This is a genomic window from Actinomyces massiliensis 4401292, assembly GCF_000269805.1.
Classification (GTDB): Bacteria; Actinomycetota; Actinomycetes; order Actinomycetales; family Actinomycetaceae; genus Actinomyces; species Actinomyces massiliensis.
The window spans coordinates 1-98,145 of sequence record NZ_JH711482.1; the positions used below are offsets into that span (position 1 = coordinate 1).

Sequence of the window (98,145 nt, forward strand, 5' to 3'; positions counted from 1 at the left end):
CGGGGAGCCCCACCACAGCGGGGAACCCCGAGGGGCGAACCACACCCCACAACAGGTAAGCTCACCAACAGAGCTCACTTACCTTGAGGAAACACTGACATGACCCAGGACAGGCGCAACGACCAGGGGCGCTCGCGCGGTGCCCGCTCGTATCGGTCCGGGGATCGGCATGGTTTTCGAAAGAGTGCTGATAACGACCGGCGGGGTCAGCGCCGGTCTGACCGGGGCGGGGCACATGGGCATGGAAATGGCTCGCGTTTTGAAAGCCGTGATGATTACCGTCGCGGTCAACGTGGCCAGCACGGCGAGCACAGTGAACACGGTGAGCGGCATCACCGCCAGAACGATCGCAAAGGACGGACGCCGGGGCGCGGGCAGCGCAATGGCGACCGGCGTGATTCTCGGCCGCCGCAGCGTGCACGCGTTCACGAGCCCGTCGTGCCCGATAATGTGCAGCCGGCAGATCTCGAGGCGTCCGCGCGTCGTGAGCTGCGAGCCTTGGGAAAGGTTAATGCGGAGAAGGTTTCGCGTCACCTCGTGATGACCCAGCGGTTGCTCAGCACCGATCCTGAGCTCGCTTACCAGCATGCCCGCTATGCCGCCTCGCACGCGGGCAGGGTTGCCGTCGTTCGCGAGTCAGCCGGCATCGCCGCCTACCTGGCAGGTCATTACGCAGAAGCACTACGCGAGATTCGTGCTGCGCGGCGCCTATCGGGCTTCGACATGCACCGTGCCATCGAAGCCGACTGCGAGCGCGCGCTGGGAAGACTCCAGCAGGCTCTCAAAGTCGCCAAGGAAGCAGACCCCCATCAGCTTGACGATCTCGAAGAGGCGGAGCTGGCCATGGTCGTATCGGGCGTACGACATGAGATGGGCCAGGACGACCTCGGACTGGTTGTGATCGAAGAAGCCATCATGATGTTCCGGGGCGATCGTGAGACGCTTCGTCGCCTCCACTCAGTGCGCGCCGACAGGCTGGAGGAGCTTGGCCGACAGGAAGAGGCCGCCGCGGTTCGCGAACGCATCGGGCAAGGGCCCCGACAGGAGACCGAAGACGATCATGTCCAGGTCTACGACATTGAGGATGACTACGACCAGGACCAGGCCGCCCAGACAGGATCCGACGCGTCTGCTCGATCCGAATCATCCAGCTCGGAGAACCTCCCGGTTTCAGATGAAGATGCTCCTGTAGGCGACCAGGGCGGCGACCTTCGTGAAGAGGTCCCGGCTGGCGCTCCTCTCGGCAGCGATCGGATCGCAACAACGGGCGACGCTGCCGCAGGTGACCGCGACGACGGTGCCGACAGCGAGGACAGCGACGAATCCTCGTCCTTCGAGGAGCGTGTAGAGGCGGAGATGGCCGAGTTACTCAGCGACGTCGACGACACCCAGGATCAGGAGGCTTGAGATGACCGAACCGTCGCCCACCCCTGGATCCTCACTGCTCCTGGGGAGTGAGTCGCCCCTGGCGGAGACCTATGACGTCGCTCTTCTCGACCTTGATGGCGTGTGCTTCGCCGGCGACTCCTCTGTCGACCACGCTGCTGACAGCGTCAATGGCGCTCGTGCCCGCGGCATGAGGCTGTCCTTCATCACCAACAACGCCTCCCGGGCTCCGCAATCCGTAGTCGACAAGTTGGCCGACAATGACATCAGGGCCTCCTCCGGTGAAGTCTTCTCGGCTGCCATGGACGCCGCCGCATTACTGCGCGATCACCTCGCCGAAGGGTCGCCCGTGCTCGTCGTCGGCGGTCAGGGCCTGCGCGAGGCATTGACCGCTGAGGGCTTCGCAGTCGTCGACTCCGCCGATCGGCAGCCGGCCGCCGTCGTGCAGGGCTGGGACCCGGCTGTGGATTGGGCGATGATGTCCGAAGGCCTGTACGCCATTGCGGACGGCGCCATCCACGTCGCCACCAACCTTGATGCCACGCTGCCCACAGAACGCGGTTTCGCCCTGGGCAACGGCAGCCTCGTCGCGGCCATCACCAACGCCTCCGGCCGTGAGCCACTAGCGGGCGGCAAGCCCTTCCCCGGGATCTACGAGCGCGCCCTCGCGCGCGCCGGCGGTTCCAAGCCGCTGGCTGTAGGAGACCGTCTCAACACCGATCACGTCGGCGCTCGCGCCGCCGGCATCCCCGGATTGCATGTTCTGACCGGCGTCAACACGGCGCGCGACGTCGTCCTGGCTCAACCCGAAGAGCGCCCCGCCTACCTCCACACCGATCTGCGCGGGCTGCTCGAACCTCATCCGGAACCGGTGCACGAGCGCCACGGAGAAGAGAGCCTATGGACAGTGGGTGAGGCGCATTGCGGCATCCGCGGCGATTCCGTGATTCTGAACGACGAGGAGGCCCTGACCGGGCAGGAGGCCGAAATCACCCTTGATGCGTATCGGGCTCTGGCCTGCGCCGTGTGGGAGCACCTGGACACGTACGGCGCGGCATCGGCGCCGAACATCCCCGACCTTCGCGTGTGGAACTGAATCTGACAATCACTAACTACTATGGAGCACCAGAACACTTCCGACGGAACTCCTTCTGAAACGCGCCCCGTTCCGGCTCCACCGCCGGTCGAGGCGCATGCCGGTGAGTCTGACGACGTCATCCAGGTCACCGAACGTCTTCAGGAGGCCGGCGAGGCGCCATTGGAGGAGCGGGCTGCCGCTCTCGCAGCGATTCACGAGACTCTTGCCCTGGAGCTTCGCCAGGCCGAGGGCTGACACGGTAACCTCTCGATTCCGAGAGCAGCACATCACCAGTAGAACCAGTATCCGGGAAGCTAGACAGACACCTGTTATTGCATGGCACGACTCATTCGTCTCGACTCCGAACTCGTCCGGCGCGGGCTCGCCCGTTCTCGCACGCATGCTGCCCAGCTCATCGCCGATGGGCATGTCACACTTGACGGGGTCGTCGCGGTCAAGCCGGCCCGCCAGGTCAGTCCGGCGCAGGCGCTCGAGATCGTGACGCCCCAGGGAGACGACTACGTCTCGCGCGGTGCTCATAAACTTGCCGGCGCCCTGGATGCTCTTGACTCCCGCGGCTTGGCGCCCACGATAGAAGGGCGCCGTTGCCTGGATGCCGGCGCCTCCACCGGGGGCTTTACCGATGTACTGCTTCGGCGCGGAGCCTTGCATGTGGTTGCGGTCGACGTCGGTTACGGGCAGCTCGCCTGGTCCCTCCAATCCGACAAGCGCGTCACGGTTCTCGACCGCACCAATGTGCGTGCTCTGGATCCGCAGGCTGTGGCGCCCGCTCCGGGACTCGTTGTCGGCGATCTCTCGTTCATCTCCCTGACTCTTGTGCTGGCTCCGCTCCTGGCCGCGGCCGCCGAGGACGCCGACTTGCTGCTCATGGTCAAGCCGCAGTTCGAGGTCGGCAAGAAGCGCCTGGCACGCGGGGGAGTAGTGCGCGATCCCGAGCTGCACGTCGAGACCGTCCTGGCCGTGGCCGCCCACGCACATGAGCTCGGGGTCGGGATCAACGCTGTGGAGGCATCCCCTTTGCCCGGTCCCGCCGGCAATGTGGAGTACTTCGTCAACCTGCGCGCCGGATGCGGAGGAGCTCCGACTGACCTCGTCGGTGAGGCTCTGCTCGCCGAGACTCGTCGTGCCGTCGCCGAAGGGCCTGCCGGCTGCTCTACGGAAAGGAGACAGCCGTGAGCGAATCCCCGTCGTCTGCGTCATCAGCGTCGCCCGCGTCGTTCACAACGTCCCGCACGCCGGTCGGCTCGGCCGGCTCAACAGGGCCGACCGAGCCGACTGAGCCGACCGAGCTTGGGCGGACCGCTCCGCCGGCGGAGCCGTCTGCGGCAGGGCGCGCGTTGAACCGCGTGATGGTGCTCGAACGGGACCGCGGTGATACGCCGGTACCGCGCCACCGCAAAGCCGCCCCGACCGCCACCGCTGTCATGCGCGCGAAGGCGGCGCTGCGGGCTCACGGCGTCCAGGCCGTCGATCCCGCCTTCGGCGGAGACGTCGATCTCGTCCTCGTGCTGGGCGGGGACGGCACGATTCTGCGCGCCTCGGAAATAGCTCGCCAGCGCGACGTCCCCCTGGTGGGGGTCAACACGGGCCACGTCGGCTTCCTGGCGGAGGCCGATCCCGATGCGGTCGAGGGAGTCGTCGCCGACCTCGTTGATGGTCGATACACGGTGGAGACCCGTATGACCATTGATGTTGAAGTCACCGCCCCCGATGGTGCGGTCACTCACGACTGGGCCCTGAATGAGGCGGCTCTGGAGAAGCGCGACCGCGCCCGCATGCTCGAGGTCGCCATCGGGGTCGATGGGCAGGCGGTGTCCTCCTTCGGCTGCGACGGCCTGGTGATGGCGACCCCGACCGGATCGACCGCCTACGCCTACTCCGGGGGCGGACCCGTGATCTGGCCGGAGGTCGAGGCGCTGCTGCTCGTGCCGCTGGTCGCACACGCCCTGTTCACGCGCCCGCTCGTCCTGGGGCCCAACTCCTGCTTGGAGGTGGTGATCCAGCACGCGGGACTGGGCGACGCCGAGGTCTGGTGCGATGGACGACGAAGCCTGGATGCTCCCGCGGGCTCGCGCATCCGCGTCAGGCGTGCGGACCGGCCCGTGCGTCTGGCACGACTGAACGACGCGCCCTTCGCCACTCGCCTCGTACGCAAGTTCGACCTTCCGGTCGAGGGCTGGCGCACCCCCATCGACGACTCCGGCGACTCGGATGACTCAGGCGACCTGGGCGACACCGCATGATCGAGTCGCTCCATATCGAGAATCTCGGCGTCATCGAGCGGGCTGAGCTTCCTCTCAGCCCCGGTCTGACCGCCTTGACGGGGGAGACCGGGGCCGGCAAGACCATGGTGCTCACCTCTCTCGGGCTCCTGCTTGGGCAACGGGCCGAGAGCACCATTGTGCGAACCGGGGCCCAGCGCGCTCTGGTCGAGGGCGCCTTCACTCTGGATCCGGCCTCTCGGGCCGCCTCTCGGGCCAGGCAGGCCGGCGCCGAGCTCGACGACGACCTGCTCATCGCCACCCGCACGGTGCCGGCCTCGGGTCGTTCTCGTGCGCATCTGGGCGGGCGTGCGGTCCCCTCCTCCGTGCTCACCGACATCGGATCCCAGCTGGTGTCGGTACATGGACAGACTGAGCAGCTCCGATTGCGCAGCGCCGCCGCTCAGCGGGCCGCCCTGGACAGTCTGGGAGGTCCGGAGCACGCCGGACTGTGCCGCCGCTATGCCGAGGCCTATCGCGCGCGTCGCGAAGCCGCCGAAGCGCTGGACCACTGGCGCGCCGGGGCCCAGGCGCGCCAGGAGGAGGCTGAACGCCTGCGCGAGTGGCTGGAGGCGCTGGAGGCGCTGGAACCTTCTCCGGGGGAGGACCATGAACTCACCGCTGAAGCTGAGCGGCTCGACCATGCCGAGGATTTGCGTCTGGCGGCGGGCACCGCTCGTACGGCCCTGGTCGGTCAAGAGGACGTCGTTGCCCCCGGCCAGGCGGATGCGGCCGCGCTTCTCGCCGCTGCGCAGCGCGCTCTGGCCAGTGCTCCGGGAGAGGATGATCGCTTGGCCGAGCTCGCCGGGCGCACCCGCCAACTGAGCGTTCTGACCGCCGACATCGCTGCCGACCTGGGGGAGTACCTGGTGTCCCTGGATGCTGATCCGGCCCGGCTCGCCTGGATTCAAGATCGACGCGGAGAGCTGGCACGGGCCTGCCGTGACATCGGAGGGTCGGCTACGGAGATCGACGATGTCGATGCACTCCTCGCCTGGGGGCGGCGAGCGGCAGATCGGCTGGCTGAGCTCGATGGTGCAGAAGACAGCGCCGCGTCTCTGGAGCAGGCGCTGGCCGGTGCTCACGCCGCCCTGGATGAGGCGGCCGGCCAGCTGACTGCGGCGCGTCGGGCGTTGGCCGGCAGACTCGAGGCGGCCGTGACCGCTGAGATCGACGGCCTGCAGATGAAGGGGGCGCGATTGGTCGTTGAGCTTGAGCCGCTCGACGAGCCCGGTCCCACCGGTGCCGAGGCCGTCTGCCTGATGCTGGTCTCTCATCCGGGTGCCCCTGCGCTACCGCTGGGCAAGGGCGCCTCGGGCGGTGAACTGTCCCGCATCATGCTGGCTCTGGAGGTCGTGCTGGCCGACGCCGCCGGCGTACCGCAGCCGAGTGCCGCGCCCAGCCACCAGCGGACTTTCGTCTTCGATGAGATCGACGCGGGAGTCGGAGGGCGTGCTGCGCGTGAGATCGGTCGCAGGCTCGCACGGCTGGCTCGTCGCCACCAGGTGGTGGTGGTCACCCACCTGGCGCAGGTCGCCGCCTGGGCCGACACCCAGCTCGTGGTCGTCAAGGAGACCAAAGAGACTAAGGGGACCAAAGAGAGCAAGAGGGCCAAGGGGGCTGGGCAGACTCAGGACACTGCTGCATCACTCGGTGAAAGCCAGGATGATGCTGAGACAGCAGAGACAACCCGCACCCGGGTCGTGCAGGTGGTGGGCTCCGAGCGCGTGACCGAGCTGGCCCGCATGCTCTCCGGACATGAGCGCTCCGAGGCCGCTCTGCGGCATGCCGCTGAGCTTCTGGAAGAAGCCTCCATGGGACAATCCCCGACGTGAGGAACCCGTTTCGCAGGCAGGTGTCGTCGGACCCCGAGTATCCCAGCGGGGTGGTGCGCGTCGACGCGCGCACCAAGAAGCTGACGAAGCGTCTTCAGGCCGGCGAAATCGCCGTCATCAACCACACGGATCTCGACCGCGTGGCCGCCGAGGCGCTCGCCGAGGCGCGTCCCGCCGCGGTTCTCAACGCCGCACCGTCGGTATCCGGGCGCTACCCGAACCTCGGTCCGGGCATTCTGGTGGACGCCGGCATTCTGCTCGTCGACGACTTGGGCACCGACGTCATGCGTCTGCGCGAGGGGCAGCGTGTCAGCATCGAGTCGGGCGACGACGGGCCCGCGAAGGTGCGTGCGGCCGGCAAGAGCGAGGAGATCATCGCCGAGGGCGTGCTGCAGACCCGGGAACGGGTTGAGGAGTCCATGGAGGCGGCGCGTGCGGGCCTGTCGGTCCAGCTCGAGGCGTTCGCGGTCAACACGATGGAGTACATGCGCGGTGAGCGCGATCTTCTGCTCAATGGCGTGGGCATGCCCGACATCAGCACCAGGATGAGCGGCCGCCATGTCCTGATCGTTGTGCGCGGCTACTCCTACAAACAGGATCTCATGGCGCTGCGTCCCTACATTCGCGACTACAAGCCCGTCATCATCGGGGTCGATGGCGGGGCCGATGCCGTCATGGAGGCGGGGCTCAAGCCGGATATGATCGTCGGCGACATGGATTCCGTCTCGGACAAGGCCTTGGGAAGCGGCGCCGAGATCGTCGTTCACGCCTACCGCGATGGCCGGGCTCCCGGGCTCGCCCGTGTGGAGCGCCTCGGCGCCGAGCACAAGGTCTTCGCGGCCACCGGCACCAGCGAGGACATCGCCATGCTCATGGCCGATGGCGCCGGAGCGGAGCTCATCGTCGCGGTCGGCACGCACGTGACGCTCCTGGAGTTCCTCGACAAGGGCCGCGAGGGGATGTCCTCGACCTTCCTGACGCGCCTCAAGGTCGGCAACCGCCTCATCGACGCCAAGGGCGTCTCGCGCTTGTACCGCACTCGTATCTCCGGCTGGCACCTGAGCTTCCTGGCTCTCGCCGGGCTCATCGCCCTGTTCGCAGCGCTGGCCTCCACGCCGGCGGGGCAGACGCTCCTGGGTCTGTCCGGCGCTGTATGGGATGACATCGTCAACTTCCTCCGTTCACTCGTGGGCCTGGCCCCGAGTACGCCCTCCGTTTGAGCAAGGACAGGACCTTCATGATCGATTTCCGCTACCACCTGGTCTCGCTCATCTCCGTCTTCCTGGCGCTGGCCGTGGGCGTCGTCCTCGGCGCAGGCCCGCTGCAGAACTCGCTGGGCACCGCTCTGAACGACCAGGTCACCTCCCTGCGCGAGAACCGCAAGGCCACGCAGACTCAGCTCGAGCAGACCGAGGCGGCCGTCAACGACCGTGACGGCTACATCACCGCAGCCGCTGCCGCTTATCTGCCCGGGACCCTCGACGGCAAGAAAGTCGCCCTGGCGGTTCTTCCCGATACTGAGTCGGATGATGTTGAGGGCATCACCGCTCAGGTGGAAGCGGCAGGGGGGAAGATATCCGGACGCGTGAGCCTGACCACCGCTTGGGTCGATCCTTCTCGGGAGACTTTCCGCCAGACGTACTCGGGGCAGTTCGCTCCCCACCTCGGCAAGACGACCTCGACTGACGGCAATGGTGTGCTCGGAGAGGGACTGGGCACTGCGCTCACCAGCGACTCGGAGAGCGCCAAGGCGCTGATGGACCTGCTGACCGCCACCGATAGCCCGCTGGTCTCCGTTGATGCCAAGCCCAGTGGACCCGCGGATATGGTCGTCGTCGTCGGTCCGCACAGCCCTGATGCGGCGGACCCGAAGAGCACGGAGACGGCGGATTCGCTGGCGCAGACCGCGGCCTCCTGGGCCACCGCCCTGACCGGTACGGCTGCGACCGCCACGACGGTCATCGTCGGTGCCGCCGATGCTGACAATGACGTGGTCTCCGTTCTGCGCGCTGACAAGTCCTCCGTCACCACGATCGACTCGGTCGGCCAGGTCGCCGCAGCGGTGTCCACCCCGTTGGCCCTGGCCTCGACGGCCTCGGGAACGAAGGGGCATTACGGCTTCGACAAGGGCGTGGATGCGGTTATGCCGCCGGTGTCGAGGTAGCCGAGTAGAAGGAACAAGCGGCCGGGGCGCCGTGGTCGCCTGCATGCCGTCGGGCCCGGGCGGTGGATCGCGTCCACCACGGGCCTGCCCGGAGCAGAACTTCGATCCAGTCCCGATACGCTGCACCCATGAGCCGCACACCCGGGCGCATCGGCGCCTTGAGGACCACGCCGGATCGCGCCCTGGCCTGCGCCGCACTTCAAGCGTTCGGCGTGACCCTGTCATGGTCAACGGGCCTGGGAGTCATCGGGGGACTGCGTCCTTCTCTGGAACGGACGAACTTCCATGGGCGCGCTGTGAGCCTGCGCGGCGGTGTCGGGGCGGCAGCGGGGTCCGTGGCCGCAGGCCGCGTGGCCGGCCGTTTGATGAATCGCCCGACCACGCGCGGCTCTGAACGCGTGATGGTCGCGGCTGTCGTTCCGGTGGCAGCGGCCGGCGCCGCCGGTCTCGTCGATGATCTGGACGCCGGAGCCCACGACGGTGATGCTCCCGCCAAGGGCCTGGCCGGTCACCTGGGCGCATTGTCCCGCGGGCGCCTGACGACCGGTGTGCTCAAGATGGCCATGATCGGTTCCGGCGCCCTCGTCTCCGGAGCGCTCATGGCGCGGCGCCGCAGCGCCATGTCCGGTGAGTCTGAATCGCTCGCCACTGCCGCTGACGCCGCCATCAGTGCGATGGCCATTGCGACGTGGACCAATGTTCACAATCTGCTTGATCTGCGGCCCGGCCGCGCTCTGAAAACCGCGGCTCTGCTGAGCGGGGCCCTGCTGGCCGATGGTCGCGAGGGCGCCGAGGCGTCCAGGGCACTGGCCGCTGGTGGGCTGGGCGTCGTCGCCGCGGCCCTGCCCGAGGACCTCATGGAGAACACCATGCTCGGTGATACGGGTGCCAATGCCGTGGGGGCCGTCGTCGGAACCGCTTTGGCGGCCCACCCCAGCCGGACGGTGCGCGGCCTCGCTGCCCTGGTCGGGACGGCTCTGGTCCTGGCCAGTGAGCGCGTCTCCTTCACCCGGGTGATCGACCGTACTCCGGTGCTGGCCGCGCTTGATGGCCTGGGGCGCCGGGTCTCATGACCGCCTCCAGCCAGTCGGGCTCTGGGGCTCCGCGTGCGAAAGGCCTGCTCGGCGCCGTTTCCGGGGTCGCCGGTTTCACCCTCGTGTCGCGTGTGCTCGGTTTCGGCCGGTGGATCGTGCAGGCGACGACGGTGGGCGCCGGTACCGTAGCCGGTGCCTACGCCACCGCGAACCAGGTGCCCAATGTTCTCTACGAGGTCGTCGTCGGCGGAGCACTGGCCGCCACTGTCGTGCCGTTGCTGGCCGCGGTCGCGGTTCCTTCGCGCAGCCGAGATGCCTCGCGGATCGCCTCTGGCCTGCTCGGCGTCGTCCTGGCTGTGCTGACTCCACTGGCGCTGCTTCTGGCGGTACTGGCCGATCCCATTGCGGGGCTTCTGCCCTCCTCGGCGGGGGCGGATCCTGGTCTTCAGGCGGATCTGGTCGCCGATTTTCTGCGCATGTTCGCCGCCCAGGTGCCCCTGTACGGCATCGGCGTGGTCCTCACCGGGGTGCTGCAGGCCTGCGGGCGCTTCACATGGCCCGCGCTGACGCCCATCCTGTCCAGTCTCATCGTCATGGCGACTTACGCCGTCTTCGGCGCCATGACGTCCGACTCGCCGGGGCAGGCCGGGAGCACGGCCCTGAGCGTCCTGGGATGGGGCACGACGGCTGGCGTCGCCGCGCTCAGCCTGCCGCTCCTCTATCCGGTGATGCGCCTCGGAATTCGCCTGCGTCCCACGCTGCACGTGGACCGGGCGATCGCCTGGCGGGCTCTGCGGTTGGGCAGCGCCGGTGTGTGGACCCTGGTGGCCCAACAGGCCTCCGTTCTTGCAGTCCTGGCGCTGGCGCGCTCCGGCGGGCGTACTGGAACCGTGGCCGTCTACCAGTACACCCAGGCGGTCTACATGCTCCCCTACGCTGTCATGGCGGTGCCCGTGGCCACTGTCGTCTACCCCCGCCTCGCTGCGGCCTTCGACGCGGGAGGCGGGCGCCCTGCCGGGCAGAGGGCGCACCGGTACCCGCCTCGGGCCGTCGAGCTGGCCGCAGCCTCGACCGCTCTGGTCACTGCTGTTGCGCTCGCCGGTTCCGGGATGCTGATGGCGGCATCCGCGGGGGCCGAGCGCTTCTTCGCTCTTCTGACCGATGTCGATGGGATGGGCGAGTCCCTGGCCGTACTCGCACCTGCCCTGGTGGGATATTCCCTGATCTACCAGGTCACCCGGATTCTCTTCGCGGCGGGTCGTGCCCGGCCCGCCGCCCAGGCCACCGCACTGGGGTGGGCGACAGTCGCCGGGGCGTCGGCCGTGGCGGTGCGCCTCATGGCGCCGGGCGGAGGCGATGGCCGGGCCACCCTTGTGGCGCTGGCCATTGGACTGACGATCGGCATGAGCGTCGCCGGTGCGGGCATGCTCCTGGCGCTGGCCCTCACCGTGGGCACCCAGGTTCTCGGGCCGACTCTGCGTGCGCTTGCGGTGGGTGCGCCGGTCGCCCTGCTGGTCGGTCTCTGCGCACGCATCCTGAGCGCACGGATCGAGGCGGTGCCGGCATCGATCGCCGTCGCCGTCGTGAGCGCGCTGGCTGCGGCCTGCCTCGTCATGGGCGCCTGCGCGGGCGCCGACCGCCGTTTGCTGAATGTCCTCAGGTCCGGCACCGCCTCGACCGATTCGATCGAGTCGCTGAGCACATAGGAGAGGCAATAACAGAAATGACAGATCAGACCATGAGTCCCGAGGGCCGCAGTCCGGCAGAGGAGGCTCCAGGGCCCTCGGGTACGGTGGAGGCGAGAGATTCCGGGGGACGCGGACGCCGTCGACGCGTCCTGGAGGTCTCCGGCTCAGCGGCCGGGGGAGTGCGAGCGCATCTGGGGGACTGCGCCCGGCTGTTGGTGCGGGCCGGCCACGATGTCATCGTCGAGGCGCCGGCTGCCGTGATCGACGGAGTCGATCTGGGCGGGGCGCGGGGGGAGCCTCTCGAGATCGGCCCCAGGCCCAGCCCCGGCGACCCCGCCGCCGTCGCCAGGCTGCGGCGTCTGGGACGGCGTGCGGACGTCGTCCATGCCCACGGCCTGCGTGCGGGCGCCCTCGCCGCTCTGGCTCTGGGGCGACGGCGCTCTGGCCGCACCCGGTTAGTGGTGACGCTGCACAACCTCACTGTCGGTGGACGGCTGACCCGCGCGGTCGGCGAGCGTTTGGAGCGCCTCGTTGCGACACGGGCCGATCTGGTTCTGGCGGTGAGTCCGGATCTGGTGGAGCGCGCCACCCGCCGCGGTGCGAAGCGGGTTGAGATAGCTGTTATTCCCGCGCCGCCGCGTGCTCTGACCGGCCTGGCGCCCATCGCCTCCTCGGTGGAGTCGGCATGGTGGGCGGAGGGACTCCGGCTGCTCACAGTGGCCAGACTGGCGCCGCAGAAGGGCATCGGTCTGCTGTTGGATGCCGCAGCAGCGCTGCAGGTCCGTGCGGCTGACGGCGAGGTGCCCGCATTCGCGTGGGCGCTTGCGGGGGAGGGGCCGCAGACGCGGGCTGCGCGGGAGCGGGTGGGCGTTGAGAACCTGCCCGTCAGGCTTCTCGGCGGGCGTGAGGACGTTCCCGTTCTCCTCCAAGAGGCCGATATCGTCATTCAGACCAGCTTGTGGGAGGGGCAGCCGCTTATCGTCCAGGAGGCGATGCGCGCTGGTGCCGCCGTCGTGGCCACCGATGTCGGCGGCACCGCGCTGACGGCTCGCGGTGGGGCGACGCTGGTCGAACCGGCCCCGGATGCCATCGCCGATGCCGTCGCGGCACTCATGGCGGACGATTCTCTGCGCGCAGCCGCCCGCGAGCGCGCTCGTGCCGCTGCGGCGGACCTGCCCACCGCCGGCGATCTCCTGGACCAGCTCATTGGGCAGGTCCTGGGTGAGGGATGATGCCGGGACCGGATGAGAGCGCGTGCACGACTGCCGCCTGTGCTCAATTTGCTCGATGCTGCGCGATGTTGCTAACTGTTGTTCGACAGCGCTTCACATTGCTCCATGTATCCGTCGTGCCGCCGGACCTGCTAGGTTGAAGGCCCGTGAATTCAAACCGCGCACGCCTGAGTGGAGCCCTGCCCGACAGTCCTCGGCACATCTTCGTCACCGGGGGCGTCGTCTCCTCGCTTGGGAAGGGGCTCACAGCATCCAGCCTGGGCCGTCTTCTGCGGGCTCGCGGGCTCGGCGTCGTGATGCAGAAGCTGGATCCGTACATCAACGTCGACCCCGGCACGATGAATCCCTTTCAACACGGTGAGGTCTTCGTTACTGAGGACGGCACGGAGGCCGATCTGGACATCGGTCACTACGAGCGTTTTCTGGACGTCAATCTCACCGGTGCCGCCAATGCCACCACCGGGCAGGTCTACTCCACCGTGATCGCCAAGGAGCGCCGCGGCGAGTATCTCGGAGACACGGTTCAGGTCATCCCGCACATCACCGACGAGATCAAACGGGTCATGCGGGCGCAGGCCGCTCCTGATGCCGACGGCACGACGCCCGATGTCATCATCACCGAGATCGGCGGCACGGTGGGGGACATCGAGTCTCAACCCTTCCTCGAGGCCGCCCGCCAGGTGCGCGCCGACTTGGGGCGGGAGAACGTCGCCTTCGTGCACGTCTCGCTCATCCCCTTCCTGCCCGCAGCCGGTGAGCTCAAGACCAAGCCCACCCAGCATTCGGTGGCGACGCTGCGTTCTATCGGCATTCAGCCCGATGCGCTCGTGCTGCGCACCGACCGGTCCTTGCCCGAGGGCCTCAAGGGCAAGGTCGCCCTCATGTGCGATGTCGAGGCCTCCGCCGTCATCGAGTGCAAGGATGCCGCCAGCATCTACGAGGTGCCGCCGATCCTGCACCGCGAGGGACTCGACGCCTTCCTCGTCCAGCGCCTCGCCCTGCCCTTCCGCGATGTGGATTGGACCGAGTGGAATGGGCTGCTCGATCGTGTGCATGATCCTCGCTACCGCGTCGAGGTCGCGCTGGTGGGCAAGTACGTCGACCTGCACGATGCCTACCTGTCGGTCTCAGAGGCCATTCGCCACGGCGGCTTCGCCAACAACGCGCGCGTCGATATCCGCTGGATCGCCTCTGACAGCTGCGAGACCCGACAGGGGGCCCAGCGCGCTCTGGCGGGCGTCGACGCCGTCGTGGTCCCCGGCGGCTTCGGGGTGCGCGGTATCGAGGGCAAGGTGGGCGCGTTGCGCTGGGCGCGCGAGCACCGAATCCCCACTCTGGGCCTGTGCCTCGGTCTGCAGTGCATGGTGATCGAGGTCGCGCGCGATCTGCTCGGCCTGACGGCCGCCTCATCGACGGAGATGGAGCCGGAGACGCCCGACCCGGTGGTGACCACCATGGATTCCCAGCGCCAGTTCGTCGCCGGCGGGGGAGACCTGGGCGGCACCATGCGGCTGGGCGCCTACCCCGCGACGCTCGTGCCCGGGTCGATAGTCGCGGATGCCTATGGCGCCACCGATGTCAGTGAGCGCCATCGTCATCGCTTCGAGGTCAACAACGCCTACCGCGAACGCCTGGCCGCCGTCGGACTGCATGTGACGGGAACATCGCCCGACGGGCATCTCACCGAATTCGTTGAGCTCGACCGCGATCTGCATCCCTATTTCGTGGCCACTCAGGCCCATCCTGAGCTCAAGTCCCGGCCGACCCGGGCGCATCCGCTTTTCGTCGGCCTGATCAGAGCGGCCTTGAAGAACCGCCGCGATGTCTACGCCTCCCACCGGCTCGAGAAGTCGGAGTCCGCAGGTGCGGACGAGAACGATGAGAACGAGGAGAGGGCGAACCGATGAGCTATGCCGATCTAGAGGACACCCGTGACGACGGTCGAGCGGTTGGCGCGTGCGAGCGGGTCTGGAGCGGTCCGATCTTCACCGTTGACGATGAGGAGGTCGTGCTGGCCGAGGGGCACGAGCCGGTGCGCAGGCAGACCGTGGCCCATCACGACGCAGTGTCCGTAGTGGCCCTGCGCGAGGGCGAGGACTCCGCCCAGGACGACGGCGCGGCAGAGATTCTCATGGTGCGCCAGTATCGCCACCCCGTGCGCGCCATGCTCTGGGAGGTGCCGGCCGGGCTGCTGGATGTGCCTGGCGAGGATCCGTTGGTCGCGGCGCAGCGCGAGCTGGCCGAGGAGACCGATCATGCGGCTGCCAGATGGGATGTCCTGGCTGATTTCTACGCCTCGCCCGGCTTCACCACGGAGGGGGCGCGCTCCTATCTCGCCCGCGATCTGCGTCTGCTGGCGCCGCAGGAGCGTGTGGAGCGCGAGGCCGAGGAGGCCGAGTTCGTGCCTACCTGGTTCCGCTTCGACGATGTGCTTGCGGCTGTCATGGCTGGGCGACTGCACAACCCCTCGACCGTCGTGGGGGTCCTCGCCGCCGCGCAGGCGCGTGCGGCCGATTGGTCGGGGCTGCGCCCGACCGATGCCGGGTGGCTGAGGAGCCCGCGGAGCCTGTAGGCGCGGCTCGCCCGGACTCCTACGGCGCCGAACCCGCATGCCGAAGCGGGTTCGGCGCCGTTGCGCGCACGCTCGAGGCGATTGGGTGACGATCCCGGAACATCGTGATCAAACGCTTGACCAGGGGTGCGTCTGCGTATACCCTTCTGGTCAATCGATTGATCACGAGGATGTGCGATGACTCAACAAGTCTTCTTCCGGCCGCGGCCCGACTGGGTCGGAGATGTCATCCCCTACTCCGATGGGGGTGAGCTCAAGCTCTACTACCTCCACGAGTGCCGGCGAGAGCCGACGTGCGGGACCCCTTGGCACCTCGTGACGACCACCGATCTCGTCCATTACGAGGAGCGGGGCGAAGTGCTCCCCTCGGGTGGAGACGGCGCCGAGGATTTCAATGCGTACACGGGCAGTGTCGTGCGGGACGATGACGGCGAGTACCACCTGTACTACACGGCCAACAACCCCGGCAGACTGGCTCCCGATGGGCGCTCCCTGCAGCTCGTGGCGCACGCGACCAGCACGGACCTGGTCACCTGGGTCAAGCATCCCGAAGACACGTTCGGCGCTCCTGAAGGTTGTGACCCTGCGGATTGGCGCGATCCATTCGTCTACCGCGATCCGGACGGCGAGGGCTGGTCGCTCATCCTCGCGGCGCGGCACAGCGAAGGGGCCGAGCGCCGCCGAGGAGTCGTGGCACGGCTTGTCAGCGACGATCTGCGGACGTGGAGGCCGACCGCTCCACTGTGGGACCCGAGGCGCTTCATTACTCAGGAATGCCCGGAGCTCTTCCGGATGGGGCAGTGGTGGTACCTCGTGTACTCCGAATTCACCGACCGCTTCGTCACCCGTTATCGCATGTCCCGTTCCCCGCAGGGGCCATGGCTCGCCCCCGAGCGCGACACCATCGACGGACGCGGGTTCTACGCCGCCAAGTCGGCTCAGTGGGACGGCAGGCGCATATTCTTCGGCTGGATCGCCTCACGACAGGATGAGCGGGACGACGGTCGCTGGCTCTGGGCGGGCACTCTGGCGGCGCTGGAAGCGGTCCAGGCCGCCGATGGGACGCTGGACTTCAGGCAGCCCCGCGAAGTGCTCGAGGCGTACTCGCAGCCCGACTACCATCTGCGGGCGCCGCTGCGGACGGGGAGTGCGGAGCGATACGAGTCGGCGGTCCTCACCGATGTGCTGCCTCGCGATGTGCGCATTGAGGCGGACCTGGAATGGGAACCGGGCACCCGTGAGATCAGCCTCCTGATCCGCACCGATTCTGAAGGCGAGAACGGCTATGTGCTCCGACTGGAGCCCGCACTGAGCCGCATGGTTCTCGACCGCTGGCCGAGGCAGGTGCACGGCACGGAGCAGTGGCACATCTCCGGCGACGTCCCCCACTTCATCGAGCTCGAGCGCCCCATCGACCTGGCGGGGCGCAGGGCGCACATCGATGTGCTCATCAAGGACGAGCTTCTTCAGTGCTGCGTCAACCGGTCGGTATGCCTGTCCGCATCCGTATACGACCATCCCTCGGGTCGAGTGGGCCTGGCGGTCCTCGACGGCGCCGCCACCTGTACTCGACTCGACACCTTCCTGGCCTCCTGAGCACACCGTCACAAACACACCTTTCGAAGGAGAAAGATCATGCTGCTCAAGCGCTCTCAGTTCCTCGCTCTCGCCGCCGGTGCGCTCGTGACGCCGCTTGTCGCATCCTGCGGCAAGAGCGCCGCTCCGTCGGGTCCGGTGGACATCGATCCCAAGGGGGAGATCAAGCCCCGTGAGATCTCCTGGCTGCTGTCGCGTCCCGCCAACGGCGCCGTTATCGACACCATGCAGGAGATCGCCGGCGAGTACGCCGAGGAGCATGCCGGATTCCAGCTCACGCTGATCACGACTCCCGACCGCCCGTCGTACATCCAGAAGTATGAGACGCTCGCGGCCGCCAACAAACTGCCCGAACTCTTCGACACCGATGCCACGCCGTTCGCGCAGAAGCTCGCTTCGCAGAACAAGATGGTCAATATCGCCGACCTGCTCGACCACTTCGGCATCACGGATCAGTACCGGCCCTCCGCGTTGGACTACCAGCGCTTCGACGACGGCTCCCTCTACATGATCCCTCTCGAGTACGGCATCGAGGTATTCTGGTACAACAAGGCGCTCTTCAAGCAGGCCGGCGTCGAGGTACCCGCCTCGCTGGACGACTTCCCCGCCGCGTGCAAGAAGCTCGCCGATTCCGGGGTGACGCCTATCGCCCTCGATGGCCTCGACGGCTGGACCCTGGAGCGCTACGTCGCCTACCAGCCGTTCCGGATGGAGGGCGAGGAGTACATCAAGAGCCTCAAGAAGGCCGAGAGCACGTTCGCCGACGAGCCGGGCAGGAAAATGGCCCAGTGGCTCCACGATCTCGGCAGCTCCGGGGCGTTCCAGGAGGGATTCTCCTCAGTGGGCTACGCCGACGCGCAGAGCCTGTTCACCTCTGGGAAGGCGGCGATGTACAACATCGGCACGTGGGAGCTTCCGAGCCTGGCGACGACCGAGCTCTCGCAGGATCTTCAGGACAACATCGGCTTCTTCACCCTGCCGACCACCGCGGGCTCCAAGACGGGCGCGAACGAGTATGTCGCTCCTTCCGGCATCGGTGTGGCCGTCAATGCCAGCACCTACGATCCGCTCGTTCACGACTTCCTCAAGTTCGTGCTCGAGCGCTACCCGGAGAAGTACGCGGCCACCGGGCTGCTCGGCCCGACGACCATCGAGCCCGTGGTTCCCGACAACGCGCTGCCCATCTACAAGGAGGCCATTGCGGAGGCCGCGAACGTGAGCGGCGCCGCGCTGATGCCTTGGGATACCCAGCTCGATCCGACGACGAACACCAAGCTGCAGCAGGAGCAGGTCCTGCTCGTTCAGGGCGACATCACAGTCGACGAATTCGTCGAGACGATGGATGCCGCGCTCACTGAGAACGCGTCGGCCTACTTCAACGAGTGAGCGTCGCCCGGTGGAGGACGTCAGTGTCTTCCACCGGGCCCGCTCCTCGACCTCATCCACAGTTTCGAGAAGGCACCCATGCTCCCATACAGGTCTCGGATCTCGGTCCTCATATTCCTCCTCCCTCCTGTCATCCTTTTCGGCGGCGGCGTTCTGCTCCCGATCGTGCAGTCCCTCTTCCTGAGCTTCTTCAAGTGGGACGGGATCACGAATATGCAGTTCGTCGGTTTCGACAATTACGCGCAGATGCTCACCGCTGATCCCACGTTCTGGAAAGCATTCTTCAATCAGATCCTGTACCTGGTCATCTGCGTGACGATTCAGATGGGGGTGGGTCTGGGGATCGCCTGCCTGCTCATGACCATCACGCGTGGTCGCGAGGTTCTGAAGGTTCTCTACCTCATGCCGGCCGTGATCTCGACGACCGCCATCGCACTGCTTTTCCAGCGGATCTACTCTCTGGATCCGCCGGGTCTGATCAACAGTCTGCTGAATCTCGTCGGCCTCGGTGCTGCGGACCGCGCATGGCTCTCGGACATCCACACGGTGCTGGCCGCGGTCTCCGTGCCCGAGGGCTGGAGGTTCTTGGGGCTCTACACGATCATCCTGTACGCCGCTCTCCTGTCCGTGCCCAAGGAGCTGGAGGAGGCTGCGGCCCTTGACGGGGCCAATGCCTGGCAGATCTTCGTCAAGATACGCTTCCCCCACATTCGGCCCGTCTGGGCCACGACGATGGTCATGGTGGTCACCTACGGGCTGAGAGGATTCGACATCCCCTATCTCCTGACGAACGGCGGTCCCGGGCAGTCCTCAGAACTCGTGACCACCTATATGTACAAGACCGCTTTCGTCAGCACGAACTACGGCTACGCATCCGCAATCTCCGTCTTCATCGTGATCGAGTGCCTGGTAGCGGTGGCGCTCATCTTCGGACTTCTGCTTCGCAAGGGGAATGACTGACCATGAGCAACTCCGCCACGTCTGCTACGTCTATGAAGCCGGCCGCGCCTGTTGAAACTACGCCCGGGCCGCTTGTCGCCCCCGATCCTGCGATGCCTCCCATTCGCAGGAAGAAGCGCTTGCGTACGGCGCAGATCGTGCACAGGGCTCTTCTGGGGCTCGTCCTGCTGATCCAGGTGTATCCGTTCATATGGCTGCTCCTCACCTCGATTCGCACTCCGGAAGAATTCGCTGCGGGAAATCCCTTCGGCCTGCCGGCCTCCTTCACGCTCGACAACTTCTCCAGGGCGATCGACCAGGGGAATATCCCCACCTACATACTCAATAGCGCGATTGTGACCGTGGGGGCGTGCGCGCTCATCGCGATCTGCGGGATGATGGGCGCGTATGCGATCCAGGTCCTCGGCTTCAAGGGGGCGAGGATCGTCAGGGCGATATTCCTCATGGGAATCGTGGTGCCTGTGCAGATCGCTCTCGTTCCCCTTTTCATCGACTATTCGACTATTGGGCTTCTGGATACCCAGCTCTCCATCATCATCCCGCTGGCGGGCTTCGCGCTGCCGATGTCGCTCTTCCTCTTCATGTCGTTCTTCAGCTATATTCCGCGGGAGATCTATGAGGCGGCGTCGATCGACGGCGCGGGACCGTACCGCATCTTCGCCCGTATTACCCTGCCGATGTCCTTGAACACCGTGATCACCGTTGTCATGGTCAATGCCATCTTCATCTGGAACGAGTTCGTCTTCGCCAACACCTTTGTGCTGACTGAGGACCTCAAGACGATTCCTCTGGGACTGCAGAACTACATCGGCAATATGGGAAAGACCGACTGGACGGCCACGTTCGCGGCGGTTTCAGTCACGGTCACCCCTCTGCTTCTGGTATTCCTGGCCCTGAACAAGGCCATGATCTATGGTCTGGAGAGCGGCTCCACGAAGGGGTGAGACAGCGTGCGCATGAGTGAGGGCGACCCGCGGGTCACGATGAAGCAGGTCGCGGAGCGCGCCGGAGTGTCGGTCACGACGGTCTCGCATGTCGTCAACGAGAAGGCCGGGGCGCGGATCGGTCAGAAGGCCCGTCAGCGAGTGCTCCGGGCCGTCAACGAACTGGGATACCGCCCCAATGCCCTGGCGAAGACCCTGGTCAAGGGGACGAGCCCCTTCATCGGGCTGGTGGCCGATTCCATCGCCTCGACGCCCTTCGCCGGGCAGATCGTTCACGGTGCTCAGGAAGAGGCGTGGAAGAACGGCCATATCCTCCTCGTGACGAACACCGAGGGCAATGCGGAGGCGGAGGAGCGCGCCATCGCCATGATGCTCCAGTACAACGTCAGAGGCATCCTCTACTCCCGCTGGTACCACCGCGGAGTGACGAAGCCGAAGTCGTTGGGCGAGACTCGCAGCGTCCTGGTCAATTGCTTCGAGGAGGACGAGGACTCGGCGACGCACGCCGTCGTGCCCGACGAGTTCGCCGGCGGGAGGGCCGCCGCGCAGATGCTCCTCGATGCAGGGCACACCAGGATCGCCATGGTCAACACCACCTCCCACTCTCCGGCGCGCTCGGGCCGTTTCGCCGGGTACAAGGCGGCTCTGGAGGAGGCCGGAGTGACCTTCGACCCCGGCCTCGTCCTTGAGGCCCAGCCGGACCAGGAAGGGGGCTTCGCATGCGTTGACGCGCTTCTCGCCACGGGCGTCACCGGGGTGTGCTGTCACAACGACCGTATGGCCATGGGCCTGTACGACGCCCTGCGGGAGCGCGATGTGAGTGTTCCCGGTGATCTGTCGGTTGTGGGCTTCGACAATCAGGAGGTCATTGCGGGCCACCTCCATCCGCCGCTGTCGACCGTCGCCCTTCCTCATTACGAGCTCGGCGCAGCAGGTGTGAGGGCGCTCCTGGGCGAGGCGGACATCCCCGACGACGGCAGGCTCGTCCTCCCGTGCCCCGCGGTGCCGCGCGCGTCCGTGGCGGCGCCGCGCTGAGGCCGGGCCGCTGAATATATAAAAGTGAATATATAAAAGCATGTCGAAGGAGAATGAAATGCCGGATCTGAGTGCTCCTGAAGAGCCGAAGTTCTCACGCCGATCCATGATGGCGTTGACGGGGCTCGGCGCCGCGGCGGGGGCCATGGCGGCAGGCGGTCTTGCGCTCCCGACGGCGCGCGCCGCCGAGAGCCTCCGCGCGCGCTTCCACATGACTCCGCCGCACGGATGGCTGTGCGACGGGCAGCGCCCCATCGAATTCAACGGGAGGACGTATTTCTTCTACCTTCACTCCGATACCAATCACGGGGACGGCGGCTGGGACGTGTCCGTCACCGACGACCTCGTCGCCTTCGGCGAGAATCGAGTCGCCATCCCCTTGCGCGATAGCTTTCCGGTCTGGACCGGTTCCGCCGTCGTCGATGAGAGGAACACCGCTGGTTTCGGGGCGGGCGCGATCATTGTTCTCGCAACGCAGCCGACCGGGGGCGTGAGGCGCAAGCAGGAGCAGTACCTGTACTGGTCCCTCGATGGTGCGAGCTTCACGCAGCACCCCGATCCCGTCATCAGGAATCCGAACGGCGACAGCGCCGTCACGCCCGAGGAGATCGACAACGCCGAATGGTTCCGCGATCCGAAGGTCGTATGGGACGAGGCCCGTTCGCAGTGGGTCTGCGTCATCGGCAGGCGGAAGTACCTGTCCATCTACGTGTCCGGGAATCTGCGGGACTGGTCCTGGGTGTCGAATTTCGACTATCTCGAGAACGGGGCCGCGGATCTCGGGGGCATGGAATGTCCCGACTTCTTCCAGATCACCGCGGACGACGGGAGCACGCATTGGGTTTTGGCGGCGAGCATGGACGCCTATGCGTCGGGGCTGCCCATGACGTACGCCTACTGGGTCGGCGATTGGGACGGCACCCGTTTCTCGACGAACAATCTCGTGCCGCAATGGCTCGACTGGGGGTGGGACTGGTATGCGGCCGTGACGTGGCCCAGTTCGCAGGACCCGGATCATGTGCGCAATGCGCTCGGTTGGATGAACAATTGGAAGTACGCCGCCCGTGATGTTCCGACCGACGTCACCGACGGGTACAACGGCCAGATGTCCGTGGTGCGGCAGATCCGTCTGATGCGACAGCCGGACGGCTGGTACTCGCTGCTCAGCACGCCTGTGCCAGCGCTCCGGGACGCGCTCGGCGCGCCCGAGACGATTGCCCGACGGGAGGTCTCGGATCGCTGGGCACTTCCCTGGAAGGGGCGCGCCTATGAACTCGAGCTGGATATCGAGTGGAGCACTGCGAACAATGTCGGCGTCTCTGTGGGCTGCACTCCCGACGACTCCCGGCACACCAATATCGGGGTCTTCGACGGCAAGGTCTACGTCGATCGCGGGCCCGCTGATCGATCCGACTACTCCTTCCTCCCTTATCGTCAGGCGGAGGCGCCCATCGATCCGCAGGCGCGTTATGTCCACCTGCGGATCCTGGTGGATATGCAGAGCGTCGAGGTCTTCGTCAATGCCGGACACACGGTTCTGTCGCAACAGGTGTATTTCGAGGCCGACGACACCGTCATTCGTCTGTACGCCTACGACGGCTCCGCCACATTCTCGAATGTGACATGGAGGCCCGCCGCATGAGGTCATCTCCGCTTCCCCGCTTCGCCCGGGGCCGGCGCCTGCGAGAGGAGTCGTCGTGAGTTTTCGACTGCCGGACCACTGGGTGTGGGATCACTGGATCGTTGATGACGGGGTCATGTACCACCTGTTCTTCCTGCGCGCCTCGCGCGCATTGCACGACCCGGAGCGCCGCCACATGAATGCGTCGATGGGGCATGCGGTGTCGGCGGATGCTCGCACCTGGGAGCTGATGCCCGACGCCCTGGTGCACTCCGAGGGCCCCGCCTTCGATGACAGGGCGATCTGGACCGGCTCCACGGTGGTCAAGCCCGACGGGTCCCTGCGGGTGTTCTACACGGGAATCTCCCGGGCCGAGGCGGGGATGGTCCAGCGCATCGGGTGGGCCGACTCTGTCGATGGCGTCATCTTCGAGCGCACCGCGGGCGAGCCGGTGGTGGCTGACGGGCGCTGGTACCAGAAATGGACCCCGGGCTCCGGGTACGACGAGGCGTGGCGGGATCCGTTCGTGTTCCTCCACGACGACGGGCGGTGGCACATGCTGATCACGGCTCGAGCCAGGGGTGTGGATGTCAGGCGGTCGGGCGTCATCGGTCATGCGGTTTCCGACGACTTGGACCACTGGGAGGTGCTGCCTCCGTTGACCGGCCCTTCCGTGTTCGGCCAGTTGGAGGTCAGTCAGTCCCGCCTGGTCGAGGGGCGCCATCTGCTGGTCTTCTCCTGCGGAGACGATATGCAGCTCGAGCCGGGGCCCGGCGGGGTCTGGGTCGCCGAGGGCGCCGGACCGCTCGGGCCCTGGGATATCGACCATGCCCGCTATGTGCGTCCCGAGCATCTTTACGCGGGCCAGGTGCTGCGCCTGCGTGATGGTCAGTGGGTCTTCTCGGGCTTCGACAACATCGTCGACGGCGCCTTCGTCGGGAGCGTGCCCGACCCGATCCCCTGGGAGAGGGTTCAGCTCCTCGAGCGATAGGCGAGCGATAGAGGCGCTGCGGCTTCAGCGCATCGGGGTCGAGTCGTCGCCGTTGGGGCGGTGACTCGACCCCGGCGTCTTGCTGTGGACGGGTCCAGAGATCGTCGTTCTCTATCGGCGAAACAATTGTGAATATAATTCGCTTTTGGGAGTCATGCGTGCTTGATCCCACGTCAAGACAGGCCGTCTTGGACTTGCCAGCGTTGAATATGGGAACAAAAATCTTGGTTAAAGTTGGGCGAAGGCACCGGCCGTCCCGGTGCTTCGACGCCGTCTGGATCTCGCGGCGTAAGGAGAGGAGCAGGCATGAGTCACAGCGACGACGACTCCACGCGCGCCCGCGTCCTCGACCTCATCGTGGCCAAGGGGCCCGTCTCCGCCGCTCAGCTGGCCAAGGTGCTCTCTCTTACGCCGGCGGCTGTTCGCCGCCACATCACGGCTCTGGAGGAGACCGGCGAGATCCAGGTGCATGCGGCGGCTCCGTCGGGAAAGCGCGGACGGGGGCGTCCGGCCCGCTTTTACATCGCCACCAGCACCGCGCGCAGTACCTTCGCCGAGGGCTACTCCGACATCGCCAACCGTGCCCTGTCCTACCTGCAGCAGGTGGCGGGGGACAGGGCCCTGGACTCCTTCGCCGCCTCGCGCGGCAGGGATCTCGAGCGCCGGTATATGAGCGTGGTCGAGGCTGCGGGCAAGGATCCGTCTGAAAGAGCCCGCGCGCTGGCCGATGCTCTGACTCTCGACGGCTACGCTGCGACCATTCGCGATGTCGGAGACGGCACCTACGCCGTTCAGCTGTGTCAGGGGCATTGCCCCGTGCGAGATGTCGCCGGCAAGTTCCACGAGCTGTGCGAGGCCGAGACTCAGGCCTTCTCCCGGCTCCTGGGCGTGCCCGTGCAGCGCTTGGCCACCCTGGCCGGGGGCGAGCACGTGTGCACCACCCACATACCCATTGCCATGCCGACTCTGCGCAGGCGCGCGGTCCGGGCGGCTGCAGCAGACACGCGCGGTCGCCGGGCCGCTCGGACGGAAGGAACCCGATGACACTACCCACGACCGATGCGCCTCGCGTGAGCGACGACGAGATCATCGATTCGATCTCGACGACGTACGACTTCGGCTGGCACGACTCCGACGAAGCCGGCGAGAACGCCAGGCGCGGCCTCGACGAGCAGGTCGTCCGGGAGATCTCCGCGCTCAAGGACGAACCGGAGTGGATGCTCGCCAAGCGGCTCAAGGCCTACGAGATCTTCGAGCGCAAGCCCATGCCCACCTGGGGGGTGGACCTGTCCGAGCTTGACATGGACGCCGTGAAGTACTACGTGAGATCCACTGACCGTCCTGCGAACTCCTGGGACGATCTGCCCGAGGACATCAAGACCACCTACGACCGCATCGGCATCCCCGAGGCTGAGCGCGAGCGCCTCGTGGCCGGGGTTGCCGCCCAGTACGAGTCCGAGGTCGTCTACCACCAGATCCGCGGCGACCTGGAGGAGCAGGGCGTCATCTTCGTGGACACCGACACCGCCGTGCGCGAGTACCCCGAGCTGGTCAAGGAGTACTTCGGGTCCGTGATCCCCGCCGGGGACAACAAGTTCGCGGCGCTCAACACGGCCGTGTGGTCCGGCGGCTCCTTCATCTACGTGCCCAAGGGTGTCCACGTCGAAATCCCGCTGCAGGCCTACTTCCGCATCAACACCGAGAACATGGGGCAGTTCGAGCGCACGCTCATCATCGCGGACGAGGACTCCTATGTTCATTACGTCGAGGGGTGCACCGCCCCCATCTACTCCACGGACTCACTGCATGCGGCGATCGTGGAGATCGTGGTCAAGAAGAACGCCCGCGTGCGGTACACGACCATTCAGAACTGGTCCAACAACGTCTACAACCTCGTGACCCAACGCGCCACCTGCGCCGAGGGCGCCACCATGGAGTGGGTCGACGGCAACATCGGCTCCAAGCGGAACATGAAGTACCCGGCCGTCTTCCTCATGGGGCCTCATGCTCGCGGCGAGGCGCTGTCGATCGCCTTCGCCGGCGAGGGCCAGCACCAGGACACCGGTGCGAAGATGATCCACATGGCGCCCCACACCTCCAGCCATATCGTCTCCAAGTCGATCTCGCGCGGAGGCGGTCGCTCCGGCTACCGCGGGCTGGTGCAGATCCTGAAGAACGCCCGCCGGTCCAAGTCCAACGTCTTGTGCGACGCACTCCTGGTCGATGAGATATCCCGCTCGGACACCTACCCCTACGTGGACGTGCGCACCGACGACGTCGAGATGGGGCATGAGGCCACCGTGTCCAAGGTGAGCGCCGACCAGCTCTTCTACCTCATGCAGCGAGGGCTCACCGAGACCGAGGCCATGGCCACCATCGTGCGCGGCTTTGTCGAGCCCATCGCCCGGGAGCTGCCCATGGAGTACGCCCTGGAGCTCAATCGCCTCATCGAACTGCAGATGGAGAACTCGGTCGGCTGACGTCTCCTGTCCCGCTCATCCGACCCATCCATGACCTCATCAGCCGCCGGGCATCGGCTCGGCAAGGAGCGCTCAATGCCCGACCTTCTCACTGATCACTCGCGCGCGTCGCTGGAGGGAGCCCACTCCCACGGCAAGGCCCGTTACGTCTCCTCCCGGGCTGAACGGCCCACATCCTTCGACCCCGCCGACATCCCGGTGCCGCGCGGCCGGGAGGAGGAGTGGCGCTTCACCCCGATGAAGCGCTTCGCCCCCCTGTTCGACGTTGACGCCATTCGCTCTGCAACCGCCGAGGGCGGGGCCATTGAGCTCGTCGCAGACGTCCCCGAAGGCGTCAGCGTCGAGACCGTCACTCGCGACGACGCCCGTATCGGTTCGATCGGAGCGCCCGTGGACCGTACCGGTATTACGGCCTGGGCGGGCGCGTCCGGCGCTACTGCGCTGACGCTCAACACCGGCGTCGAGCTGGATCGTGCGGCTCGCCTCACCGTTGTCGGCGATGACCCGGAGCTGAAGCGTCCCACCGCCCAGCATCTTCACATTGCGGCGCAGTCGGGCGCCAAGGGCACCGTGTTATTGGATCACACCGGTACGGCGGCCCTGACCCAGGGGGTGGAGGTCACGGTGGCCGACGGCGCCGAGCTCACCCTGGTCACCGTCCAGGGCTGGGAGGACGCCGCCGTCCACGCCTCCAACCATCGCGTCCAGGTGCGCGGGCGCGGAGTCCTCAAGCACGTCGTGGTCTCCCTGGGCGGGGATGTGCGCATCTGCTCGGACCTCACCTTCCTGGGGGAGGGGGGGCACATCGAGGCCTTCGGCGTGTACTTCACCGATGCCGGGCAGCATCAGGAGCACCGCCCCTATGTGGCCCACACCGAGCCGCACTGCTACTCGCGCATCACCTACAAGGGCGCCCTCCAGGGCAAGAATGCTCATGCCGTATGGGTTGGTGATTGCCTCATCGGCGCCGGTGCCCGCGGCACTGACACCTACGAGCTCAACCGCAACCTCGTCCTCACCGAGGGGGCGAAGGCCGATTCCATCCCCAATCTCGAGATCGAGAACGGCAACATCGAGGGCGCCGGCCACGCCAGCGCCACCGGCCGCTTCGACGACGAGCAGCTCTTCTACCTGCGGGCCCGGGGCATTCCCGAGATCGAGGCCCGTCGCCTGGTCGTCCTCGGCTTCTTCAACGAGGTCGTCGCCGAGATCGGTGTTCCCGAGGTCGAGGAGCGGCTCATGGCGGCCATTGAGAAGGAACTCGAGCTGACCGGCCTCATCGCCGCCCGAGAGCCTGACGATGCGACCTGATCGCGATCCGATAGAGCCCGACCCGGGCCGCTGCGCCCCGCCGCTGGCCGTTCCACGAAACACCGACAGACTTTCCCCGGAAGAACACACATGAGCACTCTCGAGATCAAGAACCTCCACGTCCAGGTCGCCACCAACGACGGCCCCAAATCCATCCTGAAGGGCGTCGACCTCTCCGTCGGCTCTGGCGAGGTTCACGCCATCATGGGCCCCAACGGATCGGGAAAGTCGACCCTGGCCTACTCCATCGCCGGCCATCCTGATTACGAGGTCACCGATGGCGAGGTCCTGCTCGACGGCGTCGACCTGCTGGAGATGAGTGTGGACGAGCGCGCCCGGGCCGGCCTCTTCCTGGCCATGCAGTACCCCGTCGAGGTCCCCGGTGTCACCGTCGCCAACTTCCTGCGCACCGCCAAGACCGCCGTTGACGGCCACGCGCCCAAGGTCCGCCAGTGGGTCGGTCAGGTCAACGAGGCCATGAAGAACCTGCGCATGGATCCGGCCTTCTCCCAGCGCGACGTCAACACCGGATTCTCCGGAGGCGAGAAGAAGCGCTTCGAGATCCTCCAGATGGAGCTGCTTCGACCCCGCTTCGCCGTGCTGGACGAGACCGACTCCGGTCTGGACATTGATGCCTTGCGCATCGTCTCCGAGGGCGTCAATCGCCTCCACGACGACTCCGAAGCCGGCTTCCTCCTCATCACCCACTACACGCGCATTCTGCGCTACATCAAGCCCAGCCACGTTCACGTCTTCGTGGCCGGCCACGTCGCCGAGGAGGGCGGTCCCGATCTGGCCGAGCGCCTCGAGCAGGAGGGCTATGACCGCTTTCTCTCATGAGGCGCGGCGCTCATTGTCCTCATTATCGCCATCGGTGCCGCGCCATCGGTCAGATCACGATTCCGATTCCCGTCAGGAGGCGCATCGCCCATGACATCGCACGATTCTGAACCGACGTCGGTCCGGCCGTTGACCGGGCCCGAGATCGATGCCGTCCGCGCTGACTTCCCCTATCTGAAGAGGCCCGCGCGCAATGGGGAGCCGCTGGCCTACCTCGATTGGGCCGCCACGTCCCAGAAGCCCTCCTGCGTGATGACCAGGGAGGCTGAGTTCCTCTCCTTGAACAACGGTGCTGCTGGACGCTCCACCTACCAGATCGCGGATGAGGCCACTCAGGCGTGGGAGGACGCTCGCGAGGCCGTCGCGGGCTTCGTCGGCGCTCGGGGCGGTCAGCTCGTCTTCACCAAGAATGCGACCGAGGCGATCAACCTTGTGGCGCTGGCCATCGGGCACGCCAGCCTCGGTCGTCGCGCAGCGCGCGGGGGCCCCGGAGCCGATGCCGACGATCCGGCGAGCCGTCTGGCCATCGGGGACGGCGATGAGATCGTCGTGACGCGGGCCGAGCACCACGCCAATCTTGTGCCCTGGCAGGAGCTCGCGGCTCGCACCGGGGCGAAGTTGCGCTGGCTGGACCTGACCGAGGACGGGCGCATCGACCCGGCCACGACCCATGTGCTGAATGAGCGCACCCGCGTGCTCGCTCTGACCCACGCCTCGAACGTCACCGGTGCGATCACTCCGCTGGCCGACATCCTGCCGGCCGCTCGGGCGGTCGGCGCGCTCGTCGTGCTGGACACGTGCCAGTCCGCGGCGCACCTGCCGCTGGACTTCGCCGCCCTGTCGGCCGCCGGCGTCGATGCCATGGCCCTGTCGAGCCACAAGATGCTCGGCCCCACCGGCGTCGGCGCACTCGTGGCCACCGAGGAGCTGCTCGACGCCATGCCGCCGGTGCTCACCGGCGGCTCCATGATCGAGGTCGTCACCATGGAGTCCTCGACCTACATGTCCGCCCCGGCCCGCTTCGAGGCCGGCAGCCAGCCGCTGGCCCAGGCGGCGGCCTGGCGCACGGCGGTCGAGTATCTCGCCGGCCTGGGCATGGACCGACTGCACGCGGGGGAGTGGACGCTCACCCAGCAGGTGCTTGACGGGCTCGCGGCCATCGACGGAGCACGTGTGCTCGGCCCGGCCGGCACGAGCGGACGGCTCGGGGTCGTCGCCTTCACGATCGACGGCGTTCACCCCCATGACGTCGGGCAGATCCTGGACGCCTCCGGCGTGGCCGTGCGCACCGGTCACCACTGCGCCCAGCCGATTCACGCGCACTTCGGTGTGGCGTCCTCGTCCCGGGTATCGTTCGGGCCCACCAGTACTTCCACCGAGGTCGACCGCTTCCTCGAGGCCGTCGCCACGGTCCGCAGCTACTTCCGAAGGCGAGCATGAACGACCTCGACCAGCTCTATCAGCAGGTCATCCTCGACCATTCGCACGAACGACACGGGCAGGGCGCTCTGACGGATCCCGATGCGACCAGCCATCAGGTCAATCCCACCTGCGGCGATGAGGTCGAGCTGGGTGTCCGTGTCCGGGACGGCAGGGTCGTCGCCGTGGGGTGGGAGGGCGACGGCTGCTCGATCTCCCAGGCTTCCATCTCGATCATGCACGACCTCGTCGACGGAGTCGACTTGGCCACGGTCGCCCGTCTTGAGAAGGACTTCGATACCCTCATGCACTCCCGCGGCCGCGGCGTCGATGATGCGGTCCTGGATGCACTCGAGGACGGTGCGGCCTTCGAGGGCGTCTCGAAGTACCCCAACCGCGTCAAGTGCGCTCTCCTGGGCTGGATGGCGCTCAAAGACGCTCTGGCCAAGTCCGGTGCCGTGTTGCCGACTACCGCAGAATCTGATTGATTCATCACCTAGCGTTAAGGAGGAGCCATGATGAGCGAGACAGGTGCCGCCGGTGCCGTCCCAGACAACCCCATGGCCGCCCAGCACACCCCTGCCGCCGTTGGCGGTGATGCCGATGCCGCCGCTATCGAAGAGGCTCTGCGCGATGTCATTGATCCAGAGCTCGGCATCAATGTGGTCGACCTCGGCCTGCTCTACGGCGTATCCATCGAGTCCGATGGGACGGTCGTACTCGATATGACGCTGACGACGGCGGCCTGCCCCCTGACCGATGTCATTGAGGAGCAGGCCCAGCAGGCGCTCGGCCTCATCGCCGACAAGGTCCGTATCCAGTGGGTGTGGCTGCCGCCGTGGGGTCCGGACAAGATCACCCCGGAGGGCCGCGAGCAGTTGCGCGCTCTGGGCTTCAACGTCTGAGCACCCTCCGACCGGGTCCCACGGGTCGCAGTCACGATTCAGCCGGCCCGGCCGGGGGAGCGATCCCCATGATGGCCGGTCCTGCGCGTATTGCCCGCTTTCAGGCGCCCTTGCTAGGGTCCCCGTGCACGTATCGCGAGTGATCGTACGGCGCGGAGCCTGCGTGGCGGCACGTGAAGAAGCGCTGAATAAGTGATGAAGGGGGAGACACCATGCATCAGTTCGTGAGCATGGCCAATGATTCGGGACTGCCGGCTGGGCTTGACGGAATGGTCCTTCTCACCACCGTGCTCTATGCGGTCCTGGGCGTCCTGCTTCTCATGCTCTTCGCCTGGCTGATCAATCTGATCTTCAAGCTGGATCTCCGCAGGGAGCTGATCGAGGATCAGAACCCGGGACTCGGCCTGGCCTTCGCGGGAACCGCTATTGCGATCGCCATCATTATCGCGGCGACGATCATCGCCTGAGCCCCGCCTTGCCGGCTCGGACGGCGGCACCGAGGGCCGCCAGGGGGAGCAGCCAGGGCAGGATTCGCCATGCGGGTAAGAGGACGTAGTCGCCGTACTCGTAGGCGAGGCTCGCCATGGCGGCGATGCCGCCCCAGATGAGGACGCACACCCCCGAGGTGAGCGTCGCGCGCACCTGCCGGCTCCGTCGGGCCTGGCGGACCGCCAGGTACATGCACGCGGCGAAGACCAGCGCGCTGACGGTCATGAAAGTCGTCAGTACCGCCGGATCGGGGACCGTGCCGAAAGGTGCGTAGTGCGCCTCGTTGTCGCGGGCAGTCCAGTGCCCGATCAGCTGGTCGATCAGGGCCGCGGCCGCCAGGCTGACGCCCGCGATCACCGACGCCCAGGCCGGGCCGATCGACGTCGGCGCGTTCTCTTCGTTTTGCATTGATGATGTGGATGATGTGGTCGATGCGGTTGGCATGAGCGCTCCTGTGATGGATTCGGGGTGGTAAGTGGGGAGGGCGGCCGTCGGCGGCCTCGGGAAGCGGCGCGTCAGACGAGTCCGGCGCCCCAGGTGCGGGCCGCCCGCGCCTCGCCCTCGGCGAGAGGCCCCTGGCCGCCTGCGACGACGAAGCTGCGGGTAGCCACGTTCCTGCGCCCGAGCATCTTGGCGATCCGCTTGGCGGCGGAGCCGCTGATCCAGTTGCGCTGGGTGACCGTATCGATGGCGATCACGCGCAATCGTTCAGGGATGGTTGCGGTTTCCAGCCACTCGCCGATACCGGGCTCCTCAAGCGAGCCGCCCTTGGCCTGAGCCGAGCGTCTGGAGGACGAGGTTGGCAGGCCCCGGTTGTGGGTGGGGGCCGCCAGGATGAGGAGAGAAACATCGTCGGGGACTGCCGGTGATGCCTGGGATGCCGGGACGATGTCGGCTTGGGCGCCGCCCTCCCGAAGGCCTGCGGCAGTCTCCTCGGCGAGTGCCCGGGTGCTCCCGAAGCAGGACTCCACGATCAGCAGTGCTTTCACATCTGTCTCCTTTCAATCGCGTCCGATTCTCGGACGATGGCGGTGGGAGGAATGGTCAGGGCGGCCGGCGGGACGCTGGACACGCCTTGATCGTCGACTGCGACGCTGCGTCGTAGGCAAGAGACCGGCCAGCAGGCCGCTTCCGGAGGCCGGAAGCTCGATATCACGCTGCTCAACCCTCAAGACTCCCGCTCCCAGGCACGCGAGCGCGATGAGTATGAGCCGCGGCTCCCGCGGCCCAGGTCGCGATGGGTGGTGAGCGCCATGGCCACCCCGATCAGGACGATGCGGCCGCCGGCGGGCTTCACGGGCTGTCGAGCGGGGGCTCCTCAGCTTTGCGCCAGCGGTCGATCGCCTCCATGAAGCGACGCTCGACCAGCGGTCCGATCTTGGCGTAGTGCGGGTCGACGGTCGCTATGAGGTGGAAGAACGAGCCGACGGCTGCCGTATCGACTCGACTGGCCAGTTGGTGCAGCTGGGCGGGGGAGAGTCGGCGCTCGACCCGGGCGACGATCCGGTCGGCGTGCTCCTCCAACTCGGTCTGCGAGGCGGTCATGGGGTCCCGGCCGTAGCTCGCCAGCGCCGCGGCGTCCTCGATGGCATCGGCCTCGAAGAAAAGGAAGTCGGCTTCGGGCGGCATCTGCCCGCGGTAGCAGGCCAGGTCCGTGATGTCGCGCTCGCGGCGCACGGCCGCACGCGTCCGCTCGTCGGGCGCTGCGCGCTCCATCCGGTCGAAGAACTCGGCCATGCGCGGCGACATGGGGGAGACGGCCGATCCTTCTTGGGCCTGCTCGAGCAGTTTCGCGAGCATGTCGCGCTGGCGGGTGATGTCCTCCAGGTGGTCGTCGATGGCCCGCAGCGCTGCGGTCAGGTCCGTGACCACATCCGATGCGGGGACGGCGCTCTGCCTGTCGCTGCTCTGCTCAGGGGCATGCGTCTCCGGAGCCTCGGAATCCGCCGAGCCGCCGGCCTCGTCCCCGGAGGCCGCGACGGGCTCGGCGTCCAGAACTCGTGCGATCGTCTCCAGGGGAACCCCGGCCTGAGTCAGCCAGCGGATGCGGGAGAGGCGGGCCACATGCGACAGCTCGTAGTCCCGCCATCCGCCGCGCTCCTCGGGCACGGGAAGCAGGCCCAAGGAGTGGTAGTAGCGCACAGTCCTGACGGTCGTGCCCGTCAGACGGGCGATCTGGGCGACGCGCATGGGACGAGTCTGCATCACGGCGGGTGGGCCCGCTCATCGCCCGGTTCGAATACCGGGGTTCGTCAGAGATCCGATCCGGGCACCTCGAAGGTGTCGCACTGCTGCGTCGAGCCGGACTCCATGCCGGTTGTGAACCAGCGCACCCGCTGCTCGGAGGAGCCGTGCGTCCACGAGTCGGCGTCCACGCCCCCGCCCGAGCGCTGCTGGATGTGATCATCACCCACGGACTCCGCGGCCTGGATCGCCGAGGAGATCTGCTCCTGACTCGGCTCGGTCAGGAAGGGAACGCCCGTGTCGGGATCGGGCGTCGTCGAGGCGTTGTGCACCCATATGCCCGCGTAGCAATCGGCCTGCAGCTCCAGGCGCACCGAGTCCGAGGTGGCGCCTGTTCCCGAGCGATCGGCGCGATCCATGGTGCCGAGCAGATTCTGAATGTGGTGACCGAACTCATGGGCCACGATGTACTCCTCGGCCAGGGGCGTGTCCTGGGCTCCGACGGTGCGCTCCATGTCGGAGAAGAAGTTCATGTCCAGGTAGACGGTCGAATCCCCCGGGCAGTAGAACGGGCCGACCGAGGACGAGGCGGTGCCGCAGGCCGTGCGCACCGACGAGCCGTCCCACAGGTGGAAGTTGGGCTTGGTGTAGGCGGTGGTGGCCTGCGCGGGCAGCTGCTCGCCCCACACGGCGTCCAGCGACTCGGCTGTCGCCGCCATGCGGCACTGCGGATACTGGTTGGCGGCATCGCCATTGGCGGTGGTGCCGTCCCCGCACACGGACATGTCGATCGACGATGTCGCCGAGCTCGTCGTGCCCTGGTCCTGGCCCAGCAGCCCGGTCAGATCCACGCCGGTGAAGTGGCTGATGAGGAGCACGGCGAGGACCGTGATGATCGACCCGCCGCCGATCGCGGCACCGCGGCCTCCGCCGCCTGTGGAGACACGGTTCGGATCGATCTTGATATCGCGGTTGAAACTCATGATGACCTCGGGCGAAGACGACGGGCTCGCCCAGCGTAGCGTCGTGCGGGCCTCCGTCCGAGTACGCTGGCGGTGTGCTCTACGACCTGCTGTACAAGACCGTCCTGACGCGTATTGATCCCGAGCTCATCCACGACGTATGCATCGAGGCGATCGAGGCCACCAGCAGGGTCCCGCTCGTGCGCGATGCGGTGCGACAGCTGTGGGGGCGCCGCCCGGTCCTCCCGGTTCCCAGCGCCAATCAGGGCGGTCCCTTCATCAGGCCCGTGCCCGGCCTGCTCGGCCTGGCCGCCGGCATGGACAAGGAGGGGCGGGCCGTCGAGGGCATGGACATGCTCGGCTTCGGCTTCATCGAGGTCGGCACCTTCACCGCCAGTGCCCAGGACGGCAACGACAAGCCCCGCATGTGGCGTCACCCGCAGATGCGGGCGATCCGCAATCGCATGGGGTTCAACAACTCCGGTGCCGATGAGGCGGCTCGACGCCTGCGCGCCTTGCGCTCGACCGCACGTGGTCGCTCCATCATCGTGGGCGCCAACATCGGCAAGACCAAGGTCACGGCGCTGACCGACGCCGTCGAGGACTACCGCTACTCGGCCTCGCGAGTGGCGAGATGGGCCGACTATCTGGTCGTCAATGTCTCCAGCCCCAACACGCCCGGGCTGCGAACCCTCCAGAACGTCGATGCGCTGCGCCCCATTCTGGAGGCGGTGCGCGATGCCGGCGATGCCGCCGCGCACCGCCATGTGCCCCTCTTGGTCAAGATAGCTCCGGACCTGGTTGATGAGGACATCGATGCCGTGGCGGACCTGGTGACCGACATGGGACTGGACGGCGTCGTCGCCACCAACACCACCATCGACCACGACCTGGGCGAGGGCGGCCTATCCGGCGCGCCCCTCCTGCCGCGCTCGCTGGAGGTCGTGCGCCGCCTGCGCGCCCGTCTGGGGGAGGGGCCGATCATTATCGGGGTGGGCGGCATCTCCTCCATCATGGACGCCGAGCTCATGCTCGACGCGGGAGCCGATCTGCTCCAGGCCTACTCCGCCTTCGTCTACAACGGCCCGGCCTGGCCCGGCCGCATCAATCGGGCCCTGGCCACCACTCCTCGACGCACTCCCCGATGGCGGTGACACGCAGCGGCCGGTGTTTGATAACCTGCGCGGCGTCGCAATAAGCGGGAGAAGAGACTGCCTGTGAGGTCGGGCCGGCAGTCCGATGCTGTCGTCCTCCCAGGTGCCTCACCGCTATGAATAACCCTGTCGCGCGCTCGAGCCGCGCTGACTCATCCGACTCATCCGCTCGCACTCTTCTGGAGGCCGCCGGGCCGGGCTTCCTCGTCTGCGCCTATCTGGGGCGCCTCCCGGCCGCCATGAATCAGCTCGGCCTGCTTCTGGTCGTCTCCTCCGCCGGGAGGAGCCTGGCGCTGGCCGGTGCCGTGGTCGCCGCCGTCGGCCTGGGAACCGCCTTCGGAGCGCCGCTGATCGGTCGCCTGCACGATCATCTGGGCGCCTGGCGGGTGACGAGCGGCGTGCTCCTGATCCAGACGGCCGCGCTGGTTCTCGTCTGGTGCGCGGTGAGCCGTGCACTGCCCGACTGGGTCATCCTGGCTGCGGGAGCGGTCATGGGCATGGCCAACCCGCAGGCGGGATCGGTTGCGCGCGCCGTGTGGTCCTCGATCGCACGGGCGACCGACCAGCCCGCCCGCGCCCTGAGAATCATCCGCATCGGCATGGGCTGGGAAACCGCTGCCGACGAGACGAGCTTCGTCGTCGGGCCCGTTGCGGCCGGGGGCCTTGTCAGCCTCCTGGGGGCTCAGGGGACTGTCGTCGCGCTCGCCGCGCTGACCCTGGCAGGCGAGGGGCTGTTCGTCGCATGGCTGCTGGTTCACCACGACGCCGGTCATTCTGAGACGGACCGGGGGTCGCGCGGCGAACATGCTCGGGACCGGGCGCGGCCTGCTGCACCGGGGACCGTGGTGGGCGAGATGCTCCCAGTCCTTGTGGTCATCATGGGAGTCGGTGTCGTCTTCGGCACCACGCAGACGGCCCTGACATCCGTCCACGCCGCTCACGGCACCCCGGGACTCACCGGGCCCGTCTACGGCTCCATGGGGATCACCTCCGCCCTGGTCGGCCTGGCGAGCCCGGGGCTGCGCGTCGGGCGCCTGCGCAAGACCGCCCTTGGCGGGATCGTCATACTCCTGTGCTCACTGGCATTGATGGGCGTGCCGTCCGCCATCGCCACGGAAGCCGTCATCCTGTGCCTGGGCGCCGCGGTGGGCATGACCCTGGTGACCTGCTATTCGCGAGTGGAGGAGCTCGCGCCCGCCGGTCGCGTCACCGGCGCCATGACCGTGGCCTCCACGGGCAATGTCCTGGGCGTCTCTCTGGGGAGCCTGGTCACCGGGGCGATCGGGGGCGACCTTCACCTCGGCAATCTGCCCGCCGCCGTGGCCGGGGCGTGCATGGTCGTGGTGGCCCTGGGCGAGGCCGGCCGGGCGGGGCTGCGGCGCCGGGGCTAGCGGCGCCGCCTGCGGTCAGGCCGGGCGCTTGTCCGGCGAGCGGGTCAGGCCCGGGTCGCGGGCGACCACCTCGCCCAGGGCAGTGTCGATCGCCTCCATGACGTCGCCGTCGAGCCTGACGCCGGAGGCCTTGACGTTCTCGACCAGCTGCTCGGGGCGGGAGGCCCCCACCAGGGCTGCGGAGACATAATCGTGCTGCAGGACCCAGGCGATCGCCAGCTGGGGCATGGTCAGCCCGGCGTCCGCGGCGATCGGCTTGAGCTTCTGAACGGCTGCGAGCACCTCGTCGCTCATCCAGCGGGCGATCATGTCCTTGCCGCCCTTGTCGTCGGTGGCGCGGGAGCCGGCCGGGGGCTGCCGGCCGGGCAGGTACTTGCCGGACAGGACGCCCTCGGCCATCGGCGACCATACGATCTGCCCCATGCCCAGCTCGGTGGAGACGGGCACGACGCGCTCCTCGATCACGCGCCACAGCGCCGAGTACTGGGGCTGGTTGGACACCAGGCGGAACCCCATCTGGGCGGCGAGTTCCTGACCCGCCCGGATCTGGTCCGCAGTCCACTCCGAGACCCCGATGTAGAGGGCCTTGCCGGAGCGGACGACGTCGGCGAAGGCCTGCATCGTCTCCTCCAGCGGAGTCTCGTAGTCGTAGCGATGCGCCTGGTAGAGGTCCACGTAGTCCGTGCCCAGGCGGCGCAGTGAGCCGTTGATGCCCTCCATGATGTGCTTGCGCGACAGGCCGACGTCATTGGGGCCCTTGGGGCCGATGGGCCAGTAGACCTTGGTGAAGATCTCCAGGCCCTCCCGGCGCTGCCCCGCCAGTGCTCTGCCGAGGACCTCCTCGGCCCTCGTGTTGGCGTAGACGTCGGCGGTGTCGAAGCTGGTGATACCCAGGTCGAGCGCGGTATGCACGCACTGGATGGCGGTGTCGGCCTCCACCTGGGAGCCGTGGGTGAGCCAGTTGCCGTAGGTGATCTCCGTGATCTTGAGACCGGAGCTGCCGAGATGACGGTATGCGACCATGGCCACAGCCTAGATGGTTGGTTCCGGGCTTGTAAGCGCTCAGGACGGGTACTCGCGGCGGGCGACCTGAGGTGAGGGCTGGCGCCAGCGGCGCAGATTGAAGCAGCGCGAGAAGATGTACCAGAAGATCGTCCCCTGGGCCTGTACCTTGTCCGCCCCGAACTTGGCGTGCAGCCGGCGGCGCACCAGCCACCAGCACACCACGGCGTCGATGATGGACAGGAGGAACACGGCGTACAGGCACATCATGAGCAGCAGCCCGATCTGAGGCATCCGCGTCTGGAATCCGAACATGATGACCATGAGCAGGACGCTCAGCGGCAGGAAGGCCTCGCCCAGGCTGAAGCGGGCGTCCACGTAGTCGCGGATGTAGCGCTTGACCGGCCCCTTGTCGCGGGCCGGCAGATAGCGCTCATCGCCGGTGCGCATGGCCTCGCGCTGACGCCTCCAGGACTCGTCCTGCTCAGCGCGCGCCTTGGCCTTGGCCGCCTTGCGGTCGGTGGGCACCACCGGGTGCAGACGACGCGCCTCGGCGTCCTTGCGCTTGGGCGTGGCGCGCCCCTTCCCTGTTGACTTGGCGGAGGTTTCGACGACCGGCTCGGGCTCGAGCGCAGCGGCGCGCTTCTTGAACAGCTTCACATGAACAGGGTAGCGGCTCACCCGCGATACCCTGAAAACCATGATCACTGCCGCCGCCCTGCGCTCCGCCGTCCATGAGTCCTTCGAGACCGTCGTCTCCGATCTGGTGGAGCTCGTCTCCATCCCCTCGGTGTCGGCCTCCAGTCATGATCAGGCCCAGGTGCGCCGCAGCGCCGAGCACGTCGCCGATCTGCTGCGCGGCGCCGGCCTGGACGCCGAGGTGCTCAGTGTCGAGGGGGCTGACGGCCTCATGGGGCGCCCGGCGGTCCTGGCCCACCGCGAGGGCGCCGCCGGGGCTCCCCGCGTGCTCCTCTACGCCCACCACGACGTCCAGCCCGTCGGCGACCCCTCCGCCTGGGCCCAGGCCGATCCCTTCGCCGCGGAGCGCCGCGGGGAGCGCCTCTTCGGCCGCGGCGCCGCCGACGACGGCGCCGGCGTCGTCACCCACGTCCACGCCCTGCGCGCGCTCGCCGCACTCGCGGATGATGGGCTCCCCTGCTCGGTGACCGTGTTCATCGAGGGGGAGGAAGAGGTCGGCTCGCCCTCTTTCGAGGCCTTCCTGGCCGCCCACCGCGACCGGCTCGCCGCAGATGTCATCGTCGTCGCGGACTCCTCCAACTGGAAGGTCGGCGTTCCGGCCCTGACCACATCCCTGCGCGGTGTCGTGCAGGTCGATGTGCGCCTGGATGTCTTGGATCATGCTCTGCACTCCGGCCAGTACGGCGGTCCGGTCCTGGATGCCGTGACCTCCATGTGCCGCCTGGTGGCAACCCTCCATGACGAGCGCGGCGATGTCGCCGTGCCCGGCCTGGTCTCCCGGCCCCAGGCCGCGCCGGACTTCCCCGACTACCCCGAGGACGCCTTCCGCGCTGATGCGGGTCTCCTGGAGGGAGTCGAGCTGGTCGGCAGCGGTGACCTCACCGCGCGCCTGTGGACCAAGCCGACTCTGACCGTCATCGGCATGGATGTCACTCCTCTGGAACTGGCGGGCAACGTTCTGGCTCCTGCCTGCACGGCGCGCCTGTCCATGCGCATCGCGCCCGGGCAGGACCCGCAGGCCGCCCTGGAGGCGCTGCGCTCTCACCTGGAGGCCCACGCCCCCTTCGGCGCCCGCCTGACCGTGGCGCAGGGCGAGGTCGGCCCCGCCTTCGACGGCTCCTCGGACAGTCCGGCTGGGCGCGCCGCTCACTGGGCACTGACCACCGCCTTCGGGCAGGACTGCGTCGACATCGGTCAGGGCGGCTCCATTCCCTTCATCTCCACTCTTCAGGAGACCTTCCCCGATGCTCAGGTGCTCGTCACCGGCATTGAGGACCCGGACACCCGCGCCCACAGCGAGGACGAGTCCATGCATCTGGGCGACCTCGAGCGCATCGTCATCGGTGAGGCACTGCTCCTGGCGCGTCTGGGCGGGGCGATCGACGGCCCCCAGGATGCTGAGAGCGCAGGGGCGCAGCGGTGAGCGGGGCGGCACGCCTATGAGGATTCTCCTGGCCACGGGGGCCATGTACCCCGAGCCGGGCGGTGCGCCCATCGTCGCCCCGCACGCGGGACTGGCGGCCTCCGACGCGGCGGCGGCGCTCTTGGCGGGCTGGAGGGCCCGGCGCGATGACGACGTGCTGGTCGCACTGCCCATCCCCGACGGCGGTCCCGGCACCGCTCAGGCCATCGGGGCCGATCACGTGTCGGCCCGCCGCGCCCTCCAGGCCTACAGTCCGCTCGGCGAGGTTCGCGAGGTCGACCTGTTGCAGCTTCGTGGAGCATCCGGTGCCCGGGCGCGGGAGGGCGTTGGTCGCACCTGGCTGCTGGACGCGGCCAGACTGACTGCCGTTCCCGCGGATGTCGACCTGGCCGCCAGAGAGGCGCGCGAGGGCACGACCGACGGCCTGGGAGAGGCTCTCGCTCAGGCGTTGACTCTGGTGGGCGCCGGCGACACCCTCGTCGTCGGCCTGGCGCGCTCGGCGGTGCATGACGGCGGACGCGGGCTGCTTGACGGACTTGGCGGGCCAACGGCGGCGCATGCGCTCTTCGAAGGACGGGAGGTGCTGCTGGCTCTCGCCGATGGCATTGCCCTGGGCGGACTGGCGGGGGCCGGCCAGGCCTTGACGACGCTGACGGCATTGAGCCCCGCCGAGGCCCAGGAGCGGGATCGTCTGGCGTGTACTGCGGCCTCCCAGGCGATCGGCCTCATCGGCGCGCCACGTCGCGGGGCGCTGGCTATGGCGGGCAGCGCCGGCGACTCCGAGGACCGTCTGTCGATTTCGTCGTGGGGAACGGGAGCCGCCGGGGGCGGAGCGGCCGTGCTGCGGGCCCTCGGCGCCCGGGCCGTGCCCGGTGCGCGGGTGATGGCTCACCTGCTGGGCCTGGATGATGCTGTGAACGGGCAGGATCTGGTGGTCACGAGCGCGGGGGAGGTCTACGACGTGCTTGCCGACAGTGTCATCGCCGTCGTCGGCACGGCGGCGGGCGCCCTGGCGCTGCCCACCGTGCTCGTGGCCGGACGATCCCTCGTTCCTCGTGGCGAGCTCGCCGAAGCGGGCATCGTCAGTTCCTACGCCCTGGAGGACGCGGGGGCGGGGATCGCCGTCGACTGGAACGAGGGCGGGCCCACAGCCGTTGAGGAGCGCCTGTTCACGATGGGCTCGCGGCTGGCCCGCTCCTGGTCGCGCTGATGCCGCCGGTTGTGAGCAGCGCGGCCAGTGCGATCAACCGACGGTCGTCGGGTGGGGCACCTGAGCGGTCGAACCGCGCACGATGAGGTCCGGGGCGAAGAGCACTTCCCGGTCCGGGATCTCCTCGTCGGCGATGATGGACATGAGCGTGGTGACAGCGGCTCGGCAGATGGCCGCCACGGGCTGGCGCACGGTCGACAGGGGCGGGTTGGTCATGGGGATGAGCGCCGTGTCGTCGTAACCGATCACGGACAGCTCCTCTGGAATGGCCAGCCCGCGGCGACGAGCGCCGCCGATGGCGCCCAGGGCCATGATGTCCGAGCCGCAGACGATGCCCGTGCACCCCTGGTCGATGAGATTGCCGGCGGCAATGGTCCCGCCTTCATAGGAGTAGAGGGTTTCGACGATCCGCAGTGGCTGGTCGGGCAGTGCGGATCGCATGGCGTCCGCGTAGCCCGCGCGCTTGCGCTGAGCGGGGACCATGCGCAGAGGACCCGTGGCCAGTCCGATCCGGGAGTGCCCCAGGCTGGTGAGGTACTCCACCGCGATTCGAGCGGCGGCGCGGTCGTCGGTGGTGAATCCCGGCGCCTTGATCGTTGGAGCGTTTCCGTTGATCGTCACCAGGGGTACGCCCCGTTCGCGCAGCCTCTGGTAGCGGGTCACATCGCTGCTGGTGTCGGAATGCCGACCGGAGACGAAGACGATGCCGGAGACTCCCCGGTCGACGAGCATCTCGATGTACTCGTCCTCGCTCGTTCCCCCCGGTGTCTGCGTGCACAGCAGGGGAGTGTGCCCGCTGGCTGCCAGCAGTTGCTCGATCTCTTGGGCGAAAGCCGGGAAGATTGGGTTCCTCAGCTCCGGAACGACCAGGCCGACCAGTCCTCGCGAGCTCTGCCGCAAGGACTCGGGGCGCTCGTAGCCGAGCAGGTCGAGCGCGACCAGCACTTGGCGTCGGGTGACGTCGGCGACGTTCGACTTCCCATTGAGAACTCGTGAGACCGTCGCGGTGGAAACCCCTGCCTGCTCTGCGATGTCAGCCAGGGTGAGACGCTGCTGCACGGTAGTCATCTCCTAGGTGTCGATCCGGGCGTATGCGCAGCGGCGCGTCCGGCTCCGGCATGGACGAATGGGATGGTGATCGGAATCTGGACTCCTCGGCTTCCGGCTCGTGCAGCGGTTTCATGAGTTTCATACCCGCGGCGTCCACGACGCGGGCGCGCACCACATCGAGAACTCCCGTAGACAGACCTCCGCAATGGAGATCTGAAACATGACCGTACCGTTTCATGGGCCTTGCAGTCTAGTCCGGCATCCGTCGCCTACCGCCCGGTCGACCGGGAGGGCGGCGAGGGCGCAGGGCCTGGTGACGTTGTCGTCGTCTGCGATCTGCAGACTTGCGGGCGGTTCGGGCGGCGATGCGGGGAAGAACGCGATGGGCGCTGTGCGGGCGTGCGTGAAGACGTGCAGGAGGGGATCCCCACTCATCCTCGAGTGTTCGGAACGGGGCGGCTGCGATAGTCGTGGTGGGGCGTGAGCAGGAGTGGCGGGAGCGGGGCAAGCGGGGGAGAAGAAGCGCTGGTGATTCAGCGGATTCAGTGAATTCAGCGGATTGACTGAACTCAGACTGAACTCAGTGAGCCGGGGCGGCTCGGTTCGGGGCGAGAGTGGGGGTGAGGCTCAGGCGCGAGCTCAGGCGACGGTCGAGGCCGAGAGCCAGACCGTCGTCGTGGGCGGCACCACCAGGTGCCTGTCCTCCTGAAGCAGCGCCCCGGAGGCGAGCAGCACCTGGGCCTGCTCGGGCAGCGCCACGCCCTGCTCGGAGGTGTTGACCAGCACCAGGATGTCACGGTTCAGGAAGGTCAGGACATCCGTCGGGCACCAGTCGAGCCCGACGACGAAGGCGAAGGGCCCTGTCGCCAGGGCGTGCTCCCGCCGCACGTAGGTGGCGTGACGCACCGTGGCCAGGGGGGAGCCGAACTGGACGCCCTGCTCGCCCGAGCGCTCATCGATCAGCTCGGCGAGCTCCTGGGTACTGGTCGGCTTGTCCTTGTCCGGAAGGCTGATCTCGTCGCCCTGGCGCAGATAGACCGATCCCGGCAGGGCGAGAACGAGCGCCTGCAGCGCCAGCGAGCGGCGTCCGCGTTCCTCGTCGCCGGTCTCGAACCAGCGGCGCCCGTCGCCGGGGTCGGTTGACTCGACGAGTCGGTAGCTGGGCAGGTAGCGCCACGCGGGCGGGGCTCCGAAACGGTCGTGCTCGTCGAGAGAGTGCGTGATGTGCCGGGTCAAGGACTCCGCGTTCCAGCGGGTGAGCATGAGCGCGTCGTCGCGCAGGTGGTGCAGCCAGTCGTCCTGCAGGTGGTGGCGCAGTGCGGAGGGGTAGTCCGCGGAGACGTCGGCTCCGATGAGGCCGTCGTCGACGTGCTCGGCCACGATGGCCTGCAGGATGGCGAAGTACTCGCTGAGCCGGTTCAGGTCGGTCTCGGCGCTGACCTCGGGGGGCACGATCGTGCCCAGGTCGACTCCGTCGGCACCCTCGGCGAGGAACGCGGCCGCGCGCTCCATGAGCCCCTCCCGACCGCGCTCCTGACCGGTGAAGATCGGGCCCGCGTCGTGGGCGTGAATCCCGGTGACGGGGCCCAGCGCCCCGGAGATCCTGGTGATGACGCGCAGGCCGAGCTCATGAGCCCGGCCTGCGAAGGAGCGGAAGGAGGACAGGTCCCCTGTGGTGGGGACCCGTGAGGGGCGCACGAGCACCACGTTGAAGCCGAGTGAGGCGACATGGTCCAGAACGCCGTGGGCCGCGTCCAGATCGGCGGCGCTGACCTCGAAGGAGTCGATCTCGTAGACGAGGCCGTCGCGCCACCACTCCAGTGGCCCGTTGTAGACGCGGTGGATGAGCGTGGTGGTGGTCGTCACACAGCGGCTCCCTTTCCTCCGGGTCCTGCCCGGCCGATCGATCGATCCGCGCGCCCGGTCGCCCACGGCTTCATGTGCACACAAGATAATTACACAAGTTTACATCTCATAGTAGCCCCCTGCTGAGATACCTTGTGGCCATGTCCACCCACGGGACACCGTCCCACGATCTCATCCCCCACGACGATCATGAGTCCATCGGTGAGGAGCGGGGCGAACTCGCCGGTTACGGGACGAGCGACATCGCCCGCTTCGTGCCCGAGCCCGCGAAGAACCCCCAGCGCACACCCTTCGAGCGCGACCGGGCGCGCGTGCTCCACTCCTCCGCACTGCGCCGCCTGGGCGCCAAGACTCAGGTTCTGGGACCCTCCAGCGACGACTTCGTGCGCACTCGTCTGACGCACTCCCTGGAGGTCGCCCAGGTGGGCCGCGCGCTCGGACAGGCGCTGGGCTGCGATCCCGACGTCGTTGACGCCGCCTGCCTGTCCCACGACCTGGGCCACCCGCCCTACGGGCACAACGGGGAGAAGGCTCTCGATGTCGTGGCCGAGTCCATCGGCGGATTCGAGGGCAACGCCCAGACCCTGCGCATCCTGACCCGCCTGGAGCCCAAGACCATGGACGCCTCCGGACGCTCGGTGGGCGTCAATCTGACTCGGGCCAGCCTCGACGCCGTGGCCAAGTACCCCTGGGCCAGGGGCGAGGGCCCGGGCGGCCCGGAGGGCAACAGTGCGCGCAAGTACTGCTGCTACGACGACGACCGCGAGATCTTCTCCTGGATGCGTGCTGGTGCCCCGGTCGGGCGCCGTTGCCTCGAGGCCCAGCTCATGGACTTCTGCGACGACGTTGGCTACTCGGTCCACGACGTTGAGGACGCCATCGCCCTGCTGCGCATGGACCCGTCCCGACTGCGCGAGGACCGCGAGGTCGACTCCGTCATAGAGGACACCTGCGCCTGGTACGGGGCCGATCTCGACCGGGCCGCGCTCGGCGCGGCCTGGGAGCGACTGGCGGGCCTGCCCAGCTGGATCACGTCCTACAGTGGGGCGCCCGCCGATGCCGCCGGGCTGAAGAACCTCACCAGCCAGCTCATCGGACGCTTCGTGTCCGCCGTCGCCGCGGCCACCCGCGATGTCTTCGGGAGCGGCCCACTGACCCGCTATGACGCCGACCTGATCGTCCCCGATGAGACCGCCGCCGAGATCTTGATCCTCAAGGGCGCCGCTGTGCGATACGTCATGGCCCCGCGCGAGCACGAGCCGGTCTACCTGCGCCAGCGCACCGAGCTGTTCGACCTGGCCGATGCCCTGCTGTCCGCCAAGGGCGAGTACCTGGAGCCCGTTTTCGCCTCCGCGTGGCGCGAGGCCGACGACGATGCGGGCCGTGTGCGTGCAGTCGTGGACCAGATCGCCTCTCTGACCGACACCTCGGCGCGCGCCTGGCACGCGCGCCTATGCGGCCTGCTCTCCGAGGTCTGAGGCTCCTGCAAAGCGCCTCTCGCCTAGGATGACGCCATGGCGGGACTCATCAAGCGCGAGGACATCGATGCGGTGCGCGAGCGCGCGAGGATCGAGGACGTCGTCGGCGAGCACGTCACCCTCAAGAGCGGGGGAGTGGGCTCGCTGAAGGGACTGTGCCCCTTTCACGATGAGCGCACCCCCTCCTTCAACGTCCGTCCCCAGCTGGGCCTGTGGCACTGCTTCGGCTGCGGCGAGGGCGGTGATGTCATCTCCTTCGTCCAGAAGATCAATAGTCTGTTCTTCGCCGAGGCCGTGGAGTACCTGGCCGGGCGGGTCGGCGTTCAGCTTCGCTACGAGGAGGGCGGCGGCCCGGTCACTCGCGGCATCGAGCCCGGCACGCGTCAGCGCCTCCTGGAGGCCAATCGCCTCGCCGAGGTGTGGTTCCGCGAGCAGCTGGCCACTCCTGCGGCGCAGCCGGGGCGCGCTTTCCTGGGAGGGCGCGCCTTCGGCCCGGAGGAGGCCGCTCATTTCGGGGTCGGCTACGCCCCCTCCGGCTGGGACGGCCTGGCCAACATGCTGCGCTCCCGGGGCTTCACCGAGCACGAACTCGTCGCCTCGGGCCTGTGCGGTCAGGGGGGCGCCGGCGGTTCGCGGATCTACGACCGCTTCCGCGATCGTCTCATGTGGCCCATACGCGATGTCACCGGCGCCACCGTCGGATTCGGCGGCAGACGCCTGTCGGAGGAGGACGCCGCTGTCCCCAAGTACCTCAACACCCCTGAGACCGCGATCTACCACAAGGGCCAGGTGCTCTACGGCCTGGATTTGGCCAAGCGCGATATCGCGCGCGATCACCGTGTCGTCGTCGTCGAGGGCTACACGGACGTCATGGCCGCCCATCTGTCCGGGGTGACCACCGCGGTGGCCACCTGCGGCACCGCCTTCGGCGCGGATCACGTGCGCATCGTGCGCCGCCTCCTGGGGGACGCCGCCGATCCCTCCGCCGGCGTCATCGCCGGTAATCGTGCCCGCGGTGGGGAGGTCGTCTTCACCTTCGACGGCGATGCCGCCGGGCAGAAGGCGGCTCTGCGCGCTTACGGTGAGGACCAGCACTTCGCCGCGCAGACCTTCGTGGCGGTTGATCCGCACGGATACGATCCCTGCGATCTGCGCATGGCCGAGGGCAATGATGCGATCCCACGGCTGCTGGAACGGCGGGTGCCCCTGTTCGAGTTCGTCGTGCGCACCTGCCTGGCCGACCTCGACCTGGACACCGCCGAGGGACGGGTGCGCGGCCTGCGCTCCGCCGCGCCGATCATCGCCGGTATCCGTGACCGGGCGCTGCGGCGGGAGTACACGCGGCGTCTGGCCGGATGGCTCGGCATGCCCGACTCCGAGGCCGTGGGGGCGGTGCGCGCCGCCGAGCGCCGGGGCGCGAGCGGTCCGGGCTCGCCAGGACCCGGCCCGCAGAACGCTCCGGATGCCGGAGCCGCTCCGGCCGGACTGCCACCGGTTGGCGACCCGGTGGCCAGACTCGAACGCCAGGCCCTGGAGGTGATCGTCCAGATGCCCGTGGTCGCCGCACGGGTCGGTGCCGATGACATCAGCCCGGTGGCGTTCGCCGTGCCGGTCCACCGGGCCGTGTTCGAGGCCATTGAGGCAGCCGGCGGGGCCGCAGAGGTCCCCAGTCTCATCTCCCGGGCCGAGGACTCCGGTCTGGCCCGCGCCGACGCCGTCAACCGGGCCACCGTCCACTGGATCGAGCAGGTGCGCGCCGGGGCCATAGGGCCGGTCAGCGCCGCCATCACCGAGTTGGCGGTGGCGCCCCTGCCTCTGACCCCGCCCCGGGAGCGGGGGGCCGAGCCCGAGCCGCACGTCGTCGAGCGCTACGCGCGGGGCGTCCTGTCGGCCCTGGCCCGGACCGGGATCAACCGCGAGCTCGCCGAACTGCGCGCCAGGCACCGTCGCATGACTGCCGATGACGCGGACTACCGCGACGTCTTCGAACAGATCGTGGGCCTGGAGAACCGGCGCATGCAGATCGCTCGGGAGTCATGAGGATCCCCCGGGCCCGAGCCCGGCCGAGGTGCGGATGCGGGAGCACCCTGCCGATATCGACCGGGCCTCAGTGGGCGCAGAAGCATGACGCGGAAGCACGGGGCCGCAGACCGCGCAGGCCGCGCAGACCGCAGAATCTTCCCCCACCACCATTTACCCTAAAGCCATGACCCTCGCCGTCGTCACCGATTCCGCCGCTTGTCTGCCGCCGGCGCTCGCGGACCGCTGCGGCATTGAAGTCGTGCCGCTCCATGCGATCGAGGATGGTGAGACTCCGTCCACCGCGCGGCCAAGTGTCGCTGAACTCGCGGCCGCCTACGCCTTCGCCCTGGAGCGCGCCGATGAGGTCCTCGCCATCCACATCAGCTCGGTGCTGTCGGGCACGGTGGACAACGCCCGTCTCGCCGCCCAAGAGCTCGCCGCCGGAGGCCGCTCGGTCCTCGTCCTGGACTCCGGCGTCTCCGGCGGGGCGCTGGGCCTGGCCGCCCTGGCGGCGGGCGAGGCCGGTGATGCGCGCCGCGGCGCTGCCCGGGCCCGGGAGTCTGCGTCGCGCTCCCACACCTTCTTCCTGGTCGAGGATCTGTCTGGCCTGCGGCGCAGCGGGCGCGTGGACCGCACGACCGGTCTGATGGGCGGCGCTCTCGGGATCCGGCCCGTGCTCACCATGTCAGCGGCAGGCGTTGCCGTCGCCGAGACCGTGCGCGGTTCGGCAAGGGCGCGGCGCCATTTGATCGCCCAGGCCGTTCGTGCCGCGGGCGGCGCGCATCTGAGCGGGCCGAGGCCGCCGGTCGAGCCCGTGCGCCTGGCCGTCCATTACGGGGAGGATCCTGCCCAGGGCAGGGAGCTCGAGAACGACCTGGCCGAGGCGATGGCTCAGGCCGGGGCGGTCGTGGAGTCCATCATGCGCTCGCCGGTGGACGCCGCCCACCGCGTCCACCTGGGCCCCGGGGCGCTGGGCATCGCCATCGCCCCTTGGCTGGGGCGCGGAAGGTGACCGTCACCGGGGCCGCGCGAGCCTGAGGTCCGCACGCACCGTCTGCGATCCAGCAGCACCGGAAGCGCGCACACCGGACCTGCACGGCTCCACAAGCGGGTCTCGTGCACCCTCGCGCAGCTGCTGTCCACAGGCGGTGAGCGCCCCCGATCACCGCGGTTCTACCGTCGTCGTCATGAGTGGTCGACGAGCGTTACGACGGGGCGGGCGGTCCCTCCAGAGCCTCGAGAGTCTTGTGCGCCTGGCCTGCTCCACCGACCCGGAGGAGCCGGTTCGCAGGCCCCGGCGCGCCGCCGTGGCGCCACGGGCCGCAATGATCCTGGGCGCCGCCCTCCTCGCCCTTGCACTCCTCCTTGCGCTGCGCACAGTGCTGACCTCACCTGGCTCCCGGTCTCAAGCCATCCCGGCGGCGACCACGACATCCGGAGCCGACGAGACGCCGGTGGGCGGGCGCTCCATTGATAATAATTCGGCGGGAACGGGCGCACTTCCGGGAGCGACCAGTGCCGAGCCGAATGGAACCGGCGAGCTTCTCGTGCACGTCATCGGCGCCGTTCACACGCCGGGTGTTGTCAGACTCCCCGCGGGCTCGCGCGTCGTCGACGCCATTGATGCGGCCGGCGGAGCGTGCGAGGACGCCCAGACCGATCAGCTCAACCTCGCCAGGCCCGTGACTGACGGCGAACAGGTGCGCGTCCCGGTGACGGGCGAGGCGCTCGAAGCGGCCCCTTCTGCGGATTCGGGCTCGGCCACGCCCACCGCTGGCGCGACGAATGGCTCGGGTCTGGTGAACATCAACACCGCCTCCGCCGACGATCTCGAGAAACTGCCCGGGATCGGGCCCGCCCTGGCTGAGCGGATCATCAGCCATCGACAGGCCAACGGCCCCTTCGCGAGCCTCGACGATCTGACGGACGTGCCCGGCATTGGGAAGGCCAAGCTCGAGGCCCTCAAGACGGAGGCGACCGTATGAGCCCGCCCTGTGGAGACCCTTCCTCTCAGGGAGGCCGCCTGACCGGGAAGCAGAACGCTCCAGCATCGAGTCCGGCCCTGAGTCAGGCACCGAGTCAGGCATGGGCCCCAGTCCCAGGGGACGAGCCCGTCGAACCAGGAGGTTCACGGCGTTCGAGGAGCAGGCATCCTCATCACCGAGTGCGCGAATCCGCTCCCGCCGCACTGGATGTGCGTCTGCTCCTGCCGGCCCTGGCCGCCTGGGCCAGTGCCGCCTGGGCCATCGGCCTTCCCGGTGAGCGGGCGTGGTCCCGAATCCTGATGGCGGCCCTCGTCCTGATGGTCCTCGCCCTCCCCCTGGGGATCTGCACTCATCGTTTCCGGCCTCCGCGGCACCGCTACGATCCGCGTCCCGGTGCCGGAGACCTGAAAGGATCTGCTGTTGGATCGGTGTGCGCCGGCCTTCTGCTGAGCACGGTCGCCGCGGTGGCGGTACTCGCCGTAGCCGCCGCCGGCTCATGGAGTCGGGCCGCTGACCCCTTGAGCCGGGCGGTTGCCGACGGGCGCACCGTCACGCTCATCGGCACCGTGAAGGCCGAGCCGCGTGCAGTGCCCGGGCCCGGCCGTACCACCGTGGTGACGGAGCTCGCCGTCACCACTGTCGACAAGCGCGCTTCCCGCCTGAGCGCCCTGGTTCTGGGCGGCCAGGAGTGGTTCGACATGCCCATGGGCGCCACCGTGCGCGTGCGCGCGGTGCCCAGTCCCGGCGATCCGGGGGAGGCGAACGCCGCCGTCGTGGGCTCTGGCGCTGCTGTTCGGCTCATCGCACCGCCGGCAGGTGCTCTGGCCGTGGTCGGCTCACTGCGAGCCGGGCTCGCCGATGCTGTGCAGCATCCGCACGCGGTGTCGGGCCGATGGCGCTGGCCGGCTGGGGCGCCCGAGCTCGTCTCCGGGGTGGCGCTGGGAGACGACCATGCTCTGCCCGCCGATGTCCGCAAGGACATGCGCACCGTATCGATGACCCATCTCACAGCGGTGTCGGGAGAGCATGTTGCCATTGTCCTGGGCCTGGTCATGAGCGGCCTCGGGGTGCTTCCCAGGCGGTGGCGGGCCCTCGTCGGCGTTTTGGTACTGGCGGCGCTGGTCGTCCTGGTGCGGCCCGGCGGCTCTGTTCTGCGGGCGGCGGCCATGGGCGGGGTTCTGCTCATGGGCGCGGCCTCCGGAAGGCGCTCGGCATCCCTGCCGGCGCTGGGCGCTGCCATCATCGTTCTGCTGCTCATCGATCCCTGGCAGGCACGCTCCTTCGGCTTCGCCCTCTCGGTTGTGGCGACGGCGGGGATCCTGCTGGGTGCGCAGCCCGCGCGGGCGGCGCTGTCCCGGAGGCTGCCCCGGTGGGCGGCCGGGGCTCTGGCTGTGCCGTTGACCGCCCAGGCCGCCTGCGCCCCGGTCCTCGTGCTCATCCAGCCCCAGGTGAGCACGTGGGCGGTGCCGGCCAACGTCCTGGCGGCACCGGTCGTGCCCGTGGCAACCGTGGCCGGGCTGCTCGCAGCACTCGTGGCGCCGTGGTGGTCCGCGCTCGCGAGCGCTGTGGTCCTGCCCGCCGCCGCCTGCTGCTCCTGGTTGGTGGTTGTCGCCGGATTCTTCGCCGACCTGCCGGCAGCGAGCCTGGGGTGGCCCGGCGGGCGCGGCGGCGCCCTCGCTCTGGCGGCGCTCGAGGCCGTCGGAGCGGCGGTAGCCTCACGGCGGGGGCGCGCGAGTCTGCTGGCTGCCTGTGGGGCTTGTGGGTCCTGCCTGCGAGGCTCGCACCGACGCCGCCTGTGATCGGCCCGTGTTCGCCTCGACGGGTATCTCGGCGCTGCGTGGCAGGCTTGCCCCATGGCACCGACCCGACGCTCCTCCCGAGGCTCCCGACGCACACCGGAAGGACCCGCCTGGGATCAGGTCGACCTCGCACCGGTCGTCCTCATCCGCGCGGGCGAGGAGATCCTCGCCGACCGCGCGGTGAGCCGGCTTCTGGCTCAAGCGCGTCAGCAGGATCCCTCCACCGAGATCAGCACGATCGAGGCCGCCGCCTACGAGCCCCACCAGCTCGACACCCTCGCGTCCCCCTCTCTCTTCGGCGAGCCGAAACTCGTGCTGGTGCCCGCCCTGGAGCAGATGAACGACGCGCTGTTGACGGACCTGCTGGCCTACATCTCCGCTCCGGCCCCCGAGGTCGTCGTCCTGCTGCGCCACAACGGCGGCCAGCGCGGCAGAAAGCTCCTCAACGCCCTGGCCAAGTCGCCCTACCCCGTGGTGACCATCGAGGCCGTCAAGTCTCCCAAGGACAAGGCCGCGCTCGTGAGCTCTGATGCGCGCCGCATGGGCCGCCGTATGGAGCCCGAGGCCGTTGGCGCGCTCGTCGACGCCCTCGGCTCCGATTTGCGCGAGCTGTGCTCGGCCGTCGATCAGCTCGTCGCCGACACGCAGGGCACCATCACCCTCCAGGCGGTCAATACCTACTACGCGGGGCGATTCGAGGCCACCGGCTTCACCGTGGCGGATGCGGCGGCGGCGGGCAACGTCGCCAAGGCCATCACCGCTCTGCGTCACGCCATCGCCACCGGCACCGATCCAGTGCCGATCGTCGCCGCCCTGGCGATGAAGATCCGTCAGCTGGCCCGTGTAGCCGCCCTGGGGGGCAGGCGGGGCATGAGTCCCAAGGATCTGGGTATGGCGCCCTGGCAGGTCGATCGCGCTCGCCGCGAGTTGTCCGGCTGGTCTGATGACGCCCTGGCCGTTGCCATTACCGCGGTCGCCCGAGCGGATGCCGAGGTCAAGGGCGAGGCGCGCGACCCCGTTCATGCCGTCGAGCGGGCAGTGCTCACCATCTGCAACGCCCGCCGGGGGCGGCTTCCCGCCCGTTGACGTCGCGCCTGAACCCTGAACCTTGAGTCCTGAGCTACTGCTGGTGTCGGGGCGCCTGCCCGGGGGACGGGCGGCGCCCGCCCGTCTCAATCAGCCGGCCGTTGAGGCGGCATTGCTGCGTTTACTGCGCGACTGACTCCTGCATTCCTGAGTCACGCATCACCGCGCCTGCTGTGCGACCGTGCCCAGGAGACGCTCGATGTACTTGGCCATGACGTCGACTTCCAGGTTGACGCTGTCACCTGGCTGTTTGACGCCCAGGGTCGTGCGGCGCAGGGTCTCGGGGATCAGGCAGACGGTCAGCGATCCCGAGGAGCCGGTGCTCTCTGAGACCTCGACTGTTCCGGCGACCTCGGCGGCTCTGATGACATCGGCGACATCGACCACGGTCAGCGACACCCCGTCGATGGCGATAGAGCCTTTGACCGCGACGTAGCGAGTCAGGTCCTCGGGCACCGAGACGCGCAGCATGTCCCAGTGGTCCTCGTGGCGGCGCTCGAGGATCTGTGCTGTGGCGTCGACATGGCCCTGAACGATATGCCCGCCCATGCGGTCGGCGGGGCGCAGCGCCCGCTCTAGGTTGACCGGACTGCCGACGGCCAGCTCGCCCAGTCCGGTCCGCTCGAGCGTCTCGGCCATGAGATCGGCGGTGAAGGCGTCGTGGCGGGGCTCGGCGACGGTCAGGCAGCACCCGTTGACGCAGATGGAGTCACCCGGTCGAGTCCCCTCCATGGCTCGCGGGGCGTGGACCGTCAGCCTTGCCGACGCCCCCGTGCGTTCCACGCGCTCCACGCGCCCGAGCTCCTCAACGATTCCGGTGAACATGATGATCCTCCTGTGCCTGCGAGATGATGATGGCCGCGCCCCCTCCCGCCCCGGGGCCTTCAGGAACTCAGGACCTCAGGAAATCGGGACACGTGGGCAACACGGGAAATCCGGCGCGGCCGGGCTCTGATGCTCGTCAGCGCTTGCGGTACAACGACTTGGTCGCGTACACGGGCTCGTTGGTGACCTGGATTCCGAGAGAGCGGAAGATGCCCTCGTCCACGCTTCCCAGGATCGTCGAGGTGTGCACGTCGCACCCGCGCAGGTTCTCCAGCTGCGACAGGGCGAGTGCGGCGTTGCGGTCGCCGTTGGCCGACACGGCCAGGGCGATGAGCACCTCGTCGGTGTGCAAGCGCGGGTTGTGACTTCCCAAGTGCTGGGTCTTGAGCGTTTGGATCGGCTCGATCGAGCTCTTGGACAGCAGGTCCACGTCCCGGCCGATCCCCGCCAGACGCTTGAGCGCGTTGAGCAGCATGGCCGAGCAGCAGCCCAGCAGCGGGGAGGTCTTGCCGAGCTCGATCGTCCCGTCGGGCAGCTCGATCGCGGAGGCGGGCGCTCCGGTGGATGCCGCCAGGCGCAGTGTGGGCGGCACCACGGGACGATCCTTCTTCTCGATACCGAGCCTGGACATGAGCAGAGAGATGCGTGCGGATTGAACCGGGTCGGTCATGTTGCGCTTCTCGTCCACGAGCGCCTTGTAATAACGACGGATGACCTCCTGCTTGCTGGCCTCGCGGCAGACCTCGTCGTTGCTGATGCAGGAGCCCGCCATGTTGACGCCCATCTCCGTGGGGGACCGGTAGGGCGAGGCCCCCAGGATCTCCTCGAACAGGCGGGTCAGGACGGGGAAGACCTCGACATCGCGGTTGTAGTTGACGGTCTGGATGCCGTGGGCGGCCAGGTGGAAGGGATCGATCATGTTGACGTCGTCGAGGTCTGCGGTAGCGGCCTCGTAGGCGATGTTCACCGGGTGATCCAGGGGCAGGTTCCAGATCGGGAAGGTCTCGAACTTGGCGTAGCCGGAGGACAGGCCGCGGGCATGGTCGTGGTACATCTGCGACAGGCAGGTGGCCATCTTGCCGCTGCCCGGCCCCGGAGCGGTGACGACGACGAGATTGCGGGACGTCTCGATGTACTCATTGCGCCCATAGCCCTGCTCGGAGACGATGAGGGCGACGTCCCCGGGATATCCGGGGATCGGATAGTGGCGGTAGACCGTGATGCCCAGCTTCTCCAGCTTGCGCTTGAAGTCCCGGGCCTGGGGGTTGTCCTCGGTCCACTGGGTGATGACGACGCTTCCCACCAGCAGGCCGTAGGAGCGGAAGGCGTCGATGTGCCGCAGAACCTCGTCCTCGTAGCCGGTGCCGAGGTCCGCGCGAACCTTGTTCCGGGCGAGATCCCTCGCATTGACGGCGACGATGATCTCGACCTCGTCGGCGAGCTCGGCGAGCATGACGATCTTGTTGTCCGGGGTGAAGCCGGGCAGTACGCGCGAAGCGTGCATATCATCGATGAGCTTGCCCCCGAACTCAAGGTAGAGCTTGCCGCCGAACTGGGCACGGCGCTCCGCAATGCGCTCGGACTGCATGCGCAAGTACTTGTCCCGATCGAAGCCTATGCGCATGCGCACTCCTGACTGAGTTGTGAATTGACTGGGGCGAGATGAATCAGTTCGGCCAGATCGCGCCGGCCTTCAGCATCTTAACGCTGCCGGACGTCGGTCGCCGTGAGGCGGGCGTAAGCCACGCCATCGTGAAGATCTCACAACATTTCTTTAAGATATAAACACCCCTGAAAGGTTTATTTTATGAACAATGCGTCGTCCGCCGAATCCGCTGAGACCACTGATTCCGCCGATTCGGACCAATCAGCATCTACTCCATCTGCACCATCCGCACCGCCTGGATCACGCGCGTCGTCACCGTGGGTCCAGCAAGTCTCGAAATACCCGCAGTCCTCGGCATCGGGAATGAGCCGAGCGCCCAGGTGGCTGCGTGTCCTCCTGCCCGCCGTGCTCATCCTGGTATGGGTGAGCGCTGCGGGGATCGGGGGACCCTACTTCGGCCGTGTCTCCGAGGTGTCCTCCAATGACCAAACGGCCTTCCTTCCGGAGTCCGCCGACGCCACCCAGGTTCAACACGTGCTCGGTGAGTTCACCGACTCCGACGAGGTACCCGCGATCGCTGTCTTCGTCGGCGACAGCGAGCTGAGCCAGGACCAGCTCGAGCAGATCAGTCAACAGGTCGGTGGACTCGCAGAGATCGAGGGCGTGGGCACTCCATCTCCCGCGCTGCCCTCCGAGGACGGGATGGCTGTCCAGGCCTTCGTGCCCATCGACTCCGGGACCGATATCGCCGACGTGGCGAACGCAGTTTCCGACACCCTGCGTGCCGAGGCGCCTGAAGGAGTCACTGTCCACCTCACGGGCCCGGCCGGCCTGAGCGCCGACCTCATCGGGGCCTTCGCCGGTATTGACGGCCTGCTCCTGGGAGTGGCTCTCCTGGTGGTGCTCGTCATTCTCCTGTTCGTCTACCGCTCCGTCCTGCTGCCGGTGGCCGTGCTCTCGACCAGCCTGTTCGCCCTGTGCGCCGCCCTGCTGACGATATGGTGGCTCGCCAAGTGGGGGATCCTGCTCCTGAGCGGCCAGACCCAGGGGATCCTGTTCATCCTCGTGATCGGGGCGGCAACGGATTACTCCCTACTCCTCGTCGCCCGCTACCGCGAGGAGCTGCGGGTGACTCAGGACGCCTGGCAGGCCTGCTGGAAAGCTCTCAAGGGCTCGGTTGAGCCGATCGTGGCCTCCGGCGGGACAGTCATCGCCGGGCTGCTCACACTGACCCTGTCCGATCTGAAGTCGAACAGCACACTGGGGCCGGTCACCGCGATCGGCATCGTCTTCGCCATGGTCTCCGCCCTGACGCTTCTGCCGGCCATCCTGGTGCTGTTCGGACGCACCGCCTTCTGGCCGAAGCGGCCGCTCTACGAACCCGAGGCGGTTGCCGCCGATCACAGTGGTGCCTCCTCCGGCCTGTGGGCCAGGATCTCCCGTCTGCTGGGGGAGCGTCCGCGCATGGTCTGGGTGGTCACCGCCGTCGTCCTGCTCGTGGGGGCCCTTGGCGTCACCCAGCTCAAGGCCGACGGCGTGCCCTCCTCGGATCTGGTCCTGGGCGCCTCTCAGGCGCGCGAGGGACAGGTCGCACTGGGCGAGCACTTCCCGGGAGGGTCCGGCAGTCCCGTGAGGGTGGTGGCAGGTGAGGAGCAGCTTCAAGCGGTTTCCGACGTGCTGCTCGCCAGCCCCGGGATCGACGGGGTGAGCGTGACCTCCGCCGACTCGCCCAGCGGTTCGGCGCCGGTCACCGAGGACGGCATCACCGCCTACGGGCCGCCCGGAACTCCCGCACCCGCGCCCACCGTTGTGGATGGCCGCGTTCTCATTCAGGGCACGCTGGTCGATGCGGCGGACTCTCAGGCCGCGGGCGATACGGTGCGCGATCTGCGCGCCGAGCTCTCCCAGGAGGCTCCGGGCGCACTGGTCGGGGGCGTGACGGCCACGGCCGTGGACACCAACAGGGCTGCGATTCATGACCGCAACCTCATCATTCCGATCATCCTCGTCGTCATCCTGCTCATCCTCATTGCGCTGCTGCGCTCCGTTGTCGCACCGGTGCTGCTCATCGCGACCACGGTGATCTCGTTCGGCACTGCCATGGGGGTCTCCGCCGTCGTGTTCAACCACCTTCTGCACTTCCCGGGCGCCGATCCCGCGGTGCCGTTGTACGGCTTCGTCTTCCTCGTCGCCCTGGGCATCGACTACAACATCTTCCTGATGACCCGAGTGCGAGAGGAGGCGATCGAGCACGGCACTCGTGAGGGAATTCTGCGAGGGCTCACCATCACGGCGGGGGTCATCACCTCGGCGGGCATGGTGCTGGCTGCGACCTTCGCGTCCTTGGCCGTGATTCCGATCCTCTTCCTCGCTCAGCTCGCCTTCATCGTCGCCTTCGGCGTCCTGCTCGACACCTTCGTCGTGCGTTCGCTGCTCGTGCCGGCCCTGTCCTATGACATCGGCAGGGCGATCTGGTGGCCATCCCGGCTCGTCCGGAAGGCCGACGACGCACCCCTGCCGGTCAGGGATGACCAGGATGCTCCTGGCGGCACCGACGGCGCAAAGTAGGTCTGCAGAGTAGGTCTACTGACACGGCTCGGAGAGCCGTCAAGGGCGCCTCCCCATAGCAGGGAGGCGCCCTTGACGTAACGTCTGGCTGCGGCTGTTCGGGCCGGCCCGAGCCGGCGCCTGCGGATGCCGATCCCGATCGGCTCTCAGCCGGCCTCAGAGAGTGGCGACGCGCTTGGCGAGCTTGGACTTGCGGTTCGCGGCCTGGTTCTTGTGGATGACGCCCTTGGAGACGGCCTTGTCCAGCTTGCGGGAGGCCTTCCGCAGGTGCTCCTCGGCGGCGGCCTTGTCGCCGGCGTCGATGGCCTCCCGGACGCGACGCACATAGGTCTTGAGCTCGGACTTGACGGACTGGTTGCGCAGGCGGGCCTTCTCGTTGGTCTTGATGCGCTTGATCTGGGACTTGATGTTCGCCACGGTTGGTGAGAGCTTTCTTGAATCGAGTGTGGTCAGCGGCCGGAGAGGAGGGTTCGCGCACACGGGTCCGACGAGAGCTGGTGGAAGCACGCGACGAGACCCGGTCGCCGGACCCCGCAGCCGGCCAGGCCAGAGGTCCAAGAAAGCACTTTAGCATTTGTCGCCGTGGTGGCCTCGGGGAGCTGCTCGCACGTGAACGTGAGGTTTGTCGCGGATCGCTGGACGACTCCTCGCCTCACCTGACCGGAATCCGCGATCGAGGTTGTCTCGGTTGTCTCGCACGCGGCCGCTCGTGAGGAGGATCTTACTGCCCTACCCCCAATGAGCGCGCAGGGCCGCGACGACTCCGTCGAAGACGCCACGGCTCATGGTGGCCCCCTCGCGACGCACCGCGGAGGGCTCGACCACCAGCAGACGGTCCAGGCGCACTTCGCTGGGCCGTCCCCGGGAGTCCCAGTCCCCAGTGCCGACATCGTGCCAGTAGCGTCCCCACCGGGCCTCCTGGGCGGCGTCGCGATCATGGTCCTTGCTCGTCATCTGCGCCACGACCAGCCGCTCACCGGACGCGGACTCAGCCTGACGGGCGAGCACGAGGACCGGTCGATCCTTGCCCTGGGACGCATCCTCTTCGTAAGGCACCCAGGTCCACACGACCTCACCGGGGTCGGGCTCGCCATCGGGATCGGGGGAGTAGGCGAAGTCGGGCAGGCCCAGGGCGCCGACGTCGTAGACGCTCGCCTCGGACGGGGCCTGAACCGACGGCGATCCATCGCCCGAGCGCGAGTCGTGCCGCCGGCCCGGGTGCTGCGATGACGATCGTGATGGCGCGGGGTGGGCGGTTCGCTCCGAGGAAGAGGCAGAACCCTGATGGCCGGTCGGCTCGACGTCCTGCGCCGCCTCCGTGACAGTGCTGCGCCGCTGCAGCTCTCCCTTGACGGCGTCGGTTACCGCGCTCTTGGCGGCGGGTCCGAAGATGCTGAAGATGCTGAGGATCCGGCTGAGGAGGGAGGCCATGGCCAGCACCATAGACGATCTGCCGACCTGTTGACGCCGCCGGGGCTCATCTGCACCTGGGCGGCGCTCCGCGGAGTCTTGGGGTCCTTCGGGGACCGCCGCCGAGCGCAGGGCGAGTCGGGCGGGTCGGCTACCGGCTATCGGCTACCGGGCCCCGCCGGTGCGCCGTGCCACGGTGATCAGCAGCCCCCAGCACACGAGCGCCGAGAGGGCCGTTCCCGCCAGCAGGGTCGCCACGCCGCCGACATCCATGGCAGCGGAGCCGCTCACGGCCGTGCTGCCCAGGGTGAGCGCCCGAGTCACCAGCGCCTGTGGCCACACGTTGGCGACCCAACTGCCGTTCATGACCAGCGCCATGCTCACCACCAGGCCGGGGACGCACACGGCCACCGGTGCCGCGAAGGATCGCATCCGCATGCTCAGCAGGGACTGCACGGCGATCAGGGGCTGTGCCGCGAGGATACTGAGCAGGCACTCGGCCACGAAGGCCGCCGGCGGGGCGGCGCCCAGACCGAGGCCCGCTCCGACCGCCCAGGTCAGGAGCATGACGACCATCTGCATAGCGGCTGCGGGCGCCGTCATGACCAGGGTCTTGGCGGCGGCGATAGCAACCGGGCTGTGCTCGGTGGTGCGCATCGTGTTCCAACTCGTGCCGCGGTGCTCGGGACGCCACGACGCTGCGGCCAACAGGGCGAGGCCCAGGGAGCAGAAGAACATTCCGTAGAAGATGAAGACCTGGGAGGTCAGGCTGTCCCAGCCGTGGGACAACTGTGACCGATTCATCATGTAGTTGACCGATCCGGATACGACCGCCAGGACGGGCAGGATGAGGGCGACCACCCACACCGATGAGCGTCGCAACTTGAGAGCCTCGACCGCGATGAGCGCAGTGAAACCAGTGAAGGCAGTATGCCGGGGTCTTCCGGCCGGTTCGGTGCGGAACCGGTGAGAATCGGGGACACGGGTCGCAGATGCAGGATTCATAGGAGCCACAGGAGTCATATCAGTAGTCATGGGAATCACCTCTCGATCCGGTCGAGCCGCCGAGTTGCCGCGATGAACAGGACGGCGGCCAGGATCAGGAAGGCGACCACCCATCCCAGAGGAGGCATGGTGTGTTGGGCGTATTGGGTGTTCGTGTCAACCCGGGCGCAGGAGATGACCGCGTAGTAGCCCCAAGGTGCCAGGCGGGCGACCCAGGCGGGCGCCAGCAGCATGTAGACGGCGACGAAAGAGCCGAGCAGACCGACTCCGACCCCGATGAGCTGGTTCTCCTTGACCGCCGCCAGCCACACGTGGAAGGCGCACAGGGCCAGGTCGACGGCGATCAGCCCAGCGGTGTACAGCGCCCACGGGCCGGGACTGAGCGGGACGGCGACTCCCGCCAGGCGCGCCGAGCCGACCAGGGCCAGGCTCTGGCAGGTGATGGCGGGCGCGATTACCAGACTCAGGGCCACCACCTTGGCCCGGCACAGCGCTCCCGGGGTGCGCCCGGCGGTGGCGAAGAGCGTCCATCCCGCCCCGGAGTGCTCGATGTCGGTCTGGCGGCTGGCGAGGACCGCGGCCAGGATCGGCCCGGTGATCGCGGACATGAGGGTGTAGTTCAGGAGCAGCTCCTCCCAGATACGGGAGTCGGGGGAGGAGAAGCCCGCGCGCGCGGATGCGGAGAACAGGTTCGCCGCCGACAGGGCGACCGTGGCGGCTGCGAGCGCCGCGGCCACCGGCACGGTGCGCAGGCGCCGCATCTTGCTCAGTTCGAGTCCGATGGAGGCGCGCCGCGGGCGGTGCCCGAGGACAGGCGCGGCGGCGTTCGTCCCGGTGCTCATTCCGATACTCATCACAGCACTCCCGCCCCACCGGTCAGATCCATGAAGATGTCCTCCAGGCTCTGGGATTCCCGACGCACCTCATGGACTGTTACTCCAGCGCTCACAAGGCGGCGGATGAGCTCGGCCGCGCCGTCGGGGCTCAATCCCGGCACGCGCACGCCCTGGCGGATGCGCGTGGCGGCGCCCGGTCCGCTCGCGGGCACGAGCCCTCCCAGGATCTCGATGCTCAGCACCGCCTGGGGCGTGGGGGTCACCACCAGCATGTCGGGCACGGAGCGCTCCATGAGCTCGGCCCGCGTGCCCTGGAAGACCAGGCGTCCGGCGGACAGGATGCCGAGCATGTCGGCCATGCGGTCGATCTCGTCGAGCAGGTGGCTGGAGACCATGACCGTCACGCCCTGGGCGGCGAGCTCGACGAGCAGGCGGCGGATCTCCTCGATACCGGCGGGGTCCAAGCCGTTGGTCGGCTCGTCCAGGACGAGCAGCTCGGGCTCCCGTGCCAGAGCCATGGCAATGCCCAGGCGCTGCTTCATCCCCAGGGAGTAGGTGCGCACGAGCCGGTCCTGGTGCTCTCTCAGACGCACCAGGGCCAGCGCGCGGTCGACCTGCCTATCGGACAGGCCCAGCATCTTCTGCACAATCCGCATGTTCTCCGCGCCCGTGAGGTGCCCGTAGCCGGGAGGCTGCTCGATCATGGAGCCGGTGCGCGACATCAGGGCGCCACGGCTGCGGCGCTCCAGAGGGGTGCCGAACAGGGCGATGTCGCCGCTGGTGGGGGCCAGGAGGCCCAGCAGCATCTTCATGGTCGTCGATTTGCCCGAGCCGTTGGGGCCGAGGAAGCCGTAGACGGCGCCGCGGGGCACGACCAGGTTGAGCGAGTCGACGACGGTACGGGTGCCGCGGCGGTCGCTGAAGGTCTTGGTCAGGCCGCTGGTGGTGACGATGGTGGGACCGGATACCGAGGGCGACGAGGATGAGGATGCTGTGAACGGCGCCGCTGCGTAAGTCGGGTGTGCCGGAGACGTCACGGATGGTGCGGAAGGCCCGGAGGGCACGGATGACGCGGAGGACGGGGCCTGAGGCGATGCGTGAGGTGGTTCAAGGCGGGTGGTGCTCATGACGCAAGCCTCATCAGGATCGGGCGCCGGGGCGTCAGGCCGCGGCCTGATCTCTGCACGCCCTGACGGCGCCGTCCTCATACCTGGGTATGACGTACCGGCCATCCAGCCGCCGATACGGTCTGGCTATGAGCAGGCCGGCCATGACACGCACCGTCGGGCGATTCGGGCGGCTGCCCGACGGCTGGGATCGGCCCGACATGGCGGACGTCCTTCTCGCCGTCCTCTTGGGGTTCTTCTCCATGGCGAATCCGCTCGGCACGTCGAGACTCAGCGGGTTCGAAGGGGCCGACGGGTCCGCGGCAATAGTCGTCTTCTACGGCATCACCGTCGTGTGCTGCACGGCGATTGCGCTGCGGCGCCTGCATCCGCTCGCCCCCACCTACTCCGTCTGCGTCATCGGAGCGGCGCTGACCGTCCACCTGGCTGTCTTCGCCGATGCATCGGTCCTGGCGCTCGTATCCTGCCTGCTCGCCGCCGAGACTACGCAGAGCCGCATGCGCCGGCCCTGGAACCTCGTCCTGCTCGCCCTGATCTATGCCGGCCTGGTGCCGGCCGCGTGCCGTGCCGGCGAGACCATTGATCCTCAGGCGACAGGGGGTTCCGTCAACCGTCTGATCATCCCGATCGTCACCGGGTGGGCGCTGGTCTCGGTGACGGCGCTCGTCGGCGCCTCGCGGCGCCGGGCGCGCGAGCGCGTCGAGCGGGCCTTGGAACGGGCTGAGATCCTCCGGGCGCAGCAGGACACTGAGCGCCGGCTGGCCGTGGTGCAGGAGCGCCAGCGCATCGCCCGCGACGTCCACGACCTGGTGGGACACTCCCTGTCGGTCATCGGCATGCAGGCCGCCGGGGCCCGGGCGGTCCTGGCTTCCGATCCTGGCGCTGCCGACGCCGCACTCGCGGTCATCGGGGAGATCAGCCGCCGGGCTGTGGATGAGGTGCGCGCCCTGGTCGACGTCCTGCGGACCGATGAGGATCCTCCGCCCGCCGTCGAGGACACCAAGGGCATCGAGGGCATTGAGGGCATTGAGGACGTCGACAGGACGACGGTCGCGGTTCGCCCGGGCGCGATGCCGGCGGGTAGAGATGCTGAAGCGGTCCTCGCGCCTGTCGGCGAGGCCTCGCCCGGGCTGGAGGAGGTGCCCGTCCTGATCGCCCGCGCCCGACGAGCCGGCCTGCCGGTGAGCCTGTCGCTGTCGCAGACGGGCGACGTCGCCCCCGAGGTGGGTCGGGCCGTCTACCGCGGCGTGCAGGAGGCCCTGACCAACGTCATGCGGCACGCCGCCGGCGCCCCTACCACCGTTGCGCTGACCGTGGGCGACGCTCTCGAGGCCGTTGTCACCAATGAGAAGAACGAAGAGAGCTATTCGGATGGTGCTGTTGGTGCTGTTGGTGCTGCCGATGCAGCCTCGCCCGGGGCCGGGCTTCATGGGGACGGCGAGGAGCCTGCGGACACGCACCGCGGGGGCCGCGAGGGTCGTGAAGGCACGGGCCTGGCCTCCATGGAGGAACGGCTCGCCGATGTCGGCGGGAGCTTGGAGGTCGGCCCTACGGCCAAGGGCGGATGGCGGGTGCGCATGAGCGTGCCGGCGGCCGCTGCGAGTAGAGGGGATGCGTGAGCATATGAGCGTGATCCGCATCGGCCTGACCGATGACGAGCCGCTGCTGACCGCGGGGCTGGCCATGCTCCTGGGTGCCCAGGCCGACATGGAGGTGGTTTGGCAGGCCACCGATGGATACGAGGCCCTGCGGCGGACGCAGAGCGACCCTGTGGACGTGCTGCTCCTGGACATCCAGATGCCCGGCCTGGACGGCCTGGCCACTACGCGCCGTCTGGTTGAGGCTGGAGCTCAGGGCCGTATCGTCATCCTGACCACCTTCGACACTGACGGCTACGTACTGGGCGCTATCGAGGCCGGGGCCGCCGGTTTCCTGCTCAAGAACACCCCGCCTCCCCGACTCATCGAGGCGGTGCGTACCGTGCACGCCGGGGATTCGGTCATCTCGCCCGGACCGACTCGCCGGCTGCTGACCGCCATGCGCTCGGGTCGCATCGGAGGGAATCGCGAGGTGGGCGCGGCACGGGCTGCCGGTGCCGCGCCGCTGCCAGTGGACCTGACCGGGCGCGAGCAGGAGGTGCTGCGGCTGGTCGCCGCGGGCCTGACCAACCAGGAGATCTGCGACCGGCTGTGGTTGAGCATGCCGACGGTCAAGACCCATGTCTCCCACCTGCTGTCCAAGACCGGTTCGCGCGACCGCGTACAGCTCGTCCTGGTGGCCCTGCGCACCGGTGCGGTGACGCTCGACGACGTCCTGACCCGCCCCTGACGCCGAGATCGGTCGAGTTCCGCCGCGAGATCGGTCGTTCTCCGCGCCGAGATCGGTTCGGGCGCGACGTGGCGTCCTACTGGCCGGCCGGGCGGATGGCCGCGGCCTTCATCGCGGCGACGAAATCGCGCAGTTCCCCTGTCAGCGCCTCCAGCTCGGCGTCGTGCTCGGGCGAGTCGGGTCTGGCGGTGAGCAGCACCGGGGCGTGCGCCTCGACGATCTTCACGGTCGCCGAGCCGCTGATCGCCCCGTCCGCACCGGCCGCGATCGCCTCGGCGACCTGCTCGGGCCTCGAGATGCCGAAGCCCAGCATGACCGGGGCCGCGGCGTCGGCGCGCAGCCGGGTCACCGATTCGGTCAGGCCGACGGTGGAGGACGCCTGCTCGGTGCCCGTCACGCCGACGCGCGAGACGGCGTAGACATAGCCACGCGAGGAGGCGGCCACCGCGTCCAGTGTCTGGTCAGACGACGACGGCGGGGCGATGTAGACCGCGTCGATCCCGGCCGCCTCGGCGGCGGCGGAGAAGGCGGGCGACTCGCGCACCGGCACGTCGGGCAGCAGCACCGAGTCGATGCCCGCGTCCGCGCACCGGGTGTAGAACTCCGCCAGCCCCACGGCGAAGGGCACATTGCCGTAGATGAGCATGCCGATGGGAAGCCCGGGGTGGCGTTCCCGCACTCGGGAGACCACCTCCAGGCAGGCGGAGAAGTCCGCGCCCGCTTCAAGCGCCCGGATGTGGGCGCGCTGGATGGTGGGCCCGTCGGCCACCGGGTCGGAGAAGGGGATGCCCAGCTCCAGGGCGTCCGCGCCACCATTGATGAGTGCTTCAATGACCGCTTCGGAGATCGCCGGGGTGGGGTCGCCGACCATGACGAAGGGCACGAAGGCGCCCTGACCGGCGTCGGCCAGGCGCGCGAACATCTCGGGATAGCGGGACATCTCAGCCCTCCTGCTTCGTCATGGCCAGATACTCGGTGCGCTTGCCCATCTGCTCGACCATGGCCGCGGCCCGTGCCACCGCCGAGTCGGAGGAGAACGACCCGCCCAGCCGCATGCGGACCTGATCGAGGTCCTTATCGCCCCGCCCGGACAGGCACACGAGCAGGTGCGGCGCGGGCGCGTCCGACGGCGTGGCCCGGGCGATCTTGAGGGCCTGGGCCAGGGCGTGGGCGGACTCCAGGGCCGGAATGATCCCCTCCCAGCGGCTCAGCAGCTGGAAGGCCTCGACGGCCTCGTCATCGGTGATGCCCACGTAGCGGGCCCGCCCGGTGTCGGCCAGCCAGGCGTGCTCCGGCCCGACGCCGGGGTAGTCCAGGCCCGCGGACACCGAGAAGGACTCCTCGACCTGCCCCTCGGGAGTGCGCATGAGGTAGGAGCGCGCCCCGTGCAGAATGCCGACGGTGCCGTTGTTGATGGGCGCGCCGTTGCGGGGCGTGTCCAGGCCCTCTCCGGCGGGTTCGACGCCGATCAGGCCCACGCCGTCATCGTCGATGAATTCGCTGAACATGCCGATCGCATTGCTCCCGCCGCCCACGCAGGCGATGACCTCGTCCGGCAGGCGACCGGTCAGGTCGAGCATCTGGGCGCGCGCCTCGCGCGAGATGCACCGGTGGTACTCGTGGACGATGGTGGGGAAGGGGTGGGCGCCCGCGGCCGTGCCCAGCAGATAGTGGGTGGTGGCGAATGAGGCCGTCCAATCGCGCAGCGCCTCGTTGACGGCGTCCTTGAGGGTGCCCGCGCCGGAGGCCACGGGCACGACCCGCGCCCCCATGAGTTCCATGCGCTCAACATTGGGCGCCTGGCGCACGACGTCCGTGGCTCCCATGTAGATGGTGCACTCCAGCCCGAGCAGTGTGCAGACCATGGCGGTGGCGGTGCCGTGCTGTCCCGCCCCGGTCTCGGCGATGATGCGGGTCTTGCCCATGCGCTTGGCCAGGAGCGCCTGCCCCATCACCTGGTTGCCCTTATGAGCGCCGCCGTGCACGAGATCCTCGCGCTTGAGGAAGATGCGGGCATTCCCGTGACGAGGGAGGTTGTGCAGCTCGGTGACGGGGGTGGGCCGCCCCAGGTAGCGGGTGAGGAGCTCGTCCAGCTCGGCGGTGAAGGCTGGGTCGGCCTGCGCCTCGATGAAGGCGTCCTCGAGCTGGTCAAGGGCTGGCACCAGCAGCTCGGGCACGAACTGTCCGCCGTAGGCGCCGAAGTAGGCGGGAAGCCGAGGGTGGCTATGGCCGGCGTGCTCACGCGCCTCCCCTCCGTGCTCCGCTGCTGTTGAACCCGGCGCCGTCGGGGCGGAACTGCCCTCAGCAATGGGTACGTCCTCGTACTCGAGGTGCCGGGCGGTCCTGCTCCCGGCTCCTGCGGCCGGTGAGTCGGGCGAGCCATCGGGCGCGGGCACGGCAGTGGCGAGGCTCCGGGCGACCGCTGCGGGGTCCGGGGCGCTGGACAGCGCCGAGCCGACGAGCAGGGCGTCGATCAGCCCGGCCAGACGGCGCACGTCTCCAGCCGTCTCCACGCCCGACTCGCCCACCAGCACCACTCCGGGGGGAGCCAGGGGCGCGAACTCCTCAGTGCGAGCGATGTCGGTGGCCAGTGTGCGCAGGTCGCGGTTGTTGATGCCGATGACGGCGGCGCCCAGGCGGGCGGCCCGGTGCATCTCCTCATGGGTGGAGACCTCCGTGAGGACGTCCATGCCCAGTTGCTCGGCGAGTTCAGCCAACTCGGCGTAGACGTCGTCGGGAACCACCGACAGCATGAGCAGGATCGCATCCGCACCCAGTGAGCGGGCGGCGAGCACCTGGACGGGGTCGACGATGAAGTCCTTGCACAGCACCGGGACGTCCACCACGGCGCGCACCGCCGCCAGATCGTCGAAGGATCCGTTGAACCGGTCCGGTTCGGTCAGCACCGAGACGGCCGAGGCCCAGGGCGTGTAGGCCCGGGCCAGCGCTGCCGGGTCGTAGGCGGAGCGAAGCGTGCCGCGCGAGGGCGAGGCGGCCTTGCACTCCATGATGAGAGCCGGCTGGGGCGCGGCGCTCGCGCCGCTTCGGGTGCGCAGGGCTTCGGCGAGGGAGCGCTCCGAGGGGGGCAGGTCCGCCTGCCTCAGGTGGCCGAAGCGCTCCTGCATCTCCGGGATGCGCCGGCGGCGCGCCTCGACGATGGAGTCCAGGACCGTGCCTGACACGATCAGGCGCTCGTCGATCCTCCGGCGCTCGGGGCGCCCGTCCGCGGAGGTGCCGGGGCCGGTCATCGGACCTGCTCCTGCGCGCCGGCGGTGCTGTCGGTGCTGTCAGTGTTGATGGCCGCTCGACGAGCATCCGTGCTCGTCGCTGGGTCCTTGGTCACCGGTACCTCGGGCACCTTGGTCATCGCCTCCAGATGCTCGGCCACACGACCACTGGCCAGCTGCTCCAGAGCCATGCGAGTGCCGTCGGCCAGATTGTCGGCCGGTCCCGCCAAGTACAGCAGTCCGCCGGCGTTGACGGCGATCGCATCGCGGTGGGCGGGCTCGCCGCCCCCGGCGAAGACCTCTCGCAGCAGGCGGGCGTTCTCGGCCGGCTCCCCGCCGAGCACGTCGGACAGATCCCAGCGGCGGACTCCCAGCTCCTCGGGCGTGATCTCATAGGCCTTGACGCCCCGGGGAGTGGCCTCCCGCACCACCGTGGTTCCGTGCACGGCGATCTCGTCGGTGCCGGCGCCGTGGACGACGAGGGCGCGCTTGCGGTCCAGGCGCACCATGGCCTCGGCGATCATGTCCAGCATGGCGGGGTCCCACACCCCCATGAGCTGGTAGGTCAGGTGGGCGGGGTTGAGCAGGGGGCCCAGCACGTTGAAGATCGTGGGAGTGGCCAGCGCTCTGCGGATCGGCGCCACATGCTTCATGGCCGGGTGGTAGGCCTGGGCGAACAGGAAGGTGAAGTGGTCCCGGGCCAGGATCTCCACCGCCTCCTGCGGGCTCAGGTCCAGGGGCAGGCCGAGCGCGGCGATCACGTCGGCGGCGCCCGTTCTGGACGACACGGCTCGGTTGCCGTGCTTGGCCACCGAGATCCCCATGGAGGCCGCCACGATTCCGGCGCCGGTGGAGATATTGATGGTGCCGGTGCCGTCGCCCCCGGTTCCCACGACGTCCACCAGCGGAAAGGTCACCGCGGGAAAGGGGCGGGCGGCATGCCTGAAGGCGCTGGCCGCCCCGGCGACCTCGTCGGGGGTCTCCCCGCGCGAGTGCAGGGCTGCCAGCAGGGCGGCGGTTTCGGCCTCGGACAGGTCGCCCGCGCCCAGGGCGGCGAAGACGACGCCGGTCTCCTCCTGAGTCAGTCTCTCGCCTTGAATGACGGCGCGCAGCAGGCGGTGCGCGTCCTCGGTACCGGCCACCGGGGCCGTCGCACTGCTGTCAGTACTTCCGGTATGCCCGGTATGCCCGGTATGCCCAGTATGCATGGCGTTGTTCTCGGCGGGTGCGGGGGTCATGGTCTTTCTCCTCATGGCTTCAAGGCTGGTGTGATCCGTGATGATTCGCGGCGACGAGCGTTCAAGGCCGCGGCTCAGGTCGTTCGGGCGCGGGCGGCAGCGAGGTCGTCGGTGACGGCGCGCAGAATCCCCGGACCGTAGGGGGTGAGCACGGACTCGGGGTGGAACTGCATGCCGACCACCGGGGCCGTGGTGTGGCGGGCGGCCATGACGATGCCCGCCCCGTCCATCTCGATGGTGCGTGCCAGACAGGTGAGGGTCGGCGGGAGCTCGCGGGTGCCCAGGGAGTGGTAGCGGGCGACGTCCAGGGGCTCGCCCTGCAGAACGGCGAAGGCGGCATCGGCGCGCCCCGCCTCCGTGAGCGCCACGCGCACCGAGCGCCCGTGGACGGGGCCCACCCGGTCCACGTCGCCCCCGCAGGCCTCGACGATCGCCTGGAACCCCAGGCAGATGCCGAGGGTCGGGATGGAGTCGGCCAGGGCCGTGATGACCAGTTCCATGAGGCAGCCGCTGGTGCGCGGATGCCCGGGCCCGGGCGACAGGGCCAGTACCGGCCGCTCCCCGTGAGCGGATTCCTCACGGGTGGGCTCCAGGGCCTTCAGGACTCTGGCGGCGGGCACCGTGTTGCGGTAGACCTCAATGCCGGCACCGAGCACGGCGAACTGATCGACGAGGTTGTAGACGAAGGAGTCGCGGTTGTCGAGCAGGATGACGCGCATCTCAGGCCTCCCTACCAGCAGTGGGCACGGCCGCTCCGGCGATCTCGCCTCCGGCCGCCCCGGCGATCTCGGCGTCGATGACGAGTCGGGCGCCCTGGGAGGCGGCGATGGCGGTGAGCACCGCACTGGCCTTGTGAACGCTCTCGGCGGCCTCCATGGCGGGCACCGAGTCCGCGACGACACCGGCGCCGGCCTGCACGAGTGCCCGGCCCTCCGATACGAAGGCCGAGCGGATGACGATGCAGGTGTCGAGTTCGCCGTCTCCGCGGATGTACCCGACGCTCCCGCCGTAGGAGCCCCGCCGCACGCCCTCGGCGGTGCGGATGAGTTCGGCTGCGCGCAGCTTGGGGGCGCCGGTGAGAGTGCCCATGGTCATGGAGGCGCGGAAGGCGTCCAGCGCATCCAGGTCCGGGTCGAGCTGTCCGCTGACCTCGGAGACCAGATGCATGACACGACTGTAGCGGTCCACGCGCAGCAGGTCGCCGACCTTGCGAGTGCCGGGCACGCTCACCCGGGCGACGTCGTTGCGGGCCAGATCGACCAGCATGACGTGCTCTGCGACCTCCTTGGGATCCGTGCGCAGTTCCAGCTCCAGGCGGATGTCCCGCTCATGGTCGATGCCTCCGCCGGGCGCCAGGCCGCGCGGCCGAGTGCCCGCGATGGGACGGATGGCGACCTGTCCGGTGGCCGCCGAGTGCAGCAGGGCCGACTCGGGGGAGGCTCCCAGCAGCTCGAAGCCCGGGGCGCCGATGTAGAACATGTACGGGCTGGGGTTGGTCTCGCGCAGCTGGTGGTAGGCGGCCAGGGCATCGGGACAGGGGAGGACGAAGCCGCGGGAGGGCACGACCTGGTAGATCTCCCCGGCGGTGATCGCCTCCTTCATCTTCTCCACCGTGGCGGCGAAGCCGGCGTCGGAGACAGTGGGAGCGGCGTGCATGACGGCACCCGGAGCGCTCGCGGGCGCGCCGGCCGGCCGGTCGGAGTCGGTGGAGTCTCCGACGGCGGCAGCGTCGATGGCGGCGGCCAGTACGTCCATGCGAGAGGCGAGGTCCTCCGCATCAACGGAGGCCCCCACGAGGGTGGCCTCGCGCGTGGGGTGGTCGATGACCAGGATGATGCGCGCGTCGTAGAAGAGGTAGTCGGGGCAGGTGTTGGCCCCCATCGCCACATCCGGGAGGGTCTCGAAGGTGGCCAGGTAGTCGAAGGCGACGACGCCGGCCACCAGCGGCAGGTGGGGATGGTCCACCTGAGCGTTCGCCAGGATCTTGAGCGGCTCAATGGTGGAGCGGGCCGTCAGGCGCTCTCGTTCTTCCAGGGAGCGGTCGTCAGGAGCAGCGGGAATGCTCAACGTGAGGGCCGCCGGGGTGGTCGATGAGGCGGGGACGTCGCTGGTGATGCACTCGCTCAAGGCGGCGCGCAGGCGGGCCAGGGCGGCCTCGCCATCGGCGGCCGCCTGGGGGAGGGGCTCGATGGTCACGGTCTCCCCGGTGCAGGTCAGCCGGGTGGATGCCTCCAGGACGGCGATGGTGGTGCGCGAGGTCTTGGTGGCGATGTCGGCGCTCTCCAGCAGGACGGCGTCCAGGGGGCGCTGGGCGGAGGCGTGATCGGCGGTTGTGCGGATGAGGCCGTTGCGGGCGAGGCGCTCGAGCAGCAGCCCGCCGTCGCCGTGGTAGCCCACCGGGCGTGTCAGCACCGTAAGCCCTGTAAACCCAGTAGGCCCAGTAGGCCCAGTAGGCCCAGTAGGCCCTGTAGCCTCTGTAGGCTTTGCCGGTCCTGCCGGCTTCGTCGGTGGAGAGGATGTCATGGGGTGCCTTCCCGTTGGTGCCACCAGGACTCGCCTCCGAACACGCGAAGAGCCCGCCTGATGGCGAGCTCTGAGGATCGTGTTCCGCTCACGCGGCGCGGGTGGCTCGCCCATCGGGGAGCCACCACCACTGGGGGGTGCAGAACACTCTCAACACGGTCATGGTGTGGAGCGTAGAGCGCTGTGCTCCGGCGTCCAAAATCTGCTCTGGATGTGAGACGGCGCGACCCGCGTACTGATCGCGATGAATGAAATGAGGGAATTGAATGCCGTGCGCGGGGTTTGTCACGCTACCCGGAAGGGCTTGAAACCGTGCGACTCTTCGAACCGGGGTTCGCAGGCCTCCGGCGCCTGCGGTGCATCACCACCAGTGCCGTGACCACGGCGAGGAGCAGCAGTACAGGCGGCCAGTGCCCGCCCGTCTCCAACCAGGCCAGGATCACCGCCATCCCGATGGAGCCGTAGATCAGTGCCCATATGGCACTGCCCAATGCCACCGCCGGAAGGTAGCGGCGCAGGGGCATCCGCGTGACCCTGGCGGAGATCTGGACGAAGGTCTGCACGCCCACGGTCAGAAAGCTCAGCGGGACCGCCAGCACGCCCCAGCGTGCGGCCATGGCCTGGGCGCGCTGGTAGAGCGGAGAGTCCAGGAGCTTGGCGAAGCGCGACATGGAGGTACCGGCGGCGATGCCCCGGCCGATCCAGTACGCGCCATTGGAGCGAGTCATCGCCAAGCACCAGAAAGCGAGAAGGGTCCAGCCCAGGGGCAGATCGGAGAGTCGGTCCATCACGCCGCTCAGGTTAGCCTCACCTGGATCTCGCGTGAACTGATTTTCACGTGCATAAGGGAGGCCCCCTGGAGCGCGCAGGCCCTCAACTCAGGTGATCGCGCACCTCGTCCATGTCCTTGTCCCCGCGGCCCGACAGGTTGACCAGGATCAAGAGCTCCTTGTCACGGTCTGCATGGTCTGTATTGCCTGTGTTGCCTGCGTCGTTGCCGGCGCTCGCGTGCTCGCGCGCCATCTTCAGGGCCTGGGCGACGGCGTGGGAGGACTCCATGGCCGGGATGATGCCCTCGTGCCGGCTGAGCAGGCCGAAGGCCTCGACCGCCTCCTCATCCGTGACGCCCACGTAGGTCGCCCGGCCGGTGTCGGCCAGATGGGCGTGCTCGGGTCCCACCGAGGGGTAGTCCAGGCCGGCCGACACCGAGTGCGAGGGCAGGACCTCGCCGGTATCGGAGAGCATCACGTAGGAGCGGGTGCCGTGCAGGACTCCGGTGCGTCCCGCGCAGATGGGTGCGCCGTGGAAGGGCGTGTCCAGGCCTTTGCCGGCGGGTTCGACACCCACCAGGGCGACCGCGTCGTCGTCGATGTAGGAGGCGAAGGCGCCGATGGCGTTGGAGCCCCCGCCCACGCAGGCGACGACGGCGTCGGGCAGGCGGGAGAAGCGCTCACTGACCTGCCGGCGGGACTCCGCGGAGATCACGGCCTGGAAGTAGCGCACGAGCGTGGGGAAGGGGTGCGGGCCGGTGGCCGATCCCAGGACGTAGAAGGTGTCCTCAAGCTGGGTGCACCACTGCGACAGGGCCGCGTCCACAGCATCCTTGAGACCGGCGCTGCCCTGAGTCACGGGTGTGACGGTCGCGCCCATGAGCTCCATGCGCTCCACGTTGGGGCGCTGGCGGGCGACGTCGTGCGCGCCCATGTAGATGGTGCACTCCATGCCCATGAGCGCCGCCACCATGGCGGTCGCAGTGCCGTGCTGTCCTGCCCCGGTCTCGGCGATGAGGCGCTTCTTGCCCATGCGCTTGGCCAGAAGCGCCTGTCCCAGGGCGTTGTTGCCCTTGTGCGCGCCGCCGTGCACCAGGTCCTCGCGCTTGAGGACGATGCGGGCTCCGCCGTCCAGCGGCAAGTTACGGCACTCGTAGATGGGGGTAGGGCGGCCCAGGTAGGTGGCGCGCAGCTCATCCAATTCGGCAAGGAAAGTGGGGTCGGCGACGGCCCGGGTGAAGGCCTCTTCGAGTTCGTCGAGGGCCGGCAGGAGGAAGTCGGGGACCTCCTGGCCGCCGAAGCGTCCGAAGAAGGCTGGCAGGATCGTCTCGCGCGGCATGTCCTCGCCGGGGTTGGGCGCGGTGTAGCCGGGTGCGTCGGGTCCGAGCGGGCCGCTGGGGACGCGGTTGGCGGTGGGGGCGGAGCCGGGCGGTGTCGTCGTTGTCGTCACTCCCGGGACGGTAGGGACGGGTCGCTCCTGACGCAAGTCGCAGGCTGTGGTGCTGCGCTGTGGCAGGGCCGCAGACTCCCCGGCGGTGAGCGCTCAGGAGCCCATGGCGGCATTCAGGCCGGCCAGCCAGCGCTCGTACTCCGGGCCCGCCCAGCCCTGGCCCGCAGGGGCGGCGGGGTCGCGCTGGAACCTCGCCGGGTAGGAGCCGGGGCCCATTGCCAGGACCTCCTTGAGTCCGTCCGGCAGCGTGATGCGGAAGGACCACTCCGCGGTCTGGATGCGGTTGGCCACCTTGTTCGGCCTGCCCATGTTCTTGCCGGCGAAGCGCCCCTCGGCCTCCATGCGGGCCACCTGCAGGCCCAGCATCGGGGTGGAGAACCAGGAGAGGTTGATGGTGTGCTTCTTCTTGTGCACGTCCCTGACCACCACCGTGTGCTGGTGGGGCATGTAGTAATACTGGGGCATGTAGTAATACTGGGTGATCTCGTTGTGACGCAGTTGGGTCTCCCGGCCTCGCCAGTCGGTGAGGATCGTGACGTTCGGTCCGTCCACCAAGGAGCAGTTCCGGTAGCACTGCAGTACGTACAGGCCGACTGCCGCCGTCAACAGGCCGATGAGCACCATGCCGACCTTGGCGATGTTGTCCGGAATGAAGATGCCGATGAGCGCAAGGACGACGGCCGGTACCAGGAAGTAGGTGGACAGGCCCATGACCAGGCCCGACGGGCGCTGTCTGGCCACGTTCATGGTCTGGGCTGCCTGTGCTGGGCTCCCAGGGGTCCCAAGAGATGCGGGCTGGGTGATCCGGTCTGCCTCCACTCGCTTGGTCCTCTGCAAGAAGTACGTGACGAGGCCGCCGATGAGAGCAAGAATAACGAACATGACCATTTGGGCCAGGAAGGCGGTCACGGGGTCTCCTCAAAAGGGCGGGATAGCAGGCGCAGACGCGCGTATGCGGGGTAGCGAAAGCCGGAGCGCTGGAAAAATCTCGGTGCCATCGTCGGGTGCCGCGGGCGCCACGTCAAGCGGTCCCGGTCCCACGGGCTGGGGCGGGGAGCCGGCTTCGTGGGACACTTGCGCCCAGACCCACGCCCCTTGAGGAAGAGCCAGGAACCGATTCACGTGCCACCGATCCCCACGCCAGAGCAGATGAGCAGCATCCAGCCCGCGGCGACCGAGCAGGCGCGCCTGCGCAACTTCTGCATCATCGCGCACATCGACCACGGCAAGTCCACGCTGGCCGACCGCATGCTGCAGGCCACGGGAGTGGTCCAGCCCCGTGACATGCGCGCCCAGTACCTGGATCGCATGGACATCGAGCGCGAGCGCGGGATCACCATCAAGTCCCAGGCGGTGCGCATGCCCTGGGCGGTCGAGGACGCCGACGGCGAGCAGCGCGCCTACGCCCTCAACATGATCGACACCCCCGGGCACGTCGACTTCTCCTACGAGGTCAACCGCTCCCTGGCCGCCTGCGAGGGAGCGGTCCTCCTGGTCGATGCTGCGCAGGGCATCCAGGCCCAGACCCTGGCGAACCTCTACATGGCCATCGAGGGCGACCTGACCATCATCCCGGTCCTGAACAAGATCGACCTGCCCGCCGCCGAGCCGGAGAGGCACGCCGAGGAGATCGCCTCCCTCATCGGATGCGATGTCGAGGACATCCTGCACGTCTCGGGCAAGACGGGGCAGGGCGTGCCCGAGCTGCTGGATCGGATCGTCCAGACCGTTCCCGCCCCCAGCGGTGACCCGCAGGCCCCCGCCCGCGCCATGATCTTCGACTCGGTCTACGACACCTACCGCGGCGTGGTCACCTATGTGCGCGTCGTCGATGGTGCCCTCAAACCCCGCGAGCGCATCGAGATGCTGTCCACCAGGGCCGTTCACGACCTGCTGGAGATCGGCGTCATCAGCCCCGAGCCCTCGCCATCGAGCGGCCTGGGGGCGGGCGAGGTCGGCTACCTCATCACCGGGGTCAAGGATGTGCGTCAGTCCAAGGTCGGAGACACCGTCACCACGGCCTCCAAGCCGGCGGCCGAGCCGCTGGCCGGCTACCAGGACCCCAAACCCATGGTCTTCTCCGGCCTGTTCCCCGTGGACGGATCCGACTTCCCGGCCCTGCGCGACGCCCTGGACAAGCTCAAGCTCAACGACGCCGCCCTGACCTATGAGCCGGAGACCTCGGTGGCGCTCGGCTTCGGCTTCCGCTGCGGCTACCTGGGTCTGCTGCACCTGGAGATCATCCGCGAGCGCCTGCAGCGCGAATTCGACCTCGACATCATCTCCACCGCTCCGTCGGTGGTCTACGAGGTCACCCTGGAGGACCGCAGCGTGCACACGGTGACCAATCCGAGCGAGTTCCCCGAGGGCAAGGTCCTGGATGTGAGCGAACCAGTCGTACGGGCGACGATCCTGACCCCCTCCGAGTTCGTCGGCACGGTCATGGAGCTGTGCCAGTCGCGGCGCGGCAGCATGAAGGGGATGGACTACCTGTCCGAGACGCGCGTGGAGATGCACTACACACTGCCGCTGGCGGAGATCGTCTTCGACTTCTTCGACGCCCTGAAATCGCGAACCCGGGGCTACGCCTCCCTGGACTACGAGATGGACGGCGAGCAGAGCGCGAACCTGGTCAAGGTCGATATCCTCCTCAACGGGGACAAGGTCGACGCCTTCAGCGCCATTGTCCACAAGGACAGTGCCTACTCCTACGGCGTCATGATGACCAAGCGTCTGAAGGAGCTTATCCCGCGTCAGCAGTTCGAGGTGCCCGTGCAGGCCGCCATCGGCACGCGCATCATCGCCCGTGAGACCATCCGCGCTCTGCGCAAGGACATGCTGGCCAAGTGCTACGGCGGGGACATCTCCCGCAAGCGCAAGCTGCTGGAGAAGCAGAAGGAGGGCAAGAAGCGCATGAAGGCCATCGGTCGGGTGGATGTGCCCCAAGAGGCCTTCGTCGCAGCCCTCGGCGCCGACCAGCCCACCGGCAGAGACAAGAAGTGATATCAGGTGAGAGCGAGCCGGGCTGCCAGTGGGCATCCCGACTGCGGCGGACTGTGATCCTGCCAACGACCAGTGGAGCAGTGGATCTATGGAGGGAACCATGACCGACCAGCAGAGTGACGGCGTCCCGACCGCCTCCGGGAGCGTGGAGGCGGCGATGAGCGATGACGGTGCGAGCCTGGGTGGGCTTCCCCTCGCGCGGGACCTGAATCTGCCTCACGCCGGAGCGGATGGGCGGCACGCCGACGAGCCCTCGCCCTTCCGCGACGGCGACCTCGTCGGGACTCTCGGTCCGATCTGCGTGGTGGCGCGCATGCGCCCCGACGCCGGTGAGGCGGGCGAGTCCGCCATCTGCAAGGCGGCGGTCGACGGGCCGGTCGAGGTCACGCGTACAGGTCTGGCCGGTGACGCCCATGGTGACAGGGCCCATCACGGCGGCGAGCTCAAGGCCCTCTACGTCATGGACGCCGCTGAGCAGGCGCACTGGAGCCGGGTGCTCGGCGGGATCGAGCCCGGCCGGCTGGGGGAGAACATCCTGATCATCCCCGGTGAGCTCGGTGGCATCGACGACGTCGAGCTCGGCGCGATCCTGTCATTCGGCGATCCTGCGGATGATGGCGTGCGCGTGCGCGTGACCGGTGTGCGCAACCCCTGCCCGACCTTCGCCCGCGGAGTGGGCCGTGCCGACTGGGTGGAGGTCTTCTCGGCGCGGAATCGGGTCGGCGTCTATCTGTCGGTCCTGTCCGAGGGCGCGGTGCGCACTGGTGATGAGGTCCGGGTCGTCTCCTCCCCGGGGCACCGCGTGACCTGCACGCGCTGGTTCGCCCATCACGACCCGCGCGACGCCCAGGCGTTGCTGAACTCCGAGATCTTCGGCAACTGCGTCATCGCCCCTTACACGAAGAAGTACGTCCGAGCCGCGGCTCATGAACAGGTCGGCTAAGACTCGACAGGACGAACCATGCCCCAGAACCATCCCGCCCGATCCCACGCCATTCATTCCCGTGTGCGCTCCTTCTCCCGGGCCGGCGGGCGTTTGACCGATGGTCAGGCGCGCGCCCTGGCGGAGCACGGCGGCCGCTATATCGTGAGTGTCCCGCGCGCTGATGCCATTCGGACAGTGGCCGGCTCGTTCCGCCTGGATCCCGAGGCCGTCTTCGGCCATCCGGGTCAGCTGCGCCCGCTCGTCGTCGAGGTCGGATCCGGAGGCGGGGAGGCGATTCTGGCGCACGCTGCCGCCAACCCGGGCGTGGACCACCTGGCTGTTGAGGTGTGGGAGACCGCGATCGCCAAGATCGTGCGCGAGACGGCCAAGCGGAGGCTGCACAACGTGCGGATCGTGCCGGCCGACGCCGCCCAACTGTTCGCCACGGCTCTGCCGGTGGCCTCGGTGAGCGAGGTATGGGTCTTCTTCCCCGATCCTTGGCGCAAGCCCCGTCACCGCAAGCGGCGGCTGGTCAGTGCCGGCTTCGCCGATTCTGTGGCCCGGGTGCTGCGCCCCGGGGGCGCGTGGCGGCTGGCCACCGACTGGGCGGATTACGCCTGGCAGATGCGCGATGTCCTCGAAGCCGTGTCCGCTCTGCCCGTCGGCATGGAGCCGGACATGACTGAGCCTTACTTCCGCTATGACGATGCCGGTGCCCGCCCCGAGCTGGGGGCCGACTCTGCTGTGGAGGGGAGTCTCGGCAATGGACCGGATCCGGGATCTCCGGCGGGCGCGCGCGGGGGCTGGTCGGAGCGCTTCACCGGACGGGTGATGACCCGTTTTGAGGACAAGGGGGTGCAGGCGGGCCGCGTCATCCGGGATCTGTGCGCTGTGCGTACCGATATGCCGTGGCGTCCCGAGCTGCGCGAGCCGCTGCTTCAGGCCCTTCAGCGTGACGGCGCTGAGTGGAATGCACGTGATGGAGCTTGAGGAGAGGAACGTTCTGGATGATGAGCACCACGACTGAATGCGAGACCATGCCGGTCGCCGAGGAGGCGACGCATGCCTAGCATCGGCATCTTCGCGGATAGGTTCTCGCCGTTGCACTGCGGCCATATTGCGGCCATCGTGCGGGCGTCGGCCATGGTCGATGCCCTGCACGTCGTCGTGGCCACCGATGACGCCTGGGAGTGGGACCACCTCTACCGCAACGCGCGTCTGCACTTCTTCCCCTCCCGGTATCGAGAGCGGTGGCTGCGCGCCATCTTCCTGGATCACCCGCATGTGCAGATTCATGCTGTGCACCTGCCTTGCACAGGGGACGACGAGGCGGACCGGGCCGCGGGTGCAGAGGCGATCATGGAGAGGCTCGGTACATCGATCACGCATGTGTTCTTCTCCGGAACGGAGGACGATGCCGCTTTCGAAGAGCTCTATCCCGGTGCCGAGCGCGTGCTGATCCAGCCGGATCGCAGGCTCCATCCGGTCTCCTCGGCCCAGATCCGTGCCGAGGGAGCTCTGCGTCATTGGGAGATGATCCCCACGGTCGTGCGCGCCTTCCTGGTCAAGAAGGTCGTGCTGGTGGGTCCGGAGTCCACCGGAAAGACCGTGCTGGCTCGCAACCTGGCCATGTACTACAACACCGAGTACGTCGGTGAGTACAAGCGGACCCTCCTGGACCAGGTCGGGGACAATGACACTCTCCTCGAGGATTATCCGCGCATCGCCATGGCCCAGTATCTCGCGGTCTATGAGGCCAGGAAGCGCGCTCGCAAGGTGCTGTTCGTGGATACTGAGGCTCTGGTCACCCAGAACTACTCCCGGCTCTACGAGGGCTTCCACCAGCGCATCATCGACGAGATCGCCCGGCTGCAGGATTACGATCTCGTCCTTTACCTGACGCCTGATGTGCCGTGGGTGGATGACGGCACTCGCCTCTTCGGCGATGAGCGCGAGGATGCCGATGCGGGGCTGCGCGCTCTGCTGGAGTCGCATGGCGTCGAAGTCGTGGAGGTCAGTGGTGATTTCGCGCAGCGCCTGGACATAGCCGTGGGTGCGGTCGACCGGCTGCTAGCGGCTGAGAGCTCCGGAGCTTCAGCCCGGTGAGCGCCCGGTGAGCGCGGTGGCGCGCGCAGGTGCTGCGGGAGGTCGGGCCGGCAGTTCGACGCGGCCCGGGAGCGCAGCGCCGTGACTCCGGCACAGCCTGATGGGGGGCCTCTTCCGGGCATGGGGGAGTTGCCCGACGAGGTGCGGGCGGCCCCGCACGGCCTTCTCGCCGGAGCGGCTGACGGGACCGGTCGAACAGGCGCCCGCCCGTTCTCGGTGTACCTGCATGTGCCGTATTGCCGGGTGCGGTGCGGCTACTGCGACTTCAACACCTATACGAACCTCGCGATGGGGCAGGGGGCGTCGGCGTCGGACTATGCGAGCACGCTGGCCGGGGAGCTGTCCTTGGCTCGCGTCGCCATGGACCGGGCGGGATTGCCGCGCCGGGCTGCGCGGACCGTGTTCCTGGGCGGGGGGACTCCGACGATGCTGCCGGCCGGCGATCTGGCGCAGATGGTTGGGATGGTGCGCGAGACGTGGGGGCTGGCCGAGGGTGCGGAAGTGACGACGGAGGCGAACCCGGAGACTGTGGATGAGCGCTATCTGGCTACCCTGGTGGAGGCGGGATTCACGCGGGTGTCCTTCGGGATGCAGTCGGCGGTGCCGCATGTGCTGAAGGTGCTGGATCGCTCGCACCGGCCGGAGCGGGTGCCGCGGGTGGTCCGCTGGGCTCGCCGAGTCGGGTTGGCGACTTCACTGGACCTCATCTACGGGGCGCCGGGGGAGTCGATGGGGGACTGGCGGCGGAGCCTGGATGCGGCCATGGAGATGGGGCCGGACCATGTGAGCGCCTACGCGCTGGTGATCGAGGAGGGCACGAAGATGTGGGCGCAGGTTCGTCGCGGCGAGCTGCCCATGCCCGAGGACGATGACGAGGCCGAGAAGTACGAGATGACCGATGCTGCCCTGGCGGAGGCCGGATACCAGTGGTACGAGATCTCCAACTGGGCCAGACCCGGTTTCGAATGTCGGCATAATGAGGCGTACTGGCGCGATTGGGACTGGTGGGGTGCGGGTCCCGGTGCGCATTCGCATCTGGGCGATGTGCGCTTGTGGAATACCAAGCACCCGGTGGCGTGGGCTACTCAGGTGCGCGGCGGCCGGTTGCCGGTGGCCGGGCATGAGGTCATCGATGCGGAGGCCCGTGAGCTGGAGCGGGTGATGCTCGGGATTCGGCTGCGCGAAGGGCTTGATCTGGCGTCGTTGCCCCGGGCGGGAGACGACGACGGTGCGTACCGGACGGAGGCGGGTGAGCCGGGCTCGCCGTCGGAGCCGACGCCAGTGGTGGCCGAGCTCGTCGCGGATGGCCTGTTGGATGCGGGGGCTGCGACGGCCGGCCGTGCAGTGCTGACTCTGCGCGGCCGCCTCATGGCCGACGCCGTGACCCGGGCGCTCGCCGATGGTTGATGCTCTTGCGGGGCGGTGCGTTATGGCCGCAGAGCGCTGAGCGGGAAGGTGAGGGTTCCATTCGGCAGGACTGCCGTGAACCCCGTACTGGTGATGACCGCGCGGAAGGCCGGTGGATCGGCGTTGATCTGGGCGATAGCGGTGTTCAGGCTCGTCTTGCCACGTTCCACCTGTCCACCGCCGAGCTTGACCTCGACTGCTCCCCAGGAGCCATCTGCCATGGTGATGACGGCGTCTATTTCATGGTTGTTGGAGTCGCGGTAGCGGAAAACACGACCTCCTATGGCCTTGGCGTAAACAAGGAGATCATGGATGACCGCCGACTCGAACAGGACTCCCAATGTGTTCAGGTCTGCAGTCAACCGGGCAGCATCGGCTTGAAGCGCTGCTGCAGCGAGTGCCGGGTCGGCCAGATGGTACGTGGGCGAACGGCGCAAGCGGGCCTTGGATCGCAGGGCACCCGTCCATGCCGGCAAGGCTTCCAGAACGAAGACCCGTCGAAGCAGTTCCAGGAGCTTTGCCATGGTGGTTTCGGACGGTGCGGGTAGTACTTGCGAGATATCTTTTCGAAGTGTTCCGATGGACGCCTCAGCCGCGGTTAACGAGCCAGGGCGGTAAGCAACTGCTCAATGACAACGGGTTTGGAGCGCAGATTCGCGAGCCTGTTGACATCGGTCGAGGCGATGTCTTGGAGATAGCTGACCAGGCTGCGCACGGCGATCTCCTGCGAGGCGTCGATCAGGCCCGGGAAGCCCGGGCGCAAGACCTCGCTCACAATGCCGCTCAGCGGTGCAGTGGTCAGGTCGCCCTTGGGCTGATGGCCTTGAAACAGGCCGGACAGCGAAACGCCTTCGGTGTGAAGAGCGTGAGTCTTCTCCGCCCAAGTCATGGTCCGCTGCCGGATCCGGATGAAGCGCGTTGCGCCCGTGTGGCGGGTGGCGTCATCCGCGGGCACCGCGGAGCCGGTGAGGATGAACCGTCCGGGCTCGGGGGAGAAGTCGATGTCGCGGCGCGCCAGATTCCACAGGTGGGGCACGAGTTACCACTCGTCGAGAAGACGCGGGCGTTCTCCCGCCAGCAGCATGCGCGGGTCGATGTCGGCCGCCGCGAGGGCCTCCGGGGAGTCGAGCAGCACGTATGAGCTCGCGTGCTTAAGCTCGGTCATTGTTTTACCGCATCCGCGGGGCCCTTCCAGGACGATGCCTCCGGCCGCCTGAAGAGTTCGTTCGACGAGCCCATCGACGGTGCGGGGCAGGTAGGCGGCCCCTGTGATGGCCTGAGTATCCACACCGGCGCACTATCGCTGATTGGGTGTTTGCAGGTTCTCCAGTGGGGTAATTGCAGATTCTCTGGCAAGGTGTGTGCAGCTGATTCGGACTACCGCTCCTGCCACGGAGAGCGTCTGCCTGTTGTTGGGCGGCTGCGATGGCGTTGAGCGTCCAGTGCCGAGAACGCCTCACGGCTTCTACAGCCCCTGGCTTCTACAACCCCTGCGCGCGCAGCTCCTTCATGGCCTTGGCTCGGTTCTTGCGGTCGAGGCGGTCCAGGTACAGGTGCCCCTCGAGATGGTCGCACTCGTGCTGGATGCAACGGCCCATCAGCTCCTCGCCCTCCACGACCACCTCCTTGCCGTCCAGGTCGATGCCCACGGCCCGCGCATACCATGCGCGTCTGGTCGGGTACCACAGGCCCGGCACGGACAGGCAGCCCTCATCCCCGTCCTGATACTCCTCGAAGTCCAGCTCGTCGATCCTCGGGTTGAGGATGTAGCCGATCTGTCCATCGACGTTCCAGGAGAAGGCGCGCATCCCCACACCGATCTGATTGGCGGCCAGCCCCGCGCGACCGTCGTCGTCAACCGTCTCGAGCAGGTCCTCGACCAGTGCTTTGACCGAGTCGTCGATGTCCGTGATCCACTCGCACTGCGTGCGCAGGACGGGGTCGCCGATGATGCGGATGTCGCGGTATGCCATGGGCGTATCCTCGCACGAAGACCCCGCTCGAGATCGCCTCGCGCCGGCATCCGTGTATGTCGCGGTATGCCTCGGTATGGCGAGGTATGTCGCGGTACGTCGCGCTCCTCCCGGTAGCCTGCCGCCATGCGCCTGCTCCGCCGTCGTCCCCCCAGCGCTGCTCTGCCGTCCCATCTGGCCGGGCTCGTCCCCGGTTCCGATGCGGTTCTGGGAGCGGTCCCCCTCGATGAGGAAGGGAGGCGCTGGGCCGTGGCCACCGCCGGGAGTCTGGTGATCCTCGACGATGACGGCGTTGACGCGACTCGCACGTGGGACGGCGTGACGCGCGGGACCTGGGACGCCGAGGAGCGCACCTTCACCCTCGAGCTGCTCCACGAGGCCGAGCCGCTGGTGCTGTCCGTACCCGAGCGGATCCCGAAGGCGGGGCGGGATGGCGACGTGATGGTTGCGGAGAAGGACTTCGCCGTGGCTCTTAGGCAGCGCATCGATGCGGCCATCATCCACCATGTCAGCGAGACCCTGCCGAGCGGTCGGCGCGCCACGGCCAGTGTGCGGCGCCGTGCCGATGGCTCCCTCTACTCGGTCACCGATCCGCCGATGGCCGGGCACGATCAGGCGCTCAGCGCCGATGACGTCGATGCCCTCGGCGCTCTGGAGCGTCGTGCCCGAGACGGTGTGGGGCTTCCCACACCCTGACCTATGCGTGTGATCGCACTGCGCGGGGCTCGCTCACCGATTCGACGTTGGCGACGAGCGGTTGCTAAAGTTCACCTCACGCCAAGCGCCATTCCCGCGTAGCTCAATGGCAGAGCATCCGACTGTTAATCGGACGGTTATTGGTTCGAGTCCAATCGCGGGAGCAGCCGGAAGCCCGACCTCGTGTCGGGCTTCTCCTGTTTGCCGCGGTTGGTCGCTGTGCGGCGGTTTCTCGCTGCGGGTGGCCGGCGCCTGTCTGAGAGCGGGCGTCCTCCGTAGTACTTCCCGGGTTCCCGGGCACATGGGCTTCTGGCCATGGATCGGCCTGAGCAGCCTGAGCAGGCTGGGCGGGCCGGACGCGGATCCGCTGCGGTTCCCGGCGTGACGCCACGCGCATGGCGGGAAAGCGGCATAATTCCCGCCACGGGCGTGTTCTAACCGTTACGATCGGGCCGATGACCGCTACGCCAACACCCGAAGCCTCTGCCGCTCCGATTACTGAGAACTCGGCCCACACGGGTCCCGACCATCCCGCACCGGATGGTCCTGACCGCTTCGACCAGGGCCGCAAGCTCGTCATCGCCTCCGCCCAGGGGGCGCAAGACGCTGATGAATGGGTCGCTGAAGCCCGGGACACGGGCGTGACCGTCATGCGTCTGACCGACGTCATCGCCTCCAGCCTCGAGGACTGTGTGGACGACCCCGAGCGCAAGTACGAGCAGATGGACTCCAAAGCGCGCGCCGCCGTGGACGCGGGCATGGGCATCGTCCTGGACCTGTCCTTCATCCGGGATGCGGCGATCAGGGCCGGACGCAATCCTTACCGGACCGACTTCGACTGGGAGCCCTACGTCACGTCGCTGCTCACGCGTCCGTTCCCCGCCGGGAGCACCTACGGCACCAGCGAGCATGTCATTTACATCTCCCTGCCCGGCGAGCCTCACGTGGACTGGGGCGACGATCCCAACGAGAAGGCCGATAGCGCCGAAGATCTCATCGCCTTCTACCAGCGCCTGGCCCGAGTGGTGCGGCGCGCCGGCGTGGATCGGCCGCTGGCCGCTGCGGGCTTCGTCCAGCACACCGCGGACGGAAACGGCACCGAGGCCGGTCTGGACATCACGGCCGTGTACAGCCTCGTTGAGGTCGATGTGTGCACGACTCACGCCTATGACCAGGAATCCCTGGACGCCCTGCTCATGCTGACGCGCTACGCTCACGCGCTCGGCAAGCCGTTCATCATGGAGGAGACGGGACGGGACGCGTCCGATCGCTCCGACGCCGAGCGTGCCGATTGGCTGGCCCGCGTCCAGAAGGCCTGCGCCACGGCCGGTGTTGATGGCGTCGGTGTGTGGGAGGTTGAGCAGAGCCGTGGTTTCGACGTCCAGCCGCCGCAGCATCCTCTGACCGCCGCCGCGGTGCGGCGCATGGTTGACGCCGTGATTCCCGAGGGCATTTCCGTTCAGAAGGATCCGGTGACGCATGGGGAGCACGCAGCCACACCTGATGAGGCCGTGTCGCCGGATGCGCCCGGCGCCGATCCGACTGGGACTTCCGGTGCTGCCGGTAGCGCTGGCAGCACCGGAAGCGCAGATGATGCCGAGGGCGGAGACGAGCCGAGTGCGGTGACGAAGGCCGAGATCGTCTCGGTCGCAGCTCCGGGCATCGACGGTGACGGGACTGTCGATGATGGGGCGCGCTTCTCTGCGCAGCCCAAGGGCATTGCCGATATCGCAGCTGTTGCCGGCTCGAGCAGCGGTGGCGACGGGAGTGACGCTCCGGTCCCCGAGGCTGTCGCGGACGCAGCGGCCTCTGATGACTCTGGTGAAGAAGAGGGGCAGGCCGAGGCGGCCTCGCAGGGGGCGAATGGCGCTGCGGTGCCTGTGGATGCTGACGGTGGTGGGCGCGAAGAGCTCGCAGAGGCCGCCTCCGGTGGAGCGATTATCACCGGGCCCCCGACTGGCTGGCCTGAGGCCGCTGCCTACGGGGCCGATTCTGAGGGCGCCGGCCTTGAGTCCGGTAGCAGTATCGACAGTATCGAAAGTATCGACAGCGTTATCCGTGTGATTCGTGGTGAGCTCCCCGTTCTTCAGCGGCCCGCCGTGTCGTCGTCATCGTCATCCCATGACCTGGTTGACGTCGATTCCGTACCCGTTCCGGACTCGCCCGTTGTCGAGCGCGTTGAGGGCGTCGGTGAGCGCATTGAGGGCATTGAGGGCATCAAGCGCGTCGAGGGCGCTGGGAGTATCGAGAGCCCTGAGAGCCCTGAGGACATGACCTCCCTCGAGGGCGAGGAGGAGGCCATTTGGCGGAGTGCTTTCGCAGGTGACAATGCCGATGGAGCCGACTCGCCGGCGGTTGCGGAGACTTCGGATGCTGTCAGGTCGGATGTCGTGGGCGATGAGGGTCGCGGTGACCAGCAGGGCGAGAGTGGTGGGAGCAGTAAGAACGCTCTGCACGTTGTGCTGAGTCCAGACGAGCCTTTCGTTGATGTTGCCGATGTTATCGATGCCGTTGATGGCGCCGACGAAGATGCTGAGGATCCGGAGCATCCGGAGAATGAGATCCCGCGACGTGCCTGGGATGATCTTCCGCCGTTGAACTGACGGGCGAAGCAAGAGGACAGCGGGAACCCGGCCCGTGCCCTGATAGATGTGGGCCGGGCGCTGTTCTCATGCGAGTGCGTCGTGTTGATCGCGGCGCGCGAGTCGCGTGCCTTCCTGGACCTAGCTGCCGCCGTCTGGCAGTATGAGCCTGCACGCCGCGTGCATCACGTTGATCATCCGGTTCGTGTCGAGACCGTTGGGGAAGACGAATCTCGAAACGACCAGGAGGCGATCCATCGTGAACGGTGCTTACACCCGCGGTGTACTTTTCGTGCACTCTGCGCCACGTGCGCTGTGCCCGCACATCGAGTGGGCGGCTGCCGAGGTCCTCGGCGCCCGTATCCACCTTGACTGGACGGAGCAGGCTGCTGCTCCGGGGATGATGCGCGCCGAAACGAGCTGGGTCGGCCAGGTCGGTACCGGCGCGCGTCTGACGAGCGCTCTGCGCGGATGGGCGAACTTGCGCTACGAGGTCACTGAGGAGGCCTCGCCGGGCAATGACGGCGGCCGGTGGTCGCACACGCCCGACCTGGGCATCTTCCATGCCCAGACCGATGTGCACGGGAATGTGGTCGTGCCCGAGGACCGCATCCGGGCCGCCCTTTTACACGCCGATGAGCCCGCTGCCATGCGTCGACAGCTTGATCTCGCGCTGGGGCAGGCATGGGACGACGAGCTCGAGCCCTTCCGTTATGCCGGTGCCGGCGCACCGGTGCGCTGGCTTCACCGGGTGGGCTGAATGCACTGGCATGTGCTGACATGCACTGACGTGCGCTGAATACGACTTTCGGGATTCGACGGCATCGGGTCCGGCGGCCGTGCCATGCGGCCGCCGGACCCGATGCCGTTCCGGCATCACCGGGCGAAGACGAGAGCCACGTTATGGCCGCCGAAACCGAAGGAGGTGCTCACCGCCGTGTCGAGCCCGGGTGCTTGGCGACCCTGGGGCCCCACGATATCCAGCCCGAGCCGGCTGATATCGGGGTCGATCCCTCCCGGCTGGAGTGTGGGAGGCATCCATCCCTCACGCAGACTCATCACCGTCAGAACCGCCTCCAGGGCACCGGCGCCGCCCAGGAGGTGGCCACTGGCGGACTTGGTTGCCGAGACCGGTGCGTTCCGAAGAGTACGCGCTAGAACCTCGGCTTCGACCCGATCCCCTACGGGCGTGGATGTCGCATGGGCATTGACGTGCCCGACGTGTTCCGGCTCGATGCCCGCTCGCTGGAGGGCGAGCCGAAGCGCCCGCTCCTGTTGAGCGCCGTCGGGCTCGGGGCGAGCGGTGTCGAAGGCGTCGGCCGTGACCGCGGCTCCTGCCAGCACGGCGAGGATCCGGGCCCCTCGTGCTGCTGCATGCGCCACCGACTCGAGGACGAGGACGCCGGCGCCTTCGCCGAGCACGAAGCCATCGCGGTCCGCGGCGAAGGGGCGCGAAGCCGCTGCGGGCTCGTCGTTGCGGGTCGACAGGGCGCGCATGGCTGCGAAGGCGGCCGCCGTCATCGGGTGCAGTGCCGCGTCGGTCCCGCCGGCCACAACGACGTCGGCGCGTCCCAGCGCAATGAGGTCTGCGCCGTAGGCGATGGCCTCCGCACCTGATGCGCAGGCGGCCACCGGGGAGTGGACGCCTGCGCGGGCCCCGAGCTCAATCCCGATGCTTGCCGCCGGGGCGTTGGGCATGAGGGCGGGAATCGCGGTGGGCGCCACTCGGCGCGGGCCGCGCTCCCTCAGGGCGTCCCAGGCGTCCATGACCGACAGGACCGGGCCCATTCCAGGAGAGACCGATACGGCCAGCCGCTCGTCGGCGACCTCTGGAGTGCCGGCCTGCGTCCACGCCTCGCGTGCCGCCAGCAGGGCGCACTGGCTGGCGCGATCCAAGCGTCGGCTCTCCTTGGGCGTCAGCCGCTGTGCAGGGTCTACGGCTAGCGGCGCTGCGATCGTGACGGGCATCTCGATGCCCTGCATCCACGAGGCGTCGAGGCTGCGCACCGCGCACCGTGAGTCGTGCAGCGCCGACCAGGTGGAGGCGACGTCACCGCCGAGGGGGTTGATGGTGCCCAGTCCTGTCACCACGGCCATGCGCGGGTCGAGGTCGTCGCCGCGCTCAGGGGAGACGGCGAGGAACTCCCGGGCAAGAGATGCTGAGATCGCCGCCGAGAGCCCCATCTCAGGCCTTCTGCTCGATCACAAGATCAACCAGGGCGCCGACCGTGGGCAGGGTGGTGATCGCGGAGTCGTCCAGAATGACTCCGAAGCGCTCCTCGACTTCGGTCGCGATCGTGAGCAGACCGAGGGAGTCGATGTCGAGGTCGTCGGTGAATCGCGATTCGCGTGTGATCGTGGAGGCCTCGACGCCCGCCTCCTTGGCGGTGATAGCCGCGATAGCGGCAAGAGTATCGGTGGTCTCCTCAGCCATGAGGATCTCCTTCGGGTCGGGGCGCGACGGCTCGGCGCCGTCTGACTGAACGTCTGGACTTATTGTGACCCACCGGCGCGCGTCCCAGCGAATGAATGTCGGCCGCCGCCGGGCAGGGAGCGGGGCGGGCCGGGCCGCTCTCGACCCGTTTCGGCCGGTTTCGAGCCGCTGCGTCTGGCCGCCCCGGCGGCGGCCGGACGGTGTGCGTCTACTCCCCGCTACTCCTCGGTGTCGCAGGCCAGCCGGCCCACGATGACGGCCATGTGAAGCATAAGACCATCACGGGGATCGGTGGCGTCCCACCCGACCTGCTCGGTGACGCGCCCCAGGCGGTAGCGGACGGTGTTGGCGTGCACGAACAGGGTGCGGGCGGTTGCCTCGAGACTCCCGCCCAGCGCCAGGTAGGTGGCCACCGTCTCCTCGAAGGGCGAGCCCATGGCGCGCAGGGGCTGGCCCACCAGAGTGCAGATCTGCTCGGCCGCGAGCTCGTCGCCTGACAGGAGCCGTTCGGGCAGCAGCTCGTCGGCATGAACGGGGTTGGGCGCCTCGGCCCAGCCGGGCAGCGCCCGCAGCCCGGCCAGCGCCGAGCGCAAGGAGCGCCCGGCCTGGGCGATGCCGGCCACGACGGGACCCACAACGGCGGCGCCGTCGAGCTTGCCAGCCACGTCGAGAGCCACCTTGTCGATGGCCTGCTCGGGATTCTGCTCCTTGTCCTTCAGCGGACGTGCGCCCGGCGTCGTGGGGGGACCGCCCAGGATCACGATGACGGAGTCTCCTCGTACGGAGACCAGGCTGTCGGTGGTGATCTGGCGGCAGGTGTGCCGCAGATGCGAGCTGGCCATGGCGTCCAGGCTGGTACGGGCGGCGATGGTCACTACTGGCCCGGTGCCGCGCCAGCCCGCGGTGCCTGCTCGGCTGGCGGCGTCGGAGGGGGAGTCGTGGAGCATGGCGTCCACGGCGACGGATTCCAGGCGCGCGTCCCAGGCTCCGCGGGCCTCAGCCGCGTGCGCATAGACCTCTGCGGCGGCGAAGCCCACATCGCGGCCGAAGGTGAGCACCAGGATGCGCACGGTGTCATGGTCCTCGGCGGGGACCACCTGGGGGGCCTCATCGACGACGACGTCCAGTACGGTGCGCACCAGGGCCAGGGTCTGTTCCAGGGTGATGGTGCCGGTCAATGCGGCGGGTGCCACGTTGAAGATCCGTGAGGGCGTCGTGGCCATGCTCGGGGTCTCGACGGAGTCCACGAACATGGTCACGCCCAGTCGCGCCACAGACTCGATCTGTCGCCTGGGCACCTCGGGCAGTGTGCGGTACCAGGGGTGCGCGGCACTGATGCGATCAAGCGAGTGCTCGATGATCGTGTTCTGCGCCTGCCTCAGGGAAGCCACCGCAGGGGTGCTGAGCTCGTCCATACTGCGGATGGTACAGAGCGCTTTCAATGCAGGCAGGATTTATCGCCCGGCACTGGGCGCAGGTGCTCTTCCGGGGGCGGCGGCGATGGGCCTCGGAGTCCCGGACCGGAGGAACGAGGAACACAGTGCCCGCGAATCGATGACGACAACCCGTCTTCTCGGGCTCCGGCGAGTAGTGTTAGCTACGGCACGAGCACGCGGTGGTCCTCCCGCCAGCGCCCGGCCGATCCGGTTAGTGATCATCAGTGGCCGGTAGTGATGATGGACGGCGAACCCGCCGAGGCAGGAGCAAAGATGACGCCAGCCACCCGTACTGAGGAAGATCTTCTCGGGGCACGCGAGGTCCCGCTCGAGGCCTACTGGGGCATCCATACGCTGCGGGCCACGGAGAACTACCGCATGTCCGCAACGGTCGTCGGCGACGAGCCGGCCTTCGTGCGCGGCATGGTCCAGGTCAAGAAGGCGTCGGCCCTGGCCAACCGCGAGCTGGGCACCCTCACACCCGAGGTCGCCGACGCGATTGTGTGGGCGTGCGATCAGATCTTGGAGGTGGGCCGCTGCCTCGACCAGTTCCCGATTGACGTCTTCCAGGGCGGGGCGGGAACAAGCGTCAACATGAACACCAATGAGGTGGTGGCCAATCTCGCCCTGGAGCATCTGGGGTACGCCAAGGGTCGCTACGACGTCGTCCATCCCAATGACCACGTCAACAAGTCTCAGTCGACCAACGACGCCTATCCCACGGGCTTCCGCCTGGGCCTGTACGCGGCGGTCCAGAGCCTGGAGGCCGAGCTGTGCGAGCTTATCGATGCCTTCCTGGGCAAGTCCCGTCAATTCGCCGATGTGCTCAAGATGGGGCGCACGCAGCTCCAGGACGCCGTTCCCATGAGCCTGGGCCAGGAGTTCCAGGCGTTCGCCGTGCTTCTGGATGAGGAGGTCGAGCGTCTCATCCACAACTCGGACCTGCTTCTGGAGGTCAATCTCGGGGCCACCGCCATCGGCACCGGGCTCAACACTCCGCCCGGATATCAGGAGGCGGCGGTGCGTCATCTGCGCGAGCTCACCGGTCTGGACATCAAAGGGGCGTCCAACCTGCTCGAGGCCACCAGCGACACCGGCGCCTATGTCTCCATGCATGCGGCGATCAAGCGTCTGGCGGTCAAGCTCTCCAAGATCTGCAATGATCTGCGACTGCTGTCGTCGGGCCCGCGCGCGGGGCTGGGGGAGATCCGTCTGCCTGAGCGCGCGGCGGGCTCCTCGATCATGCCCGCCAAGGTCAATCCTGTGATCCCCGAAGTCGTCAACCAGGTCTGCTTCAAGGTCATCGGCAATGACGTGGCGCTGACCTTCGCCGCGGAGGCCGGTCAGCTCCAGCTCAACGTCATGGAGCCGGTCATCGGGCAGACCGCATTCGAGTCGATCAGCCTCCTGCGCAATGCCATGAGGACTCTGCGCGAGCTGTGCGTGATCGGTATCGAGGCCAATGAGGAGGTCTGCCGCCACAACGTGCTGAGCTCCATCGGCATCGTCACCTACCTCAATGAGGTGATCGGTCATCACAATGGCGACCTGGTGGGACGCGAGTGCGCCCGCTCGGGGCGCGATGTGCGCGAGGTGGTCCTGGAGATGGGGCTGCTCGACGAGGCCGTTCTCGATGAGCTGCTCAGCGTGGAGAATCTGCTGCGGCCCCGCTATCGGGATATGAGCCGCTACTCGGGGGCCGACCTGCCGGTACCGGTGGAAGCAGGAGTCGAGGCGAGCCGCGACTCCGAAGGCTCCCGAGAGTCTTTGGAGCGGTAGGGGCAAACAGTAGAGACACGGCGACGGCAGCGGGCCCGGGTCCTCCCGACGAGGCGGAGGAGCCGGGCCCGCTAACGTGTGATCTGCGTGATCCTGCTCAGGAATCGCCGCCCTGGGCGCCGGAGACTCCGGCGTTCACATTGCCCAGGTCGTAGCGGTCGACGGCGTGCTGCAGTACTGCGCGGCTCAGCCTGCCGTCGTCGGCGAGGGCCTGGAGCGCCTTGACGACGACGGAATGCGCGTCGATGAGGTAGTGACGGCGGGCCGCGGCCCGGGTGTCGGAGAATCCGAATCCGTCTGCGCCAAGCACGTGGTAACTGCCGGGGATCCATGGCCGGATGAGGTCGGGCACCGCATGGTCGTAGTCGCTGGTGGCGACGAACGGACCCTGTGCGCTCGCGAGCTTGTTCTCGAGGTAGGGAGTGCGGCGGGGGGCGGAGGGGTTGAGGAAGTTCTGCTTCTCAGCTGCGAGAGCCTCGCGGCGCAGCTCACCCCAGGAGGTCACCGACCAGACCGAGGCGCGCACGCCCCAGTCCTGAACCAGGATGCGGCGGGCCTCCAGGACCCATGGCACGCCGACGCCGGAGGCGAGCAGCTGGACCTCGGGCCCGTCGCTCTCGGGGGCGTCGGCGATCTTGTGGATGCCCTTGATGATGCCCTCGATATCGACGTCGGCCGGTTCGGCCGGCTGGACCATGGGCTCGTTGTACACCGTGAGGTAGTACATGAGGTTGCGGTCGCGGCCCGAGTCCGGTCCGTACCAGCGCTCCAGGGCGTCACGCACGATATGGCGGATCTCATAGGCGTAGGCCGGGTCGTAGGAGGCGAAGGCGTCGTTGGTCCAGGAGATGAGCGGGGAGTGCCCGTCCATGTGCTGGGTGCCCTCGCCGGTCAGGGTTGTGCGGCCGGCGGTGGCGCCGATGACGAAGCCGCGCGCGAGCTGGTCGCCGGCGGCCCAGAACTGGTCGCCGGTGCGCTGGAAGCCGAACATCGAGTAGAAGATGTAGACCGGGATCATGGGTTGGCCGTGGGTGGCGTAGCTCGTGCCCGCGACTTGGAACAGTGCGGCGGAGCCGGCCTCGTTGATGCCGGTGTGCATGAGCTGACCGGAGTCGGACTCGCGGTAGGACAGCATCATGTCGGCGTCCACCGGCGTGTAGTTCTGGCCCTGGGTGTTGAAGATCTTCTTGGTGGGGAAGAGCGACTCCAGGCCGAAGGTGCGCGACTCGTCGGGGATGATCGGCACAATGCGCCGTCCGATGCCCTTGTCCTTGATGAGCTCCTTGAGCAGGCGCACGAAGGCCATGGTCGAGGCGACCTCCTGCTTGCCGGAGCCGCTCTTGAGGATGTTGTAGGTCTTGTCCCCCGGGAGTTCGAGCTGATTGCCGTCGTCTCGGCGCTCGGGCAGGAACCCGCCGAGCTGCTTGCGGCGCTCGAGCATGTAGAGCAGCGCCGGGTCCTCCGGGTCGGGGCGGTAGTAGGGGGGCTTGTAGGGGTCGGCCTCGATCTGGGCGTCCGTGATCGGGATGTGCAGGCGGTCCCGCAGGCCCTTGAGGTCGTCGGCCTTGAGCTTCTTCATCTGGTGGGTCGCGTTGCGGCCTGCGAAGTGGGATCCCAGGAGGTAGCCCTTGACCGTGTGGGCCAGGATGACGATGGGCTGGCCCTTGTGCTCGGCGGCCGCCTTGTAGGCGGCGTACATCTTGCGGTAGTCGTTGCCTCCGCGCTGCAGGGCCCAGATCTCCTCATCGGTCCAGTCCTTGACGAGCTCTGCCGTGCGCGGGTCGCGTCCGAAGAAGTGCTCGCGCACATAGGCGCCGTCGTTGGCCTTGAAGGTCTGATAGTCCCCGTCGAGGGTCTCCATCATGAGGTGCTCCAGGGCGTGGTCCTTGTCAGCGGCCAGCAGCTGGTCCCAGCCACGGCCCCAGATCACCTTGATGACGTTCCAGCCTGCGCCCTTGAAGAAGGCCTCGAGCTCCTGAATGATCTTGCCGTTGCCTCGCACTGGGCCGTCGAGGCGCTGCAGGTTGCAGTTGATGACGAAGGTGAGGTTGTCCAGCTGTTGGGAGGCCGCCAGCTGGAGCATGCCGCGGGATTCGGGCTCATCCATCTCGCCGTCGCCCAGGAAGGCCCACGTGCGCTGCGCGGAGGTGTCCTTGATGCCCGCGCCGGCGAGGTACTTGTCGAACCATGCCTGGTAGATCGCCTCGGCGGGACCCAGGCCCATGGAGACGGTGGGGTACTCCCAGAAGTCCTCCATGCGGCGGGGATGGGGGTAGGAGGGCAGGCCGCGCCCGCCCGCGGGGCGGGACTCCTCCTGGCGGAAGCCGTCCAGATCGGCCTCGCTCAGGCGGCCCTCGAGGAAGGCGCGGGCGTAATTGCCGGGGGAGGCGTGCCCCTGGAAGAAGACGTGGTCGCCGCCGCCGGGGTGGTCCTTGCCACGGAAGAAGTGGTTGAAGCCGACCTCGTAGAGGGTGGCGGTCGAGGCGTAGGAGGAGATGTGCCCGCCCACGCCGACGCCGGGCCGCTGGGCGCGCGTGACCATGACGGCGGCGTTCCAGCGCAGCCAGCGGCGGTAGGTGCGCTCGGCGTCCTCGTCGCCGGGGAAGTAGGGCTCGTCCTCGACCGTGATCGTGTTGACGTAGGGGGTGGTGGTCTGAGCCGGGAGGCTGACGTTCTTCTTACGGGCCTCGGCCAGCATCGACAGGAGGATGTAGCGGGCGCGCGGGCCCCCCTTGTCCTGGATGAGGGCCTCGAGGGACTCGAGCCACTCCCTGGTCTCCTCGGGGTCGTTGTCGGCGACCTTGGTCAGGAGGCCGTCGATCAGCGGCGTGGCGTCACTGGTGGGGCTCACGGAATCCTCTTTCCTCGCGTCTGTGCGGTGGGGGCGGCAGTCCGACGGCTGACGGCTCGACTCGTGGTGGGTGGGCCGTCGGGGCCGCCGGGCACATGCCGGGTCCGCCTGGGACTGACAGTGTTAAATCTAGGGCCTCCCGGTGGCAACGACCGCCCCTCAGGAGGAAGAAAGTCCTAACTCACGTGTGATGTGAGGCACGTGATGGGTGAGAGTGTGCGGAAGAAGGCGCTTCGCCGCCCATTGTGCCGGGAGTCCGATGAGTTGCACATGCGTGTTCGCTTGCGCATCCGGGCCTTCGTGCGATGGGCTAGTCCTCGCGGCCTCGACGTCGGGGTCTGAGAAGGGGCGCATGCCCAAGAAGGGAGTAGACCACAGTGACGCGCACAGCGGGCGGGGCCTTCGGCTTCGCCTCGGGCCTCATCATCCAGGAGTTCGGCTATGACGAGGACGTCGATGAGGCGCTTCGTCAGGCCGTGGAGACCGAGACCGGGACCGGGCTCGTCGATGAGGACTATGAGGACGTAGCCGACTCCGCGCTCATCTGGTGGCGTCATGATGACGGCGATGTGGATGACCTGACTGACCTGCTCGTGGATGCGCAGGCCAACCTCGACGGTGATGGTCTGCTGTGGGTGCTGACCCCCAAGGCGCGCACCACCGGAGCGGTTCCCACCTCCGAGATCGAAGAAGCCGCGGAGACCGCCGGCATGCATGCGACGTCGGCGGCGTCGATGGGGAAGCATTGGAGCGGCATCCGCATCTCCAGCCGTCGTCGCTGAGCAAACTGCGGGAGGCGGGAAGACGGGCGCCGGCAGTCGGCGCCCGATCAGCTCGAGAGCGGACCTGGTAGCGTCCCGCTCATGGCCCTGTGCGGGCCGCGGACCTGTAGCTCAGTTGGTAGAGCAATGCGTTTACACCGCATCGGTCGTCGGTTCGAGTCCGGCCGGGTCCACCGTGGGCTGGTGCCTCAATGAGGGGAGCCTGGACTTCCTGGAGGAGGACCTGAGTGCGGTACGCGCGAGTTCCAGCTTGGCTGGACCTGCAGCGGTCCTGGTCACCAGGGCCTCGGGTACATGGGTCGTGAGTCCGCATAGCCTTTTACCGCCTGGCCGGCCACGACTGCTGAGCGGTAGCTAAGGTCCTGGGGCTCTATCTACTGAGTGGGATCGCCGGAGCGCGTAATAAGCAGGCGGTTCGGCCCTGGAGCGGGAAGTTCCCCGAGGCCGAGTCGCCAATGCATGGCCCTATTGTGACTGACGCTGAGGCTTCTAGTGTGACTGACGCTGAGGCTTCTAGCGATGAGCAATGTGCCTGCCTGATCCATCTCCGTTCTATGCGGCTCCCCAGTATGCTGCTCAATGATGTCGTGGACCTGCGCTACTCTGAGCTGTGAGAGTGGAGGTTCCGGCTACTGATTACTTGAGCGGCCTGCAGGGGGTGAGCGGAGTGACGGTTCGCGTCGAGGTGTCGCCCACCATGCTTCGATGGGCGGTCAGTAGAGCGGGATGGGATCATGACACGGCAGTGGGCCGTATTCCGCAATTTGACGACTGGGTGGAACAGAGGGTTCTTCCGACTCTCAAGCAACTGGAGGAGTTTGCGAAGAAAACCTATACGCCGTTCGGCCATCTCTTTCTGGCAGAGCCACCTAATGAACGGATCCCCATTCCTGACATGAGAACCCTCGGGGATACCGAGGTTGAGCGCCCTTCGGCCAATCTTTTGGATATCATCTACCTTTGCCAGGATCGTCAAGAGTGGTACAGATCTTATTTAGTGGATAATGGTGCTGCGGGACTTGGCGTCGTCGGCTCGGCAACCATGAACGAAGAGCCTTATGAGGTGGCGGAGCGGATTCGGAAATTACTGCAGCTTGATGAAGAATCTCCTTTGGGGAATTTGAGCCTGCAAGACTCGAGGCGCACTCTGATCGACAGGATCGAGGAGCTGGGTGTGCTTGTCATGGTGAGTGGCATTGTGGGCAGTAATACCCGGCGCGTCCTTGACCCGCAGGAGTTCAGGGGGTTTGCTTTGGTGGATGCGATGGCTCCCCTCATCTTCGTCAATGCTGCTGACACTTTGGGGGCCCAGGTGTTCACCCTGGTCCATGAGCTCTCTCATGTCCTGCTCGGGGAAAGCGCGCTATCTGATACCAGCGGTGTCATGCTCACTGAGAAGCGAGAGGAGAAGTGGTGCAACAGGGTTGCTGCCGAGGTTCTGGTTCCAGCCTCCTCTCTCGCGGCTCGGTATCAGGGTGATGCTTCGCCGGAGAGGCTGGAGCGCCTAGCCCGTTTCTATAGTACGAGCACGTTGGTGGTGCTCAACCGTCTCTATGATGCGGGTCTACTGGGGTGGGATGAATTCAGGGGGAAGTACAGGCAGGAGCGCGAGCGCATCATGGTGCTCCTTGAAGGAAAATCCTCGAAATCCACGGGTGGGAATTACTACAACACCGCGCCCATGAGGCTCGGACGTCAGTTCGCCAGGGCGATCCTGTCAAGTACTCTCGAAGGGGCCACGTCTTACAGGGAGGCATACGAACTGCTGGGGGTCAGGGGAAATAAGGCGTTCCAAGGGCTAGCCGAAAAACTGGGAGTGGCCTGATGTACGTCGTCGATGCTAACGTCCTGATCGAGGCAAAAAATCGCTACTATGCATTCGATTTGGCTCCAGGGTTCTGGAAGTGGCTCGAACGCGTGAATGAAGGAGGAGCGGTATGCAGCATCGATCCGATTTTCGAGGAGATCATCAAAGGGGATGATGAGTTGAAAATGTGGGCAAGAGAGCATCGGAGCTTCTTCTGTCCGATCGGCCAGGGGTCTGTCAAGCACTTCAGTAGGATAACTCAGTGGGCGGTGAGCCAGAATTATTCACCTGCTGCATTAAGTGCCTTCACGGGAAACGACGCCGATTACCTCATCATTGCGTATGCCTGCGCCTACAACTGCACGGTGGTCACCCATGAGATACCTGCCCCCAGCGCTCGCAAACGGGTCAAGATCCCTGATGCCTGCAAGGCCATGGGTGTGGATTTCACAGATCCCTTCACCATGCTCAGGAAGAGCGGCGCCCAGCTCATCCTGGCTTGATACGCGTGCGGGTTGACAGGGTAGTGCCTCTCTATATGGTGTGTTAAGCAGCAGCGGTCCTGGCTTCCACGCCCGGCATCGGGCCCAGGACCGCTGCAGTATTTTTGCCGAAACCTGGGCAAGACCTTCACCATCGGGGTCCAATTGCTCTCATGCGTCGGCCTGGCGCCGGTGACCAGAAGGTCGGGGGCTTTGATCGAGGGCGAGCACGTCTCCCACGCCGGCAACAAGAGACTCAAAAAAGCTATGTTCCTGCCTGCCTTCGCCTTGCTCAGATCCGCCCCCTCTCCAGGGCCCATTACTGGTACAAACGCGACCAGGGCAAGCGCCGCACCAAGCCGTCATCGCCCTGAGCACCCCACCCCCAGCACACTAAGCGTCATGAGTCA

General features: G+C 67.9%; 84 protein-coding genes, 2 tRNA genes and 1 pseudogene. 56 read left to right on the forward strand and 31 right to left on the reverse strand.

The window, feature by feature from the left end:
• Window positions 1–540 precede the first annotated feature (540 nt).
• The 28 genes from W5W_RS0108445 (at window position 541) to W5W_RS0108580 (ending at window position 31,226) form a co-directional block, all read left to right on the forward strand.
• Window positions 541–1,407 carry a tetratricopeptide repeat protein gene (locus W5W_RS0108445; protein WP_017195092.1) on the forward strand — a complete coding sequence of 289 codons (867 nt, stop codon included), beginning with the start codon at window positions 541–543 and terminating at the stop codon, window positions 1,405–1,407.
• Between the two features lies 1 nt (window position 1,408).
• Entirely contained in the window at window positions 1,409–2,482 is a 1,074-nt protein-coding gene (locus tag W5W_RS0108450) for an HAD-IIA family hydrolase (RefSeq protein ID WP_008732584.1), read from the forward strand.
• A gap of 21 nt (window positions 2,483–2,503) precedes the next feature.
• Window positions 2,504–2,719 (forward strand): hypothetical protein, encoded by a 216-nt coding sequence (locus W5W_RS0108455; RefSeq protein ID WP_008732566.1) that lies wholly within the window; start codon window positions 2,504–2,506, stop codon window positions 2,717–2,719.
• Window positions 2,720–2,800: 81 nt separating this feature from the next.
• Window positions 2,801–3,661, forward strand: a complete 861-nt coding sequence (locus W5W_RS0108460; protein WP_008732606.1) for a TlyA family RNA methyltransferase — start codon at window positions 2,801–2,803, stop codon at window positions 3,659–3,661.
• Window positions 3,662–3,834: 173 nt separating this feature from the next.
• The gene (locus W5W_RS0108465) at window positions 3,835–4,728 is read left to right on the forward strand and encodes an NAD kinase (RefSeq protein WP_008732567.1); all 894 of its coding nucleotides are present in this window, start codon (window positions 3,835–3,837) and stop codon (window positions 4,726–4,728) included.
• A complete protein-coding gene (gene recN / locus W5W_RS0108470; RefSeq protein ID WP_017195093.1) occupies window positions 4,725–6,581 on the forward strand; it encodes a DNA repair protein RecN in 1,857 nt (618 codons plus the stop codon). Before W5W_RS0108465 ends, recN begins: the two co-directional genes overlap by 4 nt.
• A complete protein-coding gene (gene steA / locus W5W_RS0108475; RefSeq protein WP_029574191.1) occupies window positions 6,578–7,801 on the forward strand; it encodes a putative cytokinetic ring protein SteA in 1,224 nt (407 codons plus the stop codon). The genes recN and steA overlap by 4 nt, the downstream gene beginning before the upstream one ends.
• A gap of 17 nt (window positions 7,802–7,818) precedes the next feature.
• On the forward strand, window positions 7,819–8,745 hold the full coding sequence (locus W5W_RS0108480; RefSeq protein WP_017195095.1) for a copper transporter: 927 nt from the start codon (window positions 7,819–7,821) through the stop codon (window positions 8,743–8,745).
• A gap of 128 nt (window positions 8,746–8,873) precedes the next feature.
• Window positions 8,874–9,818, forward strand: coding sequence for a hypothetical protein (locus W5W_RS0108485; protein ID WP_017195096.1), 945 nt, complete (start codon window positions 8,874–8,876; stop codon window positions 9,816–9,818).
• Complete coding sequence (gene murJ, locus W5W_RS0108490; protein WP_017195097.1) at window positions 9,815–11,485, forward strand: murein biosynthesis integral membrane protein MurJ; 1,671 nt, start codon at window positions 9,815–9,817, stop codon at window positions 11,483–11,485. The genes W5W_RS0108485 and murJ overlap by 4 nt, the downstream gene beginning before the upstream one ends.
• Before the next feature lie 17 nt (window positions 11,486–11,502).
• A complete protein-coding gene (locus W5W_RS0108495; protein ID WP_017195098.1) occupies window positions 11,503–12,699 on the forward strand; it encodes a glycosyltransferase family 4 protein in 1,197 nt (398 codons plus the stop codon).
• A 146-nt stretch (window positions 12,700–12,845) separates the two neighbouring features.
• Window positions 12,846–14,606, forward strand: coding sequence for a CTP synthase (locus W5W_RS0108500; protein WP_017195099.1), 1,761 nt, complete (start codon window positions 12,846–12,848; stop codon window positions 14,604–14,606).
• Complete coding sequence (locus tag W5W_RS0108505) at window positions 14,603–15,271, forward strand: NUDIX domain-containing protein (RefSeq protein ID WP_017195100.1); 669 nt, start codon at window positions 14,603–14,605, stop codon at window positions 15,269–15,271. The genes W5W_RS0108500 and W5W_RS0108505 overlap by 4 nt, the downstream gene beginning before the upstream one ends.
• 177 nt (window positions 15,272–15,448) lie before the next feature.
• Window positions 15,449–16,867 (forward strand): family 43 glycosylhydrolase, encoded by a 1,419-nt coding sequence (locus tag W5W_RS0108510; protein ID WP_017195101.1) that lies wholly within the window; start codon window positions 15,449–15,451, stop codon window positions 16,865–16,867.
• 39 nt (window positions 16,868–16,906) lie between these two features.
• Window positions 16,907–18,253: an ABC transporter substrate-binding protein gene (locus tag W5W_RS0108515; protein ID WP_008732582.1), complete on the forward strand. Its 1,347-nt coding sequence runs from the start codon at window positions 16,907–16,909 to the stop codon at window positions 18,251–18,253.
• A gap of 78 nt (window positions 18,254–18,331) precedes the next feature.
• Window positions 18,332–19,213, forward strand: coding sequence for a carbohydrate ABC transporter permease (locus W5W_RS0108520; protein ID WP_008732585.1), 882 nt, complete (start codon window positions 18,332–18,334; stop codon window positions 19,211–19,213).
• Between the two features lie 2 nt (window positions 19,214–19,215).
• The gene (locus W5W_RS0108525; protein WP_008732588.1) at window positions 19,216–20,157 is read left to right on the forward strand and encodes a carbohydrate ABC transporter permease; all 942 of its coding nucleotides are present in this window, start codon (window positions 19,216–19,218) and stop codon (window positions 20,155–20,157) included.
• A 12-nt stretch (window positions 20,158–20,169) separates the two neighbouring features.
• Window positions 20,170–21,192 carry a LacI family DNA-binding transcriptional regulator gene (locus W5W_RS0108530; RefSeq protein ID WP_017195103.1) on the forward strand — a complete coding sequence of 341 codons (1,023 nt, stop codon included), beginning with the start codon at window positions 20,170–20,172 and terminating at the stop codon, window positions 21,190–21,192.
• A gap of 58 nt (window positions 21,193–21,250) precedes the next feature.
• Window positions 21,251–22,834 carry a glycoside hydrolase family 32 protein gene (locus W5W_RS0108535; protein WP_017195104.1) on the forward strand — a complete coding sequence of 528 codons (1,584 nt, stop codon included), beginning with the start codon at window positions 21,251–21,253 and terminating at the stop codon, window positions 22,832–22,834.
• 55 nt (window positions 22,835–22,889) lie between these two features.
• Entirely contained in the window at window positions 22,890–23,804 is a 915-nt protein-coding gene (locus W5W_RS0108540; RefSeq protein ID WP_017195105.1) for a glycoside hydrolase family 68 protein, read from the forward strand.
• A gap of 306 nt (window positions 23,805–24,110) precedes the next feature.
• A complete protein-coding gene (locus tag W5W_RS0108545) occupies window positions 24,111–24,848 on the forward strand; it encodes a helix-turn-helix transcriptional regulator (protein WP_017195106.1) in 738 nt (245 codons plus the stop codon).
• Window positions 24,845–26,284: a Fe-S cluster assembly protein SufB gene (sufB, locus tag W5W_RS0108550; RefSeq protein ID WP_017195107.1), complete on the forward strand. Its 1,440-nt coding sequence runs from the start codon at window positions 24,845–24,847 to the stop codon at window positions 26,282–26,284. The genes W5W_RS0108545 and sufB overlap by 4 nt, the downstream gene beginning before the upstream one ends.
• A 75-nt stretch (window positions 26,285–26,359) precedes the next feature.
• Window positions 26,360–27,595, forward strand: a complete 1,236-nt coding sequence (sufD, locus tag W5W_RS0108555; RefSeq protein ID WP_017195108.1) for a Fe-S cluster assembly protein SufD — start codon at window positions 26,360–26,362, stop codon at window positions 27,593–27,595.
• Window positions 27,596–27,685: 90 nt separating this feature from the next.
• A complete protein-coding gene (gene sufC, locus W5W_RS0108560) occupies window positions 27,686–28,435 on the forward strand; it encodes a Fe-S cluster assembly ATPase SufC (protein ID WP_017195109.1) in 750 nt (249 codons plus the stop codon).
• 90 nt (window positions 28,436–28,525) lie between these two features.
• On the forward strand, window positions 28,526–29,875 hold the full coding sequence (locus W5W_RS0108565) for an aminotransferase class V-fold PLP-dependent enzyme (protein WP_029574194.1): 1,350 nt from the start codon (window positions 28,526–28,528) through the stop codon (window positions 29,873–29,875).
• Entirely contained in the window at window positions 29,872–30,342 is a 471-nt protein-coding gene (gene sufU, locus W5W_RS0108570; RefSeq protein WP_017195111.1) for a Fe-S cluster assembly sulfur transfer protein SufU, read from the forward strand. Before W5W_RS0108565 ends, sufU begins: the two co-directional genes overlap by 4 nt.
• A gap of 30 nt (window positions 30,343–30,372) precedes the next feature.
• Window positions 30,373–30,759, forward strand: a complete 387-nt coding sequence (locus W5W_RS0108575; protein ID WP_029574195.1) for a metal-sulfur cluster assembly factor — start codon at window positions 30,373–30,375, stop codon at window positions 30,757–30,759.
• A gap of 230 nt (window positions 30,760–30,989) precedes the next feature.
• Entirely contained in the window at window positions 30,990–31,226 is a 237-nt protein-coding gene (locus W5W_RS0108580) for a DUF350 domain-containing protein (protein WP_390882549.1), read from the forward strand.
• On the opposite strand, the gene W5W_RS0108585 is transcribed toward W5W_RS0108580, so the two are convergent.
• The 4 genes from W5W_RS0108585 to ypfJ form a co-directional block, all read right to left on the reverse strand.
• Window positions 31,216–31,656 carry a hypothetical protein gene (locus W5W_RS0108585; RefSeq protein WP_232611772.1) on the reverse strand — a complete coding sequence of 147 codons (441 nt, stop codon included), beginning with the start codon at window positions 31,654–31,656 and terminating at the stop codon, window positions 31,216–31,218. The two genes, W5W_RS0108580 and W5W_RS0108585, sit on opposite strands and share 11 nt — an antisense overlap.
• 107 nt (window positions 31,657–31,763) lie before the next feature.
• Window positions 31,764–32,237, reverse strand: coding sequence for a flavodoxin family protein (locus W5W_RS0108590; protein WP_008732605.1), 474 nt, complete (start codon window positions 32,235–32,237; stop codon window positions 31,764–31,766).
• Between the two features lie 304 nt (window positions 32,238–32,541).
• Complete coding sequence (locus W5W_RS0108600; protein WP_034498939.1) at window positions 32,542–33,438, reverse strand: MerR family transcriptional regulator; 897 nt, start codon at window positions 33,436–33,438, stop codon at window positions 32,542–32,544.
• Window positions 33,439–33,500: 62 nt separating this feature from the next.
• Window positions 33,501–34,415 carry a KPN_02809 family neutral zinc metallopeptidase gene (gene ypfJ, locus W5W_RS0108605; protein WP_017195115.1) on the reverse strand — a complete coding sequence of 305 codons (915 nt, stop codon included), beginning with the start codon at window positions 34,413–34,415 and terminating at the stop codon, window positions 33,501–33,503.
• Window positions 34,416–34,489: 74 nt separating this feature from the next.
• Here ypfJ and W5W_RS0108610 point away from each other — a divergent pair, with 74 nt between their 5' ends.
• A complete protein-coding gene (locus W5W_RS0108610; protein ID WP_008732570.1) occupies window positions 34,490–35,548 on the forward strand; it encodes a quinone-dependent dihydroorotate dehydrogenase in 1,059 nt (352 codons plus the stop codon).
• 116 nt (window positions 35,549–35,664) lie between these two features.
• Window positions 35,665–36,939, forward strand: a complete 1,275-nt coding sequence (locus W5W_RS0108615; protein ID WP_017195116.1) for an MFS transporter — start codon at window positions 35,665–35,667, stop codon at window positions 36,937–36,939.
• A gap of 15 nt (window positions 36,940–36,954) precedes the next feature.
• Here the strand turns inward: W5W_RS0108615 and W5W_RS0108620 are convergent, their stop codons facing one another.
• The gene (locus tag W5W_RS0108620; protein WP_008730828.1) at window positions 36,955–37,962 is read right to left on the reverse strand and encodes an aldo/keto reductase family protein; all 1,008 of its coding nucleotides are present in this window, start codon (window positions 37,960–37,962) and stop codon (window positions 36,955–36,957) included.
• 39 nt (window positions 37,963–38,001) lie between these two features.
• Window positions 38,002–38,601: a DUF3043 domain-containing protein gene (locus W5W_RS0108625; protein ID WP_029574197.1), complete on the reverse strand. Its 600-nt coding sequence runs from the start codon at window positions 38,599–38,601 to the stop codon at window positions 38,002–38,004.
• Between the two features lie 40 nt (window positions 38,602–38,641).
• Between W5W_RS0108625 and W5W_RS0108630 the strand changes: the two genes are divergently transcribed.
• Together W5W_RS0108630 and W5W_RS0108635 are read left to right on the forward strand one after the other, a co-directional pair.
• Window positions 38,642–40,063 (forward strand): dipeptidase, encoded by a 1,422-nt coding sequence (locus tag W5W_RS0108630; RefSeq protein ID WP_008730818.1) that lies wholly within the window; start codon window positions 38,642–38,644, stop codon window positions 40,061–40,063.
• Window positions 40,064–40,079: 16 nt separating this feature from the next.
• Complete coding sequence (locus W5W_RS0108635; protein ID WP_008730829.1) at window positions 40,080–41,273, forward strand: glycerate kinase; 1,194 nt, start codon at window positions 40,080–40,082, stop codon at window positions 41,271–41,273.
• Window positions 41,274–41,306: 33 nt separating this feature from the next.
• Here W5W_RS0108635 and W5W_RS0108640 read toward each other — a convergent pair whose 3' ends face one another.
• The gene (locus tag W5W_RS0108640) at window positions 41,307–42,332 is read right to left on the reverse strand and encodes a LacI family DNA-binding transcriptional regulator (protein WP_008730827.1); all 1,026 of its coding nucleotides are present in this window, start codon (window positions 42,330–42,332) and stop codon (window positions 41,307–41,309) included.
• A gap of 630 nt (window positions 42,333–42,962) precedes the next feature.
• The gene (locus W5W_RS0108645; protein ID WP_008730825.1) at window positions 42,963–44,189 is read right to left on the reverse strand and encodes an alpha-amylase family protein; all 1,227 of its coding nucleotides are present in this window, start codon (window positions 44,187–44,189) and stop codon (window positions 42,963–42,965) included.
• Between the two features lie 134 nt (window positions 44,190–44,323).
• On the opposite strand from W5W_RS0108645, the gene W5W_RS0108650 reads away from it, so the two are divergent.
• The 6 genes from W5W_RS0108650 to holA all read left to right on the forward strand — a co-directional run bounded on the left by W5W_RS0108650 (window position 44,324) and on the right by holA (window position 52,559).
• Window positions 44,324–45,667 carry a deoxyguanosinetriphosphate triphosphohydrolase gene (locus W5W_RS0108650; RefSeq protein ID WP_008730830.1) on the forward strand — a complete coding sequence of 448 codons (1,344 nt, stop codon included), beginning with the start codon at window positions 44,324–44,326 and terminating at the stop codon, window positions 45,665–45,667.
• A 36-nt stretch (window positions 45,668–45,703) separates the two neighbouring features.
• Entirely contained in the window at window positions 45,704–47,707 is a 2,004-nt protein-coding gene (gene dnaG / locus W5W_RS0108655) for a DNA primase (RefSeq protein ID WP_008730820.1), read from the forward strand.
• Window positions 47,708–47,873: 166 nt separating this feature from the next.
• A complete protein-coding gene (locus tag W5W_RS0108660) occupies window positions 47,874–48,701 on the forward strand; it encodes a DegV family protein (RefSeq protein WP_017195120.1) in 828 nt (275 codons plus the stop codon).
• A 235-nt stretch (window positions 48,702–48,936) separates the two neighbouring features.
• On the forward strand, window positions 48,937–49,674 hold the full coding sequence (locus W5W_RS0108665) for a ComEA family DNA-binding protein (RefSeq protein WP_017195121.1): 738 nt from the start codon (window positions 48,937–48,939) through the stop codon (window positions 49,672–49,674).
• Between the two features lie 179 nt (window positions 49,675–49,853).
• The gene (locus tag W5W_RS14840; RefSeq protein ID WP_017195122.1) at window positions 49,854–51,473 is read left to right on the forward strand and encodes a ComEC/Rec2 family competence protein; all 1,620 of its coding nucleotides are present in this window, start codon (window positions 49,854–49,856) and stop codon (window positions 51,471–51,473) included.
• Window positions 51,474–51,527: 54 nt separating this feature from the next.
• On the forward strand, window positions 51,528–52,559 hold the full coding sequence (gene holA, locus W5W_RS0108675) for a DNA polymerase III subunit delta (RefSeq protein ID WP_008729648.1): 1,032 nt from the start codon (window positions 51,528–51,530) through the stop codon (window positions 52,557–52,559).
• Between the two features lie 159 nt (window positions 52,560–52,718).
• Here holA and W5W_RS0108680 read toward each other — a convergent pair whose 3' ends face one another.
• Both W5W_RS0108680 and W5W_RS0108685 read right to left on the reverse strand, forming a co-directional pair.
• Window positions 52,719–53,384, reverse strand: coding sequence for a riboflavin synthase (locus W5W_RS0108680; RefSeq protein WP_008729647.1), 666 nt, complete (start codon window positions 53,382–53,384; stop codon window positions 52,719–52,721).
• A 136-nt stretch (window positions 53,385–53,520) separates the two neighbouring features.
• A complete protein-coding gene (locus tag W5W_RS0108685) occupies window positions 53,521–55,008 on the reverse strand; it encodes a DUF1846 domain-containing protein (protein WP_017195123.1) in 1,488 nt (495 codons plus the stop codon).
• Between the two features lie 345 nt (window positions 55,009–55,353).
• Between W5W_RS0108685 and W5W_RS0108695 the strand changes: the two genes are divergently transcribed.
• The gene (locus W5W_RS0108695; protein WP_017195124.1) at window positions 55,354–57,558 is read left to right on the forward strand and encodes an MMPL family transporter; all 2,205 of its coding nucleotides are present in this window, start codon (window positions 55,354–55,356) and stop codon (window positions 57,556–57,558) included.
• A gap of 156 nt (window positions 57,559–57,714) precedes the next feature.
• On the opposite strand, the gene rpsT is transcribed toward W5W_RS0108695, so the two are convergent.
• The 5 genes from rpsT to W5W_RS0108720 all read right to left on the reverse strand — a co-directional run bounded on the left by rpsT (window position 57,715) and on the right by W5W_RS0108720 (window position 61,936).
• Window positions 57,715–57,975 (reverse strand): 30S ribosomal protein S20, encoded by a 261-nt coding sequence (gene rpsT / locus W5W_RS0108700; RefSeq protein WP_008729616.1) that lies wholly within the window; start codon window positions 57,973–57,975, stop codon window positions 57,715–57,717.
• 312 nt (window positions 57,976–58,287) lie between these two features.
• Complete coding sequence (locus tag W5W_RS0108705; protein WP_029574200.1) at window positions 58,288–58,989, reverse strand: type II toxin-antitoxin system PemK/MazF family toxin; 702 nt, start codon at window positions 58,987–58,989, stop codon at window positions 58,288–58,290.
• 144 nt (window positions 58,990–59,133) lie between these two features.
• Entirely contained in the window at window positions 59,134–60,003 is an 870-nt protein-coding gene (locus W5W_RS0108710; RefSeq protein ID WP_029574201.1) for an ABC transporter permease, read from the reverse strand.
• A 5-nt stretch (window positions 60,004–60,008) separates the two neighbouring features.
• Window positions 60,009–60,815, reverse strand: coding sequence for an ABC transporter permease (locus W5W_RS0108715; protein WP_017195127.1), 807 nt, complete (start codon window positions 60,813–60,815; stop codon window positions 60,009–60,011).
• 11 nt (window positions 60,816–60,826) lie between these two features.
• Window positions 60,827–61,936 carry an ABC transporter ATP-binding protein gene (locus W5W_RS0108720; protein ID WP_017195128.1) on the reverse strand — a complete coding sequence of 370 codons (1,110 nt, stop codon included), beginning with the start codon at window positions 61,934–61,936 and terminating at the stop codon, window positions 60,827–60,829.
• Between the two features lie 143 nt (window positions 61,937–62,079).
• Between W5W_RS0108720 and W5W_RS0108725 the strand changes: the two genes are divergently transcribed.
• Window positions 62,080–63,555 carry a sensor histidine kinase gene (locus tag W5W_RS0108725; protein WP_017195129.1) on the forward strand — a complete coding sequence of 492 codons (1,476 nt, stop codon included), beginning with the start codon at window positions 62,080–62,082 and terminating at the stop codon, window positions 63,553–63,555.
• Entirely contained in the window at window positions 63,548–64,264 is a 717-nt protein-coding gene (locus W5W_RS0108730; protein ID WP_017195130.1) for a response regulator, read from the forward strand. The genes W5W_RS0108725 and W5W_RS0108730 overlap by 8 nt, the downstream gene beginning before the upstream one ends.
• Window positions 64,265–64,340: 76 nt before the next feature.
• On the opposite strand, the gene trpA is transcribed toward W5W_RS0108730, so the two are convergent.
• The 8 genes from trpA to W5W_RS0108770 all read right to left on the reverse strand — a co-directional run bounded on the left by trpA (window position 64,341) and on the right by W5W_RS0108770 (window position 74,381).
• The gene (gene trpA, locus W5W_RS0108735) at window positions 64,341–65,204 is read right to left on the reverse strand and encodes a tryptophan synthase subunit alpha (RefSeq protein WP_017195131.1); all 864 of its coding nucleotides are present in this window, start codon (window positions 65,202–65,204) and stop codon (window positions 64,341–64,343) included.
• Window position 65,205: 1 nt separating this feature from the next.
• Window positions 65,206–67,512 (reverse strand): tryptophan synthase subunit beta, encoded by a 2,307-nt coding sequence (gene trpB, locus W5W_RS0108740; RefSeq protein ID WP_017195132.1) that lies wholly within the window; start codon window positions 67,510–67,512, stop codon window positions 65,206–65,208.
• Window positions 67,509–68,729: an anthranilate phosphoribosyltransferase gene (gene trpD, locus W5W_RS14845; RefSeq protein WP_017195133.1), complete on the reverse strand. Its 1,221-nt coding sequence runs from the start codon at window positions 68,727–68,729 to the stop codon at window positions 67,509–67,511. The genes trpB (W5W_RS0108740) and trpD overlap by 4 nt, the downstream gene beginning before the upstream one ends.
• 74 nt (window positions 68,730–68,803) lie before the next feature.
• On the reverse strand, window positions 68,804–69,448 hold the full coding sequence (locus W5W_RS0108750; RefSeq protein ID WP_008729652.1) for an anthranilate synthase component II: 645 nt from the start codon (window positions 69,446–69,448) through the stop codon (window positions 68,804–68,806).
• A 1-nt stretch (window position 69,449) separates the two neighbouring features.
• On the reverse strand, window positions 69,450–71,252 hold the full coding sequence (locus W5W_RS0108755; RefSeq protein ID WP_029574204.1) for an anthranilate synthase component 1: 1,803 nt from the start codon (window positions 71,250–71,252) through the stop codon (window positions 69,450–69,452).
• A gap of 290 nt (window positions 71,253–71,542) precedes the next feature.
• Entirely contained in the window at window positions 71,543–72,043 is a 501-nt protein-coding gene (locus W5W_RS0108760; RefSeq protein ID WP_029574205.1) for a DedA family protein, read from the reverse strand.
• An 82-nt stretch (window positions 72,044–72,125) separates the two neighbouring features.
• Window positions 72,126–73,472 (reverse strand): tryptophan synthase subunit beta, encoded by a 1,347-nt coding sequence (trpB, locus tag W5W_RS0108765; RefSeq protein ID WP_008729624.1) that lies wholly within the window; start codon window positions 73,470–73,472, stop codon window positions 72,126–72,128.
• Between the two features lie 93 nt (window positions 73,473–73,565).
• On the reverse strand, window positions 73,566–74,381 hold the full coding sequence (locus W5W_RS0108770) for a hypothetical protein (RefSeq protein WP_008729654.1): 816 nt from the start codon (window positions 74,379–74,381) through the stop codon (window positions 73,566–73,568).
• A gap of 213 nt (window positions 74,382–74,594) precedes the next feature.
• Here W5W_RS0108770 and lepA point away from each other — a divergent pair, with 213 nt between their 5' ends.
• The 5 genes from lepA to hemW all read left to right on the forward strand — a co-directional run bounded on the left by lepA (window position 74,595) and on the right by hemW (window position 80,913).
• Window positions 74,595–76,475, forward strand: coding sequence for a translation elongation factor 4 (gene lepA / locus W5W_RS0108775; RefSeq protein WP_017195136.1), 1,881 nt, complete (start codon window positions 74,595–74,597; stop codon window positions 76,473–76,475).
• Window positions 76,476–76,575: 100 nt separating this feature from the next.
• The gene (locus W5W_RS0108780) at window positions 76,576–77,418 is read left to right on the forward strand and encodes an MOSC domain-containing protein (protein ID WP_050980391.1); all 843 of its coding nucleotides are present in this window, start codon (window positions 76,576–76,578) and stop codon (window positions 77,416–77,418) included.
• 18 nt (window positions 77,419–77,436) lie between these two features.
• A complete protein-coding gene (gene trmB / locus W5W_RS0108785; RefSeq protein WP_017195138.1) occupies window positions 77,437–78,390 on the forward strand; it encodes a tRNA (guanosine(46)-N7)-methyltransferase TrmB in 954 nt (317 codons plus the stop codon).
• Window positions 78,391–78,462: 72 nt separating this feature from the next.
• Window positions 78,463–79,506 carry a multifunctional transcriptional regulator/nicotinamide-nucleotide adenylyltransferase/ribosylnicotinamide kinase NadR gene (gene nadR, locus W5W_RS0108790; RefSeq protein WP_017195139.1) on the forward strand — a complete coding sequence of 348 codons (1,044 nt, stop codon included), beginning with the start codon at window positions 78,463–78,465 and terminating at the stop codon, window positions 79,504–79,506.
• 81 nt (window positions 79,507–79,587) lie between these two features.
• Window positions 79,588–80,913, forward strand: coding sequence for a radical SAM family heme chaperone HemW (hemW, locus tag W5W_RS0108795; RefSeq protein ID WP_029574207.1), 1,326 nt, complete (start codon window positions 79,588–79,590; stop codon window positions 80,911–80,913).
• A 20-nt stretch (window positions 80,914–80,933) separates the two neighbouring features.
• Here hemW and W5W_RS16695 read toward each other — a convergent pair whose 3' ends face one another.
• From W5W_RS16695 to def, 4 genes are all read right to left on the reverse strand, one after another.
• Window positions 80,934–81,437 carry a DUF4143 domain-containing protein gene (locus tag W5W_RS16695; RefSeq protein WP_238533315.1) on the reverse strand — a complete coding sequence of 168 codons (504 nt, stop codon included), beginning with the start codon at window positions 81,435–81,437 and terminating at the stop codon, window positions 80,934–80,936.
• Window positions 81,438–81,511: 74 nt separating this feature from the next.
• Window positions 81,512–81,949 (reverse strand): ATP-binding protein, encoded by a 438-nt coding sequence (locus tag W5W_RS16700; protein WP_238533316.1) that lies wholly within the window; start codon window positions 81,947–81,949, stop codon window positions 81,512–81,514.
• Window positions 81,950–81,952: 3 nt separating this feature from the next.
• Window positions 81,953–82,201: a hypothetical protein gene (locus W5W_RS16120; protein WP_154650310.1), complete on the reverse strand. Its 249-nt coding sequence runs from the start codon at window positions 82,199–82,201 to the stop codon at window positions 81,953–81,955.
• Window positions 82,202–82,394: 193 nt separating this feature from the next.
• Window positions 82,395–82,886, reverse strand: a complete 492-nt coding sequence (gene def, locus W5W_RS0108805; RefSeq protein ID WP_017195141.1) for a peptide deformylase — start codon at window positions 82,884–82,886, stop codon at window positions 82,395–82,397.
• 126 nt (window positions 82,887–83,012) lie between these two features.
• On the opposite strand from def, the gene W5W_RS0108810 reads away from it, so the two are divergent.
• From W5W_RS0108810 to W5W_RS0108830, 4 genes are all read left to right on the forward strand, one after another.
• Entirely contained in the window at window positions 83,013–83,582 is a 570-nt protein-coding gene (locus W5W_RS0108810; protein ID WP_017195142.1) for a hypothetical protein, read from the forward strand.
• A gap of 92 nt (window positions 83,583–83,674) precedes the next feature.
• Window positions 83,675–83,746, forward strand: a tRNA-Asn gene (locus W5W_RS0108815).
• A 291-nt stretch (window positions 83,747–84,037) separates the two neighbouring features.
• Window positions 84,038–86,185 carry a hypothetical protein gene (locus W5W_RS0108820; RefSeq protein WP_017195143.1) on the forward strand — a complete coding sequence of 716 codons (2,148 nt, stop codon included), beginning with the start codon at window positions 84,038–84,040 and terminating at the stop codon, window positions 86,183–86,185.
• 238 nt (window positions 86,186–86,423) lie between these two features.
• A complete protein-coding gene (locus tag W5W_RS0108830; RefSeq protein ID WP_008729620.1) occupies window positions 86,424–86,924 on the forward strand; it encodes a DUF3145 domain-containing protein in 501 nt (166 codons plus the stop codon).
• A gap of 116 nt (window positions 86,925–87,040) precedes the next feature.
• On the opposite strand, the gene W5W_RS0108835 is transcribed toward W5W_RS0108830, so the two are convergent.
• The 3 genes from W5W_RS0108835 to W5W_RS0108845 form a co-directional block, all read right to left on the reverse strand.
• Window positions 87,041–88,348, reverse strand: coding sequence for a beta-ketoacyl-[acyl-carrier-protein] synthase family protein (locus W5W_RS0108835; protein WP_017195145.1), 1,308 nt, complete (start codon window positions 88,346–88,348; stop codon window positions 87,041–87,043).
• Window position 88,349: 1 nt separating this feature from the next.
• Window positions 88,350–88,598, reverse strand: a complete 249-nt coding sequence (locus tag W5W_RS0108840; RefSeq protein WP_008729639.1) for an acyl carrier protein — start codon at window positions 88,596–88,598, stop codon at window positions 88,350–88,352.
• Between the two features lie 218 nt (window positions 88,599–88,816).
• On the reverse strand, window positions 88,817–90,013 hold the full coding sequence (locus W5W_RS0108845) for a PucR family transcriptional regulator (protein WP_017195146.1): 1,197 nt from the start codon (window positions 90,011–90,013) through the stop codon (window positions 88,817–88,819).
• Between the two features lie 294 nt (window positions 90,014–90,307).
• On the opposite strand from W5W_RS0108845, the gene aspA reads away from it, so the two are divergent.
• Entirely contained in the window at window positions 90,308–91,813 is a 1,506-nt protein-coding gene (gene aspA, locus W5W_RS0108850) for an aspartate ammonia-lyase (protein WP_017195147.1), read from the forward strand.
• A 97-nt stretch (window positions 91,814–91,910) separates the two neighbouring features.
• On the opposite strand, the gene aceE is transcribed toward aspA, so the two are convergent.
• Window positions 91,911–94,664: a pyruvate dehydrogenase (acetyl-transferring), homodimeric type gene (gene aceE, locus W5W_RS0108855; RefSeq protein WP_017195148.1), complete on the reverse strand. Its 2,754-nt coding sequence runs from the start codon at window positions 94,662–94,664 to the stop codon at window positions 91,911–91,913.
• 377 nt (window positions 94,665–95,041) lie between these two features.
• On the opposite strand from aceE, the gene W5W_RS0108860 reads away from it, so the two are divergent.
• From W5W_RS0108860 to W5W_RS16705, 5 genes and pseudogenes are all read left to right on the forward strand, one after another.
• Window positions 95,042–95,446, forward strand: a complete 405-nt coding sequence (locus W5W_RS0108860; protein WP_017195149.1) for a DUF3052 domain-containing protein — start codon at window positions 95,042–95,044, stop codon at window positions 95,444–95,446.
• Between the two features lie 100 nt (window positions 95,447–95,546).
• Window positions 95,547–95,619 (forward strand) — tRNA-Val (locus W5W_RS0108865).
• A 467-nt stretch (window positions 95,620–96,086) separates the two neighbouring features.
• On the forward strand, window positions 96,087–97,271 hold the full coding sequence (locus W5W_RS0108870; RefSeq protein WP_232611436.1) for an ImmA/IrrE family metallo-endopeptidase: 1,185 nt from the start codon (window positions 96,087–96,089) through the stop codon (window positions 97,269–97,271).
• Window positions 97,271–97,756, forward strand: coding sequence for a DUF4411 family protein (locus W5W_RS0108875; protein ID WP_008729615.1), 486 nt, complete (start codon window positions 97,271–97,273; stop codon window positions 97,754–97,756). Before W5W_RS0108870 ends, W5W_RS0108875 begins: the two co-directional genes overlap by 1 nt.
• Before the next feature lie 171 nt (window positions 97,757–97,927).
• Window positions 97,928–98,145: pseudogene (locus W5W_RS16705) on the forward strand (hypothetical protein); the annotation flags it as partial.

Coding starts and splice junctions, on each gene's coding strand:
- W5W_RS0108445 (WP_017195092.1), top strand. CDS start 541: ATGACCCAGCGGTTGCTCAGCACCGATCCTGAGCTCGCTTACCAGCAT.
- W5W_RS0108450 (WP_008732584.1), top strand. CDS start 1,409: ATGACCGAACCGTCGCCCACCCCTGGATCCTCACTGCTCCTGGGGAGT.
- W5W_RS0108455 (WP_008732566.1), top strand. CDS start 2,504: ATGGAGCACCAGAACACTTCCGACGGAACTCCTTCTGAAACGCGCCCC.
- W5W_RS0108460 (WP_008732606.1), top strand. CDS start 2,801: ATGGCACGACTCATTCGTCTCGACTCCGAACTCGTCCGGCGCGGGCTC.
- W5W_RS0108465 (WP_008732567.1), top strand. CDS start 3,835: ATGGTGCTCGAACGGGACCGCGGTGATACGCCGGTACCGCGCCACCGC.
- recN (WP_017195093.1), top strand. CDS start 4,725: ATGATCGAGTCGCTCCATATCGAGAATCTCGGCGTCATCGAGCGGGCT.
- W5W_RS0108480 (WP_017195095.1), top strand. CDS start 7,819: ATGATCGATTTCCGCTACCACCTGGTCTCGCTCATCTCCGTCTTCCTG.
- W5W_RS0108485 (WP_017195096.1), top strand. CDS start 8,874: ATGAGCCGCACACCCGGGCGCATCGGCGCCTTGAGGACCACGCCGGAT.
- murJ (WP_017195097.1), top strand. CDS start 9,815: ATGACCGCCTCCAGCCAGTCGGGCTCTGGGGCTCCGCGTGCGAAAGGC.
- W5W_RS0108495 (WP_017195098.1), top strand. CDS start 11,503: ATGACAGATCAGACCATGAGTCCCGAGGGCCGCAGTCCGGCAGAGGAG.
- W5W_RS0108505 (WP_017195100.1), top strand. CDS start 14,603: ATGAGCTATGCCGATCTAGAGGACACCCGTGACGACGGTCGAGCGGTT.
- W5W_RS0108510 (WP_017195101.1), top strand. CDS start 15,449: ATGACTCAACAAGTCTTCTTCCGGCCGCGGCCCGACTGGGTCGGAGAT.
- W5W_RS0108515 (WP_008732582.1), top strand. CDS start 16,907: ATGCTGCTCAAGCGCTCTCAGTTCCTCGCTCTCGCCGCCGGTGCGCTC.
- W5W_RS0108520 (WP_008732585.1), top strand. CDS start 18,332: ATGCTCCCATACAGGTCTCGGATCTCGGTCCTCATATTCCTCCTCCCT.
- W5W_RS0108525 (WP_008732588.1), top strand. CDS start 19,216: ATGAGCAACTCCGCCACGTCTGCTACGTCTATGAAGCCGGCCGCGCCT.
- W5W_RS0108530 (WP_017195103.1), top strand. CDS start 20,170: ATGAGTGAGGGCGACCCGCGGGTCACGATGAAGCAGGTCGCGGAGCGC.
- W5W_RS0108535 (WP_017195104.1), top strand. CDS start 21,251: ATGCCGGATCTGAGTGCTCCTGAAGAGCCGAAGTTCTCACGCCGATCC.
- W5W_RS0108545 (WP_017195106.1), top strand. CDS start 24,111: ATGAGTCACAGCGACGACGACTCCACGCGCGCCCGCGTCCTCGACCTC.
- sufB (WP_017195107.1), top strand. CDS start 24,845: ATGACACTACCCACGACCGATGCGCCTCGCGTGAGCGACGACGAGATC.
- sufD (WP_017195108.1), top strand. CDS start 26,360: ATGCCCGACCTTCTCACTGATCACTCGCGCGCGTCGCTGGAGGGAGCC.
- sufC (WP_017195109.1), top strand. CDS start 27,686: ATGAGCACTCTCGAGATCAAGAACCTCCACGTCCAGGTCGCCACCAAC.
- W5W_RS0108565 (WP_029574194.1), top strand. CDS start 28,526: ATGACATCGCACGATTCTGAACCGACGTCGGTCCGGCCGTTGACCGGG.
- sufU (WP_017195111.1), top strand. CDS start 29,872: ATGAACGACCTCGACCAGCTCTATCAGCAGGTCATCCTCGACCATTCG.
- W5W_RS0108575 (WP_029574195.1), top strand. CDS start 30,373: ATGAGCGAGACAGGTGCCGCCGGTGCCGTCCCAGACAACCCCATGGCC.
- W5W_RS0108580 (WP_390882549.1), top strand. CDS start 30,990: ATGGCCAATGATTCGGGACTGCCGGCTGGGCTTGACGGAATGGTCCTT.
- W5W_RS0108585 (WP_232611772.1), bottom strand. CDS start 31,656: ATGCAAAACGAAGAGAACGCGCCGACGTCGATCGGCCCGGCCTGGGCG.
- W5W_RS0108600 (WP_034498939.1), bottom strand. CDS start 33,438: ATGCGCGTCGCCCAGATCGCCCGTCTGACGGGCACGACCGTCAGGACT.
- ypfJ (WP_017195115.1), bottom strand. CDS start 34,415: ATGAGTTTCAACCGCGATATCAAGATCGATCCGAACCGTGTCTCCACA.
- W5W_RS0108615 (WP_017195116.1), top strand. CDS start 35,665: ATGAATAACCCTGTCGCGCGCTCGAGCCGCGCTGACTCATCCGACTCA.
- W5W_RS0108620 (WP_008730828.1), bottom strand. CDS start 37,962: ATGGTCGCATACCGTCATCTCGGCAGCTCCGGTCTCAAGATCACGGAG.
- W5W_RS0108630 (WP_008730818.1), top strand. CDS start 38,642: ATGATCACTGCCGCCGCCCTGCGCTCCGCCGTCCATGAGTCCTTCGAG.
- W5W_RS0108635 (WP_008730829.1), top strand. CDS start 40,080: ATGAGGATTCTCCTGGCCACGGGGGCCATGTACCCCGAGCCGGGCGGT.
- dnaG (WP_008730820.1), top strand. CDS start 45,704: ATGGCGGGACTCATCAAGCGCGAGGACATCGATGCGGTGCGCGAGCGC.
- W5W_RS0108660 (WP_017195120.1), top strand. CDS start 47,874: ATGACCCTCGCCGTCGTCACCGATTCCGCCGCTTGTCTGCCGCCGGCG.
- holA (WP_008729648.1), top strand. CDS start 51,528: ATGGCACCGACCCGACGCTCCTCCCGAGGCTCCCGACGCACACCGGAA.
- W5W_RS0108680 (WP_008729647.1), bottom strand. CDS start 53,384: ATGTTCACCGGAATCGTTGAGGAGCTCGGGCGCGTGGAGCGCGTGGAA.
- W5W_RS0108685 (WP_017195123.1), bottom strand. CDS start 55,008: ATGCGCATAGGCTTCGATCGGGACAAGTACTTGCGCATGCAGTCCGAG.
- W5W_RS0108695 (WP_017195124.1), top strand. CDS start 55,354: ATGAGCCGAGCGCCCAGGTGGCTGCGTGTCCTCCTGCCCGCCGTGCTC.
- W5W_RS0108705 (WP_029574200.1), bottom strand. CDS start 58,989: ATGGCCTCCCTCCTCAGCCGGATCCTCAGCATCTTCAGCATCTTCGGA.
- W5W_RS0108710 (WP_029574201.1), bottom strand. CDS start 60,003: ATGACTACTGATATGACTCCTGTGGCTCCTATGAATCCTGCATCTGCG.
- W5W_RS0108715 (WP_017195127.1), bottom strand. CDS start 60,815: ATGAGCACCGGGACGAACGCCGCCGCGCCTGTCCTCGGGCACCGCCCG.
- W5W_RS0108720 (WP_017195128.1), bottom strand. CDS start 61,936: ATGAGCACCACCCGCCTTGAACCACCTCACGCATCGCCTCAGGCCCCG.
- W5W_RS0108725 (WP_017195129.1), top strand. CDS start 62,080: ATGACACGCACCGTCGGGCGATTCGGGCGGCTGCCCGACGGCTGGGAT.
- W5W_RS0108730 (WP_017195130.1), top strand. CDS start 63,548: ATGCGTGAGCATATGAGCGTGATCCGCATCGGCCTGACCGATGACGAG.
- trpA (WP_017195131.1), bottom strand. CDS start 65,204: ATGTCCCGCTATCCCGAGATGTTCGCGCGCCTGGCCGACGCCGGTCAG.
- trpB (WP_017195132.1), bottom strand. CDS start 67,512: ATGACCGGCCCCGGCACCTCCGCGGACGGGCGCCCCGAGCGCCGGAGG.
- trpD (WP_017195133.1), bottom strand. CDS start 68,729: ATGACCCCCGCACCCGCCGAGAACAACGCCATGCATACTGGGCATACC.
- W5W_RS0108750 (WP_008729652.1), bottom strand. CDS start 69,448: ATGCGCGTCATCCTGCTCGACAACCGCGACTCCTTCGTCTACAACCTC.
- W5W_RS0108755 (WP_029574204.1), bottom strand. CDS start 71,252: ATGACATCCTCTCCACCGACGAAGCCGGCAGGACCGGCAAAGCCTACA.
- W5W_RS0108780 (WP_050980391.1), top strand. CDS start 76,576: ATGACCGACCAGCAGAGTGACGGCGTCCCGACCGCCTCCGGGAGCGTG.
- trmB (WP_017195138.1), top strand. CDS start 77,437: ATGCCCCAGAACCATCCCGCCCGATCCCACGCCATTCATTCCCGTGTG.
- nadR (WP_017195139.1), top strand. CDS start 78,463: ATGCCTAGCATCGGCATCTTCGCGGATAGGTTCTCGCCGTTGCACTGC.
- W5W_RS16695 (WP_238533315.1), bottom strand. CDS start 81,437: ATGGCAAAGCTCCTGGAACTGCTTCGACGGGTCTTCGTTCTGGAAGCC.
- def (WP_017195141.1), bottom strand. CDS start 82,886: ATGGCATACCGCGACATCCGCATCATCGGCGACCCCGTCCTGCGCACG.
- W5W_RS0108810 (WP_017195142.1), top strand. CDS start 83,013: ATGCGCCTGCTCCGCCGTCGTCCCCCCAGCGCTGCTCTGCCGTCCCAT.
- W5W_RS0108820 (WP_017195143.1), top strand. CDS start 84,038: ATGACCGCTACGCCAACACCCGAAGCCTCTGCCGCTCCGATTACTGAG.
- W5W_RS0108835 (WP_017195145.1), bottom strand. CDS start 88,348: ATGGGGCTCTCGGCGGCGATCTCAGCATCTCTTGCCCGGGAGTTCCTC.
- W5W_RS0108840 (WP_008729639.1), bottom strand. CDS start 88,598: ATGGCTGAGGAGACCACCGATACTCTTGCCGCTATCGCGGCTATCACC.
- W5W_RS0108845 (WP_017195146.1), bottom strand. CDS start 90,013: ATGGACGAGCTCAGCACCCCTGCGGTGGCTTCCCTGAGGCAGGCGCAG.
- aspA (WP_017195147.1), top strand. CDS start 90,308: ATGACGCCAGCCACCCGTACTGAGGAAGATCTTCTCGGGGCACGCGAG.
- W5W_RS0108875 (WP_008729615.1), top strand. CDS start 97,271: ATGTACGTCGTCGATGCTAACGTCCTGATCGAGGCAAAAAATCGCTAC.